This window comes from Streptomyces sp. NPDC053367 (assembly GCF_044545925.1).
In the GTDB taxonomy this organism is placed as follows: Bacteria; Actinomycetota; Actinomycetes; order Streptomycetales; family Streptomycetaceae; genus Streptomyces.
This window is the reverse complement of record NZ_JBITYN010000003.1, coordinates 487,128-599,860: the sequence shown is the minus strand read 5'-3', so window position 1 is coordinate 599,860 and position 112,733 is coordinate 487,128. Positions and strand designations below refer to the sequence as shown.

General features: G+C 72.5%; 95 protein-coding genes, 2 tRNA genes and 1 pseudogene (1 of these 98 only partly in view). 30 read left to right on the top strand and 68 right to left on the bottom strand.

The features are described 5' to 3' along the window. The 6 genes from folE to dacB form a co-directional block, all read right to left on the bottom strand. Positions 1-282: the 5' portion of a GTP cyclohydrolase I FolE gene (folE, locus tag ACIGXJ_RS12365; protein WP_399643544.1), read on the bottom strand. It extends 324 nt beyond the left edge of the window; the window shows 282 of its 606 coding nt (coding positions 1-282); it begins with the start codon at positions 280-282; its stop codon lies beyond the left edge, outside the window. A gap of 139 nt (positions 283-421) precedes the next feature. Further along, positions 422-2,461, bottom strand: a complete 2,040-nt coding sequence (gene ftsH / locus ACIGXJ_RS12360) for an ATP-dependent zinc metalloprotease FtsH (RefSeq protein WP_399643716.1) — start codon at positions 2,459-2,461, stop codon at positions 422-424. A gap of 194 nt (positions 2,462-2,655) precedes the next feature. Continuing rightward, complete coding sequence (gene hpt / locus ACIGXJ_RS12355) at positions 2,656-3,216, bottom strand: hypoxanthine phosphoribosyltransferase (RefSeq protein WP_067028163.1); 561 nt, start codon at positions 3,214-3,216, stop codon at positions 2,656-2,658. 75 nt (positions 3,217-3,291) lie between these two features. Beyond that, positions 3,292-4,317 carry a tRNA lysidine(34) synthetase TilS gene (gene tilS, locus ACIGXJ_RS12350; RefSeq protein WP_399643542.1) on the bottom strand — a complete coding sequence of 342 codons (1,026 nt, stop codon included), beginning with the start codon at positions 4,315-4,317 and terminating at the stop codon, positions 3,292-3,294. Positions 4,318-4,509: 192 nt separating this feature from the next. Continuing rightward, the gene (locus ACIGXJ_RS12345; RefSeq protein ID WP_399643540.1) at positions 4,510-5,643 is read right to left on the bottom strand and encodes a zinc-dependent metalloprotease; all 1,134 of its coding nucleotides are present in this window, start codon (positions 5,641-5,643) and stop codon (positions 4,510-4,512) included. Positions 5,644-5,716: 73 nt separating this feature from the next. Then, a complete protein-coding gene (gene dacB, locus ACIGXJ_RS12340; protein ID WP_399643538.1) occupies positions 5,717-7,243 on the bottom strand; it encodes a D-alanyl-D-alanine carboxypeptidase/D-alanyl-D-alanine-endopeptidase in 1,527 nt (508 codons plus the stop codon). Positions 7,244-7,366: 123 nt separating this feature from the next. On the opposite strand from dacB, the gene ACIGXJ_RS12335 reads away from it, so the two are divergent. Next, positions 7,367-7,858 carry an inorganic diphosphatase gene (locus tag ACIGXJ_RS12335; RefSeq protein ID WP_031487466.1) on the top strand — a complete coding sequence of 164 codons (492 nt, stop codon included), beginning with the start codon at positions 7,367-7,369 and terminating at the stop codon, positions 7,856-7,858. Positions 7,859-7,961: 103 nt separating this feature from the next. After that, positions 7,962-9,599 (top strand): threonine/serine exporter family protein, encoded by a 1,638-nt coding sequence (locus tag ACIGXJ_RS12330; protein ID WP_399643535.1) that lies wholly within the window; start codon positions 7,962-7,964, stop codon positions 9,597-9,599. A 22-nt stretch (positions 9,600-9,621) separates the two neighbouring features. On the opposite strand, the gene ACIGXJ_RS12325 is transcribed toward ACIGXJ_RS12330, so the two are convergent. Next, on the bottom strand, positions 9,622-10,596 hold the full coding sequence (locus ACIGXJ_RS12325; RefSeq protein WP_399643533.1) for a DedA family protein: 975 nt from the start codon (positions 10,594-10,596) through the stop codon (positions 9,622-9,624). Positions 10,597-10,738: 142 nt separating this feature from the next. On the opposite strand from ACIGXJ_RS12325, the gene ACIGXJ_RS12320 reads away from it, so the two are divergent. Beyond that, positions 10,739-11,104, top strand: a complete 366-nt coding sequence (locus ACIGXJ_RS12320; RefSeq protein ID WP_399643531.1) for a YbjQ family protein — start codon at positions 10,739-10,741, stop codon at positions 11,102-11,104. 58 nt (positions 11,105-11,162) lie between these two features. Here ACIGXJ_RS12320 and ACIGXJ_RS12315 read toward each other — a convergent pair whose 3' ends face one another. The 7 genes from ACIGXJ_RS12315 to ACIGXJ_RS12285 all read right to left on the bottom strand — a co-directional run bounded on the left by ACIGXJ_RS12315 (position 11,163) and on the right by ACIGXJ_RS12285 (position 17,533). Continuing rightward, entirely contained in the window at positions 11,163-11,924 is a 762-nt protein-coding gene (locus ACIGXJ_RS12315; protein ID WP_399643529.1) for a MerR family transcriptional regulator, read from the bottom strand. A gap of 84 nt (positions 11,925-12,008) precedes the next feature. After that, positions 12,009-12,770, bottom strand: a complete 762-nt coding sequence (locus ACIGXJ_RS12310; RefSeq protein WP_399643527.1) for an ABC transporter permease — start codon at positions 12,768-12,770, stop codon at positions 12,009-12,011. Then, entirely contained in the window at positions 12,767-13,729 is a 963-nt protein-coding gene (locus ACIGXJ_RS12305) for an ATP-binding cassette domain-containing protein (RefSeq protein WP_399643526.1), read from the bottom strand. Before ACIGXJ_RS12305 ends, ACIGXJ_RS12310 begins: the two co-directional genes overlap by 4 nt. Before the next feature lie 79 nt (positions 13,730-13,808). After that, the gene (locus ACIGXJ_RS12300; protein WP_399643524.1) at positions 13,809-14,450 is read right to left on the bottom strand and encodes a PadR family transcriptional regulator; all 642 of its coding nucleotides are present in this window, start codon (positions 14,448-14,450) and stop codon (positions 13,809-13,811) included. A 34-nt stretch (positions 14,451-14,484) separates the two neighbouring features. Then, on the bottom strand, positions 14,485-15,027 hold the full coding sequence (locus tag ACIGXJ_RS12295; protein ID WP_399643522.1) for a DinB family protein: 543 nt from the start codon (positions 15,025-15,027) through the stop codon (positions 14,485-14,487). A 107-nt stretch (positions 15,028-15,134) separates the two neighbouring features. Next, a complete protein-coding gene (locus ACIGXJ_RS12290) occupies positions 15,135-16,595 on the bottom strand; it encodes an aldehyde dehydrogenase family protein (protein WP_399643520.1) in 1,461 nt (486 codons plus the stop codon). Positions 16,596-16,708: 113 nt separating this feature from the next. Further along, entirely contained in the window at positions 16,709-17,533 is an 825-nt protein-coding gene (locus ACIGXJ_RS12285) for a helix-turn-helix domain-containing protein (protein ID WP_399643714.1), read from the bottom strand. Between the two features lie 333 nt (positions 17,534-17,866). Between ACIGXJ_RS12285 and ACIGXJ_RS12280 the strand changes: the two genes are divergently transcribed. Further along, entirely contained in the window at positions 17,867-18,367 is a 501-nt protein-coding gene (locus ACIGXJ_RS12280; protein WP_399643518.1) for an ATP-binding protein, read from the top strand. An 89-nt stretch (positions 18,368-18,456) separates the two neighbouring features. Here the strand turns inward: ACIGXJ_RS12280 and ACIGXJ_RS12275 are convergent, their stop codons facing one another. From ACIGXJ_RS12275 to rpmG, 5 genes are all read right to left on the bottom strand, one after another. Next, complete coding sequence (locus tag ACIGXJ_RS12275; protein ID WP_399643711.1) at positions 18,457-18,675, bottom strand: DUF397 domain-containing protein; 219 nt, start codon at positions 18,673-18,675, stop codon at positions 18,457-18,459. 445 nt (positions 18,676-19,120) lie between these two features. Next, positions 19,121-19,354, bottom strand: a complete 234-nt coding sequence (rpsR, locus tag ACIGXJ_RS12270; RefSeq protein ID WP_399643516.1) for a 30S ribosomal protein S18 — start codon at positions 19,352-19,354, stop codon at positions 19,121-19,123. A 6-nt stretch (positions 19,355-19,360) separates the two neighbouring features. Further along, positions 19,361-20,716, bottom strand: a complete 1,356-nt coding sequence (locus ACIGXJ_RS12265) for a GTP-binding protein (RefSeq protein ID WP_399643514.1) — start codon at positions 20,714-20,716, stop codon at positions 19,361-19,363. Further along, positions 20,716-20,964 carry a type B 50S ribosomal protein L31 gene (locus ACIGXJ_RS12260; protein ID WP_399643511.1) on the bottom strand — a complete coding sequence of 83 codons (249 nt, stop codon included), beginning with the start codon at positions 20,962-20,964 and terminating at the stop codon, positions 20,716-20,718. The genes ACIGXJ_RS12265 and ACIGXJ_RS12260 overlap by 1 nt, the downstream gene beginning before the upstream one ends. A 9-nt stretch (positions 20,965-20,973) precedes the next feature. Continuing rightward, positions 20,974-21,138 carry a 50S ribosomal protein L33 gene (rpmG, locus tag ACIGXJ_RS12255; RefSeq protein ID WP_030361075.1) on the bottom strand — a complete coding sequence of 55 codons (165 nt, stop codon included), beginning with the start codon at positions 21,136-21,138 and terminating at the stop codon, positions 20,974-20,976. A 62-nt stretch (positions 21,139-21,200) separates the two neighbouring features. On the opposite strand from rpmG, the gene rpmB reads away from it, so the two are divergent. From rpmB to ACIGXJ_RS12240, 3 genes are all read left to right on the top strand, one after another. Further along, positions 21,201-21,437, top strand: coding sequence for a 50S ribosomal protein L28 (gene rpmB, locus ACIGXJ_RS12250; protein ID WP_399643509.1), 237 nt, complete (start codon positions 21,201-21,203; stop codon positions 21,435-21,437). Next, positions 21,437-21,742, top strand: coding sequence for a 30S ribosomal protein S14 (rpsN, locus tag ACIGXJ_RS12245; protein ID WP_399643507.1), 306 nt, complete (start codon positions 21,437-21,439; stop codon positions 21,740-21,742). The genes rpmB and rpsN overlap by 1 nt, the downstream gene beginning before the upstream one ends. A gap of 122 nt (positions 21,743-21,864) precedes the next feature. After that, positions 21,865-22,356, top strand: coding sequence for a hypothetical protein (locus tag ACIGXJ_RS12240; RefSeq protein ID WP_399643505.1), 492 nt, complete (start codon positions 21,865-21,867; stop codon positions 22,354-22,356). Positions 22,357-22,409: 53 nt separating this feature from the next. Here ACIGXJ_RS12240 and ACIGXJ_RS12235 read toward each other — a convergent pair whose 3' ends face one another. Continuing rightward, on the bottom strand, positions 22,410-24,722 hold the full coding sequence (locus tag ACIGXJ_RS12235; protein ID WP_399643504.1) for an FUSC family protein: 2,313 nt from the start codon (positions 24,720-24,722) through the stop codon (positions 22,410-22,412). Positions 24,723-24,857: 135 nt separating this feature from the next. On the opposite strand from ACIGXJ_RS12235, the gene ACIGXJ_RS12230 reads away from it, so the two are divergent. Then, on the top strand, positions 24,858-25,367 hold the full coding sequence (locus ACIGXJ_RS12230) for a DUF4232 domain-containing protein (protein WP_399643502.1): 510 nt from the start codon (positions 24,858-24,860) through the stop codon (positions 25,365-25,367). A gap of 11 nt (positions 25,368-25,378) precedes the next feature. Here the strand turns inward: ACIGXJ_RS12230 and ACIGXJ_RS12225 are convergent, their stop codons facing one another. Further along, a complete protein-coding gene (locus ACIGXJ_RS12225) occupies positions 25,379-26,527 on the bottom strand; it encodes a DUF2786 domain-containing protein (RefSeq protein ID WP_399643500.1) in 1,149 nt (382 codons plus the stop codon). 38 nt (positions 26,528-26,565) lie between these two features. On the opposite strand from ACIGXJ_RS12225, the gene ACIGXJ_RS12220 reads away from it, so the two are divergent. Together ACIGXJ_RS12220 and ACIGXJ_RS12215 are read left to right on the top strand one after the other, a co-directional pair. Beyond that, entirely contained in the window at positions 26,566-27,309 is a 744-nt protein-coding gene (locus tag ACIGXJ_RS12220) for a Clp protease N-terminal domain-containing protein (RefSeq protein ID WP_399643498.1), read from the top strand. Between the two features lie 82 nt (positions 27,310-27,391). Further along, positions 27,392-29,080: a bifunctional 3'-5' exonuclease/DNA polymerase gene (locus tag ACIGXJ_RS12215; RefSeq protein ID WP_399643497.1), complete on the top strand. Its 1,689-nt coding sequence runs from the start codon at positions 27,392-27,394 to the stop codon at positions 29,078-29,080. 133 nt (positions 29,081-29,213) lie between these two features. On the opposite strand, the gene ACIGXJ_RS12210 is transcribed toward ACIGXJ_RS12215, so the two are convergent. From ACIGXJ_RS12210 to bldG, 13 genes are all read right to left on the bottom strand, one after another. Continuing rightward, on the bottom strand, positions 29,214-32,711 hold the full coding sequence (locus ACIGXJ_RS12210; protein WP_399643496.1) for a BTAD domain-containing putative transcriptional regulator: 3,498 nt from the start codon (positions 32,709-32,711) through the stop codon (positions 29,214-29,216). Positions 32,712-33,221: 510 nt separating this feature from the next. Continuing rightward, entirely contained in the window at positions 33,222-33,635 is a 414-nt protein-coding gene (locus tag ACIGXJ_RS12205) for a DUF3052 family protein (protein WP_399643494.1), read from the bottom strand. 69 nt (positions 33,636-33,704) lie between these two features. Beyond that, positions 33,705-33,781, bottom strand: a tRNA-Thr gene (locus tag ACIGXJ_RS12200). A 106-nt stretch (positions 33,782-33,887) separates the two neighbouring features. Next, on the bottom strand, positions 33,888-35,489 hold the full coding sequence (locus ACIGXJ_RS12195; protein WP_399643492.1) for an alpha/beta hydrolase: 1,602 nt from the start codon (positions 35,487-35,489) through the stop codon (positions 33,888-33,890). A 444-nt stretch (positions 35,490-35,933) separates the two neighbouring features. Further along, positions 35,934-37,139, bottom strand: coding sequence for a DNA polymerase III subunit delta' (locus ACIGXJ_RS12190; RefSeq protein ID WP_399643490.1), 1,206 nt, complete (start codon positions 37,137-37,139; stop codon positions 35,934-35,936). Positions 37,140-37,371: 232 nt separating this feature from the next. After that, positions 37,372-40,692, bottom strand: coding sequence for a dTMP kinase (gene tmk, locus ACIGXJ_RS12185; protein WP_399643489.1), 3,321 nt, complete (start codon positions 40,690-40,692; stop codon positions 37,372-37,374). A 197-nt stretch (positions 40,693-40,889) separates the two neighbouring features. Further along, positions 40,890-43,715 (bottom strand): type I DNA topoisomerase, encoded by a 2,826-nt coding sequence (topA, locus tag ACIGXJ_RS12180; protein WP_399643487.1) that lies wholly within the window; start codon positions 43,713-43,715, stop codon positions 40,890-40,892. Between the two features lie 387 nt (positions 43,716-44,102). Beyond that, positions 44,103-44,300 carry a hypothetical protein gene (locus ACIGXJ_RS12175; protein WP_399643486.1) on the bottom strand — a complete coding sequence of 66 codons (198 nt, stop codon included), beginning with the start codon at positions 44,298-44,300 and terminating at the stop codon, positions 44,103-44,105. 596 nt (positions 44,301-44,896) lie between these two features. Beyond that, positions 44,897-46,417, bottom strand: a complete 1,521-nt coding sequence (locus tag ACIGXJ_RS12170) for a methyltransferase (protein ID WP_399643484.1) — start codon at positions 46,415-46,417, stop codon at positions 44,897-44,899. A gap of 127 nt (positions 46,418-46,544) precedes the next feature. Further along, positions 46,545-47,141 carry a small secreted protein gene (locus tag ACIGXJ_RS12165; protein WP_399643482.1) on the bottom strand — a complete coding sequence of 199 codons (597 nt, stop codon included), beginning with the start codon at positions 47,139-47,141 and terminating at the stop codon, positions 46,545-46,547. A 194-nt stretch (positions 47,142-47,335) separates the two neighbouring features. Further along, complete coding sequence (locus tag ACIGXJ_RS12160) at positions 47,336-49,741, bottom strand: sodium-translocating pyrophosphatase (protein WP_399643480.1); 2,406 nt, start codon at positions 49,739-49,741, stop codon at positions 47,336-47,338. Between the two features lie 391 nt (positions 49,742-50,132). Further along, the gene (locus ACIGXJ_RS12155; protein WP_399643478.1) at positions 50,133-50,573 is read right to left on the bottom strand and encodes an ATP-binding protein; all 441 of its coding nucleotides are present in this window, start codon (positions 50,571-50,573) and stop codon (positions 50,133-50,135) included. Between the two features lie 109 nt (positions 50,574-50,682). Then, positions 50,683-51,024 (bottom strand): anti-sigma factor antagonist BldG, encoded by a 342-nt coding sequence (gene bldG, locus ACIGXJ_RS12150; protein WP_003975386.1) that lies wholly within the window; start codon positions 51,022-51,024, stop codon positions 50,683-50,685. 81 nt (positions 51,025-51,105) lie between these two features. Here bldG and ACIGXJ_RS12145 point away from each other — a divergent pair, with 81 nt between their 5' ends. After that, on the top strand, positions 51,106-53,667 hold the full coding sequence (locus ACIGXJ_RS12145; protein WP_399643476.1) for a DEAD/DEAH box helicase: 2,562 nt from the start codon (positions 51,106-51,108) through the stop codon (positions 53,665-53,667). 107 nt (positions 53,668-53,774) lie between these two features. Here the strand turns inward: ACIGXJ_RS12145 and ACIGXJ_RS12140 are convergent, their stop codons facing one another. The 7 genes from ACIGXJ_RS12140 to ssd form a co-directional block, all read right to left on the bottom strand. Further along, positions 53,775-54,128 carry an Rv3654c family TadE-like protein gene (locus ACIGXJ_RS12140; RefSeq protein WP_399643474.1) on the bottom strand — a complete coding sequence of 118 codons (354 nt, stop codon included), beginning with the start codon at positions 54,126-54,128 and terminating at the stop codon, positions 53,775-53,777. Then, positions 54,125-54,490, bottom strand: coding sequence for a TadE family type IV pilus minor pilin (locus ACIGXJ_RS12135; protein ID WP_399643472.1), 366 nt, complete (start codon positions 54,488-54,490; stop codon positions 54,125-54,127). Before ACIGXJ_RS12135 ends, ACIGXJ_RS12140 begins: the two co-directional genes overlap by 4 nt. Next, positions 54,477-54,698, bottom strand: coding sequence for a DUF4244 domain-containing protein (locus ACIGXJ_RS12130; protein WP_399643470.1), 222 nt, complete (start codon positions 54,696-54,698; stop codon positions 54,477-54,479). The genes ACIGXJ_RS12135 and ACIGXJ_RS12130 overlap by 14 nt, the downstream gene beginning before the upstream one ends. A 74-nt stretch (positions 54,699-54,772) precedes the next feature. Beyond that, on the bottom strand, positions 54,773-55,570 hold the full coding sequence (locus ACIGXJ_RS12125; protein ID WP_399643468.1) for a type II secretion system F family protein: 798 nt from the start codon (positions 55,568-55,570) through the stop codon (positions 54,773-54,775). Then, on the bottom strand, positions 55,567-56,418 hold the full coding sequence (locus tag ACIGXJ_RS12120) for a type II secretion system F family protein (RefSeq protein ID WP_399643708.1): 852 nt from the start codon (positions 56,416-56,418) through the stop codon (positions 55,567-55,569). Before ACIGXJ_RS12120 ends, ACIGXJ_RS12125 begins: the two co-directional genes overlap by 4 nt. Positions 56,419-56,432: 14 nt before the next feature. Continuing rightward, on the bottom strand, positions 56,433-57,797 hold the full coding sequence (locus tag ACIGXJ_RS12115; protein WP_399643467.1) for a TadA family conjugal transfer-associated ATPase: 1,365 nt from the start codon (positions 57,795-57,797) through the stop codon (positions 56,433-56,435). Then, positions 57,794-58,897: a septum site-determining protein Ssd gene (gene ssd, locus ACIGXJ_RS12110; protein WP_399643465.1), complete on the bottom strand. Its 1,104-nt coding sequence runs from the start codon at positions 58,895-58,897 to the stop codon at positions 57,794-57,796. Before ssd ends, ACIGXJ_RS12115 begins: the two co-directional genes overlap by 4 nt. Before the next feature lie 585 nt (positions 58,898-59,482). Here ssd and ACIGXJ_RS12105 point away from each other — a divergent pair. After that, positions 59,483-60,316 (top strand): HAD family hydrolase, encoded by an 834-nt coding sequence (locus tag ACIGXJ_RS12105; protein ID WP_399643463.1) that lies wholly within the window; start codon positions 59,483-59,485, stop codon positions 60,314-60,316. Positions 60,317-60,837: 521 nt separating this feature from the next. Here the strand turns inward: ACIGXJ_RS12105 and ACIGXJ_RS12100 are convergent. Next, complete coding sequence (locus ACIGXJ_RS12100) at positions 60,838-61,662, bottom strand: oxidoreductase (protein WP_399643461.1); 825 nt, start codon at positions 61,660-61,662, stop codon at positions 60,838-60,840. A 101-nt stretch (positions 61,663-61,763) separates the two neighbouring features. On the opposite strand from ACIGXJ_RS12100, the gene ACIGXJ_RS12095 reads away from it, so the two are divergent. After that, the gene (locus ACIGXJ_RS12095) at positions 61,764-62,744 is read left to right on the top strand and encodes an ATP-binding protein (RefSeq protein ID WP_399643459.1); all 981 of its coding nucleotides are present in this window, start codon (positions 61,764-61,766) and stop codon (positions 62,742-62,744) included. Between the two features lie 25 nt (positions 62,745-62,769). Here the strand turns inward: ACIGXJ_RS12095 and ACIGXJ_RS12090 are convergent, their stop codons facing one another. Further along, positions 62,770-64,041, bottom strand: coding sequence for a hypothetical protein (locus tag ACIGXJ_RS12090; protein WP_399643457.1), 1,272 nt, complete (start codon positions 64,039-64,041; stop codon positions 62,770-62,772). Between the two features lie 345 nt (positions 64,042-64,386). Here ACIGXJ_RS12090 and ACIGXJ_RS12085 point away from each other — a divergent pair, with 345 nt between their 5' ends. The 6 genes from ACIGXJ_RS12085 (at position 64,387) to ACIGXJ_RS12060 (ending at position 73,255) form a co-directional block, all read left to right on the top strand. Further along, positions 64,387-67,626, top strand: a complete 3,240-nt coding sequence (locus tag ACIGXJ_RS12085; protein WP_399643455.1) for a SulP family inorganic anion transporter — start codon at positions 64,387-64,389, stop codon at positions 67,624-67,626. A 209-nt stretch (positions 67,627-67,835) separates the two neighbouring features. After that, complete coding sequence (gene acs / locus ACIGXJ_RS12080; RefSeq protein WP_399643453.1) at positions 67,836-69,791, top strand: acetate--CoA ligase; 1,956 nt, start codon at positions 67,836-67,838, stop codon at positions 69,789-69,791. Between the two features lie 165 nt (positions 69,792-69,956). Continuing rightward, positions 69,957-71,387 carry a Na+/H+ antiporter NhaA gene (gene nhaA, locus ACIGXJ_RS12075; RefSeq protein ID WP_399643452.1) on the top strand — a complete coding sequence of 477 codons (1,431 nt, stop codon included), beginning with the start codon at positions 69,957-69,959 and terminating at the stop codon, positions 71,385-71,387. Between the two features lie 78 nt (positions 71,388-71,465). Further along, on the top strand, positions 71,466-71,954 hold the full coding sequence (locus ACIGXJ_RS12070; RefSeq protein WP_399643450.1) for a phage holin family protein: 489 nt from the start codon (positions 71,466-71,468) through the stop codon (positions 71,952-71,954). Beyond that, positions 71,951-72,889 carry an alpha/beta fold hydrolase gene (locus ACIGXJ_RS12065; protein ID WP_399643448.1) on the top strand — a complete coding sequence of 313 codons (939 nt, stop codon included), beginning with the start codon at positions 71,951-71,953 and terminating at the stop codon, positions 72,887-72,889. Before ACIGXJ_RS12070 ends, ACIGXJ_RS12065 begins: the two co-directional genes overlap by 4 nt. 186 nt (positions 72,890-73,075) lie before the next feature. Then, positions 73,076-73,255: a hypothetical protein gene (locus tag ACIGXJ_RS12060; protein ID WP_399643446.1), complete on the top strand. Its 180-nt coding sequence runs from the start codon at positions 73,076-73,078 to the stop codon at positions 73,253-73,255. A 19-nt stretch (positions 73,256-73,274) separates the two neighbouring features. Here ACIGXJ_RS12060 and ACIGXJ_RS12055 read toward each other — a convergent pair whose 3' ends face one another. The 3 genes from ACIGXJ_RS12055 to nth form a co-directional block, all read right to left on the bottom strand. Then, positions 73,275-74,474 (bottom strand): MarP family serine protease, encoded by a 1,200-nt coding sequence (locus tag ACIGXJ_RS12055; protein WP_399643444.1) that lies wholly within the window; start codon positions 74,472-74,474, stop codon positions 73,275-73,277. Positions 74,475-74,598: 124 nt separating this feature from the next. After that, positions 74,599-75,294 (bottom strand): NUDIX hydrolase, encoded by a 696-nt coding sequence (locus ACIGXJ_RS12050; RefSeq protein WP_399643442.1) that lies wholly within the window; start codon positions 75,292-75,294, stop codon positions 74,599-74,601. A gap of 91 nt (positions 75,295-75,385) precedes the next feature. Further along, positions 75,386-76,648, bottom strand: a complete 1,263-nt coding sequence (gene nth / locus ACIGXJ_RS12045) for an endonuclease III (protein WP_399643440.1) — start codon at positions 76,646-76,648, stop codon at positions 75,386-75,388. A gap of 275 nt (positions 76,649-76,923) precedes the next feature. Here nth and ACIGXJ_RS12040 point away from each other — a divergent pair, with 275 nt between their 5' ends. Continuing rightward, a complete protein-coding gene (locus ACIGXJ_RS12040; RefSeq protein ID WP_029382547.1) occupies positions 76,924-77,598 on the top strand; it encodes a Crp/Fnr family transcriptional regulator in 675 nt (224 codons plus the stop codon). A 104-nt stretch (positions 77,599-77,702) separates the two neighbouring features. Further along, positions 77,703-78,545, top strand: a complete 843-nt coding sequence (locus ACIGXJ_RS12035; RefSeq protein WP_399643438.1) for a nucleotidyltransferase domain-containing protein — start codon at positions 77,703-77,705, stop codon at positions 78,543-78,545. Here the strand turns inward: ACIGXJ_RS12035 and ACIGXJ_RS12030 are convergent. The 4 genes from ACIGXJ_RS12030 to ACIGXJ_RS12015 form a co-directional block, all read right to left on the bottom strand. Then, the gene (locus tag ACIGXJ_RS12030) at positions 78,542-79,372 is read right to left on the bottom strand and encodes an MBL fold metallo-hydrolase (protein ID WP_399643436.1); all 831 of its coding nucleotides are present in this window, start codon (positions 79,370-79,372) and stop codon (positions 78,542-78,544) included. The two genes, ACIGXJ_RS12035 and ACIGXJ_RS12030, sit on opposite strands and share 4 nt — an antisense overlap. After that, positions 79,369-80,274 (bottom strand): NUDIX hydrolase, encoded by a 906-nt coding sequence (locus ACIGXJ_RS12025; RefSeq protein WP_399643434.1) that lies wholly within the window; start codon positions 80,272-80,274, stop codon positions 79,369-79,371. Before ACIGXJ_RS12025 ends, ACIGXJ_RS12030 begins: the two co-directional genes overlap by 4 nt. 68 nt (positions 80,275-80,342) lie before the next feature. Further along, complete coding sequence (locus tag ACIGXJ_RS12020) at positions 80,343-80,810, bottom strand: RidA family protein (RefSeq protein ID WP_399643432.1); 468 nt, start codon at positions 80,808-80,810, stop codon at positions 80,343-80,345. Further along, positions 80,807-80,977: a DUF4177 domain-containing protein gene (locus ACIGXJ_RS12015; RefSeq protein WP_399643430.1), complete on the bottom strand. Its 171-nt coding sequence runs from the start codon at positions 80,975-80,977 to the stop codon at positions 80,807-80,809. The genes ACIGXJ_RS12020 and ACIGXJ_RS12015 overlap by 4 nt, the downstream gene beginning before the upstream one ends. 164 nt (positions 80,978-81,141) lie before the next feature. On the opposite strand from ACIGXJ_RS12015, the gene ACIGXJ_RS12010 reads away from it, so the two are divergent. Next, the gene (locus ACIGXJ_RS12010) at positions 81,142-82,119 is read left to right on the top strand and encodes an ArsA family ATPase (protein WP_399643428.1); all 978 of its coding nucleotides are present in this window, start codon (positions 81,142-81,144) and stop codon (positions 82,117-82,119) included. Then, the gene (locus ACIGXJ_RS12005) at positions 82,116-83,480 is read left to right on the top strand and encodes an ArsA family ATPase (RefSeq protein WP_399643426.1); all 1,365 of its coding nucleotides are present in this window, start codon (positions 82,116-82,118) and stop codon (positions 83,478-83,480) included. The genes ACIGXJ_RS12010 and ACIGXJ_RS12005 overlap by 4 nt, the downstream gene beginning before the upstream one ends. Positions 83,481-83,803: 323 nt before the next feature. Here the strand turns inward: ACIGXJ_RS12005 and wblA are convergent, their stop codons facing one another. Next, on the bottom strand, positions 83,804-84,142 hold the full coding sequence (gene wblA / locus ACIGXJ_RS12000) for a transcriptional regulator WblA (RefSeq protein ID WP_063608098.1): 339 nt from the start codon (positions 84,140-84,142) through the stop codon (positions 83,804-83,806). Positions 84,143-84,549: 407 nt separating this feature from the next. On the opposite strand from wblA, the gene ACIGXJ_RS11995 reads away from it, so the two are divergent. Continuing rightward, entirely contained in the window at positions 84,550-86,826 is a 2,277-nt protein-coding gene (locus ACIGXJ_RS11995) for a transglycosylase domain-containing protein (protein ID WP_399643423.1), read from the top strand. 91 nt (positions 86,827-86,917) lie between these two features. On the opposite strand, the gene ACIGXJ_RS11990 is transcribed toward ACIGXJ_RS11995, so the two are convergent. Beyond that, positions 86,918-87,382 carry a GatB/YqeY domain-containing protein gene (locus ACIGXJ_RS11990; protein ID WP_399643421.1) on the bottom strand — a complete coding sequence of 155 codons (465 nt, stop codon included), beginning with the start codon at positions 87,380-87,382 and terminating at the stop codon, positions 86,918-86,920. Between the two features lie 122 nt (positions 87,383-87,504). Between ACIGXJ_RS11990 and ACIGXJ_RS11985 the strand changes: the two genes are divergently transcribed. From ACIGXJ_RS11985 to ACIGXJ_RS11975, 3 genes are all read left to right on the top strand, one after another. Continuing rightward, the gene (locus ACIGXJ_RS11985; RefSeq protein ID WP_399643419.1) at positions 87,505-88,449 is read left to right on the top strand and encodes a metallophosphoesterase; all 945 of its coding nucleotides are present in this window, start codon (positions 87,505-87,507) and stop codon (positions 88,447-88,449) included. A 103-nt stretch (positions 88,450-88,552) separates the two neighbouring features. Then, a complete protein-coding gene (locus ACIGXJ_RS11980; RefSeq protein ID WP_399643417.1) occupies positions 88,553-89,338 on the top strand; it encodes a Pr6Pr family membrane protein in 786 nt (261 codons plus the stop codon). Between the two features lie 34 nt (positions 89,339-89,372). Then, positions 89,373-89,446, top strand: a tRNA-Pro gene (locus ACIGXJ_RS11975). A gap of 76 nt (positions 89,447-89,522) precedes the next feature. Here ACIGXJ_RS11975 and ACIGXJ_RS11970 read toward each other — a convergent pair. Further along, positions 89,523-90,194 (bottom strand): DUF4097 family beta strand repeat-containing protein, encoded by a 672-nt coding sequence (locus ACIGXJ_RS11970; RefSeq protein WP_399643706.1) that lies wholly within the window; start codon positions 90,192-90,194, stop codon positions 89,523-89,525. Positions 90,195-90,451: 257 nt separating this feature from the next. On the opposite strand from ACIGXJ_RS11970, the gene ACIGXJ_RS11965 reads away from it, so the two are divergent. Then, positions 90,452-91,165, top strand: coding sequence for a helix-turn-helix domain-containing protein (locus ACIGXJ_RS11965; protein WP_399643415.1), 714 nt, complete (start codon positions 90,452-90,454; stop codon positions 91,163-91,165). A 9-nt stretch (positions 91,166-91,174) separates the two neighbouring features. Here ACIGXJ_RS11965 and ACIGXJ_RS11960 read toward each other — a convergent pair whose 3' ends face one another. The 7 genes and pseudogenes from ACIGXJ_RS11960 to ACIGXJ_RS11930 form a co-directional block, all read right to left on the bottom strand. Then, positions 91,175-91,933 carry an SDR family NAD(P)-dependent oxidoreductase gene (locus ACIGXJ_RS11960; RefSeq protein ID WP_399643413.1) on the bottom strand — a complete coding sequence of 253 codons (759 nt, stop codon included), beginning with the start codon at positions 91,931-91,933 and terminating at the stop codon, positions 91,175-91,177. A gap of 12 nt (positions 91,934-91,945) precedes the next feature. Beyond that, a pseudogene (locus tag ACIGXJ_RS11955) lies at positions 91,946-92,460 on the bottom strand (GNAT family N-acetyltransferase). A gap of 125 nt (positions 92,461-92,585) precedes the next feature. Beyond that, complete coding sequence (locus ACIGXJ_RS11950; RefSeq protein WP_399643411.1) at positions 92,586-95,324, bottom strand: FG-GAP repeat domain-containing protein; 2,739 nt, start codon at positions 95,322-95,324, stop codon at positions 92,586-92,588. A 340-nt stretch (positions 95,325-95,664) separates the two neighbouring features. Continuing rightward, a complete protein-coding gene (locus ACIGXJ_RS11945; protein ID WP_399643409.1) occupies positions 95,665-97,557 on the bottom strand; it encodes an ATP-binding protein in 1,893 nt (630 codons plus the stop codon). A 235-nt stretch (positions 97,558-97,792) separates the two neighbouring features. Beyond that, complete coding sequence (locus ACIGXJ_RS11940; RefSeq protein WP_399643407.1) at positions 97,793-99,121, bottom strand: hypothetical protein; 1,329 nt, start codon at positions 99,119-99,121, stop codon at positions 97,793-97,795. Positions 99,122-99,195: 74 nt separating this feature from the next. After that, on the bottom strand, positions 99,196-99,906 hold the full coding sequence (locus ACIGXJ_RS11935; RefSeq protein WP_399643405.1) for a TIGR03943 family putative permease subunit: 711 nt from the start codon (positions 99,904-99,906) through the stop codon (positions 99,196-99,198). Continuing rightward, a complete protein-coding gene (locus ACIGXJ_RS11930; protein ID WP_399643403.1) occupies positions 99,903-100,952 on the bottom strand; it encodes a permease in 1,050 nt (349 codons plus the stop codon). The genes ACIGXJ_RS11935 and ACIGXJ_RS11930 overlap by 4 nt, the downstream gene beginning before the upstream one ends. Positions 100,953-101,094: 142 nt before the next feature. Between ACIGXJ_RS11930 and ACIGXJ_RS11925 the strand changes: the two genes are divergently transcribed. Continuing rightward, positions 101,095-102,936, top strand: a complete 1,842-nt coding sequence (locus ACIGXJ_RS11925) for an NAD-binding protein (protein ID WP_399643704.1) — start codon at positions 101,095-101,097, stop codon at positions 102,934-102,936. A gap of 95 nt (positions 102,937-103,031) precedes the next feature. Here ACIGXJ_RS11925 and ACIGXJ_RS11920 read toward each other — a convergent pair whose 3' ends face one another. After that, positions 103,032-104,828, bottom strand: coding sequence for a prolyl oligopeptidase family serine peptidase (locus ACIGXJ_RS11920; RefSeq protein ID WP_399643401.1), 1,797 nt, complete (start codon positions 104,826-104,828; stop codon positions 103,032-103,034). 174 nt (positions 104,829-105,002) lie between these two features. On the opposite strand from ACIGXJ_RS11920, the gene ACIGXJ_RS11915 reads away from it, so the two are divergent. Beyond that, on the top strand, positions 105,003-105,815 hold the full coding sequence (locus tag ACIGXJ_RS11915; protein WP_399643399.1) for an SURF1 family protein: 813 nt from the start codon (positions 105,003-105,005) through the stop codon (positions 105,813-105,815). A 3-nt stretch (positions 105,816-105,818) separates the two neighbouring features. On the opposite strand, the gene ACIGXJ_RS11910 is transcribed toward ACIGXJ_RS11915, so the two are convergent. The 7 genes from ACIGXJ_RS11910 to ACIGXJ_RS11880 all read right to left on the bottom strand — a co-directional run bounded on the left by ACIGXJ_RS11910 (position 105,819) and on the right by ACIGXJ_RS11880 (position 112,506). After that, entirely contained in the window at positions 105,819-107,144 is a 1,326-nt protein-coding gene (locus ACIGXJ_RS11910) for a hypothetical protein (RefSeq protein ID WP_399643397.1), read from the bottom strand. Further along, the gene (locus tag ACIGXJ_RS11905) at positions 107,141-107,821 is read right to left on the bottom strand and encodes a SigE family RNA polymerase sigma factor (protein WP_399643395.1); all 681 of its coding nucleotides are present in this window, start codon (positions 107,819-107,821) and stop codon (positions 107,141-107,143) included. Before ACIGXJ_RS11905 ends, ACIGXJ_RS11910 begins: the two co-directional genes overlap by 4 nt. A 419-nt stretch (positions 107,822-108,240) precedes the next feature. Further along, a complete protein-coding gene (locus ACIGXJ_RS11900; protein WP_399643393.1) occupies positions 108,241-109,308 on the bottom strand; it encodes an aspartate-semialdehyde dehydrogenase in 1,068 nt (355 codons plus the stop codon). Next, entirely contained in the window at positions 109,308-110,582 is a 1,275-nt protein-coding gene (locus ACIGXJ_RS11895; protein WP_399643390.1) for an aspartate kinase, read from the bottom strand. The genes ACIGXJ_RS11900 and ACIGXJ_RS11895 overlap by 1 nt, the downstream gene beginning before the upstream one ends. A gap of 227 nt (positions 110,583-110,809) precedes the next feature. Further along, a complete protein-coding gene (locus ACIGXJ_RS11890) occupies positions 110,810-111,472 on the bottom strand; it encodes a DUF5063 domain-containing protein (RefSeq protein WP_399643388.1) in 663 nt (220 codons plus the stop codon). Further along, positions 111,465-112,064 (bottom strand): recombination mediator RecR, encoded by a 600-nt coding sequence (gene recR / locus ACIGXJ_RS11885; RefSeq protein WP_099930378.1) that lies wholly within the window; start codon positions 112,062-112,064, stop codon positions 111,465-111,467. The genes ACIGXJ_RS11890 and recR overlap by 8 nt, the downstream gene beginning before the upstream one ends. Before the next feature lie 100 nt (positions 112,065-112,164). Next, positions 112,165-112,506, bottom strand: a complete 342-nt coding sequence (locus ACIGXJ_RS11880; protein ID WP_399643386.1) for a YbaB/EbfC family nucleoid-associated protein — start codon at positions 112,504-112,506, stop codon at positions 112,165-112,167. Positions 112,507-112,733 lie beyond the last annotated feature (227 nt).

Below are 112,733 nucleotides of genomic sequence, written 5' to 3'. Positions count from 1 at the left end.
CAGATGGTGCTCACAGGTCGAGTACACCTCGATGTCCTTCACGAGCACCATCTCGTCGTGGCCGAGGTCGAACGTCGTCGTGAGCACGTCCTCGGGCTTCTGCCACAGCCCCGCGAATATCTCCTTGTAGGCGCGAGCCACCCGCCCCGGCGTCTCCTTCAGCCCCTCGCGGTCCGGGTCCTCGCCGACCGCGATCAGCAGTTCGCGTACGGCGTTCTCGGCGCGCTTCTCGTCGAACTCGCCGATGGGGCCTTCGCCGTCCAGCGTCACGGGGTCGGTCATCTGGTGCCTCGTTCCTGTGCATGTCGCGTAGGGATCACGCGTCTTACGTGCGGGCATGCGAAATGCCGCGCCCCCCAGGCTAGAACCAGGGGGGCGCGGCATCCATTCCGGGCCCGGTGAGGTCACCGGGGCCGGTGGGTCAGCTCTCGGGGCGGTCCTCGGTGACCGGCTCGACCGCCGGGGCGGAGTCGGTCGTCGTGGACTTGGCGGTGCTGATCGCCGCGGTCGAGCCGTTGGCACCGTTGGTCAGTGCGAGCTCCTTGGGGGAGAGCACCGGCGGGCGGGTGGACGGCGTACGGCGGGAGGAACCGGTCCAGGCGGGCCGGGGCGGGCGCTTGACGATCGGGGCGAAGATCTCGGCGATCTCCTCCTTGCCGAGGGTCTCCTTCTCCAGCAGCTGCAGGACGAGGTTGTCGAGGACGTCGCGGTTCTCGACCAGGATCTCCCAGGCCTCGTTGTGCGCGTTCTCGATGAGCTTCTTGACTTCCTCGTCCACCAGGGCGGCGACCTCTTCCGAGTAGTCGCGCTGGTGGGCCATCTCACGGCCGAGGAACGGCTCGGTGTTGTCGCCGCCGAACTTGATGGCGCCGAGACGCTCGGTCATGCCGTACTGGGTGACCATCGCGCGGGCCGTGGCGGTGGCCTTCTCGATGTCGTTCGCCGCGCCCGTGGTCGGGTCGTGGAAGACGAGCTCCTCGGCCGCGCGGCCGCCCAGCATGTAGGCCAGCTGGTCCAGCATCTCGTTGCGGGTCGTGGAGTACTTGTCCTCGTCCGGCAGGACCATCGTGTAGCCCAGCGCGCGACCGCGGCTGAGGATCGTGATCTTGTGGACCGGGTCGGAGTTCGGCGAGGCCGCCGCGACCAGGGCGTGGCCGCCCTCGTGGTACGCGGTGATCTTCTTCTCCTTGTCCGACATGATCCGGGTCCGCTTCTGCGGGCCCGCGACCACGCGGTCGATCGCCTCGTCCAGCATGTGGTTGTCGATCAGCTTCTTGTCCGAGCGGGCCGTGAGCAGCGCGGCCTCGTTCAGGACGTTGGACAGATCGGCACCCGTGAAGCCGGGGGTGCGGCGGGCGACGGCGGCAAGGTCGACGTCCGGCGCGACCGGCTTGCCCTTCTGGTGGACCTTGAGGATCTCCAGACGTCCCTGCATGTCCGGGCGGTCGACCGCGATCTGGCGGTCGAAGCGGCCGGGGCGCAGGAGGGCCGGGTCGAGGATGTCGGGGCGGTTCGTCGCGGCGATGAGGATCACGCCGCCCTTGACGTCGAAGCCGTCCATCTCGACGAGCAGCTGGTTCAGGGTCTGCTCGCGCTCGTCGTGACCGCCGCCGAGGCCGGCGCCGCGGTGGCGGCCGACCGCGTCGATCTCGTCGACGAAGACGATCGCCGGGGCGTTCGCCTTGGCCTGCTCGAACAGGTCACGGACCCGGGAGGCACCGACACCGACGAACATCTCGACGAAGTCGGAACCGGAGATCGAGTAGAACGGCACGCCCGCCTCGCCGGCGACGGCGCGCGCGAGCAGGGTCTTGCCGGTGCCGGGCGGGCCGTAGAGCAGCACGCCCTTGGGGATCTTGGCGCCGACGGCCTGGAACTTGGCGGGCTCCTGGAGGAACTCCTTGATCTCCTGGAGCTCCTCGACGGCCTCGTCGGAGCCGGCGACGTCGGCGAACGTCGTCTTGGGGGTGTCCTTGGTGATGAGCTTGGCCTTGGACTTGCCGAAGTTCATCACTCGCGAGCCGCCGCCCTGCATCTGATTCATCAGGAACAGGAACACGACGACGATCAGGACGAAGGGGAGCAGGGAGAGCAGGATGCCCACGATGGGGTTCTGCTTGGACGGCGAGACGGTGTAGCCGTCCGGGATCTGCTTGTCCTGGAACTTCTGCTGCAGCGTGCCGGCGATGGTCACGCCCTGGTCGCCGATGTAGCTCGCCTGGATCTTCGAGCTGCCCTCGACCTTCTGGCCTTCCTTCAGCTCGACCTTGATGGTCTGTTCGTCGCCTGTGGTCAGCTTGGCCGATTCGACCTTGTTCTCATTGATCGCCTGGACGACCTGGCCGGTGTCCACCGTCTTGTAGCCACCGGACGAGCCGACGACCTGCATCAACACGACCACGGCAAGGACGGCCAGCACGATCCACATGACCGGCCCACGGAAGTATCGCTTCACGTCCATCCATACGGAGCGGTGCCGCCCCGTCCCTCCTGCCATAGTGAGTTTGATAAGACAGTTCTTCTGACGGTACCCCAGCATTGTCGCCCGAAGCCGCACGGACGACTGGCGAACGACTGGCGAGAGCCGTCTGGATGCTCCAACGGCGCAGGCCCCGCCGGGGTTCCCGATCTTCGTACGAGGCTGCGCCCTTCGGGTCAGCCGCCGTAGACGTGGGGCGCGAGCGTACCGACGAACGGCAGGTTGCGGTACTTCTCGGCGTAGTCGAGGCCGTAGCCGACGACGAACTCGTTGGGGATGTCGAAGCCGACCCACTCGACGTCGATGGCGACCTTGGCCGCGTCGGGCTTGCGCAGCAGGGTGCACACCTTCAGCGACTCGGGCTCGCGCGAGCCGAGGTTGGACAGCAGCCAGGACAGGGTCAGTCCGGAGTCGATGATGTCCTCGACGATCAGGACGTGCTTGCCCTTGATGTCCGTGTCCAGGTCCTTGAGGATCCGCACCACGCCGGAGGACTGGGTGCCGGCGCCGTACGACGACACGGCCATCCAGTCCATGGTGACGGGGGTGGACAGCGCCCGGGCGAGGTCGGCCATGACCATCACCGCGCCCTTGAGGACGCCGACGATGAGCAGGTCCTTGCCCGCGTACTCCGCGTCGATCTTCGCGGCCAGCTCGGCCAGCTTCGCGTCGATCTCTTCCTTGGTGATGAGCACCTGCTTGAGGTCGGCACCCATGTCTTTCGCGTCCACCCGCATCACTTTCGGTCGTCCCACACCGGCCGTCCGGCCCCTCCGCGGGGAGGGACCGGGCATCTCCCCGGGGGGAGAGATTCAGCCTTGCCGAATCACCAGTCTGCCACCCTGGCGCTGGGCCACTACTTTGCCGGGCAGGTTGATGGCTCCCTGACCGCGCCAGCCGGTGATCAGCCGGTCGACTTCCTCGATGTGCCGGGCGAACAGCGAGCCGGCCGGGGCGCCCGCCTCGATGGCCGCGCGGCGCAGGATCCGGCGGCGTACGGCGGGCGGCAGGGCGTAGAGCTTGGCGCACTCCAGCAGTCCGGCGGCGTCGCGTACGGAGGCCTCCGCCTGACTGGCCCACGCGTCGAGGGCGTCGGCGTCGTCGCGGGAGAGCTGGGCCGTACGGGCGAGGGCCTCGATGACGCCCTTGCCGAGGGCCTTCTCCAGGGCGGGCAGTCCCTCGTGGCGCAGCCGGGACCTGGTGTAGGCGGGGTCGGTGTTGTGCGGGTCGTCCCACACGGGCAGCGACTGGACCATGCAGGCCTTGCGCGCGGTCTGCCGGTCGAGCTGCAGGAAGGGGCGCCGGTAGCGGCCGTCGGCCCCCGAGACCGCGGCCATGCCGGACAGGGAGCGGATGCCGGAGCCGCGGGCGAGTCCGAGCAGGACGGTCTCGGCCTGGTCGTCGCGCGTGTGGCCGAGCAGGACGGCGGCGGCGCCGTGGCGTACGGCGGCGGCGTCGAGGGCGGCGTAGCGGGCGTCGCGGGCGGCGGCTTCCGGGCCTCCGTCGCGGCCGACGGTGACGGTGGCGGCTTCGACGGGGTCGAGGCCGAGTCCGCGCAGGCGCAGGACGACTTCCTGGGCGCGCAGGTCGGAGCCGGCCTGGAGGCCGTGGTCGACGGTGATGCCGCCGGCCCGGATGCCGAGCCGGGGGGCCTCGAAGGCGAGGGCGGAGGCGAGCGCCATGGAGTCGGCGCCGCCGGAGCAGGCGACGAGCACGAGCGGCGCCGGGGGGCGTTCGTGGTCGGTGTCCTGCCGGGCAGGGATGTGGTCGTCGAGGATGTCGTGGAGGACGCGGCGGACCGCCAGGCGTATCGCCGCGACCGCAGGATGGGGACCCATGTCCGGTTCCCTTCATGAAGTTGTCGGGGGTGTGCCCCGGGTTCGGTCACTCAGAGTGTGTAGATGGTGACAGAACCGGGCCGTTCCCCGAGCATTGCACGCCTGTCCATGGCCCACGGTCCCTCGGACGGGTGATTGGAGGGGCGTTCGCCTGTCGTGGGCCGAGATCCGTTCACACCGTCCGCTCGTCCTTCACGCCTCGGTCCTTCCGTGCACCCGGGTGATCCAGTCCGCGGGTTGGGCGATCTCGCTCTTGGTGGGGAGCGTGTTCGGGGACGTCCACACGCGGTTGAAGCCGTCCATGCCGACCTGGTCGACGACGGCGCGGACGAAGCGTTCGCCGTCGCGGTACTGGCGGAGCTTGGCGTCCAGGCCGAGCAGCCTGCGCAGGGCGAGGTCGAGGCGGGAGGCGCCCTTGGCGCGGCGCTGCTGGAACTTCTCGCGGATCTCGGCGACGCTCGCGACGACCTCCGGTCCGACGCCGTCCATGACGTAGTCGGCGTGGCCTTCGAGCAGGGACATCACGGCGGTCAGGCGGGCGAGGATCTCGCGCTGGGCGGGCGTCTGGACGATCTCGACGAGGGAGCGGCCGCCGTCGTCCTCCTCGCCCTCGGGGCGGCCTCCGGCGAGCGACTGGGCGGCCTCGCGGATGCGTTCGAGGACGGTGCCGGGGTCGACGTCGGTCTCGGCGAGGAATGCCTGGATCTCGCCCTCGAGGTGGGCGCGCAGCCAGGGCACGGCCGTGAACTGGGTGCGGTGGGTCTCCTCGTGCAGGCATACCCAGAGCCGGAAGTCGTGGGGTTCGACGTCGAGCTCGCGTTCGACGTGGACGATGTTCGGCGCGACGAGCAGCAGCCGGCCGCCGCCGTTCTCGCCGGCGGGCAGGTCGCGGGTGGAGGGGGCGAAGGTCTCGTACTGGCCGAGGACGCGGGAGGCCAGGAACGACAGCAGCATGCCGAGTTCGACACCGGTGACCTTGCCGCCGACCGTGCCGAGCAGGGCACCGCCGGAGCTGCCGGAGCGGCGCTCCTGCATCCTGTCGAGCAGGGGTTTGAGGATCTCCCGGAACCCGGCGACGTTGGCCTTGACCCAGCCGGGGCGGTCCACGACCAGCACGGGGGTGTCGTCCAGCCCGTCCGTGCCGAGGCGGGTGAACCCGCGGACGTGTTCCTCGGAGGCCTTGGCGTGCCGGCGCAGCTCGGCGACGACGGCGCGGGCCTCGTCACGGCTGATCTCGGGGCCCGGCCGTACCAGCCGGGTCGCCGTCGCCACGGCGAGGTTCCAGTCGATCATTCCGGCAGATGCGGCACCACCGATGCTCGTCATGCGTCAACCGTACGTGAGCGCTGCCGTCGGGGGCAGGGCGTCGTCAGGCGGCCCGGGCCGGGGCGTGTCGTCCCTACCGGCAGCCGCAGGCCGCCAGGGCCGTCGCCGCCTCGTCGAGGGCCTTCTGGGTCGCCGTCGGATCGACGGTGCCCGAGGTGAGGAACGCGAAGGCGAGGAGCCGGCCGTCCCGGGTGACGACCGTGCCGGCGAGGGCGTTCACCCCGGTCAGGGTGCCGGTCTTGGCGCGTACGAGGCCCGCGGCGCCGTCGGTGTAGCGGCTGGTCAGGGTGCCGGTGAAGCCGGCCACCGGCAGGCCGGTCAGGGCCGGGCGCAGCTCGGGGTGGGCGGGGTCGGCGGACCGGGCGAGGAGGGCGGTGAGGAGGCCGGTGGTGAGGCGGTCCTCGCGGCTGAGGCCGCTGCCGTCGGTGAAGACGGCGCCCTTCGTCGGCAGGCCGAGCTTCTTCAGCCGGTCGTGCACCGCGCGGCCGGCCCCGGCGAAGTCGGGGCGTTCGCCCGAGGCGAGGGCGACGTGGCGGACGAGGGCTTCGGCGATGTCGTTGTCGCTGTTGGTCAGCATGCGCTCGACGAGGGTGGCGAGTGGCGGGGAGGAGACGGTGGCGAGGTTCTGCGCGCGCGTGCTGGCCTTGGACGGGCCGGGCGCGGTCGTCCTGATGCCGTGGGACTTCAGCAGATCGCCGAAGAGGCGCGTGGCGTCGGCGGCGGGCTCGGCGCTGCGCGGGGCGGGGCCGCTGGTGGAGTCGTCGGTGCGGGCCTCGTCGGCCATCAGGGCGGTGACGGGGGCGAGGTTGTCGTTGACCCCGATCGGGTGGAGTTCGTCACCGGCGTAGAGCGTGGTGTCGTACGAGAGTGTGACCTGGTGTACGCCGCGTTCGCGCAGTTGCGCGGCCGTGCGGGCGGCGAGGGTGCGCAGGCTCGCCCAGCCGTCGGCGTCCTCGCGGGCGGTGAGGGTGGGGTCGCCGCCGCCGACGAGGACGAGTTCGCCGGTGTCGGGTTCCAGGGCGGTGCGGGTGGTGAGGCGGTGGTCGGGGCCGAGGGCGGACAGGGCCGCGACGGCGGTGGCGACCTTGGTGGTGGAGGCGGGGATGAGGGCCTCGTCGGCGCGGGAGCCGTACAGGGGGCGGCCGGTGGTCAGGTCGACGACGCCGGCCGCGTGCTGTTCGCCGAGGGCGGGCCCGGTGAGCAGGGGGTCCAGGACGTCGGCGACGGGGCGGGCGCCGGGGGCGGACTTCGTGACGGGGGCGGCGCCGCCGAGGCCGGTGAGGACGGAGGCGGCGCTGGGGGCGGGGCGCGGTGCGGCGGATGTCGCGCCGGGGCCGTGATCTGCGCCACCTGTGGCGGCCCGGGCGGCTGCCCGCTCGCGCTCGGCCGTACGCTGACCCGTGGAATCCCAGGGCCCCGCGGCGGTGACCACGCCGGCGGCCAGCGCCAGTCCGGCGGTGGCGGCGCCCGCGGTGTACTGCCAGGTTCTGACCCTTGTGACCTGCGGGTTTGCGGCCCGCACCCACCGCGTGACCCGCGGTTTCGCGGCCGCTGCGACCCGGGCGAGACGAGGTCGTACGGCGTTCGCGACCCGTGTCATCCGCGGCCTCGCCGCCCGCCAAGGCCTCAGCTCTGGCACGACACCAGCCCCTTTCGCGATCACACACGTGCGTGAGGGACACTTAATCACCAGAACTGTGCGTTGATCATGGAGGAGCCACCGGTGGAGTTCGACGTCACGATCGAGATCCCGAAGGGTTCGCGGAACAAGTACGAGGTGGACCACGAGACCGGTCGGATCCGCCTGGACCGTCGTCTCTTCACCTCGACCGCCTACCCGACCGACTACGGCTTCGTCGAGAACACCCTCGGCGAGGACGGCGACCCGCTGGACGCGCTGGTCATCCTGGACGAGCCGACCTTCCCGGGCTGCCTCATCAAGTGCCGCGCGATCGGCATGTTCCGGATGACCGACGAGGCCGGCGGCGACGACAAGCTGCTGTGTGTCCCGGCGACCGACCCGCGCGTGGAGCACCTGCGCGACATCCACCACGTGTCGGAGTTCGACCGCCTGGAGATCCAGCACTTCTTCGAGGTCTACAAGGACCTGGAGCCCGGCAAGTCCGTCGAGGGCGCCGACTGGGTCGGCCGCACCGAGGCCGAGGCCGAGATCGAGCGGTCCTACAAGCGTTTCAAGGACCAGGGCGGCCACTGAGGCCGCTGTTCCGGACGGGCCGTACGCGCACGCGTGCGGCCCGTTCGGGTACCTGTGCGCATACTGGCCTGAATTCGGTGTCGTACAGGGAGCGCTGCTTTAAGTGACGGAAGCGGAGGACCGCAAACCGCAGTCGGACGAGGCGAGGAGCGCGTTCACGCCTCCCGCGGGGGTGGAGCCGGCGGAGTCGGAGTCCTCCACCACGTCGGAGTTCGCGATCCCGGCGGGCCTCGGCGTACCGGCGGCGGCCGACGCCGGGCCGGAGGGGTCGGCGTTCACCACGCCGAGCACCTACAGCGCCAAGGCCGCGCCGCCCGCGTTCACTCCGGCGACCGGGATGCCGGTCGTGAGCCTGACGAAGGGCGCGCCCTGGCAGGACCGGATGCGCACGATGCTGCGGATGCCGGTGGCCGAGCGGCCCGCGCCGGAGCCGGTGCAGCGGACCGAGGAGGGCGGCCCGGCCGTCCCGCGCGTGCTCGACCTGACGCTGCGGCTCGGGGAGCTGCTGCTGGCGGGCGGGGAGAGCGCCGAGGACGTGGAGACGGCCATGTTCGCCGTGTGCCGCTCCTACGGCCTGGACCGCTGCGAGCCGAACGTCACCTTCACCCTGCTGTCGATCTCCTACCAGCCGTCGCTGGTGGACGACCCGGTGTCGGCCGCGCGGACCGTACGGCGCCGCGGCACCGACTACACGCGGCTCGCGGCCGTGTTCCAGCTGGTCGACGACATCAGCGACCCGGAGACCCATGTCTCGCTGGAGGACGCCTACCGGCGCCTGGCCGAGATCCGCCGCAACCGGCACCCCTACCCGACCTGGGCGCTGACCCTGGCGAGCGGGCTGCTGGCCGGCGCGGCCTCCGTGCTGGTCGGCGGTGACCCGGTCGTGTTCGTGGCGGCCGCGCTGGGCGCGATGCTCGGCGACCGGCTGGCCTGGCTGTGCGCGGGGCGCGGGCTGCCGGAGTTCTACCAGTTCACCGTCGCCGCGATGCCGCCCGCCGCGATGGGCGTCGCGCTGACCCTCGCCGACGTCGACGTGAAGGCCTCCGCGGTCATCACCGGTGGGCTGTTCGCGCTGCTGCCGGGGCGGGCCCTGGTGGCGGGCGTGCAGGACGGGCTGACCGGCTTCTACATCACCGCCGCGGCCCGGCTGCTGGAGGTCATGTACCTGTTCGTGGGCATCGTCGTCGGCGTGCTGGTGATGCTCTACTTCGGCGTGCAGCTCGGCGCCCAGCTCAATCCCGACGCCGCCCTCGGCATCACCGAGCGGCCCGTCGTGCAGATCGTCGCCTCGATGCTGCTGTCGCTGACGTTCGCCGTACTGCTCCAGCAGGAACGCTCCACCGTGCTCGCCGTGGCCCTCAACGGCGGGGTCGCCTGGTCGGTGTACGGCGCCATGCACTACGCCGGCGGCCTGTCGCCCGTCGCCTCCACGGCGGTGGCGGCCGGGCTCGTGGGCCTGTTCGGGCAGCTGCTGTCCCGGTACCGGTACGCGTCGGCGCTGCCGTACACGACCGCGGCGATCGGTCCCCTGCTGCCCGGCTCCGCGACGTACTTCGGGCTGCTGTCCATCGCCCAGAACGAGGTGGACAAGGGGCTGGGATCGCTGACCAAGGCGGCCGCCCTGGCCATGGCCATCGCCATCGGCGTGAACCTGGGGGCGGAGGTGTCCCGGCTGTTCCTGCGGGTGCCGATCGCCGCCGGCGGGGGGCGCAAGGCCGCGAAACGCACCCGCGGGTTCTAGCGGGTTGCGCCCCGCGCCCCGTTCAGCGGTACTGCTGCTCGCCCTCGTTGTAGGGGTACGGGTACTGCTGCTGAGGCGGGTACTGCTGTTGCGGCTGCTGACCGCCGTAGTACGGGTCGTACGGCTGCTGGGCGTACTGCTGCTGGTCGTAGCCGCCCTGGTCCTGGCCGTACTGCTGCTGGTCGTACTGCTGCTGGTCGTACTGCTGCTCTCCGTACTGCGTCCGGCCGTACTGCTGGTCGTAGTGGCCGTACGGCTGCTGTCCGGGAGCGTCGTCGATGCGGCGCAGCTGGGTCGTGGCGTCGTCCATCGGCGGGTGCTGCTGGGGGTACTGCTGCTGCGCCGGAGGCTGCGGCCGCTGCTGCGGGGGGTTCTTCCTGGCCTGGGAGCGGGCGCGCAGGAACTCGATGGCGATGGGGACGACGGAGACGAGGACGATCAGGATGAGGATCGCCTCGATGTTCTTCTTGACGAAGTCGATGTTGCCCAGCCAGGAGCCGAGCAGGGTGACTCCGGCGCCCCACAGGACGCCGCCGACGACGTTGAAGACGAGGAACGAGCGGTACCGCATGCCGCTGACGCCGGCGATGATCGGCGTGAACGTGCGCACGATGGGCACGAAGCGGGCCAGCACCAGCGACTTCGGGCCGTACTTCTCGAAGAAGTCGTGGGCCTTGGTGACGTTCTCCTGCTTGAACAGGCGCGAGTCCGGCCGGTTGAACAGCGAGGGGCCGACCTTCTTGCCGAACATGTAGCCCGCCTGGTCGCCCAGGATCGCGGCGAGGCAGATCAGCGCGATCGCCGCCCACAGCGGGAAGTCGAGCTGCCCGGAGGTGATCAGCAGGCCGGCCGTGAACAGCAGGGAGTCACCCGGCAGGAAGAACCCGATGAGCAGCCCGGACTCGGCGAAGACGATCAGGAGCAGGCCCCAGATCCCGAAGTCGTCGAGCAGGTGGTTCGGATCGAGCCAGCTCGGTCCGAGGGCGAGCGTCGTCACGGCTGCGGGCTCCTGAGGGGTGAGGGGAAGTTCGGCGGCGTCCGGTTCGGCCGGTCAAAGCTATCAACGCCTCGCGTCCGCCCCAGGTTCCACCGGTGTCTTCAGGATGCACTGTGGGCCGACTGGCACAAAGCTGTGCACCATGAGCCTCGAAGACTACGGCGGCGGCCAGGGGCCGCAGTCCGACGTACTGGTCGTGACCACGAACGACGTCCCCGGACACCGCGTCGAGCGGGTGATCGGCGAGGTCTTCGGCCTGACGGTCCGCTCCCGCCATCTCGGCAGCCAGATCGGCGCAGGTCTGAAGTCCCTGGTCGGCGGTGAGCTCAAGGGCCTCACCAAGACGCTCGTGGAGACCCGCAACCAGGCCATGGAGCGCCTGGTGGAGCAGGCCCGCGCGCGGGGTGCCGACGCCGTGCTCGCGTTCCGCTTCGACGTGACGGACGCGGCGGACGTCGGCACCGAGGTGTGCGCGTACGGGACCGCGGTGGTCCTGGCCCGGGAGTGATCCCCTGCTCCACTCCCCGGGCGCGGAGCCGGCGGCGCGGAGCCGGCGGTCCGGGGACCTACGCGCCGTGCCGCGCGGCGTTCGCCAGGATCGCCTCCTTGAGGTGCTCGGCGACACCGGGTCCCAGGGAGTCGTAGTACGCCTTGAACCGCTCGTCGGCGACGTACATCTCGCCGAGGCACCTGTGCATCTCGTAGGGGCACTCGAAGTACCACGTGCCGATGTGCCGGCGGTGTTCCTCGGCCATGACCATGGCGCGCTCGCCGGTCGCCGGCTCGCCGTCGGCCACCAGCGCGGCGTAACGCTGCTCCCAGTCCTCGACCTCGGTCTTGATCCGCTGCCAGTCGTTCTTCGTGTAGCGGGCGACCCGGCGCTGCGACTCGGCGTACGCGTCGGTGCCGCCCCAGCGCTGCTCCGCCTCCTCGGCGTACTGCTCGGGGTCCTTGTCCCCGAACACCTCGAACTTCTCTTCCGGCGTGAGGTTGATCCCCATCGTGCGTGCCTCCATGGCGTGCTCCACGGCCTCCGCCATCTTGCGCAGCTTCTCGATCCGGGCGGTCAGCAGCTCGTGCTGTCGGCGCAGGTGTTCGCGCGGGTCCGCGTCCGGGTCGTCGAGCAGGGCGGCGACCTCTTCGAGCGGGAAGCCGAGCTCTCGGTAGAACAGGATCTGCTGCAGCCGGTCGAGGTCGGCGTCGCTGTAGCGCCGGTGGCCCGCGTGGCTGCGCTCGCTCGGGACGAGCAGGCCGATGTCGTCGTAGTGGTGCAGGGTGCGCACCGTGACCCCGGCGAATCCGGCGACCTGTCCCACGGAGTAGCTCACTTCCGCTCCCTTCTCGGTACGCACTCCACGGTGCGGCCTCACGTGGCGTGAGGTGCAAGTCCCGGTGGGCGGCGCGCCGTGCGGCTACTTGCTCAGCCGCCCGAACCTGCGCACCGCCAGGGGGAAGAACACCGCGAGCAGCCCCAGCGGCCAGCCGACCGCCGCCCAGATGTGAGCGGGGTCCACGGCACCTCCCTCGAACAGCTCACGCACCGCCGTGGCCGTCCGGGACAGCGGGTTCCACTCGACGGCCGTGCCCAGCCAGCCGGGCATGGAGTCCGGGGTGGCGAGGGCGTTGGAGAGGAAGCCGACCGGCCAGACGAGGATCTGGACGGCCTGGACCAGTTCGGGCTTCCCTGCGATCAGGGCGAGGTGGATGCCGATCCAGAGCATGGCGAACCGGAACAGCAGGAGCAGCCCGACGGCCCCCCAGAACCCGGCGAAGCCGCCGTGCACCCGCCAGCCGAGGGCGTGTCCGACGCCGATGAGCACGCTCAGCACCAGCGCCGACTGGAGCATGTCGGCGGCGGACCGGCCAACCAGTACGGCCCCGTCGGCCATCGGCATGGCGCGGAACCGGTCGATCACGCCCTTGGTGAGGTCCTGGGTGACGGCGATCATCGTGCCCTCCAGGCCGAACGCCATGGTGAGCGCGAGCATGCCGGGGACCAGGTAGTCGACGTAGGGGCCGCTGACGCCCCGGCCGCCGCCGATGAGGTAGCCGAACATCAGCATCAGCATCACGGGGAACGCGAGGCCCACCGCGACCTGAACCGGCTGCCGCGCCCAGTGGGCGAGTTCGCGCCGGGTCATGGTCCAGGAGTCGGTCAGTGCGTACGCGGTCATACGGTCTCCTTCACTCGGTGCCCGTCGCCCGTCAGGTGCAGGAACACCTCGTCCAGCGTGGGCCGCCGCAGGGCGATGTCCTCGGCCTCGATCCCGGCCTCCTCCAGGGCCCGTACGAGGCCGGCGAGCGCGGTCATCCGGTCGGTGACCGGGGCGCTGAGCAGCCGCCGGTCGGTGTCGACGGAGACGCTGCCCTTGTCGACGCCGGGCGGCAGCAGGGCGACCGCCGCGCCGAGCTGCCCGGCGTCGCGCAGGACGACGTCGATGCGGTCGCCGCCGATCGCGGACTTCAGCCGTTCCGGTGTGCCGTCGGCGACGACCCGGCCGGAGTCGACGACCGAGACGCGGTGGGCGAGCTGGTCGGCCTCCTCCAGGTACTGCGTGGTGAGCAGGACCGTCGTACCGCCGCCGACCAGGGAGCGGACGGCCGCCCACACCTCGGCGCGGCCGCGCGGGTCGAGGCCGGTGGTCGGCTCGTCCAGGAAGAGCACCTCCGGGTCGGTGATCAGGGACGCGGCGAGGTCGAGGCGGCGCCGCATGCCGCCGCTGTACTGCTTGACCGCCCTGCGCCCGGTGTCGCTCAGGCCGAACCGCTCCAGCAGCTCGTCGGCGCGCACGCGCGCGTGGCGGGCTCCCAGGTGGTACAGACGGCCGAACATCTCCAGGTTCTGGCGGCCGCCGAGCTCCTCGTCGAGCGCCGCGTACTGGCCGAGCAGGCCGATGCGCAGGCGGACCTCGCGCGCGTGGGTCACCACGTCGTGCCCGGCCACCTCGATACGGCCGCCGTCCGGCCGTAGCAGGGTGGACAGGATGCGGACCAGGGTCGTCTTGCCGGCGCCGTTGGGACCGAGCACCGCGTGGACGGTGCCACGCGAGATCTCCAGGTCGAGTCCGTCGAGCGCCTTCTTGTCTCCGTATGCCTTGCGTGCGCCTTCGACGGCGATCGCGGCGTCTGTCACGGGCTGCCACCCACCCTCTGCTAGTCAAGTTTGACTACAACGCCAACGTAACGCTCGCGACAGCTGTCGTCAAACTTGATTAGTGAGCATCCTCGGGATGCCGCTCCCCCGTCGCGTACGGGTTCTCCTCACCCTCCGTCAGCACCCCGACGAACGGCTCGCCCTCACCCGCGAACGTGTACGACCCGCTCTCGATGCGCCCGATCAGCCCGCGCGTCCACTCGGCCTCGGCGTCGGCGGTGTGGACCCAGAGGTTCATGATCTCGCCGATGTGGCCGAGCTGTTCGGGGCCGTCCTCGGGCACATAGTGCTCGGTGACGGCCCCGCGCCACTCCTCGATGCGGCGGATGCGCTCCTTGAGCAGGGCGACCGCCTCGGCGCGCGGCAGGTCGACCATGAAGCCGATGGCCGCGGACTTGATGTCCATCTTCTGGTCGTAGTTGGTGAGCGCCTCGCGGACCATGCCGAGATACTCCTCGACCCCGAGGTCGGTGATCTCGTACTCGGTGCGCGGCGGGCCGCCGGCGGTGGAGGGGGCGACCTCGTGCGCGTGCAGCAGCCCTTGCTTCGCCATCTGCTTCAGGGCGTGGTAGATCGAGCCGGGCTTGGCGTTGGACCACTCGTGCGCGCCCCAGTACTCCAGGTCGTTGCGCACCTGATAGCCGTGGGCCCGCCCGTGCTGGCGCACCGCGCCGAGCACGAGGAGACGGATCGCTGACATGGGGCCAGCGTAGAGCCCGGCCGGTACAAGGCCCTCAGGAGGCGCCCGCCTCCAGGGCCACCAGTTCGAAGGCGGTCCTGCCGTCCAGCGACTCGCGGACGATGTCGGCGTGGCCGGCGTGCCGGGCGATCTCCTCCACGAGGTGGATCATCAGCCACCGCATGGACACCCGGCCGTCCTTCGGGAACCAGGGCGCCGGGGGCAGCGGGAAGGTGTCGTCCAGCGACGGCACGGAGCGGATGAACGCCTCGGTCTCCTGCGCCACCCCGTCCCAGAACGCCAGCGTCTCCGCGACCGTCTCCCCCTCGACGAGGCGGAAGCTCTCCGACCACGTCTCCTGGGTGCGCGCCCGCTCGTTGGGCTTCTGCTGGGCCATCCGCAGCCAGTTCAGCTCCGTCTCGGCGACATGCTTGACCAGCCCGGACAGCGACAGCTCGCTGGCACTGGGCGTCTGGGCCGCCTGCTCGTCGGTCAGCCCCAGGAGCGACCTGCGCAGACCGCCGCGCTGCGCCTCGACGAAGGCGAGCAGGGCGCCGCGCTCGTCACCGTGGGCCTCGGCGGGAACGTGAGTGGGCATGAGGGCCTCTTTCGTTTTTCGGCCGTTCCTTCTTCCGACACCCATGACGTTACGGGCCCTTGCGGTCAGGTTCTGTCCGCAAGGGCCCGCCGGTCGCGAAACAGGGCTCAGAACGGGAAGACGCTCCGGCCGTGCTGGATGGAGATCCACTTCAGGGTGGTGAAGGCGTCCAGTCCGCTCTCGCCGTTCAGGCGGCCGACGCCGGAGTTCTTCTCACCCCCGAAGGGGACCAGCGGCTCGTCGTGGGCGGTGCCGTCGTTCACATGGAACATCCCGGTGTCGATGCGCTGCGCGAACCGCACCCCGCGCTCGACGTCGGCGGTGTGGACGGCGCCGCTGAGACCGTAGGGGGTGTCGTTGACGAGGCGTACGGCCTCCTCCTCGCCGTCGAACGGGACGAGGAAGGCGACCGGCCCGAACACCTCCTGCTTCAGCAGCGGGGAGCCTGCCGGTACGTCGGTCAGGACGGACGGCTCGACGAGGTTGTCGCGGGTGGCGCCGTGCACCAGGGCGGTGGCGCCGCCGGCGACCGCCTGCTCGACCAAGCTGGATACGGCCTCCGCCTGCGAGGAGTTGATCAGCGGACCGATGACCGTCTCCGGGTCCCGCGGGTCGCCCGCCTTCAGGCCCTTGACCTTGGCGACGAACTTCGCGGTGAACTCCTCGGCGACCGACCGGTCCACCAGCACGCGGTTGGCGGCCATGCAGACCTGGCCCTGATGGACGTACCGGCTGAAGACGGCCGCGTCGACGGCGTAGTCGATGTCGGCGTCGTCCAGCACGACCAGGGCGCTGTTGCCGCCCAGTTCGAGGACGGTCCGCTTGAAGTGCGCGGCGCAGACGGTGGCCACGTGGCGGCCGACCTTGTCGGAGCCGGTGAAGGAGATGACCTTGGGTATGGGGTGCTCGATGAAGGCGTCGCCTATCTCGGCGATGTCGGTGACGACGACGTTGAGCAGACCGGCCGGCAGGCCCGCGTCCTCGAAGATCTTGGCGATCAGGGTGCCGCCGGTGACCGGGGTGTCCTGGTGGGGCTTGAGGACGACGCCGTTGCCGAGCGCGAGCGCCGGGGCGACCGACTTCAGCGACAGGAAGAAGGGGAAGTTGAAGGGGCTGATGACCCCGACCACGCCGACCGGCACGCGATAGAGGCGGTTCTCCTTGCCGTCGACCGGCGAGGCGATGATCTGGCCCTCGGCACGGGTGGCCACGTTCATCGACTCGCGCAGGAACTCCTTGGCGAGGTACAGCTCGAAGCCGGCCTTCGCATGGGTGCCGCCCAGCTCGGCGATGATCACCTCGGTGATCTCCGCCTCGCGCTCCTCCACCAGCCGCAGCGCCTTCTCCAGCACGGCCCGGCGGGCGTACGCGCCGGCCTCGGCCCACTCGGGCTGCGCCCGCGCGGACGCGCGGTAGGCCTGATCGACCTCGTCGGCGGTGGCGATGGTGATCGAGGCCAGCTTCTCCCCGTCGTACGGGTTGAAGTCGATGATGTCCCAGGAGCCGGAGCCCGGACGCCACTCGCCGTCGATGTACTGCTGAGCCAGGTCGGTGAACCAGGACGACATGTGATCCCTCAATCCCCTGCCGCAGATGCGTCGAAGCGGTCGAGCGGTCACGGCAAGAGACAGGCACACCCGAACGGCTTCACGGTCTGATCAGGCGTCATCGTACTTGTGTTTCAAGACAGTTGAAGGAGTCCTCGGAGAAGATCCCGGCTCTCGTCCGGACCCGGGGAGTCGCTCTGCAGCTCCTTCAGCGCGGTCTCGTACTGGGCGACGTCCTCGGGCTTGTCGAGGTACAGGGCGCTGGTGAGCTGTTCGAGGTAGACGACGTCCGACAGGTCCGACTCGGGGAAGCTGAGGATGGTGAAGGCACCGCTCTCGCCGGAGTGCCCGCCGAAGCTGAACGGCATGATCTGCAGCCGGACGTTGGGCCGCTCGGAGAGCTCGATGAGGTGCTGGAGCTGTCCGCGCATCACCTCGCGGTCGCCGTACGGGCGGCGCAGCGATGCCTCGTCGAGGACGATGTGGAAGTCGGGGGCGTTCTCGGCGACGAGGTGCTTCTGCCGCTCCAGACGCAGGGCCACCCGCCGCTCGACGTCGGCCTCGCTCGCGCCCTTCATGCCGCGCCGCACCACCGCGCGTGCGTACTCCTCGGTCTGCAGCAGACCGTGCACGAACTGCACCTCGTAGGCGCGGATCACCGAGGCCGCGCCCTCCAGCCCCACATAGGTGGGGAACCAGTTGGGCAGCACGTCGGAGTAACTGTGCCACCAGCCCGCCACATTGGCCTCGCGGGCGAGCGAGACGAGCGCGGTGCGCTCGCTCTCGTCGGTGACGCCGTACAGGGTCAACAGGTCTTCGACGTCCCTGGTCTTGAAGCTCACCCGGCCCAGCTCCATCCGGCTGATCTTCGACTCGGAGGCGCGGATGGAGTAGCCCGCCGCCTCGCGGGTGATCCCGCGCGCCTCGCGCAGTCGCCTGAGTTGCGAGCCGAGCAGCATCCGCCGCACCACCGATCCGGGCTCTCCCGCGCTCACTTCGCCGCCTCCCCAACCGTCTTCCGGGCCCGCAGTCTGCCACTAAAACACTCCGAGCAGTACTCGCCCGATTACAGAGACGGAAAGAAGCCAAAGATTTAACTGCGAACCAGAGCAGCGGTTGCGCCACGAGCAGGTGGAAGATGGCAGAAAAAATGGCTAAGAAGCGGTACGGGCCCGACCAATTCGGTCACGTGCACGTGCATCTGCCCTTGCATCTGCCCTACGCATCCGAAACCATGGTCCCGCGCCACCGCTGCATCGCAACGACCGCGAATTACCGGGGGAGTGCCTCGCATGGGGACGAATGGATCGACCATGCTCGAGCCGTTAAGGCAGGGCCTTCCGCCGCTGGATCCCGAGGCAGTGTCCAGCGCCGCCTCCTGCGCACTGCCCGCCCGCTACGAAGCGGTCCGCGACGCACGCCGGTTCACCCGGAAGACTCTCGACCAGTGGGAGCTCGGCGAACGTTTCGACGACGTCTGCCTGGTCGTCTCCGAACTCGTCACCAACGCCCTGCGGCACGCCCTGCCGGAGGCCACCACCCGTGTCCCGCAGCAGCACGAGCCGTTCGTACGGCTGCACTTGATGCGGTGGACCGAGCGGCTGGTGTGCGCGGTGCGCGACCCCAGCGGCGAGGGCCCGGTCGCGCGTGCGGCGGAGGACTTCTCGGCGGAGTCGGGGCGCGGCCTGTTCCTCGTCGACTCCTTCAGTGACAGCTGGGGCTGGCATCCGCTGGCCGGCACCCTCAGCGGAAAGGTCGTCTGGGCGCTGTTCCGGCTCCAGCCGGAGGCGTGAGGCACCCCCGGCGTCTCCGCCGGCGGGCTTCTACGCGCGTCACCCCGCCCGGACGCGCCTCGCCCCGCGGCTCGCTCCGCCGCGGGGCCTCACCCCGCTATCAGGTGGTCGAACTCCCCGTCCTTGACGCCGAGCAGCATCGCCTCGATCTCGGCGCGCGTGTAGACCAGCGCCGGGCCGTCGGGAAAGTTCGAGTTGCGCACCGCCACGCGACCGCCCGGCAGCCGGGCGAACTCCACGCAGGAACCCTGCGAATTGCTGTGGCGGCTCTTCTGCCAGGCCACGCCCCGCAGCTGCGTCGCGGCCATGCCGTTGTACACGTCGTGGTCCACAGGTCGCTCCCCGCTGGTGCACTGGCTGGTGTGGCCATTGATGCAGTGGTCAACTGAGCCGGATCATAACCCTGTTCATGTGCAGATGCATGGGCAGATGCACGTGCACGCGGGGTGGTCCTGTGGTTACAGCAGCGTCGACGCCACCGCTTGTGACGTTGCGGCGCCTTCCCCGGTGATCGCACGACATGCGACCCGCCGACCCCCGTCCGTGGTCATCCGCGCCCCGCGCCCTGCCGGGCCGTCCGGATCGAGTCCTCCCCGCTTCCAATAGAGACGCATTCGGCGGGCTCGGTGTTCCACGGTCGGGGGCCGGATCGTCGCCTGGAGCGGTCCCTGGATTGGCCGAAACCGGATCCGGGAAATCCGGATGTCCGGCCCGAGGCGCCGGAAGGCACTCTCCGCGACGGGCCGGGTGCGGTCAGCGAGTGCCGTACGGCAGGAGGGCCGTCTCCCGCGCGTTCTTGACCGCCCGGGCCAACTGGCGCTGCTGCTGGGACGTGACACGCGTCACCCGCCGACTGCGGATCTTCCCGCGGTCGGAGATGAACTTCCGCAGCAGATCGGTGTCCTTGTAGTCGATGTACGTGATCCCGGCACGGTCCAGCGGATTGGGGCGGTTCTCGGCGGGCTTGCGGTCGCCTTTGCGGGGCATCGGGTCTCAGACCTCCAGAAGTGTGTCAAAAGGATGCGGGAGTTGACGCCATGCCTCCCGCCCGGCGGCGTACTCGGCATCCGTCAGCAGGCAGGACTCCAGCAGGCGGGCGAGCCCGTCGCGGTCGAGGGCGGGGGACGTGAACACCAGGTGCTGGCAGCGGTCGCCGTGCTCGGGGTGCCAGTCCAGCGCGGCCGCGGCACGGCGTACCGGCGGCACCATCTCCCAGGCCGCGTCGGGCAGGGACGCGAGCCACGGCCCCGCGCTCTCCACGCACAGGGCCCCGCCGGCCGCGTCCCAGTGCAGCAGCGTGTCCGGCCTGTCGGCCAGCCAGAACCGGCCCCGGCTGCGGGCGGCCGCGCAGGTCAGGTCCTCCAGCGCCGCGTAGAGCCGCCCGGGGTGGAAGGGGCGGTGGCGCCGCCAGACGAAGGTCGCCACACCGTGCGCGTCCGCCTCCACGGGCAGCAGCGCACACGCGGGGTGCTGCGCGGCTGCGGCGGCCTGGACATCGAACCCGGCGAGCGCGGCTCGCAGCAGGGGGGAGCGGGTGCGGCCCCTCGACGCGGGGCCGGCCGTGGAGGGGCGGGCGTTTTCCCTGCTCGCGGGGGCGTTCCTGCTCGCGGGGGCGTTGCCGTCCCTGGACGCGGGGGCGTTGTCGTCCCTGGACGCGTTGTCGTTCCTGGACGCGGGGGCGTTGTCACCTGCCTCGGGCGCCGGGTCCCGGTCGCCCCGCATCCCGGCGCCGAGTTCATCAACGCCCCGTCGCGCGACGGCCGAGCCGATCCGGACGCGCCGTGCCGTCGGGTGCAACTGGGCCAGCAGCTCCCGGTCCTCGTCGTCGGCCTCCTCCGAGTCGGCCACGGCGAGGACGGGGGCGTACTCCAGCTGCCGGGCGAAGGTGTCGGCGACCGTGCGCCGGTCGGTGGCGGCCGCGGCGAGGCCGCGTTCGGCGAGGTCGTCGCCGTTGCCGAGGTACGGCAGCAGAAGGGCCGGGTCGACGGCGGTGATCACGCCGGTGACGCTGAGGCCGCCCGCGGTGATCACCTCGGCCATGGCCTTGGGTTCGACGGAGTCCCACAGCTCGACGACGGCGAGCGGGGCGGTGCCGGCGTCCTGGATGCGCTCCAGTTCGGGCACCAGGTCCTCGCGCAGGGCGCAGCAGGCGCAGTCGTTGACCAGGGGCGCCTCACCCGAGGACAACGTCCCGGAGGCGTCCCGGACGGTGCGGACGACCGTGCCGTCGGGGGCCGCGGCCAGGTCGTGGTGGAGAGCGACACTGCCGGGCACCTCGGTGAGCAGGTGCTCGACGGCCGCCCGGCGTGCGTCGGCGTGCAGGCCGGCGACGATGACGACGGAGAGCATCAGCCCCTCTTCCCGTACCGGCGTTCGAAGCGCTCGACGCGTCCGGCGGTGTCCAGGACACGCGCGGTGCCCGTGTAGAAGGGGTGGCTGACGTTGGAGATCTCGACGTCCACGACGGGGTAGGTGTGGCCGTCCTCCCACTCGATCGTCTTCTCGCTCGTCATGGTCGAGCGGGTGAGGAAGGCGTGGCCCGCGGCGCGGTCGCGGAAGACGACGGGGTCGTAGGGCGGGTGGAGTCCCTTGCGCATGGCGGGTGTTCAGCGCTCCTCTCGGAAGTCGACGTGCCGGCCGGCGACCGGGTCGTACTTGCGCAGGGTCAGGCGGTCGGGGTCGTTGCGGCGGTTCTTGCGGGTGACGTACGTGTAGCCGGTTCCGGCGGTGGACCGGAGTTTGATGACCGGGCGGAGTTCGTTGCGTGCCATGGCGCTATGCTACTGAAAATGATTTCCATTTACACATCGGCTTCGAGAGAGGTGCATCACCCGTGTCCGCGCACTGCATGCTTACCGGCGCCAAGCCCGGCTTCGGCAACGCGATCTCCCACTCCCACCGGCGGACCTCCCGCCGCTTCGACCCGAACATCCAGACCAAGCGCTACTGGCTGCCGGGCGAAGGCCGTTACGTCCGGCTGAGGTTGAGCACCAAGGCGATCAGGACGGTCGACGCGATCGGCGTCGAGGCGGCGGTGGCGCGCATCCGCGCGCGGGGGGTGAAGGTCTGATGGCCAAGAAGAGCAAGATCGCCAAGAACGAGAAGCGCCGGCAGACCGTCGCCCGCCACGCCGCACGGCGGGCCGAACTGAAGGAGATCATCCGCAGGCCGTCCACCACGGACGCCGAACGCCTCGCCGCCCAGCGCGAACTGCGCCGGCAGCCTCGCGACGCGAGCGCCACGCGCGTGCGCAACCGCGACCAGACGGACGGCCGCCCGCGCGGGTACTTCCGTACCTTCGGGCTCTCGCGCGTGTCCCTGCGGGAGCAGGCCCACGCGGGGCATCTGCCGGGCGTGCGCAAGTCCTCCTGGTAGCGGGCGGGCACGCGGTGCGGGTCCTCTCAGGGCGCACCGGCGACGCCCGGGTTACGTGCTGGTAGCTTGCTGCGCGTCGAGGCGTCCGACCGGCTCACCCTGGGAGGCTTGCAGTGCATACGGTGACGTACACGCGTGTGGCGCGCGGGCGGCCACGGTTCGCCGCGGCGGCCGCGGCGCTGACGAGCCTGCTCCTGCTCAGCGCGTGCAGCAACGGCGGTGGCTCCGACGACGACTCGGCGCCGACCGTGAGCGCCACGCCGACCGCGGCGCAGACCCGGCAGACCGACGGCGGCACGCCCTCCCCCGCGGACGGGCTGGAGGGCAGCTGGATCACCACGTCCGGCGGCAGCGCGGTCGCGCTGGTGATCACCGGTGACGAGGCGGCCCTGTTCGGCTCCAAGGGCTCCGTGTGCAGCGGTTCGGCCTCGGCGCGGTCGATCCGGCTGACCTGCGCCGAGAGCGACGACCCCTGGACCTCTGGGACGGTCGACTTCGTCGACGGCGACACGCTGAAGGTCACCTGGAGCGGCGGACCCGGCCAGGAGACCTACCAGCGCGCCGAGGGCGGCAAGCTGCCGTCGGGCCTGCCGACGGCGGGGTTCGGGCAATAGGGCGACCGGCGGGCCGGGAACCGGTGCGCTGACGTGCTCAACGGCTGACGTACTCAACGGGCGGCGGAACCCCTCGGGTTCCGCCGCCCGTCCCGTTTCCCCTCCCGCTTCCCGTCCCGCTTCCCGTCCCGTTTCCGCTCCCGTTTCCGCTCCCGTTTCCCGTCCCGTTTCCCGTCCCGCTTCCCTTCCTGCTTCTCCTCCCGTTTCCCCTCCCGCTTCCCCTCCTGCTTCTCCTCCCGTTTCCCCTCCCGCTTCCCGTCCCGTCCGCCGTCCCCTTCCCCGGCGCGTTCCCCGCCCGTCGTCATCGGCGGTACGGCGGTGTCGAGCGCCTCGGAGAGCTCGGTGAGGTGCCGCAGCAGCAGTCGGCCGCTCCGGTGCACGACCGTGTCCCCGGCACCGGCCCAGTCGGGGTCCTCCAGGGCGTCCCGTACGGCCGTCCAGTCCGGCACCCGGCGCTCCCGTACGGCGCGGGCGCCCGCCCGGGTGGCGCCGCGCAGGGCGTCGGCGAGCCGGGCGGCGGGCGGCAGCGGGGGCGCGCCGGACTCCGGGAGGTGGGCCTCCATGAGCATCGCCACGCGGCCGGCCTGGGTCAGCGCCTCCTCGGCGTCGTCGGCGGCGACCCGGGACAGGCCCCGGTGCCGGACCGGCTCCCCGGCGGCGCGGGCCACCGCGGCGTGCCAGGCCGTGCGGGCGGCCCTGGCGGCGAGGAGCGCCTCGCGGACGTCGGCGGCGGACCTGTCGGCGGGCTCGGCGTGGTGCCGTACGACCGCGGCGGCGTACCGGCCCTGCGCGCTCAGCCAGTCGGCGAGGTGCGCGCGCAGCCGCGGGGTCTCCCAGGCCGGGTAGACGGCGTACGCGACCATCGCCAGGACTCCGCCCAGCAGGGTGAGCAGCACGCGCTCGGGCACGGTCTGCGTCCACTGCTCGCCGCCCATGCCGAGCAGGAACACCACGTACGCCGCGACGCACGCCTGCGCGGCGAACTGTCCGGTGCGCATCAGCAGGTACATCAGCGCGGCACTGGCGACCGCGAGCGCGCCGGACGCACCCGGGTCGGCGCCGGTGAGCTGGAGGACGCCGGTGGCGACGGCCACGCCGACGAGCGTGCCCGCGAAACGCGCGACCGCGCGGCTGTACGTCTGCGTGAAGTCCGGCCGCATGATCATCACGGCGGCGAGGGGCGCCCAGTAGCCGTGGCCGAACGGCAGGGCGGTGCCGAGGAGATAGCCGGTGCAGGCCACGACGGTGACGCGGACGGCGTGCCGGGTGACGGGCGAGGAGCGGTTGCGCAGCTCGTCGCGCATGCCCCGCAGCGCCACCGGGACCAGGGACGGCAGGGACGGCCTGCGCAGGTGGGCGGCGGGGCTCGGGCCCTCGGCCGGTTCGCCGCCCGCCGTCTCCACCACGTCTTGGAGGAGGCGGCCCAGGCGGACGGCCGCGCGGTAGGGGGCGCCCTGGAGGAGCGAGCCGGTGTCCGGGGTGCGGAAGGCGGCGACCGCGGCGGGCGGCAGGTCGACGGGGATGCTGTGGCGGACGGCGCCTGCGGCGGCGTCCAGGACGGCGGCCGCGGCCCCGAGCAGCTCCCGCGCGCGGTCGCGTTGCGGACCCTCGGGCGGGACGCCGACGGCCGGGTCGGCGAGCGAGGCGAGGACCGGGCGGATGCGCTCGGCGAGGCCGCGCGCGCCGCGCAGCTCGGCGGGGCGGCGGCGGGCCTCGCGCGGGCTGAGCAGGGCCGCGGCCCTGGCCTCCATCAGCGGCACCGGGTCGAACGGCGCGACCGGGTCCTGCCGCAGCCGGCGCGCGTAGTCGGCCTCGGCGGCGAGGGCGTCGGCCAGCGCGTCCCGCCGGCGCCCCCAGCGCCGTACCGGGAACAGCACGATCAGGGCCGCCTGGACCAGCCCGCCGGCGACCATCGTCGCGGCGTGCACGCCCGCGTCCGCGACCGAGGCCGGCAGGGTGACGGTGACCAGCATCATCGCCACGTTCGAGGACGCGATCAGGCCCGTCGTCGGGCCCGCGGCCCAGCTCAGCCCGGACGCGAACGTCCATACGGCCAGCAGGGCGAGGAACAGCGCGAGGTGCGGGATCGTCAGGTACCCGAGGAACGTCGACACCGCCAGGCTCGCCCCGGAGGCCAGCGCCAGCTGCGGGCGCGGCCGCCAGCTCCGCTGGAACGTGGCGATCGCCGCCTGGAACGCCCCGAACGCCGAGCTCGCCGCCGCCTCCGGCCCCAGCGTCCACAGACACACGCCGATGGTGATCGCCAGCCCCGCCGCCCCGCGCAACGCGATCAGCGGCTCCAGCCGGGCCCGTTCCACCCGGATCCCCGAGCGCGAGGTCTCTTTCAGCGCCCGGAACCAGCTCATTTTGTCAGCGTACGGGACATATGGGGCACGCACCGGAGGAGGGCACGGGTGCTCGGGGGGACGCGCGTGGTGCGCGAAGACGGGTGCGGTGCGCGATGATCCAAGGGCATCGAACCGAGCCACTGAGGATCAGCCATGCGCGCCCTTCGCATCACCGTGACCGCTCTCGCCGCGACCCTCGCGCTGACCGCCTGCGACAGCGGGGGCGGGGACGACGGCAAGACCCGCGCCGGCGGCGCGTGCGCGATCGGCGACATCGACGTCGAGGTAGGCCCCGCGAACGTCGCGCCCGCCGCCGGGGACACCGGGAACGTGCCGGTCACCGTCACCAACCCCGGCCCCGAGTGCACCCTGGACGGCTTCCCCGGGGTCGCCCTGGACACGGGCCACCACTCCGTCGCCGTCCCGGCGGACAAGGCCGCGACGGCCGGCAAGGTCACCCTCGCCGAGGGCGCGGCCGCCTCCTTCACCCTGACCTACGTCAGGGGCGGGGCGGGCGCGGACAGTCTGGCCGTACGGACGCTGCGGATCGCCCTGCCGGGCTCGTCCGAGCAGCGCGACTTCGACTGGTCGGACTACGGGCCGGTGGCCGGGACGGACAAGCCGCAGGCGTCGTTCACGGCGTTCCAGCAGGCCGGGGACTGAGCGGCGGCGCGTCAGCCCAGACGGCGGCGGGAGCGGACCTCCGCGTGGTCCGCGGCGCGGGCGCCCTCGGTCCAGCCCGCCTCGTCGCTGATCCCGCGCAGACGGCTCGTGGTCGTCTCCGGGAAGAGGCGGTCGGTCGCGGCGGTGACCGCCACCTCGCGGGTGGCCAGGACCGGCAGCAGGTCGTCGCTGACCTGCGTCTCGGCGGCCGCCGCGAGCCGCGTACCGACGCGGTGCGCGTACGCGGCCAGGAACGACTGCCGGAAGGTCTTGGTGCGCCTGCGCCCGCCGGCGCGCTGCGCGGCCTCCGCCCGGGTCATGGCCGAGGTCGCCTGCACGAGCAGCGAGGCGTACAGCAGCTCCACCGCCTCCAGGTCGCCCTCGAAGCCGACGACCGTGGAGAAGCCCAGCGGCTCGTTCCACACCGCGCGGCAGTGGTTGGCCGTCGCCACCGCGTCCAGGAGCACCGCCTTGGCCTGCTCGTACGGCGGCTCGACCCCGATCCGGCACGCCGCGGGCGCGTCCGGGTCGGGCGCCTGCGCGGCCAGCAGCGCCTCGTCCACGCTGTGCCGCGCCATCAGCTCCTGCGCCTTGGCGCTCAGCGCCTCGGCCTCCTCCGGGTAGCCGGTCGCCTCGGCCTTGGCGAGCAGCGCGCGGATACGGGCGAGCATGCGGGACTCGCCCCGCGGTGCGACCTCGGGCCAGTCCAGGGGTTCCAGGGCGGGCAGCCTCAGCAGCAGGCGGTAGAGCTCCAGGGTCGCGGTGGCACACGTGAAACGGTCGGCGCGCCGCGGGAGTTCCCCGGGCAGCTCGGCGAGTTGCGCCGCCCACCGCGGCCCGCGCGGCCGGTCGTCGGGCGCCTGCGCGCGGATCAGCGCCACCAGCAGACGTACGTGTACGTCGTCCAGCTCCCGCCGCACGATCCGTACGAGGTCGGCGGGCTGCCAGCCACGGCGCCAGGCCGCCGCGACGAACTCCCTGCCCCTTCGGTCCAGCTCGGCGTCCGCCGCGGGGTCGGCGGCGAGAAGGGAGGCGGCGGTGTCGAGGGCGCTGTCGGGGGCGTCGCCGTAGAGCGCGGCCTCGAAGGCGCGTTCGACCGTGGTGGGCGTACTCACGGGTCCGATGGTCTCATCAGTCACCTCAAGGGTGGTGTCAACCATCGGTTGACACCCTCAGGGGTGCAACCTACGGTTGACACATGACGAAGAACTCCGCCATCACGTCCTCCGTACGCCTCGACGACCTCATCGCGGCCATCAAGCAGGTCCACGCGGAACCGCTCGAACAACTCCAGGACGCCGTGCTCGCCGGCGAACACCTGGGTGACGTCGCCGACCATCTGATCGGCCACTTCGTGGACCAGGCGCGCCGCTCCGGCGCCTCATGGACCGACATCGGCAAGAGCATGGGAGTGACCCGGCAGGCCGCGCAGAAGCGGTTCGTGCCCAAGGAGTCGGCCGACCTCGACCCCAGCCAGGGCTTCAGCCGGTACACCCCCCGCGCGCGGAACGTCGTCATGGCCGCGCACAACGAGGCGGTCGCCGCGCGCAACGCAGAGGGGCGGCCCGAGCATCTGGCCCTCGGGCTGCTCGCCGAGCCGGAGGGGCTCGCCGCGAAGGCGATCGTGGCGCAGGGTGTCCTGCTGGACTCCGTCCGCCAGGCGGCCCACGCCGCACTGCCCCCGGCCGTGGAGGACGCGCCCGAGCTGGTGCCCTACGGGCCCGACGCCAAGAAGGTGCTGGAGCTGACCTTCCGGGAGGCGCTGCGGCTCGGGCACAACTACATCGGGACCGAGCACGTGCTGCTGGCGCTGCTGGAGTTCGAGAACGGGCAGGGGGTGCTGAGCGGAGCGGGTCTCACCAAGGGGGCCGTCGAGTCGTACGTGTCGAAGGCGCTGGCCCAGTTGGCCGCCGAGCGGGACGAGGCGGCCGGGGAGAGCTGACCTAGCCGGGGGGCGCCCCCGCGCTCCTTGCGCGCGATCCTGCCGACGTTCGATTGTCAGACCCCGGTGTCACACTCGCAGCATGGCCGATCGGTGGGCACTTGGTCCGGCCGAGGACGGCGGCGTGGAGGTCGCCCCCCTCGGGCCCGACGGGCTGCCCGCTGGGCCGGTGGTGTGGGAGCCGGACCCGGCCCGGGCCGTGCGGGGGCGGCCCGGCGTGGCGCGGTGGGTGTGGCGGTCCACCGCCGAGGTCTACCCGCGTCTGCTCGCCGCGGGGGTGCGAGTGGAGCGGTGCTACGACATCGAGGACGCAGAGACGCTGCTGCTGGGCCACGAGGGGCGGTACGGCGAACCGCGGTCGGCCGCCGCCGCCCTCGCCCGGCTGCGCGGCGGGCCCGTACCGCCCGACCCGCCGCAGCGCGCCGCCGAACCGGGCGCGCAGTCCCCGCTGTTCGAGCCGCAGGGCGTCCACGTACCGCTGCGGGACCTGATCGAGGTGTACGCCGAGCAGCAGCGCAGGCATGACGCGACCGCGCACCCGGAGCGCATGCGGCTGCTGACCGCCGCCGAGTCGGCGGGCATGCTCGTGGCCGCCGAGATGAACGCCGCGGGGCTGCCGTGGAGCGCCGACGTCCACCGCGCGGTACTGCACGAACTGCTCGGCGAGCGGTACGCGGGCGGCGGCGAGCCGCGTCGCCTGGCCGAGCTGGCCGACGACGTGTCCGCCGCGTTCGGGCGCCGGGTCCGGCCCGACCTGCCGGCCGATGTGGTCAAGGCCTTCGCCCAGGCCGGGATCAAGGTCTCCTCCACCCGCCGCTGGGAGCTGGAGACGATCGACCACCCGGCCGTGAAGCCGCTCGTGGAGTACAAGAAGCTCTACCGCATCTGGGTCGCCCACGGCTGGTCCTGGCTCCATGACTGGGTCCGCGAGGGGCGGTTCCGGCCGGAGTTCGTCGCCGGCGGGACCGTCACCGGCCGCTGGGTGACCAACGGCGGAGGCGCCCTGCAGATCCCCCGGGTCATCCGGCGGGCCGTCGTCGCCGACCCCGGCTGGCGGCTGGTCGTCGCCGACGCCGACCAGATGGAACCGCGCGTGCTCGCCGCCATCTCCCGCGACCCCGGGCTGATGGAGGTGGCCGGCCGCGAGACCGACCTCTACCAGTCGGTCTCCGACCGCGCCTTCTCCGGCGACCGCGCCCAGGCCAAACTCGCCGTACTGGGCGCGGTGTACGGGCAGACCTCCGGGGACGGCCTGAAGAACCTCGCCGCGCTCAGACGCCGCTTCCCCAAGGCGGTGGCCTACGTCGACGACGCGGCCCGCGCGGGCGAGGAGGGCCGCCTGGTGCGCACCTGGCTGGGCCGCACCTGCCCCCCGGCCGCCGGCACGGGCGACGCCGCCGAGGAGGCGGGGCTCCCCCAGGACGACGACCCGCAGCCCTCGGCGGGGCAGGAGTGGGTGCCGGGCTACGCCTCCACCAACGCGCGGGCCCGGGGCCGCTTCGCCCGTAACTTCGTCGTCCAGGGCAGCGCCGCCGACTGGGCCCTGCTGCTGCTCGCCGCGCTGCGCCGGGCCTGCGCGGACCTCTCGGCGGAGCTGGTGTTCTTCCAGCACGACGAGGTGATCGTGCACTGCCCGGCGCAGGAGGCCGACACCGTCGTCCGGGCCATCAGGGAGGCGTCCGACCTGGCGGGACGGCTCACCTTCGGCGAGACGCCGGTGCGGTTTCCTTTCACCACGGCGGTGGTGGAGTGCTATGCCGACGCCAAGTGAGGGTGGTTGGGGCCGCCAGGGGGCGGGGGGCGGGTAGCGGGAGGCGGGGTAGCGGGCTCGTGCGCCTGGTGCTCGGCTGGTGCTCGGGAGGTGCGGCCGAGGGGCTCGGCCGGTGCGGCTGCCGCAGCGCGGTTCAGGCCCTCCGCTCGGTCAGCAGCTCCCGCAGTTCCGCCACGACGGCCTTCTCGTCGGTGCCGTCGAGCGCGCTGAGCGCGGCCCGCCACTGGGCGTACGCCTCGTCGTCACGGCCGTGCTCGCGCAGCAGGAGCCCGTGCTGGTGGCGGGCGAGAGCACCGGTGTAGCCGTCGGCGCGGGCGTCGGCGCGGCTCAGCAGCTCGGCGCACTCGCGCCCGGCCCGCCCGGTGTCGCCGAGCAGCCGCAGCGCCCGCACCAGGCCGAGCCGGGTCTGCGACTCGCCGTGCCAGTCGCCGTGGCCGCCGAGGATGCGCAGGCTCTCCTCGAAGTGGGGCAGCGCGGCGTGCGGTTCGCCGAGGGTGAGGTGGGCGTAGCCGATGTTGCAGTGCGCCGAGTGCTGCACGATCACCGCGCCGATCTCGACGCCGATCGCGAGCGAGCGCCGGTGCTGCTCGATGGCCGCCCGCGGGTCGGTGTGCTCGTAGAGGTTGCCGAGGTGGCTGTAGGTGACGGCCTCGCCCTGGGGGTCGTTCAACTGCCGCGAGTACTCCAGGCTCTGCCGCAGCGCCTCCCCCGACTCGGCGTGCCTGCCCAGCCCTTCGAGCAGCAGGCCGCGGTTGTTCAGGCAGCGCCGGATACGGGTGACCGCGCCGAGTCGCCGCCAGATCTCCAGCGCGCGGTCGTTGAGGGCGAGCGCGTCCTGCTGGCGCCCGGTGAGGAAGTGCAGGCCGGCGAGGTCGCCCAGCGCGTACGCCTCGGCCGCGGGGTCCCCGAGCCGCCGGGCCACGGCGAGCGCGGCCCGCCCGAGCACCTCCATCTCGGCGACCCGGCCGCTGCGGTGCAGGCAGGGGAAGAGCAGGCGCAGCAGCGTGGAGAGGTGGGCGAGGTGCGTGTCGGGCGGGCCGGGTTCGGCCGCGGTCCTGTCCTCGTCGGCGTACCGCTCCGCCAGCGCCACCACGTTCTCCAGCTCCTTGTCGGCCCAGGCGAAGGCGGCCTCCGGGCAGTCGAAGGGCGGTACGACGGCGACGTCGGCCGCGTGTTCGGCGCGCTGCGCCGCGGTCGGGCGGCGGCGGTCGTCCTGGTCGAGGCCGGGTTCGAGGATCGTGGTGAGGACGCGTTCGGCGACCGCCGCGTACCAGCGCAGCGCCACCCGCGCGGTGTCGCCGGCCTGCCCGCTGTGGGCGAGTTCGCGGGCGAAGTCACGGACGAGGTCGTGCGGGGCGTAGCGGCCGTACGCCGTCTCCTCCAGCAGCGCCACGTCCACCAGCCGGTCGAGCGCGGCCTCGGCACGGCGCTCGTCGGTGCCCAGCAGCCGGGCCAGGAGCGGGGCGCCGTAAGCGGGCAGGTCGAGCGCGCCGATGCGGCCCAGGGCGGCGGCCGCGTCCCGGTCGGCCTCCCGGTCGGACGCGGCCAGCGCCTCGTGCGCGACGGCGAGTGAGCGCCGCACGCTCAGGTCGTCGTACTCCAGGTGGTGCAGGCGCCCCTGGGTGGCGGCCAGTTGGCCGGCCAGCACCTCCGGGGTGAGGGCACTGCGGGCGGCGAGCCGCGCGGCGACGACCCGCAGGGCCAGCGGGAGGCGGCCGGTGAGCCCGACGAGCGGATGACCGGCGTCGAGTCCGTCGCGGCCGGAGATCGCGCGCAGCAGGGCGGCGCTGTCCTCGTCGCTGAGGGGCGCGAGCGGGAAACGGACGGCTCCGTCGAGCGCGGTCAGCGGCGACCGGCTGGTGACGATCACCGCGCAGCCGGGCCCGGCCGGCAGCAGCGGGCGGACCTGCGCGGCGCTCTCGGCGTCGTCGAGCACCATGAGCGTGCGGGTGGGCGCGAGCAGCGAGCGCAGCAACGCCGCAGCCGCGTCGGGGTGTTCGGGGATACGGCGGGGCTCGGTGCCGAGGTCGCGCAGCAGCGCGGCGAGGGCCTGGCCGGGGGTGAGAGGGGTCATGCCCGGGGTCGCGCCGTGCAGGTTCACGTAGAGCTGCCCGTCGGGGAAGCGTTCGCGCAGGCCATGGGCCACGTGCAGGGCGAGGGCGCTCTTGCCGACACCGGCCATCCCGCTGACGACGGTGACGGCGGAGGGCCGGGCGAGCGTGTCGAGGAGGTCGTCGCGGACACGGGTGCGGCCGGTGAAGTGGGCCGGCGGGGGTGGCAGTTGGGCGGGGCGGGGGGTGAGGGGGGCTCCGGCCGGGTCCGGGCGGACGGGTGCGGCGCTCGGGGCGGGCGCCGGGGCGGGGGCGGTGCCGGCGTCCGTGATCGGGCCGGCGTCGGCGTCGGCGTCCCGGCCGGGTGCGTCGGCTGTCTCCTGGGAGGCCGGGCGGGCGGCGGGGAGCGCGTCCGTGGCGGGGTGCGGGCCTGTGGCCCGGTGCGGGTTCGCGGCCGGGGGCGGGTCGCCGGCCGGGCCGGAGGCCGGGGGCGGGTCGCCGGCCGGGCCGGAGGCCGAGTGCGGGTCCGAGGCCGGGTGCCGGTCCGTGCCCCGGTGCGGCTCCATGGCGTGGCGCGAGTCCGCGGCACGATGCGGGTCCGCGGCCTGACGCGAGTCCGCGGCACGATGCGGGTCCGCGGCCTGGCGCGGGTCCGCGCCACGATGCGGGTCCGCGGCTGCTTCCTGCGTCCCGGTGGCCGTGCGGGCGGCCGGTCCCGCCGAAGGGCGGCCGCCCTCGCCGCGCAGCACCTCCAGGTGCGCCTCCCGCACGGCGGGCCCCGGTTCCACGCCGAGTTCGTCGACGAGACGGGCGCGCAGATCCCGGTGGACGGCGAGGGCCTCGGCCTGGCGGCCGGTGGCGTGCAGGGCGAGCATCAGCTGGCGGTGGTAGGCCTCGCGCAGCGGGTGTTCGGCGGCGAGGGCCGCGAGCTCGGGGACGAGGCCGTCCGGCCGGCCGCCGGGGACGGCGAGCTGGGCGTCGTAGAGCCATTCGAGCAGCAGGAGCCGCGCCTCGGTCAGGCGCTGCACGAAGGCGTAGCCGCCGAGGTCGGCGGGGAGCCCGCTGAGCGGCGTGCCGCGCCAGAGCGCGAGCGCGGCGCCGCACTCGCCAACGGTCCGTTCCCAGTCCCCGGCGGCGTGGGCCGCGCGGGCCGCGGTGACGTGTGCGTCGAAGACGTGGATGTCCAACTCGCCCTGTTCGACGCGCAACACATAGCCGGGCGGCACGGCGCGCAGCCGCTCGGGGTCGTCGAGGAGCCGGCGCAGCCGGGCGACGTGGTTGTGCAACGAGGCGTGCGCGGAGACGGGCGGTGCGCCGCCCCACAGGGCGTCCTTGAGCGAGTCGACCGGGACCACGCGCCCGGCCTCCAGCAGCAGCGCCGCGAGCAGCGAACGCACCTTGCCGCTGCGCACGGTCCGCACGGCGCAGCCCGGTGCACCGCACGCCCCGGCCCCGCCGCCGTCGTCGTACAGGACGGGCGACCCGAGCAGCCCGAAACGCAGCGCGAACGGCGGCCCGGACCGTGGTCCCCGCCGCTCCTCCGGGCTCTCGTCTCCGCTTGAGCAGGGAGGTGCCCCCATCCGCCGCTCCACTGCCTCTCCGCGCGCCCCGGGCGGCCGCGCTCCCTGCGGAAACGGCCGTCCCATGGCCGATTCCCACTGCCCTACGACGGTTTCCCGCCATCCGCCGACCAGGCTTTCCCCGGCAGGCAGTCGCACCGCGGCCGACGCATCGCGGCAGGATCGCCGCGGAATCCGTCGCCATCCACTACGGCGACGACCGTTTACCGTCCTGCCCGGGCGCGGTTCCGCCGCGCTTTCGACGCGGCCGGACCGGCCCGTCCACCGCCGCAGACAGCCAAAAGGCGCTTTCACGCCAGGCGACCGACAGCAACACGGAGAACCGTTGGCCACATGTTAGCGATCCGTTGGTGCGACCTGATGTGATCACTTCATCGGATCTGGCCCGACGGTGCGCGCGTACAACGCGTTGCTCGGGGGAGTGTCGCCGCCGCGGCCGGGTCCGGGGACACAAGAGGGCCCCCGGTCGGCAGAGGTGAGCGACCGGGGCCCTCGTCCCTCTCGCGCGGCTCAGCTCCGCCGGTTCTCCTTGCGGCGTACGAACTTCAGCCCCGACCAGTCCTCCCCCAACGCGGCCACCTTCACATCCACCAGGCCCAACGGCAGGAACACCTCCCGCAACGCGTCCTCGGTGATGTCGCTGTCCTGCCCGGCCGCCCGGCGCGGCCAGGCGATCCACACCATGGCCCCGTCCTCCAGCTCGGCGGCCACCCGCCGCGCCTCCTTCGCCAGCAGGGCCCGCTCCCGGTAGAACGCCACGGTCACATCCGCCCCCGCCGGCCCCCCGGCCTCCACCTCGCAGCCCTCCGGCAGCCCGGGAATCCCCCACCCCGGCGGTCCGTGCCGCACCCGCACCCGCTGCCCCGCCTTCACCCCGACCTTCCGCGCGAGCGGCGTGCCCGAGTACCCACCGGCTCCACTCATGCGCACCGCTCTTCCCGCCCGGAACAACAAGAAACCCCAGGTCAGTTTCTTCTGACCTGGGGTTTACAGTGGAGCCGCCTTCGGGATTCGAACCCGAGACCTACGCATTACGAGTGCGTTGCTCTGGCCATCTGAGCTAAGGCGGCGCGCTGTCCGCACTATGGTGCGATCAGCAACGTCGGTAAGTCTACACAGTTTCCCGGGGTGCTTCGTACCGGCTCCGGAGGAGGGGGTTCGCGGGCCGGGGCAGGGCTATGAGCAGCGCTTGCCGTCCGCGGGCGGGGTGCCGCGCAGGAGGTAGGCGTTGATCGCGGAGTCGATGCAGGCGCTGCCGCGGCCGTACGCGGTGTGGCCGTCGCCGTCGTAGGTGACCAGGCGGGCGGAGGAGAGCTGGCGGGCGAGGGAGCGCGCCCAGCGGTAGGGGGTGGCCGGGTCGCGGGTGGTGCCGACCACGACGATGGGCGCCGCGCCCCTCGCCTCGATGCGGTGGGGCTCACCGGTCGGGGCGACCGGCCAGTACGCGCAGGTCAGCGCCGCCCAGGCGAGCCCCTCACCGAACACCGGGGACGCCTCCTCGAAGGTGCCTAGCGACTCGCGGACCCGCTCGGGGCCGTCGAAGGCGGGCGGCAGGTCGAGGCAGTTCACGGCGGCGTTGGCGTACATCAGGTTCGAGTAGTCGCCGCCGGCGTCGCGCTCGTAGTAGCTGTCGGAGAGCATCAGCAGACCCGCGCCGTCGTTCTCCCGCATCGCCGACGTGAGCGCCTCACGCAGCTGCTCCCAGCTGCCCTCGTCGTACATCGCCGCGATCACGCCGGTGGTGGCCAGCGCCTCGCCGAGCCTGCGCCCTTCGGCGTCACCGGCCGGGATCGGCCGCGCGTCCAGCCTCCCGAAGAACGCCTTCAGCGCGCGCCCGGCCTCCTCGGGCGTCGTGCCGGTGCCGCCCAGCGGGCAGTCCGGCTGCCGCAGGCAGTCCTTCACGAACGCCCGGAACGCCGTCTCGAAGCCGGCCGTCTGATCCAGGCTCAGCCGCCGCGCGGGCAGCGACGGGTCCATCGCGCCGTCCAGCACCAGCCGCCCGGCTCGCTCCGGGAACAGCCCGGCGTAGGTCGCCCCGAGGAACGTGCCGTACGACGCCCCCACATACGTCAGCCTCTTGTCGCCCAGCACCGCCCGCACGATGTCCATGTCCCGCGCCGCCTCGACGGTGGACAGATGCCGCAGCAGCTTCGGCGCGTCCGCCCCACAGCCCTCCGCGAACTCCTTGTACGCGTCGACGAGCGTGTCCACCTCCTTGTCGTCGTCGGGTGTGAGGTCCGTCTGCGTGTAGGCGTCCATGTCCGTCCCGTTCAGGCACCTGACGGGCTCGCTGCGGGCCACGCCCCGCGGGTCCACGGCCACCATGTCGTAGCGGGCGCGGACCTCGGCCGGGTAGCCGATCCCCGCGTACGCCTGCAGGTAGCCCACCGCCGAGCCACCCGGCCCGCCCGGGTTCACCAGCAGGGAGCCCAGCCGCTCCCCCGGCCCCGTGGCCTTCCTCCGGGCGACCGCCAGCCGTACGTCGCCCCGGCCCGGCTCGGCGTAGTCCAGCGGCACCCGCACCGTGGTGCACTGGAAGCCGGGCACCCCGCAGGCACGCCAGCTCGGCCGCTGCCCGTAGTACGGCGCCAGCGCGGCCGGTGTGGCCCGGGGCAGCGCCGCCAGCCCGGCCTGCGCGGCCGCGGGCGACGTCCCGGGCGCGCTGCCCGCGGAGCAGGCCGAGACGAGCAGGGCCGCGGCGGCGAGGAGGCCGGCGGCGGTGCGGGACCTGCGGTGCGCGGGGGTACGGGAGCTGCGGACGGAGCGCCTTGAGTGCATTCACCGAGCGTAACTCCGTGCGTTCAGGCAAATGCTCTCCGTGTCCGGCATGCCGCTTACGAGTGATCGCCGTCAATCGGCGATGACGTCTGGGAGCGGGCGCCGCCCAGGGGCGGGAGACGCGCCGGCGTCAGATCGCCAGCGTCAGATGAGGTGCGCCCGGGCGGGAGGGCGGCGCGCCGCCGTCAGATGAGCTGCGCCGGGCCGAGAGGCGCCGCGCCGGATGGCGTGCGCCCCGGCGGGAGACGCACCGCGTCAGATGACGGGTGCCCCGGGGGGCGCGCCACCGTCAGATGACCTGCGCCCGGGCGAGAGTCGCGCCGCGTCAGACCTGCGCCCGGCGAGAGTCGCGCCGCGTCAGACCTGCGCCCGGGCGAGAGTCGCGCCGCGTCAGACCTGCGCCCGGGCGAGAGTCGCGTCGCGCCCGGCGAGAGACGCGCCGCGTCAGCCGGATCTCAGTGCCATGGTCATCGCCTCCACCGCCAGCAGGGGCGCCACGTTGCGGTCCAGCGCGTCGCGGCAGGCGCTGATGGCCTCGATGCGGCGCAGGGTGGACTCCGGGGTGCCGGAACGGGCCAGGCGCTCCAGGACGTCCTCGGCGTCGGTGTTGGCCAGGGCCACGCGCGAGCCCAGCTGGAGGGCGAGGACGTCGCGGTAGAAGGCGGTGAGGTCGGTCAGGGCCAGGTCGAGGCTGTCGCGCTGGGTGCGCGTTCTGCGGCGCTTCTGCTTGTCCTCCAGGTCCTTCATCACCCCGGCCGTACCGCGCGGCATCCGGCCGCCCTGGGCCGCGCCCAGTGCCGCCTTCAGCTCCTCGGTCTCCTTGGCGTCGAGCTCCTCGGCGAGCTGCTTGGCGTCCTCGGCGGCGGCGTCGACCAGCTCCTGCGCGGCTCTGAGCGCACCGCCGATCTCCTCGACGCGCAGCGGCAGCTTCAGCACCGCGGCCCGGCGCTCCCGCGCGGCCGGATCGGTGGCCAGGCGGCGGGCCCGGTCGACATGGCCCTGGGTGGCAAGGGACACCGCGGCGGCGACCTCGGGCTCGATGCCCTCGCGCCGTACGAGCATGTCGGCCACCGCCTCCACCGAGGGCGTGCGCAGGTTCAGGTGGCGGCAGCGGGAGCGGATGGTGGGCAGGACGTCCTCCAGGGAGGGCGCGCACAGCAGCCACACCGTGCGCGGGGCGGGTTCCTCCACTGCTTTCAGGACGGCGTTCGCCGACTTCTCGTTCAGCCGCTCGGCGTCCTCGACGAGGATCACCTGCCAGCGGCCGGTCGCGGGTGACGTGAACGACTTGCGGACCGTGTCGCGCATGTCGTCGGCGAGGATCTGCGTGCCCACGGCGGCGACCGTGGTGACGTCGGCATGCGTGCCGATCAGCGCGGTGTGGCAGCCGTCGCAGAACCCGCAGCCGGGGACCCCGCCGAGGGCGCGGTCGGGGCTCACGCACTGCAGGGCCGCGGCGAACGCCCGCGCCGTCTGCGTACGGCCCGCTCCGGGCGGGCCCGTGAACAGCCAGGCGTGCGTCATCTTCGACGCCTCCGGCGGCGGGGCGCCGGTGGTGGCCGCGGTGACCAGGGCGTCGGCGTCCCGGGCAGCGGCGGCGAGCTGCTCGCTCACCTTCTCCTGCCCGACCAGGTCGTCCCACACGGTCATGGGTCACCCCGCCCTTTCGTCACGCTTCGTGTTGCTGCCTCCATTGTGGGGGCACCCACTGACAACGGAGCCCGGCAGTGGCGTCCGGCAGTGGCGTCCGGCAGCCGCGGCACGGCGGCAGGGGCTCCCGGTCAGTCCGGTACCGCACGGCAGCGGGAGACCTGACGACAGGATCAGGCCCCGGCCGGAACCTCCCGGGCTCCCGGGCTCCCGGGCTCCCGGGCTCCCGGGCTCAGCCTCGGCGGCCCCGGCCGCCCCGGCCACGACCGCGGCCGTCGCGGTCCGTGTCGTCCTCGTCGTCCCGCGGACCCAGCAGCTCGTCCGCCAGCGTCGGCAGGTCGTCCAGCGGCGTCTCCTCGGCCCAGTCGGACCGCGGCCGGCGACGCGGCGCACCGTCGGGGCCGACCTGCGGCAGCTCCCGCGTGCGGTCCTGCGTACCGTCGGGCCGGTCCTCCGGCCGGTCGCCCGGTCGCTCGCCCGGCCGCTCGCCCGGCCGCTCGTCCCGGAAGAACCCCGGCGGAACCCGGTCCGCCGGATCGCTGCCCGGCACCTGCGGCAGCACGGCAGTCTCGTCCGCCGCGCCCGGCACGACGGGCGGCAGCACGGCCGTCTCGTCCGCGGCACCCGGCGCGACCGGTGGCAGCACCGCCGTCTCGTCGGCCGCGCCCTGCGGGACCGGCGGCTGCGGCAGCTCGGCCGTCACCTCGGAGTCGGACACGGCGGCCGACGAGGTGCCGGAGGAGCCGGAGGCCCTGGCGTCGTCCCGCACGGGACGCAGTACGGCCGTGTCCTCAGCCGAACGCGGCGTACGGGAGGTACGAGAGGAGTCAGCGGAACCCGGCGACCGTGCCGCCCGAGCCTCCTCCGGCGTCACCACCGGCGTGGGCACGGTCACCGCGTCCGGCGACCCGGCCGGGGGCGCCGGCGCCTTGGGGCCCGCCGCCGCGGCGGCCGCGGCCTGTTCGGCGGCCCGGCGGGCCTGCTCGGCCTTCAGCAGGGCCTCCTCGGCCTTGCGCTGCTTCTCCAGCCGCCGCGCCTCGGCCTCGGCGTGCAGCCGGGCCTCCTCCTCGGCCTGCTTGCGGCGCCGCTCCTCCTCGGCCTGGCGGCGGGCCTCCGCCTCGGCACGGGCCTTCTCCTCGGCGAGCAGCCGCTGACGCTCCTCCTCGGCCCGGCGGGCCGCCTCCTCGGCGCGCCGGCGGGCCTCCTCCGCCTGGCGTTCGGCCTCGCGGCGCCGGGCCTCCTCAAGCTCGCGCCGCTTGCGCTCCTCCTCCTCGGCGCGCAGCTTGGCGAGCTGCTCCTGGCGCTCGCGCTCCAAGCGCTCCTCCTCGGCCTTGCGGGCGGCCTCTTCCTCGGCCTTCCTGCGGGCCTCCTCCTCGGCCTTGCGGCGCGCCTCCTCGCGGGCCTGGATCTCGGCCTCGGACAGCGGCAGCATCTGGTCGAGGCGGGCCCGGATCACGGCGGTGACGCCCTCGGGCTCCTGCCCGGCGTCCACGACGAGGTAGCGGCCGGGGTCGGCGGCGGCCAGCGTGAGGAAACCGGAGCGCACACGCGCGTGGAACTCGGCCGGCTCCGACTCCAGCCGGTCCGGCGCCTCGGTGAACCGCTCGCGCGCGGTCTCCGGCGACACGTCGAGCAGCACGGTCAGGTTCGGCACGAGCCCGTTCGTCGCCCAGCGCGAGATCCGTGCGATCTCGGTCGGCGACAGATCACGGCCGGCGCCCTGGTAGGCCACCGAGGAGTCGATGTACCGGTCGCTGATCACCACCGCGCCGCGCTCCAGGGCGGGCCGTACGACGGTGTCGACGTGCTCCGCGCGGTCGGCCGCGTACAGCAGCGCCTCCGCGCGGTGCGACAGCCCGGCCGAGGACACGTCCAGCAGGATCGACCGCAGCCGCTTGCCGACGGGCGTGGCACCCGGCTCGCGCGTGAGGACGACCTCGTGGCCCTTGGCCCTGATCCACTCGGCGAGCGCCTCGGCCTGGGTGGACTTGCCCGCGCCGTCGCCGCCCTCCAGGGCGATGAAGAAGCCGGCCGCGGCGGGCGCCTGCACGGGGTCGTCGCCGCCGAGCAGCGCGTCGCGCAGGTCGTGCCGCAGCGGGACGCCCGAGCGGTCGTCGAGCTTGGCCAGCACCAGCGCGGCCACCGGCAGCAGCAGCGCGCCGACCAGCATCAGGGTGAAGGCGGCCCCGCCGTGCGCGAACACGAACTTGCCGTTCTCCAGCCGGTGCGGTCCGATCAGCGCCGCCACCACGGGCGCGATCAGCGCGCCGAGCGCCACGAAGACGCGGACCACCGCGTGCAGATGCCCGGTCGTGCGCGTGCGGCGGGCCTCCTCCACCTCCTGGTCGAGCAGCGCGTGCCCGATGTTGGCGGTCATGCCCGCGCCGACGCCCGCCAGACCGACGATCAGCACCACGGTGGCGACATCCGGGACGAGGCCCGCGGCCAGCAGCGCCACGCCGGTGAAGGCCGTCGCCAGCGCCAGCATGCGGCGCCGCGACAGGGAGACCAGCGCCTTGGGCGCCGTACGGATACCGACGACGACTCCGCCGGTCAGCGCCAGCACCAGCAGGCCGTACGTCACCGGACCGCCGCCCAGGTCCTTGGCGTGCAGCACCGCCACGGCGACGGCGGCCGCCACCGCGCCCGCGACGGCGGCGCAGGTGAGCACCAGCAGCGGGAGGGCGCCGGTACGGCCCTTGTCGGCGCCGTCGCCGGTACGCGGCCGGCGCAGCCCCTCAAGCGGCGACCGCGCGCGCGGGGTGCGCGCGGCGGGCAGCTCCAGGAAGGTGACCACGGAAAGGGACGCGGCGAAGAGCCCGGCCGCGACGTAACTGGCGAGGGCCGCCTGGTGCTGGGCGAACCAGTCGATGCCCGAGCCCAGGAGGTTGTTCAGCAGCGCCGCGGTGACGAGCCCGGCGGCCGCGAGCGGGATCGCCACGAAGGACGTGCGCAGCGACAGCCGGCGCAGGGCGTCCATGTGGTCGGGCAGCGGCCTTACGGTCGCGCCCTCCGGCGGCGGGGCGGGCAACAGCGCGGGGGCCGCGCCCTCCCGGCACACCGTCCACAGGCGCTCGGCGACACCGGTGAGGAAGACGGTGACGATGAGGGCGGCCAGGGCGTTGTCCGGCGTCCAGTCGATCCACAGGGGGGCGACGATCAGCAGCACCGCCCGCACCCCGTCCGCGCCGACCATGGTCCAGCGGCGATCGAGCGGGCCGTCCTTGGAGGTGAGGGAGTTCAGCGGTCCGAGCAGGACCGCGCCGAACAGGAGCGTCGCGAGGACGCGCGCCGCGAAGACGGTCGCCACTGCGAACGCCACGCCCCGGTAGCCACCGCCGAAGGAGCCTTCGGTGATCGCCGCCTGGAGGGCGAGGAGGACAAGCACCAGCAGGGCGAGGGTGTCGCCGACACCTCCCACCAGCTGGGCGCTCCACAGCCGCTTCAACTGCGGTGTGCGCAGCAGGGCGCGGACGGCGCGCTCGCGGGAGTCCGCGACCAGGGCGTCGTCGGGGGCGGGATGGTGGGCCGTTGGCTGCTCGGCTCGCGTCATGCGTTCAGCCTATCGGGACGCACCGACACTCCGGGGCGGCGCCCGAACGTGCGAGCGCCCCGGCACCACAGCGGTACCGGGGCGTTCGCTCAGCGAACGGACGGCGGCTCCACGCCGCCCTCGGACAACCCTTGCGTGACGGTCCTTCTCGAGCTGTCGAGAACTGTCGAAGACCTGGGGAAGACCAGTGGAAGACCTCAGTCCTCGGAGGACGTCTTGGCGGCGGTCGCCTTCTTGGCCGTGGTCGCCTTCTTGGCCGTGGTCGTCTTCTTGGTCGCCGTGGTCTTCTTGGCCGCTGTCTTCTTCGCAGCCGTCGTCTTCTTGGCGGGGGCCTTCTTCGCTGCGGCCTTCTTCGCCGTCTTCTTGGCGGGCGCCTTGGCCCGCTTCTCGGCGAGCAGCTCGAAGCCGCGCTCCGGGGTGATCGTCTCGACGCTGTCGCCGGAGCGCAGGGTCGCGTTGGTCTCCCCGTCGGTGACGTACGGGCCGAAGCGGCCGTCCTTGACCACGACCGGCTTCTCGCTCACCGGGTCGGTGCCCAGCTCCTTCAGCGGCGGCTTGGCCGCCGCGCGACCGCGCTGCTTGGGCTGGGAGTAGATCTCCAGCGCCTCTTCGAGCGTGATCGTGAAGAGCTGCTCCTCTGACTGCAGCGAACGCGAGTCCGTGCCCTTCTTCAGGTACGGCCCGTAGCGGCCGTTCTGCGCGGTGATCTCCTGGCCCTCGGCGTCCGTGCCGACGACGCGCGGCAGTGACATCAGCTTGAGCGCGTCGTCCAGCGTGACCGTGTCCAGCGACATCGACTTGAACAGCGAGGCCGTGCGCGGCTTGACCGCGTTCTTGCCGGTCTTCGGGGTGCCCTCGGGGAGCACCTCGGTGACGTACGGGCCGTAGCGGCCGTCCTTGGCGATGATCTGGTGCCCGGTCGCCGGGTCGGTGCCCAGCTCGAAGTCGCCGCTGGGCTTGGCCAGCAGCTCCTCGGCCAGCTCGACCGTCAGCTCGTCGGGCGCCAGGTCCTCCGGGATGTCGGCGCGCTGGTGCTGCTCGGTGTCCTTCTCGCCGCGCTCGATGTACGGGCCGTAGCGGCCGACGCGGAGCACGATGTCGTTGCCCACCGGGAACGACGACACCTCGCGCGCGTCGATCGCGCCCAGGTCGGTCACCAGCTCCTTGAGGCCGCCGAGGTGGTCCCCGTCGCCGTTGCCCGCCTCGGCGGCGCCGCCGATGCCGTTGGCCTCGCCGAAGTAGAAGCGCTTCAGCCACGGCACGGACTGGGCCTCGCCGCGGGCGATGCGGTCGAGGTCGTCCTCCATCTTGGCGGTGAAGTCGTAGTCGACGAGCCGCCCGAAGTGCTTCTCCAGGAGGTTGACCACCGCGAAGGACAGGAAGGACGGCACCAGGGCCGTGCCCTTCTTGAAGACGTAGCCGCGGTCGAGGATCGTGCCGATGATCGACGCGTACGTCGACGGGCGGCCGATCTCGCGCTCCTCCAGCTCCTTGACCAGCGACGCCTCGGTGTAGCGGGCCGGGGGCTTGGTGGAGTGGCCGTCGGCGGTGATCTCCTCGGCGCTGAGCCGGTCGCCCTCGCCGACCTGCGGCAGCCGGCGCTCGCGGTCGTCGAGCTCGGCGTTCGGGTCGTCGGCGCCCTCGACGTAGGCCTTCAGGAAGCCGTGGAAGGTGATCGTCTTACCGGACGCGCTGAACTCGACGTCCCGGCCGTCGGCGGCGGTGCCGGCGATCTTGACGGTGACGGAGTTGCCCGTGGCGTCCTTCATCTGGGAGGCGACGGTCCGCTTCCAGATCAGCTCGTACAGCTTGAACTGGTCGCCGGTCAGCCCGGTCTCGGCAGGCGTGCGGAAACGATCACCCGAGGGGCGGATCGCCTCGTGCGCCTCCTGCGCGTTCTTGACCTTCCCGGCGTAGGTGCGCGGGGCGTCCGGCAGGTAGTCGGCGCCGTACAACTGCGTGACCTGGGCGCGGGCGGCGGCGACCGCGGTGTCCGACAGCGTCGTGGAGTCCGTACGCATGTAGGTGATGAAGCCGTTCTCGTACAGCTTCTGGGCGACCTGCATCGTCGCCTTGGCGCCGAAGCCCAGCTTGCGCGACGCCTCCTGCTGGAGCGTCGTCGTACGGAACGGGGCGTACGGCGAGCGGCGGTACGGCTTGGACTCCACCGACCGCACGGAGAACTGCGTGTTCTCCAGGGCGGTGACGAGGGCGCGGGCGTTGGCCTCGTCGAGGTGGAGGGTGTTCGCGCTCTTCAGTTGTCCCACGGAGTCGAAGTCGCGGCCCTGCGCGACCCGACGGCCGTCGACGGTCTGCAGGCGTGCGACCAGCGACGACGGGTCCGACGGGTCTCCCGCGCGGCCGGTCGCGAAGGTGCCCGTCAGGTCCCAGTACTCAGCAGAACGAAACGCGATGCGCTCGCGTTCCCGCTCGACCACGAGACGTGTCGCGACGGACTGGACGCGGCCCGCCGACAGCTTCGGCATGACCTTCTTCCACAGCACCGGCGAGACCTCGTAGCCGTAGAGACGGTCGAGGATGCGGCGGGTCTCCTGCGCGTCGACGAGCTTCTGGTTGAGCTGGCGCGGGTTGGCCACGGCGGCCTGGATCGCGGACTTGGTGATCTCGTGGAAGACCATCCGCTTGACCGGGACCTTGGGCTTGAGCACCTCCTGCAGGTGCCAGGCGATGGCCTCGCCCTCGCGGTCCTCATCGGTGGCGAGGTAGAGCTCGTCGGACTCCTTCAGCAGGTCCTTGAGCTTCTTTACCTGGGCCTTCTTGTCGGCGTTGACGACGTAGATCGGCTCGAAGTCGTGCTCGACGTCGACGCCGAGGCGGCGGACCTCGCCGGTGTACTTCTCCGGCACCTCCGCGGCACCGTTCGGAAGGTCGCGGATGTGCCCGACGCTCGCCTCGACGATGTATCCGGGGCCGAGATAGCCCTTGATCGTCTTCGCCTTGGCAGGCGACTCGACGATGACGAGTCGGCGGCCGCCCTTCGCGGTCTCGCTGGTCGGGGACAACTTCGCTCTTCTCTCCGGTCGACGCTGGGGCCTCCCCAGGCCTTGCTCCCGGGGTCGGGTGGTGACGCTGCGGAGTGTGACGGTACATCCCGCCCCCGTGTCAAACGGGAAAAGCCCGCAACGGCCACTCGAACGGTAACCCGACTACCGCCCTTCCTGCCGCCCGGAGTGTCCGGCGGCTCACTCGGGGCGTTCCGGAACCCGTCCTCCCTATTACTGCGGACCCGTCGCTTCCGCGACCCCCGCACGACACGTCCCGGACACCTCCCGGAGCCCTCCCCGACGCCCCGGACCTGGGCCTACGCCACCACCGGACCGGTGCCTTCCGCATCGCGGGCCATCGCCCCGAGCCGACAGGGCAACCCCCGCTCGCGAGCACCCGCCCTCTCATATTCGAGTGAAGCACCACACGCCGACGGCCACCGCGAGCAGTGCCACGACACCCGAGACAGTGGCCGACACCACGGGTCGCACCCCGTCCGCCACCGGCTCCCCACGCCGCATCCGCGCCGCCGTCCATGCCAGCAGGCCACCGCCGAACAGGGCGAACACCCCTCCCGCGAAGATCGCCGGTCCGCTCTCCATGGCCGCCGCGCCCCTTTTCTCCCGTACCGCAGTGCCGGTCGCCGCGACACTGGCACGCGCGGGCTGCCTACAGACGAACCCGAGGTGAACGAGCGGCCGACACGACGGTGCGCCTGCCCGGCACGGGCGCCGCCCGGCGGGGGGCGGCGCTGGGAGGCCGGGCGACCCGACGGGCGGCTGGCCGGCGGCTCCCCAGGTCCGGGCCGCCTGCCGGTGCCACCGAGATCGACGTGAACTCGTCGTACCGCCAGGCCGAATCCCGGAAGTCGTGTGAGAGGCCTGAGGCCAAGGAGACGGAGAGACCCGTAAGTGAATCCCGTGACTCCCGTGAATCGCGGAAGTCGCGGATCGCGGTGGCGCCGGCCGGACGCCACCGGTCACCGACCGGAGGCCAGACGGCAGGGACCGGGGACAGACGGCAACCGCCGGACGACAGGTCACCGACCGCAGGCCAGGCGGCACCGACCAGAGGCCACACGGCATCGACCGCAGGCCACACGGCGCCGACCGGAGGCCAGACGGCAACCGTCGGAGGCCGGGCGTCACCAGGCCCCCGGCCTCAGGTCAACCGCCGCAGCTCGCCCGCACCGCCCGCGTCAGGCCCCCGGCTCCAGGAAGCCCTGCTCGACCAGCAGCCGGATCTGTGCGGGCGTACGGTCGCGCAGCAGGACCGGGTCCTCGCCGACCAGCTGGGCGATGGCGTCCAGGATGCGGCCCGCGGTCAGCGTGCCGTCGCAGACGCCGGCGAAACCCGCGCCGACCGTGTCGACCTTGGTGGCGCGGCGCATACCGCGGTTCTGGCGCAGCACGACATGCTCGGGGTCCTCGGCGCCCGGCAGGCCGACCTGCTCCTGCACCACTTCGTGGGCGAGCCTGAAGCGGTCCTCGAGCAGCGCCGCGTCATCGCGTCCGCGCAAGTAGTCGAGGCGCTCGAAGTGCGCGCGCACGGTGTCGCCGAGCGGCTGCTCGACCGGGTGCGGCCACTCCTCCACGGTGACCGAGGGCACGGCCGCGTCCGTCCTGCGCAGGGTGATCCAGCCGAACCCGACGGACCTGACCTTGCGCGCCTCGAACTCGTCCAGCCACGCGTCGTACCGCGCCTGGTACTCGCCCTGGTCGCCGCGGTGGTCACCGGCGTCCCGGAGCCACAGCTCGGCGTACTGAGTGACGTCCTGCACCTCGCGCTGCACGATCCAGGCATCGCACCCGCGCGGCACCCATGACCTGAGTCTGTCCTGCCAGTCCTCCCCTTCCACGTGCTGCCAGTTGGCGAGGAACTGCGCGAACCCGCCCTCGTTCAGCCGTTCCCCTGCCCCTTGAACGAGCGAGCGGCACAGATCGTCCCCGGACATGCCGCCGTCCCGGTACGTCAGCCGGGCGCCCGGCGAGATCACGAACGGCGGGTTGGAGACGATCAGGTCGTACGTCTCGTCCTCCCGCAGCGGCTCGAACAGCGAGCCCTCCCGCAGATCGGCGGCGGGGGCGCCGGACAGCGCCAGAGTGAGCGCGGTGATGTGCAGGGCACGCGGGTTGAGGTCGGTGGCCGTCACGCGCGTGGCGTGCTGGGCGGCGTGCAGCGCCTGGATGCCGGAGCCGGTGCCGAGGTCCAGCGCGGAGGCGACGGGGGTGCGGACGGTGATGCCGGCGAGGGTCGTGGAGGCGCCTCCGACGCCGAGGACGACTCCCTCGTGCCGGCTGCCGATGCCACCGGCCCCGCCGACGGCACAGCCCAGGTCGGAGACGATGAACCAGTCCTCGCCGCCGGGTCCGCCGTACGGCCGTACGTCGACGGTCGCGGCGACCTCGTCGTCGCCGGCCGGCACCATCCACCCGCTGTCCAGGCACTCCGCGACGGGCAGGACGCCCTCCACGCGCGTGTGCGGTACCGGCTGCTGGAGCAGGAACAGCCGGGTCAGCAGCTCCAGCGGCGTGTCGCCCCTGGTGGCCCGCAGCGCGGGCACGGTCTCGCTGCGGGCGAGGGCCGCGTAGGCGGGGGCGCCGAGCAGTTCGAGCAGCCCGTCGGCGGTGAAGTCCGCCGCGAGCAGGGCGTCACGCAGCCGTACGGCGACGTCGGCGCGGTCGGCGGAGGGCAGGGGGGACAGGGTGGCTTCACTCACGTCCCCATTGTGACGGCCCTCCGCCGAAGGCTCAGCTCCTCGGTCTCCGCCGAAGGCCCAGCTGCTCGGTCTCCGCCGGAGCCTCAGCTCCTCGGCCTACCGCCGAAGGCTCGGCTCCTCGCGCCCGTCAGCTCTTCGTCGCCGGGGCCGACGCGGGGGCGGAGGCGCGCTGGCAGCTCTCCTGCTTGGCCATCGCCTGGCCGACCTCGCCCTCCTCCAGATTGGTCAGGGCGTCGTTGCCGCTCTTGCTGAGCTTGTCCAGCTCGGTGGCGACGTCCTTGAGGCCATCGGCGAACTTCGCCTGGTCCTTGGTGTTCAGCGCGTCGACCTGCTTCTTCAGCGAGGCGTACGACGCGGAGATGGAGTTGAGCTCCTTGACCGCGTCCTGCTGCTTCTTCTCGCCGTTCTCCACGTCGGGTGCGCCGGCCTTGCTCACGGCGGCGCCGATCGCCTTGTAGGCGTCGGACATGTCCTGGAAGGCCTGCGAGTCGGCCTTCTGGACCTCCTCGGGAGTGCTGTTGTCCGAGGCTTCCTTCTTGATCGCGTTGTTGGCGGCCTCGATCTTCTTCGCCTGCGGCTGGACGGCGTCGCAGACCTGCTTGGCCCACTCGTTCAGCTTCTCGTCGCCGTCGTCGCTGCTGCATCCCGACAGCGCCAGTACCAGTACCGCACCGCCGGACAGTGCGGCCGCGAGCTTCTTGTTCACCGGATTGGTCCCTTCCATGGCTCTCGGCCCCGGAACATACACGCCAAACGGGCGACACCCGCATGATGAGCATCTACTTTGTCCACTATTGCAGCCATTTGCACCAGGCGAGAGAAGCCTCACGAAGAGACCGGCCGAAACGCGGGGACGGGCGGACAGCACGTCAATGCGTGCTGTCCGCCCGCCCCTTGGAGCAGGTGCCGTACGACGGGCTACGAAACCACCGCGGTGTCCGCCGACTTGGGCGAGGCGTCGGCCCCGTCCTCGTCGCCCATGGCGATCCCGCGCCGCTTGGAGACGTACACCGCGCCGACGATCACCACGAACGCCAGCGCCGCGATCAGGATGCGGACGCCGATGCTCTTGTCGTCGCCGTAGGAGAACTTGATGACGGCCGGCGCGATGAGCAGCGACACCAGGTTCATCACCTTCAGCAGCGGGTTGATGGCGGGTCCCGCGGTGTCCTTGAACGGGTCGCCGACGGTGTCGCCAATCACGGTCGCCGCGTGCGCCTCGCTGCCCTTGCCGCCGTGATGGCCGTCCTCCACCAGCTTCTTGGCGTTGTCCCAGGCGCCGCCGGAGTTGGCGAGGAACACCGCCATCAGGGTGCCCGCGCCGATCGCGCCCGCGAGATACGCGCCGAGCGCGCCGACGCCGAGCGTGAACCCGACGAAGATCGGCGCCATCACGGCGAGCAGTCCGGGCGTGGCGAGTTCCCGCAGGGCGTCCCTGGTGCAGATGTCGACGACCTTGCCGTACTCGGGTTTCTCGCTGTAGTCCATGATCCCCGGCCGCTCCCGGAACTGCCGGCGCACCTCGAAGACCACCGAACCCGCCGACCGCGACACGGCGTTGATCGCCAGCCCCGAGAAGAGGAAGACGACCGCGGCGCCCGCGATGAGGCCGACGAGGTTGTTGGGCTGGGAGATGTCCATCGACAGCGTCATCGCCGAGCCCTCACCGCCGAGTTTCTCGCCCACGTCCCGCGCGCCGGTGATGATCGCGTCGCGGTACGACCCGAAGAGCGCGGACGCCGCGAGCACGGCGGTGGCGATGGCGATGCCCTTGGTGATGGCCTTGGTGGTGTTGCCGACGGCGTCGAGATTGGTGAGCACCTGCGCGCCCGCGCCCTCGACGTCCCCGGACATCTCGGCGATGCCCTGGGCGTTGTCGGAGACCGGTCCGAAGGTGTCCATGGCGACGATGACACCGACCGTGGTGAGCAGGCCGGTGCCGGCGAGCGCCACCGCGAACAGCGCCAGCATGATCGACGTACCGCCGAGCAGGAAGGCACCGTAGACGCTCAGGCCGATCAACAGCGCGGTGTAGACGGCCGATTCGAGCCCGACGGAGATGCCGGCGAGGACGACGGTGGCCGGTCCGGTGAGGGAGGTCTTGCCGATGTCCCGCACCGGACGGCGGTTGGTCTCGGTGAAGTAGCCGGTCAACTGCTGGATGACGGCGGCCAGCAGGATGCCGATGGCGACCGCGACGAGCGCCAGGATCCGCGGGTCGCCGTCCTTGCCCTGGATCGCCGCGTCGGTGATCCCGTCGAGGTCGGCGTACGAGCCCGGGAGGTAGACGAAGACGGCCGCGGCGACGAGGACGAGGGAGATCACCGCGGAGACGAAGAAGCCCCGGTTGATCGCGGACATGCCGCTGCGGTCGGCCCGGCGCGGGGCGACCGCGAAGATGCCGATCATGGCCGTGATCACGCCGATGGCGGGCACGAGCAGCGGGAAGGCGAGCCCGGAGTCACCGAAGGCCGCCTTGCCGAGGATCAGCGCGGCGACCAGCGTCACGGCGTACGACTCGAAGAGGTCGGCCGCCATGCCGGCGCAGTCGCCGACGTTGTCACCCACGTTGTCGGCGATGGTCGCGGCATTGCGCGGGTCGTCCTCCGGGATGCCCTGCTCGACCTTGCCGACCAGGTCGGCGCCGACGTCGGCGGCCTTGGTGAAGATGCCGCCGCCGACACGCATGAACATCGCGATGAGTGCGGCACCGAGACCGAATCCCTCGAGCACCTTCGGCGCGTCGGCCGCGTACACCAGCACCACGCAGGAGGCACCCAGCAGGCCGAGCCCCACCGTGAACATGCCGACCACGCCGCCCGTGCGAAAAGCGATCTTCATGGCTTTGTGCGAGACCTCGGTGAGATCCTTTTCCGGTTCGCCTTCCGCTGGTGTCGCCTCCCGCGCCGCGGCCGCGACGCGCACATTGCTGCGAACGGCCAGCCACATGCCGATATAGCCGGTGGCCGCCGAGAACGCCGCTCCGATCAAGAAGAACACCGATCGCCCGGCACGCTGATTCCAGTCGTCCGCGGGCAGCAGCATGAGCAGGAAGAACACAACCACGGCGAATACGCCGAGCGTGCGCAGCTGCCGGGCCAGATAGGCGTTGGCGCCTTCCTGGACCGCCGCCGCGATCTCCTTCATGCTGTCGGTGCCCTCGCCCGCCGTGAGCACCTGGCGCAACAACATCCCCGCGACCACCAGGGCGGCCAGCGCAACGGCCGCGATGACCACCACGAGGACGCGGTTCCCGTCGGTCAGGACTGCGGCTGCGAAGGCTGTGGAGTGATCCAGCTGATGAGGGGTAGAAAGCCCCGCCATTCGTCCTCCTTGACGCTTGGGCTGAGCTCAAGATGTGGACGGATTGTAGGTACCGGAACCTGATCAAAACAGTGCGCGGTAATCGGAATTTGCATTCAAGCAGTAATGGCCCGAAGGCATTCCACTTGATCCAATTTCTCGGACGCTCCGGCAGGCCCGAGATCGTGAATGAATTCACGAAAAGCAACGCCGGGAACAGTACGGATCGGTAGGAACTCCTGACGCAACCACTGTAGGCGGGGGCACTGACAGCCGCACACGCACGCGCACGCAGAGGGACGCCTCGCACACGCCGTGCACCCGTGCACCCATGCACCCATGCACCCGCATCGCCCCGCACACGCAGTAGGGCCCCGCCGTGGCGGGGCCCTGGGAGCGCGTACGGGGTCTGTCAGACCAGGTCCGGAGGCGTCAGCGGGGGCTGTGCGGCCGGCCAGGTCATCTTGATCTGGCCGCCGTGCTCCCCGGCGGTGACCTCCACGTCGTCGACGAGGCCGCTGATGACCGCGAGGCCCATCTCGTCCTCCTCGGCGTCGGCGTCGTCGCCGGCGGCGCCGGGTGCCCGGTCACCGGGGGCCGAACGGGGCGCCTCGTCGCCGACCTCGATGGAGAACTGCTTCTCCTCCTCGATCAGCAGCACCTTCACCGGCGCGGTGATCCCGGAACTCTGGTGCAGCCCGACAGCGCGCGTACACGCCTCGCCGACGGCGAGTCTGACCTCGTCCAGGACGGCCTCGTCCACTCCGGCCCTGCGTGCCACCGCGGCCGCCACCAGCCGGGCGGTCCGCACGTGCTCGGGCAGCGCGCTGAAGCGGAGTTCGACGGTGGCCATGCATCCCCCTCGAAAAACTACGGGCGTGCGGTCGGGGGCCGGGCGCCGAACGCCCGGCCCCCCGGTTGAACTGTGGCCGTGCCGGGCCGCGCGGGCCCGGCACCGGTGGTCAGTCGGTGGCCGCCACCGCTTCCTCGACCGAGGTGTGGATCGGGAACACCTTGGTCAGGCCGGTGATGCGGAAGATCTTCAGAATGCGCTCCTGGTTGCACACCAGGCGCAACGAGCCCTCATGGGCACGGACGCGCTTGAGACCGCCGACCAGCACGCCGAGACCGGTGGAGTCGAGGAAGTCCACGCCCTCCATGTCGACGACGAGGTGGAAACTCCCGTCGTTCACCAGCTCGACCAGCTGCTCGCGCAGCTTGGGCGCGGTATATACGTCGATTTCGCCACCGACCTCGACGACCGTACGATCGCCGACGGTACGGGTCGACAGGGACAGGTCCACGGATCCTCCAGCACCTTGCTATCGAGCGGTCGCCCCTTGGGGCACTCGGCTTGAAGCCCCCAGGACGGTTCGCCAGCCGCGATGGCATTCAATCACTTACCGGCAGGCGTGCACGACGCCTTGAGCCCATTGTCCGTCACGCCGGTGACACACTCGGTGCCGATGGCCAAGAATCACCGATCCGATCGACCCTCGACGGACCCCGCACTCAACCCGCGCCCGAGCACGGTCCTGGACCGGCTCGCCTCGGGTCCGAGCCGGGCCGCGCGCATCACTCATACGGAGCACTTGCCCCCGCGAGAGGGCCGCCATGCCGTCTGGCCTGATCGAATTCGGGCGGAGGTGATCGCGGCCGTCCGCGCGGCCGGCATCGAGCACCCCTGGGAGCACCAGGCGCGGGCCGCGGAGCACGCCCTGGACGGCGATTCGGTGGTCGTGGCCACCGGCACCGCCTCCGGCAAGTCGCTGGCCTATCTGGCCCCCGTGCTCTCCGCCCTTCTGGACGGCTCCGAGGCCCCGAACGGCCGCGGCGCCACCGCCCTGTACCTCGCCCCCACCAAGGCCCTCGCCGCCGACCAGTGCCGCGCCGTGCGCGCCCTCGCGCAGCCTCTGGGAAACGCCGTGCGCGCCGCGGTGTACGACGGGGATACTCCGTTCGAGGAACGCGAGTGGATCCGCCAGTACGCCAACTACGTCCTGACCAACCCGGACATGCTGCACCGCGGCATACTCCCGTCCCACCCGCGCTGGTCCTCCTTCCTGAAGTCGCTGAAGTACGTCGTCATCGACGAGTGCCACACCTATCGCGGTGTCTTCGGCTCCCATGTCGCCCAGGTGCTGCGCCGACTGCGCCGACTGTGCGCGCGCTACGGCGCGTCCCCGGTCTTCCTCCTCGCCTCGGCGACCGCCGCCGAGCCGGCCGTCGCCGGGCGCCGCCTGACCGGGCTGCCGGTGGTGGAGGTCGCCGACGACGCCTCCCCGCGCGGTGAACTGGTGTTCGCGCTGTGGGAGCCACCTCTCACGGATCTCCAGGGCGAGAAGGGAGCGCCGGTACGCCGTACGGCCACCGCCGAGACGGCCGACCTGCTCACCGATCTCACCCTTCAGGGCGTCCGCAGCGTCGCCTTCGTCCGCTCCCGGCGTGGCGCCGAGCTGATCTCGGTGATCACCCAGGAGCGGCTGGCCGAGATCGACCGCTCCCTGGCCCGGCGTGTCGCGGCCTACCGCGGCGGCTACCTCCCGGAGGAGCGCCGCGCCCTCGAACGGGCGCTGCACTCCGGCGAGCTCATCGGCCTCGCCGCGACCACCGCCCTGGAGCTCGGTGTGGACGTCTCCGGCCTGGACGCCGTCCTGATCGCCGGCTACCCCGGCACGCGCGCCTCCCTGTGGCAGCAGGCCGGCCGCGCGGGCCGCTCCGGGCAGGGCGCCCTGGCCGTTCTGATCGCCCGCGACGACCCGCTGGACACGTATCTGGTCCACCACCCCGAGGCCCTGTTCGACCGGCCGGTCGAGTCGACCGTCCTCGACCCCGACAACCCCTACGTGCTCGCCCCGCACCTGTGCGCGGCCGCCGCGGAGATCCCGCTGGTGGAGGAGGACCTCGAACTGTTCGGGCCCGCCTCGGCCGACCTTCTGCCGCAGCTGGAGGCCGCCAAGCTGCTGCGCCGCCGTACGAAGGCATGGCACTGGACGCGCCGGGAGCGGGCCGCCGACCTCGCCGACATCCGCGGCGAGGGCGGCAGCCCCGTGCAGATCGTCGAGGCCGGCACCGGCCGCCTGCTCGGCACGGTCGACGCCGGCTCCGCCCACGCCACCGTCCACGAGGGCGCCGTCCACCTCCACCAGGGCCGCACGTATCTCGTCCGCTCCCTCGACCTGGACGACTCGGTCGCCCTGGTCGAGGAGGCGAACCCGCCGTACTCCACCGTCGCCCGCGACACCACCGCCATCTCCGTCCTGGAGACGGACACCGAGATCCCGTGGGGCGACGGCCGCCTCTGCTACGGCTCCGTCGAAGTCACCAACCAGGTCGTCTCCTTCCTGCGCCGCCGCCTCATGACCGGCGAGGTGCTCGGCGAGACCAAGCTCGACCTCCCTCCCCGTACGCTGCGCACCCGCGCGGTGTGGTGGACGGTCACCGAGGATCAACTGGACGAGGCCCGGATCAACCCGGAGATCCTCGGGGGCGCCCTGCACGCCGCCGAGCACGCCTCGATCGGCATGCTGCCGCTCTTCGCGACCTGCGACCGCTGGGACATCGGCGGCGTGTCCATCCCCCTCCACCCCGACACCCTGCTGCCCACGGTCTTCGTCTACGACGGCCACCCGGGCGGCGCGGGCTTCGCCGAGCGCGCCTTCCACACCGCCCGCGCCTGGCTCACCGCCACCCGCGAGGCCATCGCCTCCTGCGAGTGCGACGCCGGCTGCCCGTCCTGCATCCAGTCCCCCAAGTGCGGCAACGGCAACGACCCGCTGCACAAGCGGGGCGCTGTGCGGCTGCTGACGGTGCTGCTGCGGGGGGCTCCGCCCGAGAAGCCGCGGGAGACGGAGGGTCCCGGAGAGGCGCGAGGGCCCCACGAAGCGGAGGCGGGCGCAGAAGGACCTGGCCCCTTGCAGGGCGCGCCCCCGGCAGAGGGCAGCTGAGGGCGGCCAGGGACCCGCTGCCGGTCTCCAGAGGGTTCGCACCCACGGCCCGGCGGGAGTCAGGGCCCGCGCCCCGCAGGCGGCCGCTGAGGGCCGCTGAGGGCGTCTCAGCGCGCGAGGGTCCACCCCGCGGGGCCCGCGCGGGATCTGATCTCCGCCGAGAACGGGCCCCGCGCGGACGCCGCCGTCACGTCCGAGATCTGACCGTCCAGGGCGCATCGCACCAGCCGTACGCCTTGGGCGCGGGCGACCCGGGCGGCGTGTTCGCAGGCCGCCGTGGTGCCCTGCGGCCACCGGTCGGCCGCGGCCAGCGCCGCCAGGTCGGCACCGCGTGCCGCGTGCTGCCGCACGACGACGGCCTGCCCGAGGGCGAGCACGAGGCCGAAGACGGCACACAGCACGGCGATCGCCCCGACGCTCCACACGGTGGCCGATCCCCGGTCGGAGCCGCCCGCCCTCACGACCCCACCCCCACCGTCTCCTCCGCCGCTGCCACGGCCTCCTCCCGTACCTCGAACGGCAGGCCGGTCAGGGCACGTGGTCCGGCCGCCACGACGACACGAACGAGATCACCCTCCCGGGTGACCGTCACCCGCGCACCTGGCGGAGCCGCGCCCCGCGCCGCTTCCACGACCGCGTCCTCGGGGTCCTGCCGAGCCGCCGCCCGGGCGCCCGTCCTGGCCGCGTCCATGCACTGGATCTGCGCCACCACGACGAGCAGCCCCCACACGAGCGCCAGCGCGAACATCACCAGCACCGGCAGCACCACCGCCGACTCCGCCGTCACGAACCCCCGGTCCGACCGCCGCTCACGCGCCCTCATCGAGGGCCCTCTTCACGATCGCCTGCAGTTCCGCCGTGATCTGCCCGCTGGTGACGACCTTGTAGAGCACCACCGCGAAGGCGGCCGCCGCGACGATGCCCAGCGCGTACTCCGACGTCACCATCCCCGCGTCCCGCCGCCGCGCCCGGTACCAGCCGCGCATTCCCCACACCAGGGCTCCCAGCCGTGCCCCGACCTTTGCGTACATCTCGACCTCCGTGAGTTTCCGTTCCTTGAACCGCTGCCACTGCCGCTGTCACTGCCACTGCTCCGGCCCGACCGTCATCGACCCCCTCCCAGGACCTCGCCCGCCAGCCCGATCACCACCGGCAGCACGCCGACCGCGATGAAGGCGGGCAGGAAGCACAGCCCCACCGGCGCGGTGACCAGGACGGCCGCGCGTCTCGCGCGGGCGGTCGCGGTGCGTGTCCAGTGCGCGCGGGCGTCCGCCGCGATCCGGGCGACGGGTCCGGCCGCCGGAAGCCCCGATACATCGGCACGCTCCAGAAGCCGCGCCAGCCCCCGCGCACCCGGCACCGCGGCGAGCCGGTTCCATGCCTCGGCCGGTTCTCCCCCGAGCCGCACCTCCGCCGCACCGCGCGCGAGTGCCTCTCCCACAGGCCCGCCCAGCGCCTCCCCCACCGCCTGAGCCGCAAGCACCGGCCCGGCGCCGGCGGCGATACAGGCGGCCAGCAGGTCTGCGGCCAGCGGGAGCTGGCGGGCCCCGAGAGCCGCTTGCCCGGCGTCCAGCCCCTGTGCGGTGCCGTCGGCCCGTGTCCGGTGCAGCCGCCGGCGCCACAGCACGCCTGCGCCGGCCAGCCCGACCAGGACCCCGAGGAGCCCTCCGACCAGCACCCAGCCGGCGCACGCCACCGCGGCCGGTGCCAGCCATCTCCGTACGGCGGCAGGCACTCTGGGGCGCGATTTCCGGCTCATCGCCGCTTCCACCGCGAGCAGTTCGGACAGTCGCCGCCGGACCCTGCGTTCGTGCCGTGCTGTGGACAGCCGGTGGGAAGCCCAGACCAGCGCGAGCCCGAGGCCCAGCACGGCCCACAGCCTGTGGACGATCTCCTCGCTCATGCCGCCTCCGCCCCTCGGACGATCCGCAGCGCCCACCACAGCCCCACGCCCTCCAGCACCGCACCGATCAGCAGGCAACCCAGGCCCGCGCCGGTGTGCAGCAGCACCCGCAGGGGGTCGGCGCCGAGGGCGGTGCCGAGCAGCAGCCCGAGGACGGGCAGCCCCGCGAGCATCACGGCCGTGGAGCGCGCGCCCGCCAACTGGGCCCGTAGATCGGCGCGCTGGTCCCGCTGGGCACGCAACGCCCCTTCGAGCCGGTCGAGTCCGGCGGCGAGCCCCGCGCCCTGGTCCACGGCGACCCGCCAGCACGCGGCGAGCCCCAGCAGCCCCTCTGCTCCCGGCCTGCGGGCGGCCGACGCGAGCGCCTCGGGCACATCGCCGCCGAACCGGGCCGCCGCCAGTACCGCGGACTGCGCCTCCCCGAGACCGCCGGACTCGTGCGCGGCCCGCAGCAGCGCCTCGCCCGGCTGCCTTCCGGCCCGCACCTCTCCGGCGAGCACTCCACACAGGGCGATGACCGCGTCCGCGAGGCGTTCCCGGGTGCGCCGCGCTTCCCGGGCCAGCCGCACGCGCCGCAGCAACGGCCACCCGGCCGCCCCAGCGACCACCGGCAGCAGCGAGGCACCCAGCACGGCCAGCACCAGACCCGCGGCCGGCGCCCACCACTCGGACCGCACCCGCCCACGGACTTCGCGCAGACGGCAGGTCAGCCGGGGCCACTTGGGCGGGCCCGTGCCCACCACCCCGCCACCGGCGAGCAACAAGTGCGCCCGTCGCGCGCCGGACTGCGACTCGCCGGCCAGCCAGGCGGCCGCCGCCGCGCACACCAGAACCGCCGCCACCCACATCTCACTCAACGCGATCACGCGCTCCCTCCGTCTCGTCCTCCGCCGCAGGCGGTCCCTCCGGCTCTCTCGGGGCAGTCCTCGCCCAGCAGTTGCCGCAGCCGCTCCCAGCCCCGCTCGGGCACGAACGCCCGCGGGCCCCACCGCAGCGCCGGCACCGTCCGCACCAGCCCCGCCGCGTCCCGCTCCAGGACATGCAGCTCGGCGATGCGCCGCCGCCCTGCGCTGTCGCGCGCCAGGTGCAGCACCACCGACAGCGCCGCGGCCAACTGGCTGTGCAGCGCGGCCCGGTCGAGCCCGGCAGCCGTGCCGAGCGCCTCCAGACGGGCGGGGACATCGGCGGCGGCGTTGGCGTGGACGGTTCCGCCGCCGTCGTGGCCGGTGTTCAGCGCCGCCAGCAGATGCACCACTTCGGGGCCGCGCACCTCGCCCACGACCAGCCGGTCCGGCCGCATTCGCAGCGCCTGCCGCACCAGGTCCTCGAGCGTGACCAGGCCGGCACCCTCCTGGTTGGCGGGTCTGGCCTCCAGGCGTACGACGTGCGGATGGTCGGGCCGCAACTCCGCCGAGTCCTCGGCGAGCACGATCCGCTCACCGGGCCCGACGAGCCCGAGCAGCGCGCTCAGCAGGGTCGTCTTGCCGCTGCCGGTGCCCCCGCTGATCAGGAAGGACAGCCGGGCCCTCAGCAGCGCCCGCAGGACGCCGTCCCCGCCCGGTGGGACCGTGCCCGCCGTCACCAGTTCGTCGAGCGTGAACGCGCGTGGTCGTACGACCCGCAGGGCCAGGCAGGTGCAGCCGACGGCGACGGGAGGCAGCACCGCGTGCAGCCGGGTGCCGTCGGGCAGGCGGGCGTCGACCCAGGGCCGGGCGTCGTCGAGGCGCCGCCCCGCCACCGCGGCCAGCCGCTGCGCGAGCCGCCGTACCGCCGCCGCGTCTCTGAAGGCGACCCCGGTCAGCTCCAGGCCGCCGCCGCGGTCGACCCAGACCCGGTCGGGCGCCGAGACGAGCACGTCGGTCACCGAGGGATCGGCGAGCAGCGGCTCCAGCGGCCCGCTCCCGATCAGTTCGCGCCGCAACTGTTCGGCCGCCCCCAGCACTTCGGCGTCCCCGAGCACCCGCCCCTGCTCCCGCAACGCCTGCGCCACCCGCGCGGGAGTCGGTTCGCCCCCGCTCTCGGCGAGCCGCCGCCGCACACCGTCGAGCAAACCCGGGGTCAGCCCGCCACCGGCCTCACCGGAGCGCGCTACGCCCCGCGGCCCGCCGCCGTCGACCGACAGCCCCAAGCGCGGGGACGCCCCGGCCCCACCGTCGCCCGGCCGTCGGACGCCGGCGGAGTCGGACCGGGACCGTACGGGCTCTCCGAGCTCCGCGTACCCGCTCATGCCGCACCTGCCTCGATCAGGGCCCGCTCCCAGAACTCCTTGCAGAAGCGGGCCAGGGGACCGCGGCCACCCGCGGCGGGCGGGGTCCGGCCGCCGCTCGGTCGGAGCAGTGCCGACTCGACGGGGACCTCGCCGACCAGGGGCAGGCCGAGGAGGCGGGCGACCTCGCGGGCGTCGAGTCCCGGGGCGTAGGGCCCGCGCACGGCGACCCGCAGGTCGCGCAGGACCATGCCGAAGGCGGAGGCCACGCGTCCGGCCGCGGCGAGGGCGCGCAGTTCGGCGGGCACCACCAGCACCGCCAGGTCCAGCTGGGCGAGGGCTTCGGCGACGCCTTCGTCGAAGCGGCGGGGCAGGTCCACGACGACCGTGCCGCCTCGGCGCCGGGCGGCGGCGAGCACCGCGCGGACGGCCTGCGGCGGGACGGCGACGCGGTCGCCGCGGTCCCAGCTGAGCACCCGCAGCGAGTGCAGTTCCGGCAGCGACTCCTCCAGTGCCCCGCTCCCGACCCGCCCGCGGGAGCCGGCGAAGGCGGGCCAGCGCAGGCCCTCGGTGGTCTCGCCGCCGAGCAGCACGTCGAGTCCGCCACCGAGCGGATCGGCGTCCACGAGCAGCGTGCGGACCCCTTCGCGCGCGGAGGTGACGGCGAGGCCGCAGGCGAGCGTGGAGGCTCCGGCGCCGCCACGGCCGCCGATCACGCCGACGGTGAGGGCGGGCCGGCCGACGCCCTCGGCGACGTCGGCGATGCGGTCGACGAGCCACTGTTCGCCGTCGGGCAGCATCAGCACGTGGTCGGCGCCGATCTCGACGGCTCGCCGCCAGACCCCGGAGTCGTCCTGGTCACGGCCGACCAGCACGACTCCTCGTCTGCGGGTGGCCCCGCGCACCCGGCGGGCGGCGTCGTCGCCGACGAGCACGAGCGGTGCTGCCTCCCAGCCGCCACGCCGTTCGGGCAGGGACGGATGGACCTCGGGCGTGGCGCCGGCCGCCGCGCACAGCCGGAGCAGATCGTCCAGCAGATGCGGGTCCTCGGTGACGATGAGCGGTCCGCTCCGCCGGCCTCCGGCCGCGGACGGTGGATCATGGGTGACGACGTCGGTCATGGCGCGACTTCTCCCTTCGCTGCGTGTCCCGCGCGACCCCTGCGGCCACGCGTTTCCCATCCGTGTGAAGAACCGGTGGATCGGCCTCCATATGAGCGGCCGGAAGAAACCGGCCAAAGCGCGTCCGGCAAACGGAAGAGGTCACGAACTCGCCGCGATCGGGACGCGCTGGAATCACGGTGCAGCGAGCCCGGAAAACATGTGGATCTTGGTCAATAACTGTGGACAACCTCGGGGTTGTGAATATCGACGTCACCCATACCGGTGACCTCTGCGCCATCTCCTGTGCGAGTTCCGCAGAGCAGTCCGACAGCTACGCACCGTGACGGATCATGGGCATGCAAAAGAGGCGGCCGCAGCCGCCTCGATGCGGCCGCAGGCCGCGCACAGAAGGAGAAAACCCACCCGGACATGCGACGACCCCCGCCGGGGGGGAGAGCGGGGGTCGTCCCCACGGCCGACTCGGGGGGGGAGGAGTCGGACCGGGTTAGCACGGTCGCGAACGATCCGTGACTTCCATGGTGTACCCGAGAGCCTTCTCAGGCAAACCCACACGCCCCACCTTACGCCGAATGGGCTGCGCCTATGCTCTGGGTCGTGGAAAACCACTCGATGCCCCGCACAGCCGCCTTCTTTGACCTGGACAAGACGGTCATTGCGAAGTCGAGCACGCTCACGTTCAGCAAGTCGTTCTACCAAGGCGGTCTGATCAACCGCAGGGCCGCCTTGCGGACCGCATACGCCCAGTTCGTGTTCCTCGTGGGCGGCATGGATCACGACCAGATGGAACGCACCCGCGAGTACCTCTCCAGGATGGTGCGCGGCTGGAACGTCCAGCAGGTCAAGGAGATCGTCGCCGAGACGCTGCACGACATCGTCGACCCGATCATCTACGACGAGGCCGCCTCCCTCATCGAGGAGCACCACATCGCCGGCCGCGACGTCGTGATCGTCTCCACCTCGGGCGCGGAGGTCGTCGAACCGATCGGCGAGTTGCTGGGCGCGGACCGGGTGGTCGCCACCCGGATGGTCGTGGGCGAGGACGGCTGCTTCACCGGAGAGGTGGAGTACTACGCGTACGGCCCCACGAAGGCGGAGGCGGTCCGGGAGCTGGCGGAGTCGGAGGGCTACGACCTGTCGCGCTGCTACGCCTACAGCGACTCGGCGACCGACCTGCCGATGCTGGAGGCCGTCGGCCACCCGCACGCCGTCAACCCCGACCGCGCCCTGCGCCGCGAAGCACTCGCGCGCGGATGGCCGGTTCTGGACTTCCACCGGCCCGTACGCCTCAAGCAGCGGCTGCCCGCCTTCTCCGTACCGCCGCGTCCGGCACTGGTCGCGGCCGCGGCGATCGGCGCGGCCGCGGCCACCGCTGGGCTCGTCTGGTACGCCAGTCGGCGCCGCGCCGCGCCGGCCTGACCGGCGGCGGTGCGCAGCACAACGAACCCGCCCGGTTTCCGACCGCCCGTTTCCGTCCTGTTTGAACCTAAAAGTAAAGAAGTACGTCCAGGACTTCCGCTTACCCGTGACCTGGAGTACAAAGGACTCAACGGCCCGCGAGACCAAGGACATCCGCGAGGATCACCTTCAATACGCATTTGGCCCCACGGACCGAGCATGAGCACCCGGCACCCACGCGACGTCGACCCGTCGATTACGGGCCAGCCGCACCAGGTGGAGCAAAGTCCTCCGCCTGATGGGCGACATTCGAGGACGCTTGGTAACCGGGTGATCATGCCAGCGGCGGTACGAGGACTCGTACCGCCGCAACCCTGTGCAGCCCCCGAAAGGGGGCTTTTTCATGCTTCTTTAACGCTGCGGGACGGGATTTCGTCCCGCACGGTGGGCCCTTTTCAAGCCACAGCGATGCGGGCCGCTTTCCCGCCCCGGCGACTGTGCCGCGCCGCAGCGCCTCTATGCCGCGCCGCGCCAAAGCGCCTCTATGCCGCGCCCCGCTGCAGCGCCTCGCACACCGCCGTGGACTCGCGCGCACCCAGCTCGACCGCCTTGCCGCAGTGGGCGATCCAGGCCGCCATGCCCTCGGGCGTGCCGGACACATAGCCGTCGAGCGCCGCCAGATAGGCGGCGCGGCCCAGCTCGGCGTGGCCGACCTCGGCCGGGCAGACCGACTTGGGGTCGAGACCGCTGCCGACCAGCACGATCCGCTCGGCCGCGCGGGCGACCAGGCCGTTGTGCGACGCGAACGGGCGCAGCGCCATCAGCTCGCCGTGCACCACGGCCGCCGTGACCAGCGCCGGAGCCGCGCTTCCCGCCACGATCAGCGCGGAGAGCCCCTCCAGGCGGGCGGAGACCTCGTCGGCGTCCGGCAGCGGCAGTTCCACCAACGGCTCGTCGACGGGCTCGCCCGTCTGCCGAGGACGCCCCACGCGGTCGGCGTCGTTCGCGGCCACCACCAGGTGCAGCCTGGCAAGCACACGCAGCGGCGACTGCCGCCAGATGGACAGCAGCTGCCCCGCCTCGGCTGTCAGCCGCAGCGCGCCACCCACCACGCGCGCCTCGTCGTCACCGCTGAAGTCGGTGCGCCGTCGCACCTCCTCCAGAGCCCAGTCCGCTCCGGACAGCGCCGCCGAGCCGCGCGCGCCGCGCAGCGCCGCCTCGGAGGTGATCTCAGTGCTGCGGCGACGCATGATCCGGTGGCCGTAGACCCGGTCCACGGCCTTGCGCACGGATTCGACGGAGTCGGCCACGCCGGGCAGTGCGCCCAGGGCCGCGAGCGGATCGGCGGTCGCGCCTGTCGTACTCATGGGTACGACAGTACGCAACCAGCGCACACACCCCACGAAGGAGTGGTCTTCTTCACGTCCGGCCCTCCCCGGCCGGCCCGTCGCCACTACGCTTACTGAACATGAAAATTGCTTTCGTCGGGAAGGGCGGCAGCGGCAAGACGACCCTGTCCTCCCTGTTCATCCGCCACCTGGCCGCCACCGGGGCACCGGTCATCGCGGTCGACGCCGACATCAACCAGCACCTGGGTGCCGCGCTGGGCCTCGACGAGGCCGAAGCCGCCGCACTGCCCGCGATGGGCGACCGGCTGCCGCTGATCAAGGACTATCTGCGCGGCGGCAACCCGCGCATCGCCTCCGCCGAGACGATGATCAAGACGACCCCGCCCGGTGAGGGCTCCCGGCTGCTCCGGGTGCAAGAGACCAACCCCGTCTACGACGCATGTGCCCGTCCCGTGGAACTCGACGGCGGAGCCGTCCGTTTGATGGTCACCGGCCCCTTCACCGACGCCGACCTGGGGGTCGCCTGCTACCACTCCAAGACCGGAGCGGTGGAGCTCTGCCTGAACCATCTCGTCGACGGTCCCGACGAGTACGTCGTGGTCGACATGACGGCAGGCTCGGACTCCTTCGCCTCGGGCATGTTCACCCGCTTCGACATCACGTTCCTCGTCGCCGAACCGACCCGGAAGGGGGTCTCCGTCTACCGCCAGTACAAGGAGTACGCCCGCGACTTCGGCGTCGAGCTGAGGGTCGTCGGCAACAAGGTGCAGGGCCCCGACGACCTCGACTTCCTGCGCGCCGAGGTCGGCGAGGACCTGCTCGTCACGGTGGGGCACTCCGACTGGGTGCGCGCCATGGAGAAGGGCCGGCCGCCCCGGTTCGACCTCCTGGAGGACACCAACCGGAGCGCCCTGAGCACCTTGCAGGCCGCCGCCGACGCCACGTACGAGCGGCGGGACTGGGAGCGCTACACGCGCCAGATGGTCCACTTCCATCTGAAGAACGCCCAGTCGTGGGGCAACGAGCGCACCGGGGTCGACCTGGCGGCGCAGGTCGACCCCGGGTTCGTGCTCGGCGAGAGCGTCACGCAGCCCGCGTGACCTCGACCCCGCCGGGGCGCCGCCGCTACTGCCGTACGGCCGGCGCTCCCGGTACGCCCTTGGGGGCCGGGGCCGGACGGCCCGAGAGGAACGACGCCCAGCCCTGCTTCGGGGCCTCGCCGACGCCGAGGCTGCGCAGCTTGGCGAGCGTCGCCGGGTCCTGTGCGTCCAGCCAGTCGGCGAGTTGCCGGAAGGACACGCAGCGCACGTCGGACTTGGTGCACACCCGCTCGATGACCTCCTGGACGGCGCGCATGTAAGTGCCGCCGTTCCAGGACTCGAAGTGGTTGCCGATGATCAGGGGCGCGCGGTTGCCGTCGTAGGCCCGCTGGAAGCCGGCGAGCAGGCCGTCGCGCATCTGGTCGCCCCAGAACGCGTACTTGTCCGGGTCTCCCTGGGTCGTGGTGCCGGACTGGTTGACCATGAAGTTGTAGTCCATGGTCAGCTGCTCGAAGGAATGACCGGGGAAGGGCACCAGCTGCATGGACAGGTCCCACAGCCCTTCCTTCTTGCCGGGCCAGACCTGGTTGTTGACGCCGCTGGTGTCGTAGCGGAAGCCGAGTTCACGGGCGGCCTTGCGGAAGTTCTCCTGCCCCTCCAGGCAGGGGGTGCGGGCGCCGATGAGCTCCTTGTCGTAGTCGAAGGGCAGCGGGGCCGCCTTCGCCATGCCCGCGTTGGTCTTCCAAGTCTTCACGAAGTGCTTGGCCTGGGCGATCTCGTCCTTCCACTCCTCGACCGACCACTCGCCCACACCGCCGCCCTTGCCGCAGAAGTGGCCGTTGAAGTGGGTGCCGACCTCGTTGCCCTCCATCCACGCCAGGCGCAGTTGCTTGACGGTGTCGGCGATGCCCTGCTCGTCGTTGAAGCCGATGTCGGAGCGGCCCGGGGAGTGCTGCGGCGGCTTGTAGAGGTCACGCTTGTGCTCGGGGAGCAGATACACGCCGCTGAGGAAGTAGGTCATCGTGGCGTTGTTGTCCTTGGCGACCTTGCGGAAGTGGGAGAACAGCCGCTGACTGTCCTCTCCCGCACCGTCCCAGGAGAACACCACGAACTGCGGCGGCTTCTGACCGGGCTTCAGACGCTCGGGCCTCGGCAGATGAGGCTGGGCGCCCGTGTACGAGGTGGAGCCGTCGCCGATGAGGCGGACCACTTTCTTGGGAGCCGGCGCCGGCTTGGCTTTCTGCGGGCCGGCGACACCATCCTCGGAATGGTCGGTTCCGGTCGCGCATCCGGCCAGTGACGCGGCACAGGCCGCGACGGCCACGGCGCCCGCGGCGATCCTCTGGGTGGCGGCCATCCGCCCACCTTCTTCCTTCTCTCGGGGCAACGCTGGTGACGACCTCGACGGAGGCGATGTGCCGGGACGAGCCGACAGCGCCGTCACCGTCGCATGTGTTCGAGAAGGAATAAGTACGACAAGCCGACCAAAAGGGCACTTCACTCATGGAGGCGACGCATTAGCCCATTTGCGTCGAAAATCCATGCTGGCCCTTTACTCTGCATTACGATCCGTTTACCGAGCGTTGATTCAGAGTTGATCATCCCGCCGCTGCACGCCGTGACCCACGGCCGCGACCCGACCCCGCCGCCCCGGCGGGGACCACCTGTTCCGCGACCGCGCTGCCCCGGAGGAGACGGGAACATGTCAGCCAGCGTCCCTACACACCCCAAGACCTACGACCCGGCCCACAAGCCCGCGCCCAGCGGGCAGCAGACCTCCACGCCCGCCGGGGCCCCTGCCCCCGGACCCGTGGAAGAGCACGCCGCCGCCGACTCCGGCGCCCTCGCCCAGCGGGCCCACCCGCCGCACAGCCCGCCGACGGGCCGGCGCCGCCGCAGCTTCCGTGTCGCCGGCGCCGATGTGTCCGCCTCGATCGCGGTCTTCCTGATCGCCCTGCCCCTGTCCCTGGGCATCGCCCTGGCCACCGACGCCCCCCTCCAGGCCGGCCTCGTCGCCGCCGCCGTCGGCGGAGTGGTGGCCGGACTGCTCGGCGGATCGCCGCTCCAGGTCAGCGGGCCGGCCGCCGGCCTGACAGTGGTCACCGCCGACCTCATCCACCAGTACGGCTGGCGCACCACCTGCGCCATCACCGTCCTCGCCGGCTGCACCCAACTGCTCCTGGGCCGACTGCGGGTGGCCCGCACGGCGCTCGCCGTCAGCCCGGCGATCGTTCACGGCATGCTCGCCGGCATCGGCGTCACCATCGCTGTCGCCCAGCTGCACATCGTCCTGGGCGGCACACCGCAGAGCGCGGTGCTCGACAACCTCGCCGGACTGCCCGCCCAGTTGGCCAAGGTGCACCCCGCCGCCGTCGCGATGAGCGTCCTGACCCTCGCCCTGCTGTTCCTGTGGCCCAGGATCCCGGGCCGGGCGGGACGGCTGCTGCGGACGATCCCGGCCCCGCTCGTCGCCGTCGCCGGTGCCACCGCGACAGCCTCGGTCACCGCCCTCAGCCTGCCCAAGGTCGAACTGCCGTCCTGGAGCAGCCACGCGCTGGCCGGCATGCCCGAGGGCCCGGTGACCGGCATCGCCACCGCCGTCCTCACGATCACGCTGGTGTGCAGCGTCCAGTCGCTGCTGGGCGCGGTCGCCGTGGACAAGCTGGCCGCCGCACGGGGGGCTACCTCCGCACGGGGGGCTACCTCCGCACGGGGGGCTACCTCCGCACGGGGGGCAGCCTCCGCACGGGGGGCTGCCTCCGGACAGGGGCGGGCTCGCGGTGAAGGGCAGACGGAGGGCGACACCGGGGCCACGGCCCCTTCCGGTCGCGCCCCCCGTATCGCCCGCTCCGACCTCGACCGTGAACTGCTCGGCCAGGGCGCCGCCAACATCGTCTCCGGAGCCCTCGGCGGTTTGCCCGTCGCCGGTGTGGCGGTGCGAAGTTCGGCGAATGTGCAAGCCGGTGCCGTCAGCCGGAACTCCACGGCGATGCACGGCGTTCTCGTAGTAGTCGCCGCGCTGCTGATGGTCCCGATCCTGGAGCTCATCCCGCTCGCCTCGCTCGCCGCCCTGGTGATGGCCGTCGGCATCCAGATGGTGTCCCTGCACCACATCCGCACGGTGACCCGGCACCGAGAAGCACTGGTGTACGCCGTCACCACCGCCGGCGTGGTGTTCCTCGGAGTCCTGGAGGGCGTGGCGCTCGGCGTCGCCGTAGCCGTGGCCGTCGCACTCAACCGCCTCACCCGCACCCGTATCACGCACGACGAGAAGGAAGGAGTCCATCACGTACATGTACGAGGCCAGTTGACGTTCCTCGCGGTGCCCCGGCTCAGCCGCGCCCTGCATCTCGTACCCCAAGGCGCCCAGGTCGTCGTGGAGTTGGACGGGTCGTTCATGGACCACGCGGCCTACGAGTCACTACAGGACTGGCAGACCTCGCACACCGCCCACGGAGGCACCGTCGAGCTGACAGGACGCCGCGCCGGAGTCCGCATCGCCGAACCCGCCGTCCTCGCCGAGTCCCGCGAGGGCGAGGGCACCGGTGACGGGGAGCCCCCGGCCGACCCCGCCGCCTGCCGCTGTCGTCCCTGGACACCCTGGCGCAACCATCAGTGCGACCGCCCGGCCGAGACGGCCACCGACGGAGCCCCCGCGCCGGACGCACGCCACGCGCCCGGCGCCCACGCCGAGGACGCCCGCGCCCAGACTCAGGCCCACGCTCAAGGCCACACCCACGCTCAAGGCCACACCCACGCCCACGCCCACGCTCAAGGCCACACCCAGCCCCAGCCCCAGCCCCAGGAGCGACTGTCCACCCGTGCCACCGGACAGCCGCCCGGCACGGACAGGGCTGCGGCCGGATCCGATGGGCTTGCACCCGGGGGCAGGCCCGTCACCGCCGCCGACCAGGACGGACACGCCGGCCCCGACGGCCAGGCCGACCCCGGACCCGCCGGACCCGCCGGAGCCACCGACCCCGACCCCGACCCCGACCCCGGACCCGCCGGAGCCACCGACCCCGACCCCGACCAAGCCGTCCGCGCCCCGGACACCGGCCTCGACGACAAGACCCACGCCCACCCCGACACCCCCGCCCCACAAGAGGAGGCCCCCCACCCAGACGCCCACGCGGCCCACCCGCAACACACCCCGACCAATCCGACCAGTCCGACCAGTCCGACCAGTCCGACCACCACTCCCAGCACCCCCCTCGCCCCCAGGCGCGGCCAGCGCCAACTCGTGCGTGGGATCACCGCGTTCCAGCGCAACACCGCTCCCCTGATGCGGGGCGAGTTGGCCCGACTGGCCCGGGAGGGGCAGCGGCCTTCGCAGTTGTTCCTGACGTGCGCCGACTCGCGCGTGGTCACCTCGATGATCACCTCCAGTGGTCCGGGCGACCTGTTCGTGGTGCGCAACGTGGGCAACCTCGTACCGCTGCCGGAGGCGGAGAGCGGGGACGACTCGGTGGCGGCCGCGATCGAGTACGCGGTGGACGTGCTCCAGGTGCGGTCCATCACGGTGTGTGGGCACTCGGGATGCGGGGCCATGCAGGCGCTGCTCAGCGCCGAGCCGGCAGGTGCTCAGACCCCGCTCAAGCGGTGGCTGAGGCACGGGCTGCCGAGCCTGGAGCGCATGGCGGACGACAGCCGGCCCTGGGCGCGGTTGGCCGGGCGGGAGCCGGTCGACGCGGTCGAGCAGTTGTGCCTGACCAACGTCGTCCAGCAGCTGGAGCATCTGCGCGCCCATGAGTCGGTGGCGCAGGCGCTGCGGCGCGGCGCGCTGGAGCTGCACGGGATGTACTTCCACGTGGGCGAGGCCCAGGCCTACCTGCTCACGGGAGACGAGGGAAGCGAGGGAGCCGAAGGGCGGGAGGGGCACGAGGGAGGCACTCTGTTCGAGCATGTCGCGGGCGCGGAGGAGCTGCGCAGCCCGGTGTGAGGGGCGTTACATGCAGGTAGCCGCCTGAACCCGGTGGCAGGGGCGTCCGTGGGAACCGTCGGACAAAACGATCGGACGCCCCGGCCACGGCGGCGACCAGCAGCCCACACAGGTCTAAACCAATTTCCGGACGACCCTTGTCAGCGGACCCTCGGGTCTGATGAGCTGTGGCCTGGGACACAACGGACACCCTGGGAAAGGGAGATGTCGTGAGCAACGAGAGCCTGGCCAACCTCTTGAAGGAGGAGCGACGCTTTGCGCCGCCCGCTGACCTGGCCGCGGACGCCAACGTCACCGCGGAGGCGTACGAGCAGGCCAAGGCTGACAGGCTCGGTTTCTGGGCCGCGCAGGCCCGGCGCCTGACCTGGGCCAAGGAACCGACGGAGACCCTGGACTGGTCCAACCCGCCGTTCGCGAAGTGGTTCAAGGACGGCGAGCTGAACGTCGCCTACAACTGCGTGGACCGGCATGTGGAGGCCGGGCACGGCGACCGGGTCGCCATCCACTTCGAGGGCGAGCCGGGCGACAGCCGCGCCATCACCTACGCCGAGCTCAAGGACGAGGTGTCCAAGGCGGCCAACGCGCTGCTGGAACTGGGTGTCCGGCAGGGCGACCGGGTCGCCGTGTACCTGCCGATGATCCCCGAGGCGGCGATCGCGATGCTGGCGTGCGCCCGGATCGGTGCGGCGCACTCGGTGGTGTTCGGCGGCTTCTCGGCGGACGCGCTCGCCACCCGTATCCAGGACGCGGACGCCAAGGTCGTCATCACGGCCGACGGCGGCTACCGGCGCGGCAAGCCGTCCGCGCTGAAGCCGGCGGTGGACGAGGCGATCACCAAGGTCGACAACGTCGAGCATGTGCTGGTCGTGCGCCGCACCGGCCAGGACGTCGCCTGGGACGGCAGCCGCGACGTGTGGTGGCACGAGATCGTCGAGCGGCAGTCCGCCGAGCACACGCCTGAGGCGTTCAACGCCGAGCAGCCGCTCTTCATCCTCTACACGTCCGGGACGACGGGTAAGCCGAAGGGCATCCTGCACACCTCCGGCGGCTACCTCACCCAGACCGCGTACACCCATCACGCCGTCTTCGACCTCAAGCCGGAGACGGACGTCTACTGGTGCACCGCCGACGTCGGCTGGGTGACCGGGCACTCGTACATCGTGTACGGGCCGCTCGCGAACGGCGCGACGCAGGTGATGTACGAGGGCACGCCGGACACGCCGCACCAGGGCCGGTTCTGGGAGATCGTGCAGAAGTACAAGGTCACCATCCTGTACACGGCGCCGACCGCGATCCGTACGTTCATGAAGTGGGGCGACGACATCCCCGCGAAGTTCGACCTGTCGAGCCTGCGGGTGCTGGGCTCGGTGGGCGAGCCGATCAACCCCGAGGCGTGGATCTGGTACCGCAAGCACATCGGCGCCGACCGGACCCCGGTCGTGGACACCTGGTGGCAGACCGAGACCGGCGCCATGATGATCTCGCCTCTGCCCGGCGTGACCGAGGCCAAGCCCGGTTCGGCGCAGACGCCGCTGCCCGGCATCTCGGCGACCGTCGTCGACGACGAGGCGAACGAGGTGCCCGACGGCGGCGGTGGCTATCTGGTGCTGACCGAGCCGTGGCCGTCGATGCTGCGCACCATCTGGGGCGACGACCAGCGGTTCATCGACACGTACTGGTCGCGGTTCGAGGGCAGGTACTTCGCCGGTGACGGCGCGAAGAAGGACGACGACGGGGACATCTGGCTGCTGGGCCGGGTGGACGACGTGATGCTCGTGTCCGGGCACAACATCTCCACCACCGAGGTCGAGTCCGCGCTGGTCTCGCACCCGTCGGTCGCCGAGGCGGCCGTGGTCGGCGCGGCGGACGAGACGACCGGCCAGGCGATCGTGGCGTTCGTGATCCTGCGGGGTACGGCGTCCGAGAACGACTCCCTCGTCGACGAGCTGCGCAACCACGTCGGCGCGACCCTCGGCCCGATCGCCAAGCCCAAGCGGATCCTGCCGGTGGCCGAGCTGCCGAAGACCCGCTCCGGCAAGATCATGCGACGGCTGCTGCGGGACGTCGCGGAGAACCGTCAGCTCGGCGACGTCACCACCCTGACCGACTCCACGGTCATGGACCTCATCCAGGCGAAGCTCCCGGCCGCGCCCAGCGAGGACTGAGCCGTACGGAGCACAGAGCCGTGACGGGCGGCACCCTGCGCGGGTGCCGCCCGTCACGGCTGCAACGCGCACCACAGCGCATCTTAGGTAAACTAAGCAAATAGGTGTGCCGGGAAGTCTGGTCGGCAGCTGCTCCGTCCTGCCCACCGACCGGAGGTCCCCGCCGTGACCGCCCCCCGCGACACCGCCCCCCGCAAGGTCCTCGGACGCCTGTCCCTGCCCGAGCGGCGCTATGTGGCGGAGGCGCTGCGCACCGAGACCGTCGGCGGCGTGCTGCTGCTGGCCGCCGCCATCGCCGCGCTGATCTGGGCCAACGTCCCCGCACTGCACGACAGCTACGAGAGCGTCGCGCACCACCACTTCGGCCCCGAGGCCCTCGGCCTGAACCTCTCCGTCGCCCACTGGGCCGCCGACGGGCTCCTCGCGGTCTTCTTCTTCGTGGCCGGCATCGAGCTCAAGCGCGAGCTCGTCGCCGGAGACCTGCGCGAGCCCAGGGCCGCGGCGCTGCCCGTCGTGGCCGCGCTGTGCGGCATGGCGGCGCCCGCGCTGGTCTACGTCCTCACCAACGCCGCGGGCGACGGCTCCCTCAAGGGCTGGGCGGTGCCCACCGCCACCGACATCGCCTTCGCGCTCGCCGTGCTCGCGGTCATCGGGACCTCACTGCCGAGCGCCCTGCGCGCCTTCCTGCTCACGCTCGCCGTCGTCGACGACCTGTTCGCCATCCTGATCATCGCCGTCTTCTTCACCGGCGACATCGACTTCGCCGCGCTCGGCGGCGCGCTCGCCGGCCTCGTCGTCTTCTGGCTGCTGCTGCGCACGGGCGTACGCGGCTGGTACGTCTACGTACCGCTGGCCGTGGTGATCTGGGGCCTGATGTACAACAGCGGCATCCACGCCACCATCGCGGGCGTCGCCATGGGCCTGATGCTGCGCTGCACCCCCCGCGAGGGCGAGGAGCACTCCCCCGGCGAACAGATCGAGCACCTCGTACGCCCGCTGTCGGCGGGACTCGCCGTGCCGCTGTTCGCGCTGTTCAGCGCCGGTGTGTCGGTGTCGGGCGGCGCGCTGCGGGAAGTGTTCACCCGGCCGGAGACCCTCGGGGTCGTGCTCGGCCTGGTCGTCGGCAAGACGGTCGGCATCTTCGGCGGCACCTGGCTGACCGCCCGCTTCACCAGGGCGTCCCTCAGCGAGGACCTGGAGTGGGCCGACGTCTTCGCGGTGGCCACGCTGGCCGGCATCGGGTTCACCGTCTCGCTGCTCATCGGCGAGCTGGCCTTCGAGGACGACGCGACACTCACGGGCGAGGTCAAGGCGGCCGTCCTGGTCGGCTCGCTGATCGCGGCGACCCTCGCCACGGTCCTGCTGAAGATCCGCAACAGCAAGTATCGGCGCCTGTACGAGGCCGAGGAGCGGGACGACGACCTCGACGGCATTCCGGACATCTACGAGCAGGACGACCCGGCCTATCACCTCCGTATGGCCGCGATCCACGAGCGCAAGGCGGCCGAACACCGCAGGATCGCGGAGGAGAAGGCCACCGCGCGGCGTGCCGAAGTGACGGGCGGGGCAAGCGCGGAGAACGACCGTCCGGCATGATCTGACGGGACGGTACAAAGGACGACGGTGCACGGGACACGGCACTCAGTCCAGCCAGATCACAAGAGGGAGAACGCGATGAGCGCACCCGACGGCAGCCCGGTCGGCGCCGAACGCAGCATCGGCCAGTTGTTCGCCTCCGCGACGACCGAGTTGTCGGCGCTGGTGCACGACGAGATCGCGCTGGCGAAGGCGCAGCTGAAGCAGGACGTCAAACGCGGCGCGGTGAGCGGCGGCGCGTTCACGGTGGCCGGCGCGGTGCTGGTGTTCTCCCTGCCGATGCTCAACTTCGCCCTGGCCTACGGCATCCGCACCTGGAGCAACTGGAACCTCGCGATCTGCTTCCTGCTGTCCTTCGCGGCGAACGTGCTGGTCGCGGCCGTGCTGGCGCTGATCGGCGTGCTGTTCGCGAAGAAGGCGTCCAGGAGCAAGGGCCCGCAGAAGGTCGCCGCGTCCATGAAGGAGTCGGCGGGCGTGCTGCAGAAGGCCAAGCCGCACCCGCGGCCCGCGCTGCCGCAGGATCGGGAGCCCGCGGCCATCGAGGCTGTGGCACGCTCGTCCTCATGACGGACCCCGCCACTCCCCCCGCCTCGCCCGCCTCGGTCGTACGACCCGACGGGCCCTGGACGCACCGCGAGGTCGCCGCCAACGGCGCGCGCTTCCACATCGCGGAGCTCGGCGACGGCCCGCTCGTGATGCTGCTGCACGGCTTCCCCCAGTTCTGGTGGACCTGGCGGCACCAGCTGACCGCGCTCGCCGACGCCGGGTTCCGGGCGGTCGCCATGGACCTGCGCGGCGTCGGCGGCAGCGACCGCACCCCCCGCGGCTACGACCCCGCCAACCTGGCCCTCGACGTCACCGGCGTCATCCGCTCCCTCGGCGAGCCCGACGCCGCGCTGGTCGGCCACGACCTCGGCGGCTATCTGGCCTGGACCGCGGCCGTGATGCGGCCCAAGCTCATCCGGCGCCTCGCGGTGGCCTCGATGCCGCACCCGCGGCGCTGGCGCTCGGCGATGCTCGCCGACGTCAAGCAGACCGCCGCGAGCTCCTACATCTGGGGCTTCCAGCGGCCCTGGATCCCCGAACGGCAGCTCGTCGCCGACGACGGGGCGCTGGTCGGCCGGCTGATCCGGGACTGGTCCGGGCCGCGGCTGCCGGAGGACGAGGCGGTGGCGACGTACCGGAGGGCGATGTGCATCCCCTCGACGGCGCATTGCTCCATCGAGCCGTACCGCTGGCTGGTGCGCTCGCTGGCCCGCCCCGACGGCATCCAGTTCAACCGGCGCATGAAGCGACCCGTACGGGTCCCGACCCTGCATCTGCACGGCTCGCTCGACCCCGTGCTGCGCACACGCAGCGCGGCGGGCTCCGGCGAGTACGTCGAGGCACCGTACCGCTGGCGGCTGTTCGACGGGCTCGGGCACTTCCCGCACGAGGAGGACCCGGTGGCGTTCTCCACCGAGCTCATCAACTGGCTCAAGGACCCCGAACCGGACCGCTAGGCCCTACGGTTCACCCTTACGGGCGTCCGCGGATGAACGGCGTCGAACCCTTGCGTGACGGTGTCGGTGCGCCCGGTATCCGGAAGCGGAACACCTGTCCCTCGAACGGCCACTTGCCGCCCGCATAGGCCAATTGGGGGGCACGGGCGCGGTTATCGACCTTCGGGCGGGGGCAGACGTCGGGGTATGGGCTGGACGCACGACTACAGTGACGCAGCACGCAATCGCCGCTCGGGCAACTCCCTGAGCTCCCACCAGCGAGGTGCCCCGCAACTGCCGGGCAGCGACCCGCGGGTGGGCATTCCGCGCATCCTGCGCCGCCGGGCCCGCTGGGTCTCGGTCCGCCTGCGCCACCCCCGCGGCTGACCCTCGGGGCACCGCGGTCTCACAGCGCGCAGCTGTCGCTGTCCACCTGCTCGGTCGCCGTGCGGCCCTTGGTGATGTCCTCCGCGATCTCGTCCACCGTCAGGGCGTAGCCGGTGTCGGCGTCGTCCAGGGACTTCGCGAAGACCACGCCGTAGACCTCGCCCTCGGGGGTGAGCAGGGGGCCGCCGGAGTTGCCCTGACGGACGGTCGCGTACAGCGAGTACACATCACGGCGCACGGTGCCGCGGTGGTAGATGTCCGGCCCGTTGGCCGGGATCCGCCCACGCACCCGTGCGGCGCGCACGTCGTACGAGCCGTTCTCCGGGAAGCCTGCGACGATCGCGTCGTCACCGCTCTCGGCGTCGGTGGGCGTGAACTTCAGGGCGGGCGCGCTGAGATCGGGCACGTCCAGGACGGCGATGTCGCGCTTCCAGTCGTACAGGACGACGGTGGCGTCGTAGCGGCGGCCCTCGCCGCCTATCTGGACGGTGGGCTCGTCGACGCCGCCGACGACATGCGCGTTGGTCATCACCCGGCGGTCGTCGAAGACGAAGCCGGTGCCTTCCAGCACCTTGCCGCAGCTCTCCGCGGTGCCCATCACCTTCACGATGGAGCGCTGCGCGCGCACGGCCACCGCGCTGCGCGCCAGGGCGGGGTCCGGGGGCCGTACGTCGGTGATCGGCTCGTTGGCGAAGGGGCTGAAGACCTGCGGGAAGCCGTTCTGCGCGAGGACCGAGGAGAAGTCCGCGAACCAGGTGTCGGCCTGCGCCGGCAGCGCCCGTGACACCCCGAGCAGCACCTTGGAGTTGCGGACCTCCTTGCCGAGGGTCGGCAGGGTGGTGCCGGCGAGGGCCGAGCCGATCAGCCAGGCCACCAGCAGCATCGCCACGACGTTGACCAGGGCGCCGCCGGTGGCGTCCAGGGCGCGGGCCGGGGACCAGGTGATGTAGCGGCGGAGCTTGTTGCCGAGGTGGGTGGTCAGCGCCTGGCCGATCGAGGCGCAGACGATGACGACGATGACCGCGACGACGGCGGCGCCCGTGCTGACCTCGGAGTTGTCGGTCATGGCGTCCCAGATGACCGGCAGGGTGTAGACGGCGACCAGGCCGCCGCCGAGGAAGCCGATCACCGACAGGATGCCGACGACGAAGCCCTGGCGGTAGCCCACGATCGCGAACCACACCGCCGCGACCAGCAACAGGATGTCCAGCACGTTCACCGCTTCAGGCCTCGCCTCGTCATCTTCCGCTCACTCCGCTCGTCCGGCCGGCCCGGGGGCGCGGCCCGCCGCGCGGCGGCACGTGGGCGCGGCTCCCCGGAAACACAGCACGTGGGCCACCCTGTCATGCGCGCCAGTCGAGCGGGACCTGCTTGTCCCGGTCCCAGGGGCGCTCCCAGCCGGAGAAGTGCAGCAGGCGGTCGATGACACCGGCCGTGAAACCCCAGACGAGCGCCGATTCGACCAGGAATGCCGGGCCTCGGTGGCCGCTGGGGTGGACGGTGGTGACGCGGTTGGCCGGGTCCGTGAGATCCGCCACGGGCACGGTGAAGACCCGCGCGGTCTCGTTCGGGTCGACGACGCCGACCGGGCTGGGCTCGCGCCACCAGCCGAGGACCGGGGTGACGACGAAGCCGCTGACCGGGATGTACAGCCGGGGCAGCACGCCGAAGAGCTGCACTCCGGACGGATCGAGCCCGGTCTCCTCCTCGGCCTCGCGCAGGGCCGCCCGCAGCGGGCCGTCGGTCGCCGGGTCGCCGTCCTCCGGGTCCAGGGCACCGCCGGGGAAGGACGGCTGGCCGGCGTGCGAGCGCAGCGAGCCCGCCCGCTCCATCAGCAGCAGCTCGGGCCCTCCGGCGCCCTCACCGAACAGGATGAGCACGGCCGACTGCCGCCCCGAGCCGTTCTCCGGCGGCAGGAAGCGGCTCAGCTCCAGCGGCTTGACCGTGTCCGCGGCGCGCACCACCGGCTCGAGCCAGGCGGGCAGGCCCTCCTTGCTGAGCGCGACCGCACCGCCTCGCGTATGGCTCGCCCGTGTCATCGCCACCCCCGTTCCACCCGTTCCAACGCGCGGACCCGCCCTGATCGTTCCCCGGGCGGGTACGGCCGTCGGGTGCCCGTCCTACGCCCCGTCATCCGGCCCCCAGCGGCGGCGCGGGGATGCCGCCCGCCTCCAGGTAGGACTTCGGCGGGTTCAGGCGCTGCCCGGGCAGGCCGCCCTTCTCGTACTTCAGGAGCTTCTTCGCCTTCTCCGGGTCGGTCTCCCCCTCGCCGTACGCCGGGCAGAGCGGGGCGATGGGGCAGGCGCCGCAGGCCGGCTTGCGGGCGTGGCAGATACGGCGGCCGTGCCAGATGACGTGGTGCGACAGATCGGTCCAGTCGCTCTTGGGGAACAGCGCGCCGACGGCCGCCTCGATCTTGTCCGGGTCGGTCTCGTCGGTCCACCGCCAGCGCCGCACGAGCCGCTGGAAGTGCGTGTCCACGGTGATGCCGGGCCGCCCGAAGGCGTTGCCCAGCACCACGAACGCGGTCTTGCGGCCGACGCCCGGCAGCTTGACCAGGTCCTCCAGCCGCCCCGGCACCTCCCCGCCGAACTGCTCCACCAGGCCCTTGGACAGCCCTATGACCGACTTGGTCTTGGCCCGGAAGAACCCGGTCGGGCGCAGGATCTCCTCGACCTCCTCCGGGTTCGCGGCGGCCAGGTCCTCGGGGGTCGGGTACTTCGCGAACAGCGCCGGGGTCGTCTGGTTGACCCTCAGGTCGGTGGTCTGCGCCGACAGCACGGTGGCGACGAGCAGTTGGAAGGGGTTCTCGAAGTCCAGCTCGGGGTGGGCGTACGGGTAGACCTCGGCCAGTTCGCGATCGATACGGCGGGCCCGGCGGACCAGCGCCGTACGCGACTCGCCCCTCGGCGGCTCGGCGGCGATCGTCTTCGCGGGCGGGGCCTGCACCGCGGCGGTGGCCTTCTTGGCGACGACGGCGGGTGTCTTCCTGGCGGAGCCGGTCGTCTTCTTCACGGCGGGGGCGGACTTGGCGGCGCGGGAAGTCTTCGCGGGGCCGGTCGCCTTGGACGCGCCGGTGGTCTTCGCGGGAGCGGTCTTCTTCGCGGCGGAGGTCTTCTTCGCGGCGGCCGTCTCCTTCGCGGCGGAGGTCTTCTTCGCGGCGGAGGTCTTCTTCGCGGCGGCCGTCTTCTTGGCAGCGGCAGTCTTCTTGGAGGCGGCCTTCTTCACCGGTGCCGCCTTCTTCTCCCCCGTCGCCCTCTTGGCCGAAACGGCCCTCTTCGCCGGGGTGGCCTTCTTCTCGGCCGTCGTCTTCTCTCCCGCCGCCTGCTCCACCGACACCCTCTTCGTCGCTTTTGCCGCCTTCCTACCGCCGTCAGTGGCCTGTTCGCCCACAGCGGAATCCCGCCGTACAACCATCCGCCCAGCCCCCTCGGCCTGCGCTCTCACCGGCGATTTGGACACCCGGCCAGCCTACGGCCCGCCACTGACATCCGTCCCGGACCCTGAAGATCGGCGCCCAATTGGACCCCTGGCGCTTAACAGCGGACACCAGTGCGGCATCCTTGTGACAGATCACACTGTTTGGACCGTCCGGCAAAATGGGCACCTCGGTCCCCTGGTAAACAGGGGAACAAGATCCCCTGAGCAGGTCGAATAGGAGAGAACTCGTGGACGACGTTCTGCGGCGCAACCCGCTCTTCGCTGCTCTCGACGACGAGCAGGCCGCGGAGCTTCGCGCCTCCATGAGTGAGGTGACCCTGGCGCGGGGCGACTCCCTGTTCCACGAGGGCGACCCGGGCGACCGGCTCTACGTGGTCACCGAGGGCAAGGTCAAGCTGCACCGCACCTCCCCCGACGGCCGCGAGAACATGCTCGCCGTCGTCGGCCCCGGCGAGCTGATCGGCGAGCTGTCGCTGTTCGACCCGGGCCCGCGCACCGCGACCGCCACCGCGCTGACCGAGGTCAAGCTGCTGGGCCTCGGCCACGGCGACCTTCAGCCCTGGCTGAACGCGCGTCCCGAGGTGGCCGCCGCGCTGCTGCGCGCCGTCGCCCGCCGGCTGCGCAAGACCAACGACGCCATGTCGGACCTGGTCTTCTCCGACGTCCCGGGACGTGTCGCGCGCGCCCTGCTGGACCTCTCCCGCCGCTTCGGCGTGCAGTCGGAGGAGGGCATCCACGTCGTTCACGACCTGACGCAGGAGGAGCTGGCCCAGCTGGTCGGCGCCTCGCGCGAGACGGTCAACAAGGCGCTCGCCGACTTCGCGCAGCGCGGCTGGCTGCGCCTGGAGGCGCGGGCCGTGATCCTGCTGGACGTGGAGCGGCTCGCCAAGCGCTCCCGCTGAGCGCCCGGCCCGGCGAGTGACACCGGGCCGGCCGACAGGTGGCGTTCGCCCGCCCGCGCAGAAAATGCGCTGCCACTGTGCCCCGACCCGGGCACAGTGGGCCCATGACCGAAACGGTTCACCGCGTCGGCCCCGGGGGGCTGCGCCCCGGCCTCGACCCGCAGGGTCACATCGAGCGCGAGGGTTCCCCGGAACGTGTCCCGCACGCCTTCCGGCCGGTCGTGGCCGCCGCGCGCGACCGGCTCCCCGACGTCCTCGGGGACCGGTTGCACAGCGCCTACCTCTACGGCTCCGTCCCGCGCGGCACCGCGCGCGTGGGCCGCAGCGACCTGGACCTGCTGATCGCCCTGCGCGCGGAGCCGACGGACGCCGACCGGGACGCCGTACGGACGCTCGGGGACGACCTCGACCGCGCCTTCGGGCAGATCGACGGGGTCGGCGCGCTGCTGTACAGCCGGGCGCGGCTGCTGAGCGACCTGGAGCGGTACGACCTGGGCTGGTTCGTGGCGTGTCTGTGCACCCCGCTGCTCGGCGAGGACCTCGCCGAGCACCTCCCGCGCTACCGCCCCGACTCCAGGCTGGCCCGCGAGACCAACGGCGACCTCGCGCTGCTCCTGCCGCGCTGGCGGGACCGTGTCGCCGCGGCCACGACGGAGGCCGAGCGCAGGCGCCTGGTCCGGTTCATGTCCCGGCACCTCGTGCGCACCGGCTTCACCCTCGTCATGCCCCGCTGGAACGGCTGGACCAGCGACCTGCACGAGATGGCCGAGGCGTTCGCGCGGTACCACCCCGAGCGGGCCGAGGAACTGCGCTCCGCGGCCGTCCTCGGGTACGAGCCGACCGCCGACCCCGGCCTGCTGCGGTCGTACGTCGACGACCTGGGGCCCTGGCTGGCGCGGGAGTACACGCGCGTGCACGGCACGAAGACGCCACGACCGGGCGACTAGATGAGGCCGTGCTCCTGGAGGTAGTCCAGCTGGGCCCGTACCGACAGCTCGGCCGCGGGCCACAGGGAGCGGTCCACGTCGGCGTACACATGGGCGACGATCTGCGCGGGCGTGCGGTAACCGTTCTCCACGGCCGTCTCGACCTGGGCGAGCCGGTGGGCGCGGTGGGCGAGGTAGTACTCCACGACGCCCTGGGCGTCCTCCAGGACCGGCCCGTGGCCCGGCAGCACGGTGTGCACACCGTCGTCGACCGTGAGGGACCGCAGGCGGCGCAGGGAGTCCAGGTAGTCGCCGAGCCGCCCGTCGGGGTGCGCCACGACCGTCGTACCGCGTCCGAGGACCGTGTCGCCGGTCAGCACCGCCTGATCGGCCGGCAGATGGAAGCTCAGGGAGTCGGCGGTGTGCCCGGGCGTCGGTACGACCCTCAGCTCCAGGCCGCCGATCTCGACGACGTCACCCGCGGCCAGTCCCTCGTCACCGAGGCGCAGCGCCGGGTCGAGGGCACGCACGCGTGTGCCGGTCAGCTCGGCGAACCGGGCGGCACCCTCGGCGTGGTCGGGGTGGCCGTGGGTGAGCAGGGTCAGGGCGACGCGCTTGCCGGCCCGCTCGGCCGTGCCGACGACCGCGCGGAGGTGACCCTCGTCCAGGGGGCCCGGGTCGACCACCACGGCCAGGCCGGAGTCCGGCTCGGCGAGGATCCAGGTGTTGGTGCCGTCCAGGGTCATCGCGGAGGCGTTGGGCGCCAGCACGTTCACCGCGCGCGGGGTGGCGGGGCCCGAGAGGACCCCACCGCGTGGCTGGCCGGGAAGGGCGCTTGCGTCGGTCATGCGGGGGCTCCACCGGTCGGGGTGTGCGGTGCCCGGGGCTGGGGCTGCGCCGTCGGGACGTGCTTGGTGAACTCGTCGTGGCCCGGCCAGGACAGGACGATCTCGTCGCCGTCCAGGCGGGCCCGGGCCAGCACCGGCGTCATGTCGCGGGCGGGCGCGGCGGCGAGCGCCTCGGCGGCCGTGGCGTACGGCGTGAGCTGGCGCAGGGTGGCGATCGTCGGCGGCATCATCAGCAGCTCGCCCTTGTCGTAGCCGGCGGCCGCGTCGAGCGGGCGGATCCACACCGTGCGGTCCGCCTCCGTCGAGACGTCGCGGGTGCGCTGGCCGACGGGCAGGACGGCGACGAAGAACCAGGTGTCGTAGCGGCGCTCCTCGAACTCCGGGGTGATCCAGCGCGTCCAGGCGCCCAGCAGGTCCGAGCGCAGCACCAAGCCGCGGCGGTCGAGGAACTCGGCGAAGGAGAACTCCCGGGCCACCAGCGCCGCGCGGTCGGCCTCCCAGTCGTCGCCCGTGGTGTCGCCGACGACCGTGTCCGGGTCGGACCCGGCGAGCAGGACACCGGCCTCCTCGAACATCTCCCGTACGGCCGCGCAGACGATCGCCTGGGCGCCGCGCTCGTCCACGCCGAGCCGGTCGGCCCACCACGCGCGCGGGGGGCCCGCCCAGCGGATCTGCTGGTCGTCGTCGCGCGGGTCGACGCCGCCGCCCGGGTAGGCGTACGCGCCTCCGGCGAAGGCCATGGAGGCGCGTCTGCGCAGCATGTGCACGGACGGACCGTCCGGCCCGTCCTTCAGGAGCATGACGGTGGCCGCGCGCTTGGGAGGCACGGGTGTGAGGGTGCCGTCCGCGAGCGCGCGGATCCGGTCCGGCCACTGAGGGGGGTACCACTGACCGTTCGCCATGGCCGGAGGCTATCCCGTGGCGGGCGGATGTTCGAGAGGGAACGATCACCGACCCGCGCGGAAGCGGATCAGGCCTCGGTCAGCTCCACCTGGACCTCGACCTCCACGGGCGCGTCCAGCGGCAGCACCGCCACGCCGACCGCGCTGCGCGCGTGCACGCCCTTGTCGCCGAGGACCTCGCCGAGCAGCTCGCTGGCGCCGTTGAGGACGCCGGGCTGGCCCGTGAAGTCGGAGGCCGAGGCGACGAAGCCGACGACCTTCACCACGCGCGCGACGCGGTCCAGGTCACCCGCGACGGACTTCACGGCCGCCAGGGCGTTCAGCGCGCAGATGCGGGCGAGGTCCTTGGCCTCCTCGGGAGTGACCTCGGCACCCACCTTGCCGGTGACCGGCAGCTTGCCCTCGACCATCGGCAGCTGGCCGGCGGTGTACACGTACACGCCGCTCTGCACGGCCGGCTGGTAGGCGGCCAGCGGCGGCACGACCTCCGGCAGCGTCAGCCCGAGCTCGGCGAGCTTCGCCTCGACCGCGCTCACGCCGTGTGCTCCGGCTTCGGGCGCTTCAGGTAGGCCACGAGCTGCTCGGGGTTGTTCGGCCCGGGCACGACCTGGACGAGCTCCCAGCCGTCCTCGCCCCAGGTGTCCAGAATCTGCTTCGTGGCATGGACGAGCAGCGGCACGGTTGCGTATTCCCACTTGGTCATGGGGCCGACTGTAGCCGCTGCGCGGGGTGGCGCCGCGCCGGGTGGGTCCGCGGCCCGGAGGCCGCCTTGCCGCACCTCCGGAGGACCGTTTCTCCACAGCTTCTGGGGTCCGGTTGTCCACAGGCTCTGATTGCTGCGCCGCCGGACTGGTTACGCTCGAAGACGTGAGCAGGCTCCAGGTCGTCAGCGGCAAGGGCGGGACCGGTAAGACGACGGTCGCCGCGGCCCTAGCGCTGGCCCTGGCCACGGAGGGGAAGCGCACGCTTCTCGTCGAGGTCGAGGGTCGGCAAGGCATCGCACAGCTCTTCGAGACGGAGGCGCTGCCCTATGAGGAGCGCAAGATCGCCGTCGCTCCCGGGGGCGGGGAGGTGTACGCACTCGCCATCGACCCCGAACTGGCCCTTCTGGACTACCTCCAGATGTTCTACAAGCTGGGCAGCGCCGGACGCGCCCTGAAGAAGCTCGGCGCGATCGACTTCGCCACCACGATCGCGCCCGGGCTCAGGGACGTCCTGCTGACCGGCAAGGCCTGCGAGGCGGTCCGGCGCAAGGACAGGAGCGGACGGTTCGTCTACGACTACGTCGTCATGGACGCGCCCCCGACGGGCCGCGTCACCCGCTTCCTGAACGTCAACGACGAGGTCGCGGGCCTGGCCAGGATCGGCCCGATACACAATCAGGCACAGGCCGTGATGCGGGTGCTGAAGTCGCCGGAGACGGCCGTGCACCTGGTGACGCTGCTGGAGGAGATGCCGGTCCAGGAGACCGCCGACGGCATCGCCGAGCTGCGCTCCGCCCGGCTCCCGGTGGGCCGGGTCATCGTGAACATGGTCCGGCCCGAGGTGCTGGACGCCTCCGGCCTGGAACTCGTACGGACCCTGCCGCGCACGGCCGTCGCGCGGTCCCTGTCGGCCGCCGGGCTCGGCGGGGCGCGCCGCGGCGGCAACGCCGAGCGGCTGGTGGACCCCCTCCTCGAACAGGCCGAGGAGTACGCCGAGCGGTACACGCTGGAGCAGGAGCAGCGGGCCGTCCTCGGCGAACTGGGCCTTCCGCTGCACGAACTGCCGCTGCTCGCCGAGGGCATGGACCTGGCGGGTCTGTACGAACTGGCCACGGAACTGCGGAAGCAGGGGATCGCATGAGCGCGGAGACCGTCCAGGAGCGTCACCTCTCCCCCGCGCGCGTGCTGGACGTCGACCCGCTGCTCGACGACCCCGCCACGCGCATCATCGTGTGCTGCGGCTCCGGCGGTGTCGGCAAGACCACCACGGCGGCCGCCCTCGGCCTGCGCGCCGCCGAGCGGGGCCGCAAGGTCGTGGTGCTCACCATCGACCCGGCCCGCCGCCTCGCCCAGTCCATGGGCATCGACTCGCTCGACAACACCCCGCGCCGCGTCAAGGGCGTCGAGGGGGACGGCGAGCTGCACGCGATGATGCTCGACATGAAGCGCACCTTCGACGAGATCGTCGAGGCGCACGCGGACGCCGACCGGGCCGCCGCGATCTTGAACAACCCCTTCTACCAGTCGCTCTCCGCGGGCTTCGCCGGCACGCAGGAGTACATGGCGATGGAGAAGCTGGGCCAGCTGCGCTCGCGCGACGAGTGGGACCTGATCGTCGTCGACACCCCGCCGTCGCGTTCGGCGCTGGACTTCCTCGACGCGCCCAAGCGGCTCGGCTCGTTCCTCGACGGCAAGCTGATCCGCGTGCTGCTGGCGCCCGCGAAGGTCGGCGGGCGAGCGGGGATGAAGTTCCTGAACGTCGGGATGTCGATGATGACCGGCGCCCTCGGCAAGCTGCTCGGCGGTCAGCTGCTGAAGGACGTGCAGACGTTCGTGGCCGCGATGGACTCGATGTTCGGCGGGTTCCGCACCCGCGCGGACGCGACGTACAAGCTGCTGCAGGCGCCCGGGACGGCGTTCCTGGTGGTCGCCGCGCCGGAGCGGGACGCCTTGCGGGAGGCCGCGTACTTCGTGGAGCGGCTGGCCGCCGAGGACATGCCGCTCGCGGGTCTGGTGCTCAACCGGGTCCACGGCAGTGGCGCCGCCCGGCTGTCGGCCGAGCGGGCGCTCGCCGCCGCGGAAAATCTTGAGGAGCCCCGCATTGTGGATCAGCCGGACGGGAAAGCTGGAGATCGTAACTCCCCCGACCCACACGGCAGTTCGGCCCTCACGGCGTCATCCCCCGCGACCGGGGCCGAGGATCCCGACCCCCCTACCGACGAGCTGGCGGTGCACGGTGAGTTGACCCCGAGCGACGAGCCGAACGTGGACGCGCTGACCGCCGGTCTGCTCAGGCTGCACGCGGACCGCATGCACCTGCTCTCGCGCGAGCAGCGCACGCGTGACCGCTTCACCGCACTTCACCCCGAGGTGGCGGTGACCGAAGTGGCCGCGCTGCCCGGCGATGTGCACGACCTCGCGGGGCTGCGGGACATCGGGGACCGGCTCGCGGCCAACCGGCCGGAGCTGCCCCAGCTGACTGAGGTGCCTCACGCAGACTGAGGTGACGTAACCGTGGGCGAAGGCCGGCAGCGGCTGGGCCCACGGCGACACCACGGAACCGACGGTGACCGCCCGACCACCCGACCCGCCCCCAGGGCGACTGAGCCGACGGCGGCACGGAGCCGTCAGTGACGTGCCCGACGCCGGCAGGGAGCCGGCGGCGGCATGGCCGAAGGCGACACCGCGCCTGCGGTGACGTGGCCGACGACACACGGATCTCGCACACGGGTCCCGCAAACGGATCTCGCACACGGGTCCCGACCGAGGGCGACCCGGCCGAGAGCGTGGCGGACCGCGGACCGCGGGACGCCGGTGCGGCGGACTCAGCTCACCGCCGCGTAGTTCTCGTACACCTGGTCGTCGTCGAGGGGCACCAGGCCGGCCCCGCGCTCGTACTCCGTACGAGCGGTCTCCAGCAGCCGGCGCCAGGAGGTCACGGTGGGCCGCCTGCGCAGCAGTGCGCGGCGCTCCCGTTCCGTCATGCCTCCCCACACGCCGAACTCGACGCGGTTGTCGAGCGCGTCGGCCAGGCACTCGGTCCGCACCGGACATCCGGTGCACACCGCCTTGGCCCTGTTCTGCGCTGCTCCCTGAACGAACAGTTCATCCGGATCGGTAGTGCGGCAGGCCGCCTGCGCACTCCAGTCGGTTACCCAGCCCATACCGGCGCCGTCCTCTCCCGAATCGAGGCTCCCCCACGGCGGCAGCGGCATATGCACCGCCGCCAGTTGAGGACGTTACGGAAGGTGGGCACAGCGCAACACCCCCTTCGGGCCCAATCTTGAATGGCCCGAACGGACTATGCGTAAGCGGCAGATCACCCGCGGGAGTGAGCTGGCGACATATGCGACTCTCCCGGCAAACCAGGACGATTCAGTTGAGTCACATGGGGCGCCAACAGACACACAAGGCGATTTCGGGCACGCCCTCGATGAAATATCGAGGCACGTCCGGAACGATTCGGGGTAGCCGGACGTATTGATACATGGCCGCGCTGCTGTGACAGTTGAGAGCAGCTTAGGCCAAGGCATATACGCGTGTCCGGCGAATGAGAACGTAGGCTGCCCCCATGCCAAAGAAGCCTTCAGGCGGTGGTCTGTCGCCCGCGCAGCAGGCCGCCAAGTTCCTCGGTGTCAGTGTGCTCGCCGGAGCCGTCATGGCCGGCATCGCGCTGCCCGCCGTCGGTGCGCTGGGGCTCGCGGCCAAGGGGTCGGTGGAGAGCTTCGACGAGCTTCCGGCCAATATGAAGACGCCGCCGCTCAGCCAGCGCACCACGATCCTCGACGCCCGGGGCGGCACCATCGCCACTGTGTACTCGCGCGACCGCACGGTGGTCGAGCTCAAGGAGATCTCGCCCTACATGCAGAAGGCGATCGTCGCGATCGAGGACGCCCGCTTCTACCAGCACGGCGCGGTGGACCTGAAGGGCATCCTGCGCGCCCTGAACAAGAACGCGCAGACCGGCGGCGTCGCCGAGGGCGCCTCCACCCTCACCCAGCAGTACGTGAAGAACGTCTTCGTGGAGGAGGCCGGCGACGACCCCACCAAGGTCGCCGAGGCCACCCAGCAGACCATCGGCCGCAAGATCAAGGAGCTGAAGTACGCGATCCAGGTGGAGGAGGAGCTCGGCAAGAAGAAGATCCTCGAGAACTACCTGAACATCACGTTCTTCGGCCAGCAGGCCTACGGCGTCGAGGCGGCCGCCCAGCGCTACTTCTCCAAGCACGCCAAGAACCTCAACATCCAGGAGTCCGCGCTCCTCGCGGGCATCGTCCAGTCGCCCAGCCGGTTCGACCCGGTCAACGACGAGACGGAGGCCACCAAGCGGCGCAACATCGTGCTGCAGCGCATGGCCGACGTCGGCAACATCTCCCAGGCGCAGGCCGACAAGGCCAAGGAGATGCCCCTCGGCCTGGACGTCAGCAAGCCGAAGAACGGCTGCATCACCGCCGTGAAGGGCGCGGGCTTCTTCTGCGACTACGTCCGCGCGGTGTTCCTGAGCGATCCGGTCTTCGGCAAGACCAAGGAGGACCGGGCCAAGATCTGGAACCAGGGCGGCCTGACCATCCGTACGACCATGGACCCGCAGGCCCAGGACTCGGTGCAGCAGTCCGTCAAGGAGCATGTGAACCAGAACGACGACGTGGCCACCGCCGCCACGATCGTCGAGCCCGGCACCGGCAAGATCCTCGCCATGGGCCAGTCCCGCCCGTACGGCTTCGGCAAGAACGAGACGCAGATCAACCTCTCCGTCGACCAGGCCATGGGCGGCGGGCTGGGCTTCCAGCCCGGCTCGACCTTCAAGCCGATCGTGGCCGCGGCCGCCATCGAGGGCGGCATGCCGGCGACCAAGTCGTACCGGTCGCCGTACGAGATGGAGTACCCGAGCCCGGTCCAGGCGTGCGACGGCAAGGTCTGGAACGAGAAGGGCGTCACCCTCACCAACGAGAACGAGTCCGAAGTCGGCCCGTACTCGATGAAGGAGGCGACGGCGAAGTCCGTCAACACCTACTTCGTGGAGATGATCAGCGAGGTCGGCATCTGCCCGGTGACGGAGATGGCGAAGAGGATGGGCGTGGACCGCGCGGACGGCGGCAAGCTCCAGCAGGCCCCCTCCATCGCGCTGGGCACCCAGGAGATGTCCCCGCTGACCATGGCGAACGGCTACGCCACCTTCGCCTCGCGCGGCATGTACTGCACCCCGATCGCCATCGAGTCGATCAGCCGGCGCATCGGCGGGGAGACCAGGTCCCTGGAGGTCCCGAAGTCGACCTGCTCGCGGGCGATGTCCGAGAACACCGCCGACACCATCAACACGCTGCTGCGGGGCGTGGTCGAGGACGGTACGGGTACGCAGGCGGGCCTGGACGACCGCGAGAGCGCCGGCAAGACCGGCACCACCGACGAGCGCTACGCCGCCTGGTTCGTGGGCTACACGCCGAACATGTCCGGCGCGGTCTGGGTCGGCGACCCGGCGCACGAGCGCAAGATGGAGAACATCAGCATCGGCGGGGTCTGGCACGACAAGGTCTTCGGTGGCCAGGTCCCCGGCCCGATCTGGAAGTCCATGATGTCCGGCGCCCTCGCGGGCCGGGAGGCACCGGACTTCAACTACGTCGACATCCCGGACGCGCCGAAGGACAGGGACAGGGACAAGGGCCGCGACAGGGGCCGCGGGGACGACGACGGCGGCAACGGTGACGACGCCACCGGCGGCGTGATCGGCGGCAACACCGACGGCGGCACCTTCCCCGAGCCCTCCTTCTCCATCCCGGAGGGCTTCATCCAGGGCAACGACGGCGGCCCGGGCAACGGGAACGGCAACGGCGGGGGCAACTTCCCGTAGCAGCCGGCAGGAGTACGACAGCGGGGGCGCCCCTTCCGGGAAGGGGCGCCCCCGCTGTTCTGTCCGGCTCGGACCGGTCCGCCGGGAGCGGTCAGCCGGCGAGGAGCTTCTTGACCGCGGCGGCGACACGGCCGCCCTCGGCCTGGCCGGCCACCTTCGGGTTGACGATCTTCATGACCGCGCCCATGGCCCTCGGCCCCTCGGCCCCGGCCGACTTCGCCTCCTCGACGGCCTGGGCGACGATCTGCTCCAGTTCCTCGTCGGACAGCTGCTTGGGCAGGTACGCGGCGAGGACCTCGCCCTCCGCCTTCTCGCGCTCGGCCTGCTCGGGGCGACCGCCCTGAGCGAAGGCCTCGGCCGCCTCACGGCGCTTCTTCGCCTCACGGGTGATCACCTTCTGGACCTCGTCGTCCGAGAGTTCGCGCTTCTCCTTGCCCGCGACCTCCTCCTTGGTGATCGCGGCGAGCGTCAGCCGGAGCGTCGAGGAGCGGAGCTCGTCGCGCTCCTTGATCGCGGCGTTGAGGTCTTCCTGCAGCTTCGACTTGAGCGTGGTCATGGCTCGATTGTCGCAGGTGCGACACGAGCGCCGCCCGCCCATTTCCCAGGTGGCCGGGCGGGGGCGGGGGTTGGGGCGGGAGGTCGTACGGAACGGACCTGCGGGTCTGACACGATGGGCATATGCGCGCGCGATACGGAGTACCCCTCGGCATCACGGCGGTCGCGGCCGCCGGTCTGGTCTACTCGGCGGGTTTCGAGGCCCGTTCCTTCCGCCTCCGACGGGTCACCGTCCCTGTCCTGCCCGCGGGCATGCGCCCGCTGCGCGTGCTGCACGTGTCGGACATCCACATGGTCGGCGGGCAGCGCAAGAAGCAGCGCTGGCTGCGGTCGCTGGCGGGCCTGCGCCCCGACTTCGTGATCAACACCGGCGACAACCTGTCCGACCCGGAGGGCGTGCCGGAGGTGCTGGACGCGCTGGGGCCGCTGATGGAGTTTCCGGGGGCGTACGTCTTCGGCTCGAACGACTACTACGGGCCCAAGCTGCGCAACCCCGCCCGCTATCTGCTCGAGAAGGCGCAGGGACGGCACGGCCTGAACGGCAACCCGCCGGCGGTCGGCGTGGTCCACAACCCGTGGGAGGACCTGCGGGACGGCTTCGACGCGGCCGGCTGGCTGAACCTCACCAACACCCGGGGCGTGCTCAAGAGCGAGGGCGTCTCGATCGAACTCACCGGCGTGGACGACCCCCACATCAAGCGGGACCGCTACGCGCAGGTGGCCGGCGGCCCGTCCGGCTCGGCGGACTTCGCCATCGGCGTCGTCCACGCGCCCTACCTGCGCAGCCTGGACTCCTTCACGGCCGACGGCTACCCCCTGATCCTGGCCGGCCACACCCACGGCGGCCAGCTGTGCCTCCCCTTCTACGGCGCCTTCGTCACCAACTGCGACCTGGACACGGACCGCGTCAAGGGCCTGTCGACCCACACGGCGGGCGGTCGTACGGCCTACATGCACGTCTCGGCGGGCTGCGGGACGAACCGTTACACCCCGGTGCGGTTCGCGTGTCCGCCGGAGGCGACGTTGCTGACGTTGGTGGGGCGGGACGGAGCGGGAGAGCGCGTCTAGCTCTGTCCGGGGCGTGGGGCAGCGCGGGGCGACGGGGCGGGCCGTGTCCCCCACACGGACCACCCGCATGGCCCGACATACCCCTTTTGCCTAGCTTGAGGGCATGACCGCTCCGATACCCAGGGACATCCCGGACCTCCCCGCGGTCCCGGGCATCCCCGCGCTGCTGCCCTCACCCGTCCCCGCATCGGCCGTGCTGGAGCCGGTACGCCGGCCCCTCACGGCCGTCTTCCGCCTCCTGACCGCGCTGCTGGCGGCCGGCGGCATCACCGTCGAGCTGCTGCTCGGCAGCCCACTGCGCGTCCTGAGCTACTTCACCGTCCAGGCGAACATCCTGCTCGCCCTGGTCCTCATCGCCTCGGCACGCCGGGCGTGGACGGCCCGCCGCCCGCTGCCGGGGGCCGTGACCGGCGCCGTGCTGCTCTACGTCGTGATGACCGCGCTGGTGTACCACCTGCTCCTGGCGAACGCGGCGAGCCCCTTCTCCATGACGGGCACGGCCCCGCCGACCGGCTGGCACGCGGTCGCCAACCAGCTCCTGCACACGGTGGTCCCCGCGGCGGCCGTCCTGGACTGGCTCCTGCTGACCGCCCCCGGCCGGCTCCACGTGCGCCAGGCCCCGACCTGGCTCCTCTACCCCGCGGCCTACCTGGTGTTCTCCCTGATCCGCGGCGAACTCCTGCCCGCCGGCGCCCCGGGCGACCGCTACCTCTACCCCTTCCTGGACGTCGACCTCCACGGCTACAAGAGCATCCTGGCCAACGCCCTCCTCCTGGGCCTCTCCTTCTACGCCCTCGCCGTCGTCCTCGCCGTCCTCGACCGCCTGCGCCCGAACCCCATCCGCCACCGCGCCAAAACCGGATTTCGTCTACAGCCACCAGTGGGCTAAAGTAAACGACGTCGCCGCGACAAGCAGCGACGATCGGGGTGTAGCGCAGCTTGGCAGCGCGCTTCGTTCGGGACGAAGAGGTCGTGGGTTCAAATCCCGCCACCCCGACGCTGTTCAGAGGGCCTGGTGTGTAAGTCGCACCAGGCCCTCTGGCGTGCTCGGGGCCGGACCGATCGACCGGTCGTCACAGGCTGCGGGCCGTGATGTCGCCGTAGGCGGTGGTCGCGTGGACGGTCAGGTCGGCGTCGGCTCCGTCGGTGTTCCTCAGGGTGTTGTGGATACGGCCGTAGGTGGTGCCCGCGTCCAGGGAGGCGGAGACCCCCGGGGTGGCGCCGAGGGTGATGTCGCCGTGCTCGGTGCGCAGGGTGACCGTGCCGCGCAGGGCCTCGGTGATGGTGAGGTCGCCCTTCAGGGTGCTGATCTCCGCGGGTCCGCCGAGGCGGCCTACCGTGATGTCGCCGGCCTGGAGGGTGAGGCGGGCGCTCGCGGTCTCGTCGAGCTTGACCGTGGCCTGCTGGCCCTCGAAGAGCACGTCGCCCAGGCGCCCGACGCCCCGGAGCTCGGCGGCGGACGCCTTCGCCTCGACGCGGGAGCCGGCGGGCAGCTGGACCGTCACCTCGACGGCGCCGGAGGAGCCGAGGATGCGGTTCTTCGGCTCCGGGGCCTCGATCCGCAGCACTCCGTCGCCGTACGAGACCTCGATCTGCTCGGCCGCCTTCACGTCGCGGCCCCTCGAGGCGTCCGCGGGCAGCACCTCGACCGTGGTGTCGGCGCGGTCCGCGGCGATGAACCGGATGACTCCCGCCGGGATGTCGAGGACGGCGGAGACGGGGGCCGGGGTCTCGAACTTCCGCAGGTCCTGAGTCTTCGGCATGTTCTGCATCGGGTCTCTCCTGTGTTCGTCGCTGCTTTCTGACAACAGAAACGCTACGTTGCATTTCCCATCGCGACAATTACTTCGTTGCACGTTTCCGGCATTTGCGCAGCTCACAGCCGTCAAATCGTTGCAGTGGGTTGAAATCTAACGCAACACCCATCTCTCCATTCGTTGCAATGGGTTGCCATTGAACGCTACGCTGACACCCACCACCGATCACGAACGGGAGACCCCCCATGCCCGGAGGGCGGCTCACTCAGCAGGAGCGTCAGCAGATCGCGGTCGGGCTGGCCGACGGGCTCGCCTACGCGGAGATCGCCCGGCGGCTCGGCCGGCCCACCTCGACCGTCACGCGGGAGGTGATGCGCAACGGCGGGCCCACCGCCTACCGGGCCGACCTGGCCCACCGAGCCACGGAGCAGCGCACCCACCGGCGGAGGAAACCCGTGCCGCGAGGGGCACAGGCGCCCGCGCAGGCGCATGGGCGGGACGCCGACGCCGTACGGGAGTACGTGGAGACGTTCACGACGCTGCTGATGCAGCAGGGGCTGCCGAAGATGACGGCCCGGGTGCTGACCTGTCTGTGGACCACCGACGCGGGCAGCCTCACCGCGTCCGAACTCGCCCGGCGGCTCCAGGTCAGCCCGGCGTCCGTGTCCAAGGCGATCGCGTTCCTGGAGGGCCTGGGGCTCGTCCGCCGGGAACGCGACGAACGGCGCCGTGAGCGCTACGTCGTCGACGACGACATCTGGTACCAGTCGACGCTCGCCGGTGCGCGGTCGCAGGCCCAGCTCGCCGAGACCGCGCGGCAGGGTGTGCGCGTCCTCGGCGCCGGCACCCCGGCCGCCGTACGGCTGGAGAACATCGCCCGCTTCGTCGACTTCATCAGCGAGAGCATCGTCCGCGCGGCGGAGCAGGCGCGCGACATCCTCTCCTCGAAGGAGCGCTGAGAGGCGGGGTCAGGGGAAGAACCGGCCCGCGCTCGGGTGGTCCTGGGCGCCGTCCACGCAGATGTTGGCGCCGTTGACGCCGCCGGCCCGGGGTGACAGCAGGAAGCAGGCCACGTCCGCCACCTCCCGCAGCTCGACCAGCCGGCCACGCGGGAAGTCGTCGCGGGCGAACGCCTCGAACTGTTCGGGCCGGTTGTCCCGGACCCAGGCCCAGCCGCCGCCCTCGAACAGCACCGATCCCGGACTGAGCGCGTTCACGCGGATGTTGCGGGGGCCGAGCTCCTGGCCGAGCGTGGCCGCGAGGTGGATCTCCGCCGCCTTCGCGGAGGCGTACGACGACTTGGGGCCCGGCTTCCAGCCCGTGATGGACGCGACGACGAGCGCGCTGCCGCCGCCGCGCCGCTCGAAGTGCGGCACCGCGGTACGGATGGCGTGGGCGGCGTGCAGCACGTTCACCTCGTAGGTGCGCAGCCAGTCCTCGGGCGTGGAGTCCAGCAGCCCTCCCCCGTACGCCCCGCCGGCGTTGGCGACGAGCAGGTCGAGGCCGCCCGTCCGCTCGGCCGCCTCGTCGATCGCCCTCGCGAGCGCGGCCGGGTCGGTGACGTCCGCCCGGATGCCGGGCAGGCCCGACTCCTTCAGCCTCTCCGGGTCCCGGCCGCAGACCGTGACGGTCACTCCCTCGTCCTGCAGCGCCCGGCCGATGGCCAGCCCGATGCCGCCGCTCCCGCCGGTGACGAAGGCCGACTTGCCCTCAAGTCCGAGACCCATGGCGGCAGTTTGTCAGAGGATCTCGGGGCTGCGGCGTTCCAGCAGGACCACGTCCCGCCGGCGGCCGTGGTGGCGGCCGATGCGCTCGCGGATGCCGATGACGCGGAAGCCGGTGCGCTGGTGGAGGGCGAGGCTCGCGGTGTTCTCGGGGAAGACGCCGGACTGGACGGTCCAGATGCCGGCGGCTTCCGTGGAGGTGATGAGGGCCGGCATCAGGGCACGGGCTGTGCCCTGCCGCGGGCGGCGGGATGGACGTAGACCGAGTGCTCGGCCACTCCGTCGTAGGCGCAGCGGTCGGAGACGTGGGTGGCGGCCACCCAGCCGAGGACGTGCCCCGTCGCGCCGTCCAGGGCGACGAAGCGGTGGTCCGGGAGCTTCGCCGAGTCGAAGTCCTCCCAGGACGAAGGCTTCGTCTCGAAGGTGGCGTCGCCCTCCTCGATGCCCGGGCGGTAGATCTCCAGGACCTGCCCGGCGTGCGCCCGCGTCAGCGGGCGATGTGCGCAGACTCGGAGGACATCGGCCTCCACCTCCTTCGGTGCCGCGAGCGACCGTACCGAAGGAGGTGGGGAGTTCATCGACGTACCGGAGGGGGTGGGGAGTTCATCGACGTACCGACCGCGCTGCCGCTCCTCGGCAGCCGGCCGTTCGTCCGTCAGAACAGTGCCTTGTACGCCTGCCAGCCCGTCCCGATCCTCACCCGGGCCGTGAAGGAGCCCTTGCCGTTGCCGCTCTGGCGGTAAAGGTTGCCCGCCGTGTCACGGGCGACGAGGTCCGGCCGGCCGTCGCCGGTGAGGTCGCCGACGCCGACGACGGCGTCGTAGCCGGCGCCCCAGGCGGAGAGGACGAGGACGCGGGCCTTGAGGCGACCCGTGCCCGTGCCGTCGTAGCGCCACAGTCTGCCGGCGGTGTCGCGGGCGAGCAGATCGCCGTGGCCGTCGCCGGTGAGGTCGCCGGCGCCCACGATCTTCGTGTACGACGTCCAGGCCGTGCCGATCCGCACGCCCGGCCTGAGCCTGCCGTCGCTCGTGGCGGCGAACAGGTGGAGGTCCCCGCCTGCGGACCGGCGCGCGATCAGGTCGGCGAGGCCGTCGCCGGTGAGGTCACCGGGCGAGGCGAGGACGTTGTACGCACCCCAGCCGCTGCCCAGCGACCTGTAGGGCGTCGACGTCCGCGGCGCGGCGCCGCAGGGCGGCAGATAGCCGCGCAGGGTGCCGTCGGGCATGCGGACGAGGACGTCGTTGCAGGTGTCGCCGTTCAGGTCCCCGAAGGGCACGGCCAGGGTCTTCGCCGACCAGCCCGACGTGCTGGTCCGGCCGGAGAAGGTCCCGGTGCCGGTGGCCCGCTGCACGGACAGCGTGCCGCCGGGGGTCAGCGTGAGCAGGTCACCGGCTCCGTCCGGCAGGCCGCTGGGGCCCGACTGGTCCCGGCGGGCCGCCACGACGGGCCGGCTCGCCGGGCTCTCGGCGGCCCCGCTCTGCCAGCCGCTCCTGAGGGCGGTGACGACGACCGTGATCTTCCTGCCGCGGAGCGGGCCGGGGACCCGGTAGGCGGCCGCGGTGGCCCCGGCGATCGTCCGGCCGTCCGCCTCCCACTGGTACGCGTACGAGTCCGGGGTCGCCGACCACGTCCCGGGCAAGGCCCTGAGCAGCACGCCCACCTGGGCGGTGCCCCTGACCGCCGGGAGCGCGGTGTTCCGCAGCGCCGGTACGACGGTGAAGGTGCCGCGCGGGTACTCCCAGCTGTTGTGCGTGACGACGCTGAGGTTCCAGTCGCCGGTCTCGGCCGCGGTGAGGTCGAGGACGGCCGTCAGCGACCTGCGGTCGGCCGCGACGGAGACGGTCGTGGACTCGATGACCTTGCCGGCCCGGCTGATCCGTACCTTGTCGTCCGCGCGCAGGGCGCTGCCCGTCAGCGTCACCTCGGCCCGGGTGCCGGCCGCGCCGGTGGCCGGGGTGACCGAGCCGACGGTGATCTTCTCGGTGCCGCACAGCGCGTAGGTGCAGACGAGCTCGGCCCGGTACGCGGTCTGCGACGCCTTCTCGGGCAGCCCGAGGACGAGGATGCTGGGGCTGACCTCCGTCGAGTACGGCTCGTTCACGTAGCACTGGTAGCCGCTGGGGATGAACAGCGCGCAGTTGTTGTCCAGGCTCGCGTCGTACAGCGCGGGCACGGCCGTCTGGGTGCCGCCCGCGGTGTCGCCGATCGCGAGGTCGAACCGGTCGTTGTAGGCCGTGGGCAGGGTCCGGCACAGGGCGCTGTGCGTCTCGTCCAGGGTGCCGGTGATGGGCCCGTAGCCGTAGCTGACGTTCGGGACTCTCGCGCACTCCTCGGCGGGACCCGCCGCGGTGGCGATGCGCAGGGCGTCGAAGCGGTAGGAGCCGGCGGCCTGGAGGTTGGACGGGACGGTGACCAGGACCTGGTAGCCGGTCGAGCCGGTGACCGCGCACGCGCGGTTGCGGTACGAGCACACGGCCGTGCCGTCGGCGTCGTACGCCAGGATGTTCGCCGTGCCGAGCGGGTCACGGACGTCGAGGTGCAGGGTGTCGCGGGCGTCCGCGGTGGTGACCTGACGGCAGATCAGCGTGCCCGGTGCGCCCTGGGTGCCGCCGGAGGACGGGCCGCCGACGGCCGTGGCCGTGGTCGCGGCGCAGCCCTTCGCGCTCGCGGTCACGTCCCGGCGGGTCAGCGTGTACTCGGCGGGGGCGTCCCGCCCGGTGACCAGCACCGTGTGGGCGAGACCGGGGGTGAGCCGGCACGTGGTCCACGTGGACGGGGAGGCGTAGAGACCGCAGACCTGCCTGCCGTCCGTGTCCACGACCGAGACGCTCGCCGGGGCGGTGCCCGAGACCGCGCGCAGCTGGAGGTTCTCCACCGCGCCGTCCGGGTCGGCGGGGATGCCGAGACAGTGCGCGAAGACACCGTCGCCGGTGCCGATGCGGGCCGTCGGGCTGTCGGCGGTGAAGTCACCCTCCGGGAGGGCGGGACAGACGTCCGGCGCGTCCGTGCGGTACAGCGCGATGCGGTACGGCCCCGTCGGCTGGTCCTCGCTCGCGGTGGAGAGCAGGACCCGGAAGGGCGCCCTGCCGGTGAGCGCGCAGGTCCCCTGGGACAGGGCGTCCGCGGCGCACCGCCGTACGCCGTCGGCGTCGGCCAGCGCGAGGTCGGGCCGCGGCGCCGGGGCGCTCAGCGGTTTCAGGGCGGCCAGCCGGGCGCCCTCGGGCAGCGGCAGCAGCAGACAGTCGACCTCGCCGGCCGCGGCGAAGTCCCCTTGGTACAGGCCGAGTTCGACAGACACGCAGCCGTCGGCCGCCGTGGCGGTGCCCGCCGGAAGCAGCAGGGACAGCACGAGCGACACCGTGAGCAGCAGTGAGGCGTACGCGGCGGATCTCACGCGAGTACGCAGGGTACGGAGCATGCGGTTCCCCCCAGGGCCCGTCCGTGGATGCGGTGAATCGACACCGGTCCCGGTCGGCACGGCCTGCTGTGTGCGTCGATCGAGGCGTGGGAGGCGGGAGCGGCATGAGTGAGTGATGTGATGATCGCACGGCCGCCGCGTCGAGGAGAGGGGTTATTCCGGCCGCCACCCCCAGCCCTGCCGACACCGCCCACCTCAGCCCACTTCACCCCCAGCCCTGCCGACACCGCCCACCTCAGCGCACTTCACCCCCCGCCCTGCCGACACCGCCCACTTCACCCCCAGCCCTGCCAACCCCGCCCCACCCCACCGCCCCTCACCGTGCCCCCACCGCAACCCCCGCCACCCCCCGCGGTGCCGGGATGAACGCCGGGCGGTCCTGGGGTGTGGTGCCGGACTCGATGTCGGTGATGAGGCCGTGGAGCGCGGCGCGGCCCTCGGGGGCGGGGAGTTCGAGGTCGAGTGCGGCCAGGGCGCGGCGGGCCCGGTGCCAGGCGCGGCCGCGCCGGCCGTGGCGGTGGTCGACGACGGCGCGGGCGTAGCGGGCGAGCAGACAGGCCCAGGTGTCCTCGCGGACGTCCGGGTGGGACAGGGCGCGGCGGGCGCTGCGGCGGGCCGCGGCCGGGTCGAAGGCGGTCTGCGCCACGGCCAGGGCGGCGAGGCTGACGGCCGCGGAGGGGCCGCCCGGCGCGTGCGGCGGGATGGTGTCGGCGGCCTCCTCGAAGTGCGCCGCGGCGGCCACGCTGTCCCGCTCGCGCAGCGCCAGCATGCCCTGGACGTGGGCGATCCGGCCGAGCGAGGCGTCGTCCCCGGCCAGCACCGCGGCGGGCCAGGCGCGGCCGAGCAGGGAGCGGGCCGCGCCCGGGTCGCCGGGTGCGGTCAGCCAGGCCGCCAGCCACTGGGCCCGTACCGCGAGCGGGCTGTCGGGCGCGCACCGCCCGAGCAGCGTCAGCAGCAGCTCCCGGCCCGCCTCCGCGTGGTCGTACACCACCCACCAGAACCACAGCCCGACGACCGTCTCCAGGACCGCCTCGGTGTGCTCGGGCCGCTCCAGGGCGTGCTGCGCCACCGCCATCAGGTCGTCCTGCTCCTCGGCGAGCAGCCGCACCGCCTGCCGCTGGGAGCCCGCCGCCCACAGGTCCTCCGCCACCTCGGCCACCCGCCTGCCGTGGGTGACCAGGCGTTCCACGGCCACCGGCAACTCGCCCGCCGCGCGCAGCCGTTCGGCCGCGAAGTCGCGGGCCGCCGCGGCCATCCGCCAGCGGGGGCGGTGCACCCCGCCCGGGTCGCCCTCCGGCCGCAGTACGCCGGCCGCCGCCAGCCGGGCCAGGCAGCCCGGCACCTCGTACGGCTCCACGCCGCCGCCCGCGCACAGGAACACCGCGGTGGACTGCGCGAACGACCCCTCGAAGACGCCTGCGCGGGCCCACACCATCCGTGCGGCCCGGTCGTGCAGCGTGTACACGGAGCCCATCGCCGCCCGCAGCGACCGGTGCCTGCGGGGTGCTCCCGGCCGGGGGCCGGACAGCCAGCACTGGTGCCGCCGCAGCAGCCGGGCCAGTTCGTCCACCGAGTGCCGCAGGGTCTGCCCGGCGGCCAGCTCGATCGCCAGTGGCACGCCCTCCAGGAGCCGGCACACCTCGTGGACGGCCGGCAGGTCGAACGGGCCCTCGCCGCGGGCCCGTTCCAGGAACAGCCGCACCGCGGCCGGCCGGCCGTCCGCACCGTCCCGCGCCCGGGTGCCGAGCGGGGCGAGGCGCAGCACCCGTTCCTCCCCGAGCCCGAGTGCCGCGCGCGAGGTCACCAGGATCCGCAGCTCGGGCTCGTCCATCAGCAGGTGCTGGACGAGCTTGAGGCAGTCCGTGTGCACCGGGTCGACGTCGTCGAGGAACAGCAGTCCGACGGCCTCGCCGCGCGTCGCACGCCGTACCTCCGCCGCCAGCGCCCCCTCGGCACGCGCCGGCCGGGCGACGGCTCCCGGCCACCGCACCCGCACCGTCCGCCCCCAGGGGGCGCCGGCCGGGCCGGCGCACACCGTCGCGGCCAGCCGGCTCTTGCCGACGCCGGTGGGGCCGGTGACCGTCACCAGCCGGTGGTGGGCGAGCAGTTCATGGAGCCTGGCGGTCTCCTGCTCCCGTCCGATCAGGTCCCCGGTCCGACGGTCACCGGAGGCGGGCTGGACGTCGGGTCCGCCGGCGCATGTCCTCACTGTCGTTCACTCCCCGTTGCCGTGCTCGGCGCGCGCACGGTGCCGGAGGTGCAGAACCGTTTCTGCAAGAAGCGTTCCCGCACAACCCGCGCACCGGGACGCAGAACCGTCTCTGCATCCGCGCCACGGCAACCCCAACGCGCCACCCGCACACCGGGTGGCGCACGGACGCGCGGGATCACACGCCACGACGAAGGGGCGAACTCCAGTGCCCGTCAGTCCGCCGCGAGCGGGCTCACGGACCGGTGACCGACCGGATCGTGTACGGGTACGACACCCGCTGCCAGATCACCGTGAAGCGCGCGGTCGGCCGGGAGCCGGCCTGGGGCGCGCCGCCGTCGGAGGTGAGGGTCCTCGCCGTGCCCCATCCGCCGGACCGGGTGAACGTACGGGCCGTGGTCTTCGTGTAGCTGTAGGGGATCGTGGAGGTCGGCACGACGGTCTGGAAGACGAGCATGCCGTCGCCGTCGTCGTCCACGGCGAGGTCGGGCCGCTCACCGGTGCCGAGCGCGACGACCGTGCCGCGCGTGCCGGCCGCGGACAGTCTGCGGCCCAGCAGCTCGGGCCTGCCGCTGTTGAGGCGGTTCCACACGATCATGGAGTCGCCCTCCAGGTCGGTGGCCAGCGCGTGCGCGAAGCCCACGTTGTCGGTGGACGCCGAGATCCGCAGCGGCGCCGACAGCGTGCCCGTGCGGCTCCAGCGCGAGGCCCACTGCTGGGCGCGCTCGCCGCCACCGGAGTGGTAGGAGATCACCGCGTCGCCGTCCCGGTCCACCCCGACGCGGACCGAGCCGAAACCGGCGTACGACGCGATGGACGAGGTCAGCACCGCCGTCCCGCCCACCGCGGTCGAGGAGATGCGCCGCGCCACGACCTCCGAGCCGCCGCGCACCCAGGCGACGACGAACCGCCCGCTGCGGTCGACCCCGATGGCCGGCTGCTCGCCGTAGGCCGACCCGAGGGTGAGCGGCACGCCCAGGGAGCCGTCGGTCATCAGGCGGCGGGCGACGGCGTACCGGCTGCCGTCGCGGATCTCCGTCCACGCCGCCATCGCCGTACCGGCCGGGGACACAGCCACCACCGCGCCGCTCGCCGGTCCGGAGGTGGACAGCCGCCGCAGCGGGCCCACGAGCGCCCCGGACGCGGCCACCCGCCGGCCCACGACATGCCCGTCCTGCTGCCAGACGACGGCGGAGTCACCGGTGTCGTCGGAGGCGATCTCCGGGAAGGAGACCGCCGCGCCGTCCGGGGAGAGCGTACGGATCGCCCCGGTCGCCCCGGCCGCCGTCCTCACCCGGGTCTGCACCCGGTAGTAGCAGCCCGGCGTGGACTGGTCGCAGGCCGTCCAGGCCAGCAGGGAGTCGCCCTGGCGGTCCACGGCGACCTGCGGGGAGTCGCTCGCCGTCCAGCCGGACGCCGACACGTTCCACGTGGACGTCCACGCGGCCCCGGCGCTCGTCGTCAGCGTCGCCGCGACCGCGACACCCGCCGCCGCTGCCGCCGCCACCCCGGCCCACACCCGGCCCTTCACCGAACGCCGGTGCCGTCTTGCCCGCGCAGCCACGCTGCTCCCCCTTCGATCGACTCCCGCCACCACAAGGCGGTTCCGATCACCCAGCGCACCAGGCGCCCCACACGTCACAGCCCCGAGGAGTCGTACGGATCACCGGGCGCGGGCACCGGCCTCGCCGCGAGCACGTCCACGTACGGGATCGGGCCCCCGTTGACCGGGTCGGCGGACCGCTTCGGGCTGTAGGTGCCGGTGACCTCCAGCCACAGGTCCGGCTCCAGCACCGGCGGCACCCGGCCGGTCAGGCCGACCTTGACCGGGCGGGCGTCCGCGGCGCAGCAGTTGAGGGTCATCCGCACCAGATACGCGGTGCCGGAGGCGTCCAGGGCGACGAAGCCGGTGAGCCGTACCCGGCGGCCCTCAAGGGTGCGGCCGTGGCCGAAGGCGGCCCGGCCCGCGTAGTCGGCGAGGCCCAGGCGCAGCGGCTGCCCGGCGGGCAGCGGCGGGTAGCCGAGCGGCTCCTGAAGGGCCGTGCCGGTGCGCATGGCGCTGTGCGCGCCCAGGGCGGGCGGGGCGATGAGGATCAGGGCGAGGAGGGGGAGCAACAGCAGCCAGGAGACCCGGGGTCCGGGGTGGTCGTGCTCCGCGGTGCCGTCGCCACGCCCCCGGCCGCCGTACCGGACCGTCGCCGCCGCGGCCGCGATCAGCACCGCCCCGCACAGCACCAGCCCCGGCCGCAGCCCCGCCTTCACATAGCGCAGGGACAGGCCGGTCACGCCCGCGTGCAGCACGCTCGCGCCGAGCAGGAAGAGCACCACCGCCTGGGCCGAGCGGTTCACAGCAGCACCGCCCCGGTCAGCGCCGAGGCCGCGACGGCGACGACGAACGCGGTCGGGGCGAAGCGCAGGGCGAAGGCGCGGCCGAAGCCCGCCGCGTGCAGGGCGAACAGCTTGAGGTCGATCACCGGCCCCACGACGAGGAACGCCAGCCGGGCGGTCGGCGAGAACTGGGTGAGCGACGCGGCCACGAACGCGTCCGCCTCCGAGCACACCGACAGCAGCACCGCGAGCCCGGCGAGGGCCAGCACCGACACCACGGGCACCCCCGCCACCGACCCGAGCCACCTCTCCGGCACCACCGCCTTCAGCGTCGCCGCGGCGCCCGCGCCCACCACCAGGTACCCGCCCGCGTGCAGCACGTCGTGCCGCACCGACGCCCAGAACGCCTCGCCGCGCCGCCCCTGACCGTCGTACCCCGTGTGCCGGGACGGCCGCAGCCAGTCCTCCCGGCCCACCCGCTGCCACAGCCAGCCCATCGCGCACGCCACCAGCAGCCCCGCCACCAGCCGGGCCGCGACCATCTCGGGCGCGCCCGGGAAGGCGACGGCGGTCGCGGTGAGCACCACGGGGTTGACCGCCGGGGCGGACACCAGGAACGCGAACGCGGCGGCCGGGGTCACCCCCCGCCGGATCAGCGCGCCCGCCACCGGCACCGAGGCGCACTCGCAGCCCGGCAGCACCGCCCCCGCGAGGCCCGCGGCCGGTACGGCGAGCGCGGTACGGGCGGGCAGCGCGCGGGCGAAGAACGACGCCGGCACGAACACGGCGATCACCGCCGACAGCAGCACCCCGAACACCAGGAACGGCAGCGCCTGCACCACCACCGCCAGGAACACGGTCGTCCAGTCCTGCATCACCGGCGCGGCCAGCGCCCGCCGCAGCGTCCCCTGGAACAGCACCGCGAGCATCAGCAGCAGGATCAGCACGAGCGGCGCGTCAGGCCGCCGCCGCGCCCCCGTGATCTCGGCGGTCTCGGTGCTCTCGGCGGTCTGGGCGGTCTGGGCGGTCTGGGCGGTCTCGGCGGGGGCGTCCTCCATGACGGCCACGGGGCTCCTTCCCTCCCCCGGGGATACGGCGGCCGGGCGGCACGCGTTCAACCGGGGTGCAACCGCCCCTGGCCGTAGGGCAGTCTGGTCCCTCGTGGGGAGCGTTCCGAACCAGGGCGCGCCGGGCGGCGCGCACCCGCACATGGTCGTGTGCGGCGACGACGGGCTCGCGCACCGGCTCGCCGCCGAACTGCGCGGTGTCTACGGCGAACAGGTCACGCTCGTCGTGCCGGCGGACCGGCGCCGGGTGCGCCAGCCGGTCGTGGGACGCGCCCGCGCGGTGTCGGCGGCCTTCCTGGACCGGATGGTGAACGCGGCCCGCGGCAACGGCGACAACGCCGGCGCCGAACGGGTCGTGGAGGCCGGTGAGCCGACCGAGGCGGTGCTCGCCGAGGCGGGCGTGGAGCGCGCGGCGGCGCTGGCGCTCGTGTACGACGACGACGAGACCAACATCCGTGCCGCGCTCACCGCGCGCCGCCTCAACCCGCGCCTCCGGCTCGTCCTGCGCCTGTACAACCGCCGGCTGGGCCAGCACATCGAGGAACTCCTCGACCAGGCCGCCACCTTGGCGACCGGCGCCGCCTCCGAGGCCTCCACCGTCGTCCTCTCCGACGCCGACACGGCAGCGCCCGCGCTCGCCGCGACCGCCCTCGCCGGCACCAGCAAGGTCGTGCAGACCGAGGGCCTCATGCTGCGCGCGGTGGAACGGCGGCCGCTGCCCGGACAGGTCGCCGACCCCGGCCTCGCCACCCTCGCGCTGCTGTCCGCCACCAGCAACGACCCCGCGGGCGCGGACGGTTCGGAGGGCGACGGCGAACACGGGCCGCGGCTGCTGCCGGACGCGGCGGCCGTACGGGAGGCGACGGGACGCGGCACGATCGTCCTGGAGCAGGTCTCCTACGCCGGTGAGCCGTCCGTCCCGGCCTCCGGCCTGACCGGCGTCCCACCGCTCGGCTCGCTCTTCTCCCGGCGGCTGCGCTGGTCGCTGGCCGGGGTGGCCGGCTGTGTCATCGCGCTGGCGATCGCGCTGACCGTCCTCACCGGCGACCACCCGCTGCACGCGACCTATGTGACCCTGCTCGACCTGTTCGCCATCAACGAGCCCGCGCTGAACCAGTCGACCGGCCGGCAGGTCCTCCAACTCCTCACCGGGCTGCTCGGGTTACTGCTGCTGCCGGTGCTGCTGGCCGCCGCCCTGGAGGCGTTCGGCGCCTTCCGCAGCGCGTCCGGACTGCGCAAACCGCCCCGCGGGCTCGGCGGGCACGTGGTGCTCCTCGGGCTCGGCAAGATCGGCGCCCGGGTGCTGATCCGGCTGCGCGAGCTGAACATCCCCGTGGTCTGCGTCGAGGCCGACCCCGAGGCACGCGGCCTCGCGGTGGCCCGGCGGCTGCGGGTGCCGGTCGTCCTCGGAGACGTCACCCAGGAAGGCGTCCTGGAGGCGGCGAAGGTGCATCGCGCGCACGCCCTGCTCGCGCTGACCAGCGTCGACACGACGAATCTGGAGGCCGCGCTGTACGCCCGCTCGGTGCGGGCCGACCTGCGGGTGGTGCTGCGGCTGTACGACGACGACTTCGCCACCGCCGTGTACCGCACGCTGCGCGCCGCGCATCCCCACGCCCTCACCCGCAGCCGCAGCGTCACCCACCTGGCCGCGCCCGCGTTCGCCGGCGCCATGTTCGGGCGCCAGATCCTCGGGGCGATCCCCGTCGAGCGGCGGGTCCTGCTGTTCGCCGCGCTGGAGGTCGCCGGGCATCCCCAGCTGGAGGGCCGCACCGTCCGGGAGGCCTTCCGCGCCGGGGCCTGGCGCGTCCTCGCGCTCGACACCCGGTCCCGCACCGAGGACGCGCCCGGGGCGGGGCTCGTCTGGGAGCTGCCCGAGGGGTACGTCCTCGGCGCCGGGGACCGCGTCATCCTGGCGGCGACCCGGCGGGGGTTCGCGGAACTGCTGGGACGCCGGAGCAGGGACGCGGCGCAGCGCCCTTAGGGGCGCGGGGGCGTATCGGTGTACGGCTCCGCCGCGTGGGCGCGACCGGTCCGCGGCCGGCCGCACCCGGGCGACGGCACGAGCCCCCGCGGCGATCAGGCGGGCGGCAGGTGCCTCGCCGCGAAGTCCAGCTCCAGCCGCACCTGCTTGATCCGCTCGTCCACCACCAGCGACCCGTGACCGGCGTCGTAGCGGTACACCTCGTGCACCGCGCCCCGCGCCTGAAGCCGCTTGACGTAGTTGTCGATCTGCCGGATCGGGCAGCGGGGGTCGTTCACCCCGGCGGAGATGTGGACCGGCGCCTTGACCTGGTCGACGTACGTCAGCGGGGAGGACGCCTCGAAGCGGTGCGGAACCTCCTCGGGCGTGCCCCCGAGCAGGGTGCGGTCCATCGCCTTCAGCGCCTCCATCTCGTCGTGGTAGGCGGTGACGTAGTCGGCGACGGGCACGGCCGCGATGCCCAGCGCCCAGGCCTCCGGCTGGGTGCCGAGCCCGAGGAGGGTGAGGTAGCCGCCCCAGGAGCCGCCGCTGAGGACGAGCCGGGCGGGGTCCGCCAGCCCGGAGCTCACCGCCCACTCGCGCACCGCGGCGATGTCCTCCAGCTCGATCAGGCCGACGCGGTACTTCAGCGCGTCCGTCCAGGCCCGGCCGTACCCGGTGGAGCCCCGGTAGTTGACGCGGACGACCGCGTAACCGTGGTCCACCCAGGCGGCGGGGCCCGCCGCGAAGGAGTCGCTGTCGTGCCAGGTCGGACCGCCGTGGATGTCGAACACGGTCGGGAGCGGCCCGGTCGCGCCCGCCGGCTTCTGCACGAGCGCGTGGATGCGGCCGCCGGGCCCCTCCACCCACACGTCCTCCACCGGCACCGAGCCGGGCGACTTCAGCCCCGGCGGGTCCAGCACCACCCGGCCGGCCGTGGAGCGCACCGCGGGCGGCTCGGCGGCGGACGACCACAGGTACTCCACGCTGCCGTCCGGCCGGGCCGTGGCCCCCGACACCGTGCCAGGCGGCGTCTCCACCCGCTCCAGCTCACGGCTCGCCAGGTCGTAGCGGAACAGCTCGCTGCGGGCCTCGAAGCTGTGCGCGACGAGCAGCCCGGTGCCGTCCGGGTACCACTCGGCGCTCACGTCGCCCGGCAGCTCCAGCACCAGATCGGTCTCCTCGCCCGAGGCCACGTCCCACACCAGCGGCTCCCAGCGGCCCCGCCGCTGATGCCCGACCAGCAGCCGGGTGTCGCCGTCGACCGGCGCGAAGCCCAGCACCTCCAGGCCCAGCTCGACGCTGCCGCCCTTGGTGTCGTCCAGCTCCGCGACCGTCGTACCGTCGAGGCGCAGCACCCGCAGCGCCGAGTGCATCGCGTCGCCGTGCTCGGTGTGCTCGATCGCCAGCAGCGTGCCGTCGTGGGACAGGTCACCGACGCCCGCCGACTCGCGGTGCCGGTAGACCTCGACCGGAGCCTCACCGTCGCGGGCCACGTAGATCGTCGTGCCGTCCTCGTCGGTGGACCGCCCGACGACCGCCGTGCGCCCGTCCCGGCCGAGCGCCAGCCCCGCCGGGTACGACGGCTCCAGGCCCGGTACGGCGATCTCGTCGGCGCCGCCCTCGAAGCGCTGCCGGCGCCACACGCCGAACTCGTCGCCGTCCTTGTCGTCGAACCACCAGATCCAGGCGCCGTCCGGGGTGAGCACCCCGTCCGTGGTGCCGTTGGGCCGGTCGGTCACCTGGCGCTGACCGCCGGTGGCCCGGTCCCACGCGTACAGCTCGTACGTCCCTGTCGCGTTCGACACGAACAGGGAGCGGTCGGGGGCGTCCTCGGCCCAGTCGGGCAGGGAGACCCGCGGTGCCCTGAACCGCTGCTCCCACACGGGCATGGCTTCTGCGTCGCTGCTCATGACCCCTATCAAACCCGAACCGGCGCCACGGTGAGAGCCGCGCGGGCCGGTGCCCCGTATGCGACCGGAAACGCGATGTTGTGAATGACCCGCGCCCGCACCTGGACGGAGGAAGAGCGCCCTCGGACCACCCCGCGCCCCGCCCACGTACCCCGGCCCCGTACCGTGGAAGGCGTGTACCGGTTCCTGCTGACGCCCCGCTGGTGGGGCATCAACGTGTTCGTGCTGCTCGCCATCCCCTTCTGCGTGTTCATGGGGTCCTGGCAGCTGGGCCGGTTCGAGGAGCGGATGGACAGCCACCGCACCGCGGACGAGCGCGCCTCAACGGACCGGCACGAGGCCGCGCGCCCGCTCGCGGCGCTGCTGCCGGTGGACAAGGCGACCTCCGGCGCACAGACCACCGCCACCGGCAGCTACGCCGACCAGCTGCTGGTCCCCGACCGCGAGCTGGACGGCAGGAGCGGCTACTACGTCCTCACGCTGCTGCGGCAGGACACCGGCAAGGCCCTGCCCGTCGTACGCGGCTGGCTGCCCGGCACCCCCGACCCGGCGAAGGCCCCGGCCCCGCCCGCCGGCGAGGTCACCGTCACCGGTGCGCTCCAGGCCTCCGAGACTCCCGGCGACAACGGCGTCAGCGCCCGCGGCGGCCTGCCCGCGGGCCAGACCGCGGCCATCAGCTCGGCCTCCCTGGTCAACCTCGTGCCGTACGACGTCGAGGACGCGTTCGTCACCCTCAACCGGGGCGACTCGGGGATGCGGGCCGTGCCCGCGCGGGCGGCGGCGCAGACCGGCCTGGACCTGAAGGCGTTCCAGAACCTCGGCTACACCGGTGAGTGGTTCGTCTTCGCGGGCTTCGTCGTCTTCATGTGGTTCCGGCTGCTGCGCCGCGAGGTGGAGCTGGCCCGGGACGCGGAACTGGGCCTGCTGCCGGACGAGGAGGAGGAGCGGCCCGAGCGGGCCGGCTCCTCCGACTACGCGGCCCGATAGCTCCTACTGCGGGATCATCCCGGTCCGGTACACCGTCCCGGCGCAGGCGGGCAGCACCGAGACACTGGTGCTCGGCGCGCCCAGCTCGGTCGTGTAGGTCACGTTGACGCCGCCGTCGGCCGAGCCGTCCTCGGTGACGAGCTGCGTGGTCATGCCGGTGTCGCCGCCGGTCTCGGTGCCGTCGGAGGTGCCGGTGGTGCCGTCGCTGGGGGTGGGCGTCGGGGTCGGGGTGGCCCCGCCGGTCTCACCGCCGCCGGTGGTGGTGCCGGTGTCACCGCCGCCGCCCGTCGTGCCCCCGCTGTCACCGCCGCCGGTGCCGGTGCCGCCGGTGCCCGTGCCGCCGTCGGTGGGGCACGTCTCGGACGGCACCCAGGCGAACTTCACCTCGTACGCCGCGCCCGGCACCAGGACGACCTCGTGCCGCTCCAGGGAGGGGTCCGGCAGGGACAGGGCCGCGTCCCCGGCGACATGGCGGGCGAGGCCGATCCTGGCGGGGTCGGTGGTGCCCAGCGGATAGGGCGTCACCTCGCCGGAGCCGACGACCGTACAGCCCTCGGCGGAGACGTTGGTGACGCGGAAGCTGCCGTAGACCGCGCCCATGGAGTCGGGTGCGCCGAAGCTGCCGCTGACGGAGAGCTGCTCGGCGGTACACGCGTCGTCGACCGCCGAGGCGCCCCCGGACGGGTCCGTGGTGCCGCCGGAACCGGTGCCCTTGGTGTCACCCGTGTCGTGGTCCTCGGGCTCGGCGCCGCCGTGGTCGCCGCCTCCTGTGCCGCCGCCCCCGGTGCCGCCCTCGGACCTGCCGCCGTTCTCGCCCTTGCCCTCGCTCGTCCCGCCCTGGGCGGCCGAGCCGTGGCCGGCGATGGAGGGGTCGGCGTTCGGTCCTGTGGAGCCGGTGACGTGCACCAGCGCGGGGATGGCGGTGCCCAGGAACAGCGCGGCGGCCGCCATGCCTACGGCTGCCTGCCGCTTACGGGCCCGGCGTGCGGGCACCGCCCGGCGCAGGTGGTCCAGTGTGCCGTCGCGCGGCTCCACGTCCTCGACCGCCTCGTGCAGCAGGCGGCGCAGTGCCAGCTCGTCCGAGCCGAGCCCTTCAGGGCTGCGTTCGTCGGGGCTGTCGTTCACGATTCCGTTCCCAGCGTGCGGTTGCTTCGGCTGTTGCTTCCCGGCGTCGTCGGCCGCCCCCCGGCGCGGCGCGTCGCCCTGGTGGTGCTCGCGGTGGTGCTGCTCGTCGTGTCCGCTGTGTTCCTCACTGTGCTCGCCGTGCTCGCCGTCCGGCTCGCCGTGCGGGCTGTGCGGGCTGTCCGGCTCGCGGTGGTGGTCGCTCATTTCGCCGCCGCCTCCATGGCGACCCGCAGCGCGGCGATACCGCGCGAGCCGTAGGCCTTCACCGAACCCAGCGAGATGCCGAGCGTCTCGGCGACCTGTGCCTCGGTCATGTCGGCGAAGTAGCGCAGCACCAGCACCTCGCGCTGGCGGCGCTGCAGGCCCTTCATGGCCTTGATGAGGTCGCGGCGCTCCAGCGAGTCGTACGCCCCCTCCTCCGCGCTCGCCATGTCCGGCATCGGCTTGGACAGCAGCTTCAGTCCGAGGATGCGGCGGCGCAGCGCGGAGCGGGAGAGGTTGACGACCGTCTGCCGCAGATAGGCCAGGGTCTTCTCCGGGTCACGGACGCGTTTGCGCGCGGAGTGGACCCGGATGAAGGCCTCCTGCACGACGTCCTCGCAGGACGCGGTGTCGTCGAGGAGGAGGGCCGCCAGGCCGAGCAGCGAGCGGTAGTGCGCGCGGTAGGTCTCGGTGAGGTGGTCGACGGTGGTGCCGGCCGCCACGGCCTCGTCGGCGCCGTCACGCTGGCTGGGAATGCGAGCGGGCCTCGCTGCGGGCATGGGGGCGATCACCGGCATGCCGCCGGGCGCACCGGGCGTGCGGGGGCGCTGGGGCCTGCGGACGGGCGGCCGAAGGGCCGCGCCGCGCGGGGCCACGCTGAGATCGAGTACCTCTGCCACGCCAGTTGGACACGTTTCCCCCCGCGGGGGTTGTACGTGCCGGGCGTCGGTTTTGCGGTCACTTTCGCGCCGGCCCGTCCACCCGACCGCGTTCTCGCGTCAGGCAGCACCGCCGACGGAGCCTCAGAAGCCCACATGCGTCCCGCTCTTCCCCTATGTCCCCTGTGAGCGGCCGTCCCCACGCCCGCTCATGGCGTCCCCGCGCCTGGATGAATGCGCTTGCACCCCGGAAGGGCGACCGCATAGACGCTCCCCGCCCTCCGCGTGGTTGCGGAGGGCGGGGAGGAAATCTTCCGACGCCACCGGGAACCGGATCAAGTGGTCCGGACATCACTTCGGATCACGTGCCTTACGCAGATCCTACAAATCGAACACGGATGATCCACAGGGTTTGTCGGCTCACGCCGCCCCGGCGGGAACTACGCCCGGAACTCGGCGGCCACCAGCTCGGCGATCTGCGCGGTGTTGAGGGCCGCGCCCTTGCGCAGGTTGTCGCCGCACACGAACAGCTCGAGCGCGGTGGGGTCGTCCAGCGCCCGCCGCACCCGTCCGACCCAGGTCGGGTCGGTGCCCACCACGTCGGCGGGCGTCGGGAACTCCCCGGCGGCCGGGTTGTCGAACAGCACCACGCCCGGCGCGGTGGCGAGGATCTCACGCGCCCGCGCCACGGTGACCTCGTCCTGGAACCGCGCATGGACGGTCAACGAGTGGGTGGTGACGACGGGCACGCGCACACAGGTCACGGCGACCGGCAGCGCGGGCAGTCCGAGGATCTTGCGGGACTCGTCCCGCACCTTCATCTCCTCCGAGGACCAGCCGTCCTCGCGCAGCGACCCGGCCCAGGGCACCACGTTCAGCGCGACCGGCTCGGGGAACGGCCCGGTGTCGTCACCGACGGCCCGCCGTACGTCACCGGGGCCGGTCCCCAGCTCCGTACCGGCGACCAGGGCGATCTGCCGCCGCAGCGTCTCCACACCGGCCCGGCCCGCGCCGCTCACCGCCTGGTACGACGAGACGACCAGCTCACGCAGTCCGAACTCGGCGTGCAGCGCGCCCAGCGCGACGATCATCGACAGCGTCGTGCAGTTGGGGTTCGCGACGATCCCGCGCGGCCGCATCCGTACGGCGTGCGGATTGACCTCGGGCACGACCAGCGGCACGTCGGGGTCGAGCCGGAAGGCGGCGGAGTTGTCGACGACCACGACCCCGCGGGAGGCGGCGACGGGCGCCCACTGCGCGGCGACGTCGTCCGGTACGTCGAACATCGCGACGTCGACCCCGTCGAAGGCCTCCTCCGACAGGGCCATGACCTCGACCTCCTCCCCGCGCACGGTCAGCTTGCGGCCGGCCGAGCGCGGGGAGGCGACGAGTCGGATCTCGCCCCAGACGTCCTTGCGCTGGGACAGGATCTGGAGCATGACCGTGCCGACGGCCCCGGTCGCTCCCACGACCGCGAGCGTCGGCCGGCCCTGCCCCTGAAGCGCCATCAGCGTCCCGTGCCTCCGTAGACGACGGCCTCGTCGCTGTCGGAGTCGAGCCCGAAGGCGGTGTGCACGGCGCGCACGGCCTCGTTGACGTCGTCGGCCCGCGTGACGACCGAGATGCGGATCTCGGAGGTCGAGATGAGCTCGATGTTCACTCCGGCGTCGGACAGGGCGGTGAAGAAGTCGGCGGTGACGCCGGGGTTGGTCTTCATACCGGCGCCGACGAGCGAGATCTTGCCGATCTGGTCGTCGTAGCGGAGCGACTCGAAGCCGATGCCGGCCCGGGACTTCTCCAGGGCGTCGATGGCCTTGCGGCCCTCGGTCTTGGGCAGCGTGAAGGAGATGTCCGTCAGGCCGGTGGCGGCGGCGGACACGTTCTGCACGATCATGTCGATGTTGATCTCGGCGTCCGAGATCGTGCGGAAGATCGCCGCGGCCTCGCCCGGCTTGTCCGGGACACCGACGACCGTGATCTTCGCCTCGGAGACGTCGTGAGCGACTCCGGAGATGATGGCGTGCTCCACCTGAGCGTCCCCCTCGGGCTTCTCGTTGCTGACCCACGTGCCGCGCAGTCCGGAGAAGGACGAGCGGACGTGGATCGGGATGTTGTAACGGCGCGCGTACTCCACGCAGCGGTGCAGCAGCACCTTGGAGCCGGAGGCGGCCAGCTCCAGCATGTCCTCGGAGGAGATCCAGTCGATCTTCCGGGCCTTCTTCACCACACGCGGGTCGGCGGTGAACACACCGTCGACGTCGGTGTAGATCTCGCACACCTCGGCGTCCAGCGCCGCCGCGAGCGCGACAGCGGTGGTGTCGGACCCGCCACGCCCCAGCGTGGTGATGTCCTTGGTGTCCTGGCTGACGCCCTGGAAGCCGGCGACGATGGCGATGTTGCCCTCGTTCAGCGAATCCCGGATACGGCCCGGCGTGACGTCGATGATCCGCGCTTTGTTGTGGACCGAGTCGGTGATGACACCTGCCTGGCTACCGGTGAAGCTCTGGGCGCTGTGGCCCAGGTTTTTGATCGCCATCGCCAGCAGGGCCATGGAGATCCGCTCCCCGGCGGTCAGCAGCATGTCGAGCTCGCGCCCGGCAGGGATCGGGGATACCTGCTCGGCGAGATCGATCAGCTCGTCCGTCGTGTCGCCCATCGCGGAAACCACGGCGACCACCTGGTGGCCGTTCTTCTTGGCTTCCACGATCCGCTTGGCGACGCGCTTGATGCCCTCGGCATCGGCTACGGAGGAGCCTCCGTACTTCTGCACGACAAGGCCCACGTGCGCTCCTCGCTCAGTCTGTCTGTTTGCCCGCTGATACGCCGGTGTACTGCGGGTCGGCTCAGTCTATCGAGCGCCCGAAATTCACCCCTGCGGTATCGCATGGTGAGACTCCCGGTGCGCCGGACTGGACCCTGCCCGCCCTTGAGCGGGGCACTCGCGAAAGTGGGCCAGGTCACGCGGGGACCGGTTGGCGCGCCTCGCTCGCGCGCGGCCGGAAGCCCGCACTACGGCTGGGCGGAGTTGAGTCCCAGCGGTCCCGCGATCTCCTCCGTCATGACGCGGCCCGCCTCGAACTCCAGGGTCTCGTCGCCGAGGGTCTGGTCCGTGTCGAGGCCGTCCAGCTCCGCGAGGGGCTGGTTGAGGCGGACGTGGGCGAGGACGGAGTGCAGGGCGCGCAGGGTCGCGGAGGCGGTGGTGCCCCAGTTGGAGAAGTAGGAGAACTGCCACCACCACAGGGCCTCGCTGGTGCGGCCGGCGCGGTAGTGGGTCATGCCGTGGCGCAGGTCGGCGACGACGTCGGCGAGGTCGTCGGAGATCCGGGCCGGTACAGGCGCCTTGCGGGGCTCGTAGGGGTCGAAGACCTCGGAGTAGACGTCGATCGGTTCGAGGAGGCGGGCGAGGTTCTCGCGCAGCTCGTCGAACTCCGGCTCGGGGCCCGGGTCGGGCTCGTAGCGCTCGTCGGGGACGATGTCCTCGTGGGCGCCCAGGCGGCCCCCGGCGAGCAGGAGCTGGGAGACCTCCAGGAGGAGGAAGGGGACCGCCGAGTCCGGCTCGTCGCCCTTGGCCACCTCTGTGACGGCCACCAGGAAGCTCTCGATCTGGTCCGCGATCTGGACCGCGAAGTCGTCCGGGTTGTGGCCGGTCGCGTGCAGCGTGGCGTCAGACATCTAGCAGTCGTCTCCCCTCGAAGGCGCGGCCGAGGGTGACCTCGTCCGCGTACTCCAGGTCGCCACCCACCGGGAGGCCGCTGGCCAGGCGGGTGACCTTGAGGCCCATGGGCTTGATCATGCGGGCGAGGTACGTGGCCGTCGCCTCGCCCTCCAGGTTCGGGTCCGTGGCCAGGATCAGCTCCGTGACCGTACCGTCGGCCAACCGCGCGAGAAGTTCTCGTATACGCAGGTCGTCGGGGCCCACTCCCTCGATGGGGCTGATCGCGCCGCCGAGGACGTGGTAGCGGCCGCGGAACTCGCGTGTGCGCTCGATGGCGACGACGTCCTTGGGTTCCTCGACCACGCAGATGACGGAGGGGTCGCGGCGGCTGTCACGGCAGATGTTGCACAGCTCCTCCTGCGCGACGTTGCCGCAGGTCGCGCAGAAGCGGACCTTCGCCTTGACCTCCATCAGGGCCTGGGCGAGACGCCGTACGTCCGTCGGCTCGGCCTGCAGGATGTGGAAGGCGATCCGCTGCGCACTCTTCGGACCGACGCCGGGCAGCCGCCCCAGTTCGTCGATGAGGTCCTGGACCACGCCTTCGTACAACGGACTGCCCGTCCTTCCTGGTGTTCCTTCACTACGTACGGTAGATGCCCCTGCGCCCTCTTCGAAAGGCGGGCCGTCTCGGAAAGGCGGGCGGGCCGTCTCAGAAGGGCAGGCCGGGGATGCCGCCGCCGCCGAGGCCCTGGGCGAGGGGGCCGAGCTTCTGCTGCTGGAGGGCCTGGGCGTTCTCGTTGGCCGCGTGGACGGCCGCGACGATCAGGTCGGCGAGGGTCTCGGTGTCCTCCGGGTCCACCGCCTTCGGGTCGATCTTCAGGGCGCGCAGCTCGCCGGAACCGGTGACGGTGGCCTGCACCAGGCCGCCGCCGGCCTGGCCGTCGACCTCCGTGTTCGCCAGTTCCTCCTGGGCCCGCGCGAGGTCCTGCTGCATCTTCTGCGCCTGCTGCAGCAGCTGCTGCATGTTGGGCTGGCCGCCACCGGGGATCACGATGTGTTCTCCTCTGTCGCTCTGTACGCCGCCCCGGGGCTTCTGTCAGGCCCTTGGGCGCCTCTGGGGACGGGGCTCACCCGTCCGGAACGAGCCTACGTGGTCGAGGGGGCCGTCGTGCCGCCACTCTTTCGGGTGAGCCGAGTGTCTGTCCTATACCTGATCAAGGCCCACTTCCGGACGGAAAGGATGCGAAACCCTCCACTTCGCCACCCATTGGGCGGTAG

Excerpts from the sequence above, each read along its gene's own strand:
- ftsH (WP_399643716.1), bottom strand. The coding sequence starts at position 2,461 with ATGGACGTGAAGCGATACTTCCGTGGGCCGGTCATGTGGATCGTGCTG.
- hpt (WP_067028163.1), bottom strand. The coding sequence starts at position 3,216 with ATGCGGGTGGACGCGAAAGACATGGGTGCCGACCTCAAGCAGGTGCTC.
- tilS (WP_399643542.1), bottom strand. The coding sequence starts at position 4,317 with ATGGGTCCCCATCCTGCGGTCGCGGCGATACGCCTGGCGGTCCGCCGC.
- ACIGXJ_RS12345 (WP_399643540.1), bottom strand. The coding sequence starts at position 5,643 with ATGACGAGCATCGGTGGTGCCGCATCTGCCGGAATGATCGACTGGAAC.
- dacB (WP_399643538.1), bottom strand. The coding sequence starts at position 7,243 with ATGACACGGGTCGCGAACGCCGTACGACCTCGTCTCGCCCGGGTCGCA.
- ACIGXJ_RS12320 (WP_399643531.1), top strand. The coding sequence starts at position 10,739 with ATGAGCCTCGAAGACTACGGCGGCGGCCAGGGGCCGCAGTCCGACGTA.
- ACIGXJ_RS12310 (WP_399643527.1), bottom strand. The coding sequence starts at position 12,770 with ATGACCGCGTACGCACTGACCGACTCCTGGACCATGACCCGGCGCGAA.
- ACIGXJ_RS12300 (WP_399643524.1), bottom strand. The coding sequence starts at position 14,450 with ATGTCAGCGATCCGTCTCCTCGTGCTCGGCGCGGTGCGCCAGCACGGG.
- ACIGXJ_RS12295 (WP_399643522.1), bottom strand. The coding sequence starts at position 15,027 with ATGCCCACTCACGTTCCCGCCGAGGCCCACGGTGACGAGCGCGGCGCC.
- ACIGXJ_RS12290 (WP_399643520.1), bottom strand. The coding sequence starts at position 16,595 with ATGTCGTCCTGGTTCACCGACCTGGCTCAGCAGTACATCGACGGCGAG.
- ACIGXJ_RS12285 (WP_399643714.1), bottom strand. The coding sequence starts at position 17,533 with ATGCTGCTCGGCTCGCAACTCAGGCGACTGCGCGAGGCGCGCGGGATC.
- ACIGXJ_RS12280 (WP_399643518.1), top strand. The coding sequence starts at position 17,867 with ATGGGGACGAATGGATCGACCATGCTCGAGCCGTTAAGGCAGGGCCTT.
- ACIGXJ_RS12275 (WP_399643711.1), bottom strand. The coding sequence starts at position 18,675 with ATGGCCGCGACGCAGCTGCGGGGCGTGGCCTGGCAGAAGAGCCGCCAC.
- rpsR (WP_399643516.1), bottom strand. The coding sequence starts at position 19,354 with ATGCCCCGCAAAGGCGACCGCAAGCCCGCCGAGAACCGCCCCAATCCG.
- ACIGXJ_RS12265 (WP_399643514.1), bottom strand. The coding sequence starts at position 20,716 with ATGCTCTCCGTCGTCATCGTCGCCGGCCTGCACGCCGACGCACGCCGG.
- ACIGXJ_RS12260 (WP_399643511.1), bottom strand. The coding sequence starts at position 20,964 with ATGCGCAAGGGACTCCACCCGCCCTACGACCCCGTCGTCTTCCGCGAC.
- rpmG (WP_030361075.1), bottom strand. The coding sequence starts at position 21,138 with ATGGCACGCAACGAACTCCGCCCGGTCATCAAACTCCGGTCCACCGCC.
- rpsN (WP_399643507.1), top strand. The coding sequence starts at position 21,437 with ATGGCCAAGAAGAGCAAGATCGCCAAGAACGAGAAGCGCCGGCAGACC.
- ACIGXJ_RS12235 (WP_399643504.1), bottom strand. The coding sequence starts at position 24,722 with ATGAGCTGGTTCCGGGCGCTGAAAGAGACCTCGCGCTCGGGGATCCGG.
- ACIGXJ_RS12230 (WP_399643502.1), top strand. The coding sequence starts at position 24,858 with ATGCGCGCCCTTCGCATCACCGTGACCGCTCTCGCCGCGACCCTCGCG.
- ACIGXJ_RS12225 (WP_399643500.1), bottom strand. The coding sequence starts at position 26,527 with ATGGTTGACACCACCCTTGAGGTGACTGATGAGACCATCGGACCCGTG.
- ACIGXJ_RS12220 (WP_399643498.1), top strand. The coding sequence starts at position 26,566 with ATGACGAAGAACTCCGCCATCACGTCCTCCGTACGCCTCGACGACCTC.
- ACIGXJ_RS12215 (WP_399643497.1), top strand. The coding sequence starts at position 27,392 with ATGGCCGATCGGTGGGCACTTGGTCCGGCCGAGGACGGCGGCGTGGAG.
- ACIGXJ_RS12210 (WP_399643496.1), bottom strand. The coding sequence starts at position 32,711 with ATGGGGGCACCTCCCTGCTCAAGCGGAGACGAGAGCCCGGAGGAGCGG.
- ACIGXJ_RS12205 (WP_399643494.1), bottom strand. The coding sequence starts at position 33,635 with ATGAGTGGAGCCGGTGGGTACTCGGGCACGCCGCTCGCGCGGAAGGTC.
- ACIGXJ_RS12195 (WP_399643492.1), bottom strand. The coding sequence starts at position 35,489 with ATGCACTCAAGGCGCTCCGTCCGCAGCTCCCGTACCCCCGCGCACCGC.
- ACIGXJ_RS12190 (WP_399643490.1), bottom strand. The coding sequence starts at position 37,139 with ATGACCGTGTGGGACGACCTGGTCGGGCAGGAGAAGGTGAGCGAGCAG.
- tmk (WP_399643489.1), bottom strand. The coding sequence starts at position 40,692 with ATGACGCGAGCCGAGCAGCCAACGGCCCACCATCCCGCCCCCGACGAC.
- ACIGXJ_RS12175 (WP_399643486.1), bottom strand. The coding sequence starts at position 44,300 with ATGGAGAGCGGACCGGCGATCTTCGCGGGAGGGGTGTTCGCCCTGTTC.
- ACIGXJ_RS12165 (WP_399643482.1), bottom strand. The coding sequence starts at position 47,141 with ATGGAAGGGACCAATCCGGTGAACAAGAAGCTCGCGGCCGCACTGTCC.
- ACIGXJ_RS12160 (WP_399643480.1), bottom strand. The coding sequence starts at position 49,741 with ATGGCGGGGCTTTCTACCCCTCATCAGCTGGATCACTCCACAGCCTTC.
- ACIGXJ_RS12155 (WP_399643478.1), bottom strand. The coding sequence starts at position 50,573 with ATGGCCACCGTCGAACTCCGCTTCAGCGCGCTGCCCGAGCACGTGCGG.
- ACIGXJ_RS12145 (WP_399643476.1), top strand. The coding sequence starts at position 51,106 with ATGGCATTCAATCACTTACCGGCAGGCGTGCACGACGCCTTGAGCCCA.
- ACIGXJ_RS12135 (WP_399643472.1), bottom strand. The coding sequence starts at position 54,490 with ATGAGGGCGCGTGAGCGGCGGTCGGACCGGGGGTTCGTGACGGCGGAG.
- ACIGXJ_RS12130 (WP_399643470.1), bottom strand. The coding sequence starts at position 54,698 with ATGTACGCAAAGGTCGGGGCACGGCTGGGAGCCCTGGTGTGGGGAATG.
- ACIGXJ_RS12125 (WP_399643468.1), bottom strand. The coding sequence starts at position 55,570 with ATGAGCGAGGAGATCGTCCACAGGCTGTGGGCCGTGCTGGGCCTCGGG.
- ACIGXJ_RS12120 (WP_399643708.1), bottom strand. The coding sequence starts at position 56,418 with ATGTGGGTGGCGGCGGTTCTGGTGTGCGCGGCGGCGGCCGCCTGGCTG.
- ACIGXJ_RS12115 (WP_399643467.1), bottom strand. The coding sequence starts at position 57,797 with ATGAGCGGGTACGCGGAGCTCGGAGAGCCCGTACGGTCCCGGTCCGAC.
- ssd (WP_399643465.1), bottom strand. The coding sequence starts at position 58,897 with ATGACCGACGTCGTCACCCATGATCCACCGTCCGCGGCCGGAGGCCGG.
- ACIGXJ_RS12105 (WP_399643463.1), top strand. The coding sequence starts at position 59,483 with ATGCTCTGGGTCGTGGAAAACCACTCGATGCCCCGCACAGCCGCCTTC.
- ACIGXJ_RS12100 (WP_399643461.1), bottom strand. The coding sequence starts at position 61,662 with ATGAGTACGACAGGCGCGACCGCCGATCCGCTCGCGGCCCTGGGCGCA.
- ACIGXJ_RS12095 (WP_399643459.1), top strand. The coding sequence starts at position 61,764 with ATGAAAATTGCTTTCGTCGGGAAGGGCGGCAGCGGCAAGACGACCCTG.
- ACIGXJ_RS12090 (WP_399643457.1), bottom strand. The coding sequence starts at position 64,041 with ATGGCCGCCACCCAGAGGATCGCCGCGGGCGCCGTGGCCGTCGCGGCC.
- ACIGXJ_RS12085 (WP_399643455.1), top strand. The coding sequence starts at position 64,387 with ATGTCAGCCAGCGTCCCTACACACCCCAAGACCTACGACCCGGCCCAC.
- ACIGXJ_RS12070 (WP_399643450.1), top strand. The coding sequence starts at position 71,466 with ATGAGCGCACCCGACGGCAGCCCGGTCGGCGCCGAACGCAGCATCGGC.
- ACIGXJ_RS12065 (WP_399643448.1), top strand. The coding sequence starts at position 71,951 with ATGACGGACCCCGCCACTCCCCCCGCCTCGCCCGCCTCGGTCGTACGA.
- ACIGXJ_RS12060 (WP_399643446.1), top strand. The coding sequence starts at position 73,076 with ATGGGCTGGACGCACGACTACAGTGACGCAGCACGCAATCGCCGCTCG.
- ACIGXJ_RS12050 (WP_399643442.1), bottom strand. The coding sequence starts at position 75,294 with ATGACACGGGCGAGCCATACGCGAGGCGGTGCGGTCGCGCTCAGCAAG.
- ACIGXJ_RS12035 (WP_399643438.1), top strand. The coding sequence starts at position 77,703 with ATGACCGAAACGGTTCACCGCGTCGGCCCCGGGGGGCTGCGCCCCGGC.
- ACIGXJ_RS12030 (WP_399643436.1), bottom strand. The coding sequence starts at position 79,372 with ATGACCGACGCAAGCGCCCTTCCCGGCCAGCCACGCGGTGGGGTCCTC.
- ACIGXJ_RS12025 (WP_399643434.1), bottom strand. The coding sequence starts at position 80,274 with ATGGCGAACGGTCAGTGGTACCCCCCTCAGTGGCCGGACCGGATCCGC.
- ACIGXJ_RS12015 (WP_399643430.1), bottom strand. The coding sequence starts at position 80,977 with ATGACCAAGTGGGAATACGCAACCGTGCCGCTGCTCGTCCATGCCACG.
- ACIGXJ_RS12005 (WP_399643426.1), top strand. The coding sequence starts at position 82,116 with ATGAGCGCGGAGACCGTCCAGGAGCGTCACCTCTCCCCCGCGCGCGTG.
- wblA (WP_063608098.1), bottom strand. The coding sequence starts at position 84,142 with ATGGGCTGGGTAACCGACTGGAGTGCGCAGGCGGCCTGCCGCACTACC.
- ACIGXJ_RS11995 (WP_399643423.1), top strand. The coding sequence starts at position 84,550 with ATGCCAAAGAAGCCTTCAGGCGGTGGTCTGTCGCCCGCGCAGCAGGCC.
- ACIGXJ_RS11990 (WP_399643421.1), bottom strand. The coding sequence starts at position 87,382 with ATGACCACGCTCAAGTCGAAGCTGCAGGAAGACCTCAACGCCGCGATC.
- ACIGXJ_RS11985 (WP_399643419.1), top strand. The coding sequence starts at position 87,505 with ATGCGCGCGCGATACGGAGTACCCCTCGGCATCACGGCGGTCGCGGCC.
- ACIGXJ_RS11980 (WP_399643417.1), top strand. The coding sequence starts at position 88,553 with ATGACCGCTCCGATACCCAGGGACATCCCGGACCTCCCCGCGGTCCCG.
- ACIGXJ_RS11965 (WP_399643415.1), top strand. The coding sequence starts at position 90,452 with ATGCCCGGAGGGCGGCTCACTCAGCAGGAGCGTCAGCAGATCGCGGTC.
- ACIGXJ_RS11960 (WP_399643413.1), bottom strand. The coding sequence starts at position 91,933 with ATGGGTCTCGGACTTGAGGGCAAGTCGGCCTTCGTCACCGGCGGGAGC.
- ACIGXJ_RS11925 (WP_399643704.1), top strand. The coding sequence starts at position 101,095 with ATGGTCGTGTGCGGCGACGACGGGCTCGCGCACCGGCTCGCCGCCGAA.
- ACIGXJ_RS11920 (WP_399643401.1), bottom strand. The coding sequence starts at position 104,828 with ATGAGCAGCGACGCAGAAGCCATGCCCGTGTGGGAGCAGCGGTTCAGG.
- ACIGXJ_RS11910 (WP_399643397.1), bottom strand. The coding sequence starts at position 107,144 with ATGAGCGACCACCACCGCGAGCCGGACAGCCCGCACAGCCCGCACGGC.
- ACIGXJ_RS11900 (WP_399643393.1), bottom strand. The coding sequence starts at position 109,308 with ATGGCGCTTCAGGGGCAGGGCCGGCCGACGCTCGCGGTCGTGGGAGCG.
- ACIGXJ_RS11890 (WP_399643388.1), bottom strand. The coding sequence starts at position 111,472 with ATGTCTGACGCCACGCTGCACGCGACCGGCCACAACCCGGACGACTTC.